Source organism: Rhodanobacter thiooxydans, assembly GCF_021545845.1.
Classification (GTDB): domain Bacteria; phylum Pseudomonadota; class Gammaproteobacteria; order Xanthomonadales; family Rhodanobacteraceae; genus Rhodanobacter.
Genome location: NZ_CP088923.1, coordinates 2,557,422 through 2,672,764, shown reverse-complemented (window position 1 = coordinate 2,672,764; position 115,343 = coordinate 2,557,422). Strand labels below are relative to the sequence as shown.

Genomic DNA, 115,343 nt, shown 5'->3' with positions numbered 1-115,343 from the left:
CGGCTACGCCTCGATGGACTACCACTTCGAGCGTTTCGATGCCGGCCCGTTCGTGCGCGTGGACGTGCTGATCAATGGCGACCGCGTCGACGCGCTCTCGCTGATCGTGCACCGCAGCCACGCCGACCGCCGCGGCCGCGACCTGGTCGAGCGGATGAAGGACCTGATCCCGCGCCAGCAGTTCGACGTGGCGATCCAGGCCGCGATCGGTGCGCAGGTCATCGCGCGTTCCACGGTGAAAGCCCTACGCAAGAATGTTCTGGCCAAGTGCTACGGCGGCGACGTCAGCCGCAAGAAGAAGCTGCTGGAGAAGCAGAAGGAAGGCAAGAAACGCATGAAGCAGGTCGGTCGCGTGGAAATTCCCCAGGAAGCCTTCCTGGCGGTTTTGAAAGTGGACAAATAGCCGGGATACGGGATTCGGGATAAAGGATTCGGAGCAGCCGCACTTTCGAATCCCGTATCCCGAATCCCGTATCCCGGCTCCGAAGGAGCCCCCATGGAATTCGATTTTTCCGCCATCCTGCTTGGCCTCACCGTGCTGTTCGGCGTGGTGTGGGGGCTGGACCGGCTGTTCCTGTACAAGAAGCGCAAGGCGCGGCTGGAGGCAGCCGGCGGGGAGTATCGCGACCCGGCCCCGGTGGACTGGTCGCGCTCGCTGTTTCCGGTGGTGCTGGTGGTGCTGCTGCTGCGCTCGTTCGTGGCAGAACCCTTTCGCATTCCGTCGGGCTCGATGATGCCGACGCTGGACGTGGGCGATTTCATCCTGGTCAACAAGTTCGCCTACGGCCTGCGCATGCCCGCGTTCAACAACAAGCTGGTCGATCTCGGCGAGCCGCAGCGTGGCGACGTGGTGGTGTTCCGCTTCCCCGGCTACCTGTGTGAGGAAGGCGGCAAGCTGGTGCGCAGCGGCGACATGAGCTGCAGTGATCCGCACGCGTCGGTGCCGGCGCAGAACTGGATCAAGCGGGTGATCGGCCTGCCGGGCGACAGCATCGAGGTGCGTGGCGCCGAGCTGTGGGTGAACGGCCAGCGCGTGAACGCCGAGGAGATCGGCCCCTATGTGGGCAACCCGCAGCGCAGCGTGGACCAGATCATGCTGAACATGGGCGCCACGGTGTGGACCGAACACCTGGGCAAGGTCAACCACATGATCGCGCGGATGCCGGCCTACACCACGCCCAATTCGATCCCGAACGACCGCGTGCCATCGAAGGTGCCGCCGGGGTGCTACCTGGTGATGGGCGACAACCGCTACGACAGCCTGGACAGCCGCTGGTGGGGCTGCATGCCGGAGCAGAACCTGGCCGGCAAGGCGTTCCTGATCTGGATGAGCTGGAAGGGCTGGGGCACTGGCGGGGTGGACTTCTCGCGCATCGGCACGGTGATCCACTGAAGCTGATCGTGGCGGCCCGGCTGGCGAAAGCGTGACGGGGTCGAACTGCCGCGCGCGTGGCCGCCGACAGTGCGAGAATCCGCAGGCATAATCGGCACGCCCGCGTGGGCGGCGACGGTCGCCGTGCGCGGATCACCACACACACAGGCACGCCGAGCAGGCGGCATAGCGAGGGGACTATGAAATCGAAGCAGTCGGGCATCACCCTGGTCGGGTTCCTGATGGTCATGGCCATCGTGGGCTTTCTGGCCTACATGGGCATGAAGCTGCTGCCGTCGTATTCGGAGTACATGGGCGTGGTGAAGGCGATGAACCAGGTCGCCACCGAGGGCACCAACGGCAGGTCGCTGGACGACATCCGCCGTGGCCTGATGTTCAAGATGGGCTTCCAGTATGTGGACGACGCCACCATCAAGCCGGCGAACATCACCATCGTGCGCAACAGCGGCGGCGCCAATCAGCTGCGCGTGGCCTACGACAAGCAGATTCCGTTCATGTACAACATCGACTTCCTGCTGCACTTCGAGAAGAGCGTGCCGCTGCAGGGCAACGTAGGCGAGTAACTTTTGGAACCGAACTACCGTTTTCGCGACCCGACGCTGGCGCAGCTGGCGCTGACCCACCGCAGCGTCGGCAGGCCGAACAACGAGCGGCTGGAGTTCCTCGGCGATGCGCTGCTCGGCGCGATCGTCGCCGAGATGCTGTACGAAGCCCACCCCAAGGCCAGCGAAGGCGAGCTGTCGCGGTTGCGGGCGCAACTGGTCAACGGCCAGGCGCTGGCCGTGGTGGCACGCGAACTGGCGTTGGGCGACGGGCTGAAACTCGGCCCCGGCGAATTGAAGAGCGGCGGCTTCCGGCGCGATTCGATCCTCGCCGACGCGTTCGAGGCGATGGTCGCCGCGGTCTACCAGGACGGCGGCTTCGACGCCTGCCGCGAGTTCGTGCGCGGGCTGTTCGCCGAACGCATCGTCGCCCTGCGCCGCTCCTCCAAGGACGCCAAGACGCGGCTGCAGGAATGGCTGCAGGCCAAGGGCCTGCCGTTACCGCAGTACGAACTGGTCGCCAGCCATGGCGAGGACCACGCCAAGACCTTCGACGTCAGCTGCAGCATCGGCGAACCGCTGGCGTTCATCGCCGAAGCGCATGGCGGCAGCCGCCGTGCCGCGGAGCAGGACGCAGCCGAGACCGTGTTGAACCGGCTGCTGGAACAGCAGCGCGACGCCTGACCTCGCTGCTTCCGCCCGCCGCGCCGCGTGCCGCCTCCGGCGAAGCACTACACTTGCCACCCGACCTGAGCAACCCGCGCCATGAACCACGAACTGGACCCCGCCGGCGGCATGCTGCCGCACGAGAACTTCCGTTGCGGCCTGGTGGCGCTGGCCGGGCGGCCGAACGTGGGCAAGTCCACCTTGCTCAACGCGCTGATCGGCTTTCGCCTGTCGATCACCAGCCCGCGGCCGCAGACCACCCGCCACCGCATCCTCGGCATCAGCACCAGCGAGGCCGGGCAGATCATGTACGTCGACACGCCCGGGCTGCACCGCGGCGCCAAGCGGGCGATGAACCGCAGCCTGAACCGCGCCGCGCGCTCGGCGATCAGCGACGTCGACCTGGTGGTGCAGGTGATCGAAGCCGGCCGCTGGACCGACGAGGACGAGGCGCTGTACGCCGCCCTGGTCGAGCAGCCGACGCCGCGCCTGCTGGCGATCAACAAGGTCGACCTCAGCAAGGACAAGTCGGCGATGCTGCCGTTCGTCGCCGGGCTGGCGGTGGAACACAGCTACGACGAGATCCACTACCTCAGCGCGCTCAAGCGCAAGGGCCTGAAGGAGCTGGAGCGGGCGATCCTGCAGCGCCTGCCGGTGCGCCCGCCGGTATTCGGCGAGGACGAGATCACCGACCGCAGCGAGCGCTTCCTCGCCGCCGAGATGGTGCGCGAGCAGCTGATGCTGCGGCTGGACCAGGAGCTGCCGTACGCCACCACGGTGGAGATCGAGCAGTTCAGCGACCGCCCCGACGGCATCGCCGAGATCCATGCGGTGATCTGGGTCGAGCGCGACGGCCAGAAGGCGATCGTGATTGGCAACGGCGGCGCCCAGCTCAAGGCGATCGGCAGCAACGCGCGGCGCCACATGGAGCGCATGTTCGAGCGCAAGGTGTTCCTGAAGCTGTGGGTGAAGGTGCGCGAAGGCTGGGTCGACGACGAGAACATGCTGAAGAAGTTCGGCTATACCGATTAGGGCCGGGATTCGGGATTGGGGATACGGGATTCGTAAAAGCCTCGAAGCCTGCACGCTCTTGCGAATCCCGTATCCCCAATCCCGAATCCCGGCTTTTACTCCATGCGCCTCGAACAGCAACCCGCCTACGTCCTGCATGCGCGTGCCTACCGCGAGACGTCGCTGCTGCTGGAGTGCCTGACCCGCGAGCATGGTCGGCTCGGCGTGGTGGCGCGCGGCGTGCGTGGCGAGCGCTCGCGCCTGCGGCGGGCGCAACTGGAGCCGTTCCAGCCGCTGGCGATGGATCTGCTGCTGCGCGGCGAGCTGGCCACGCTGACCGCGGTCGAGACGGTGGGTACGCCGACGCGCCTGCCGGGCGACGCCGGCCTGGCCGGGCTGTATCTCAACGAACTGGTGGTGCGCCTGACCGGCCGGCAGGACCCGTACCCGCGCTTGTTCGATGCCTATGCGCGCACGCTGGCACGGCTGGCCGCTGGCGAATCGCTGGCCTGGAGCCTGCGCCGCTTCGAGCGCGACCTGCTGGAGGCGATCGGCTACGGCCTGCAGCTGCTGCACGACGCGGAATCCGGCGAGCCGCTGGAGCCGTCGGCGTGCTACCGCTATCAGGTCGAGCAGGGCGCCGTGCGTTGCGTCGCCAGCACGCCGCGCGCGCTGCGCGGCAGCGACCTGCTGGCGCTCGGGCAAGACAGCATGCCCGACGCCCATGGCCTGAAAACCTTGCGCGACCTGATGCGGGAAGTGATCCGCTTCCACCTGGGCGGGAGCGAGCTGCGCGCCTGGCGGGTGCTGGCGACGGCGGTCTCCGGGCGCAAGGCGCCGTCCGGCTAGGAGCGTGGGCGGCAGAAGCTTTCGAGGCGAAGCAGACGCTCTTGCAGCCGGAAGATTTCTGCCGCCTACGCTCCTAGTTGTCCAGCGCCTGCAACGTCGCCAGCAGGGCGCGGCGGAAGCGCGCCAGCGCGATCGGCGCGACGCCACGCTGCAGCAGTTGCCGCTGCAGCAGCACGGTCTGCGTGGACAGCGCGGCCGCACCGCAGAAGCCGCAGGAGGAGCGCAGCCGGTGCAGGCGCTCGCCGAAGCCGGCAGGGTCGCGGCTCAGCGCATCGAGCTCCTGGTGCAGCAGGGCGAGTTCCTCGCGTAGCAGCAGGCGCAGGGCGCGCATGGTGGTGGCGTCGCCGGTGGCGGTCAGGGCGGCCTGGTCGTCCAGCATGCCGGCGGCCTGGCGTTCCGGCTGCACCAGGGCCAGCACCTCCTGCAATGCGGCCAGACCACACGGTTTCAGCAGGATCTGGCTGAAGCCGGCGTCGAGCAGCGACTGCCGCGCGCCCGGTTCCAGCTCGGCCGTGGTGGCCACCGCAATGCTTTCCGCCGAGCGGGCCCGCTCGTCCTCGCGCAGCGCGGTCAGGATCTGCAGTGCGCCGGCGCCGGGCATGCGGCAATCCAGCAGCAGCAGGTCGAACGGCTCGGCGCGCGCCCGTTGCAAGGCTGTCGCGCCGTCCAGGCAGGCCTCCGTGTAGGCACCCATCACGTCCAGCCCGTCGCACAGGAAACGGCAGCTGCCGGGGTCGTCGTCGGCCACCAGTACCCGCGCGCGGCTGGCAGGGGTGGGCTCGGAATCGGTATTGACGAGGGAGCTGCTCATGACGAAATCCATATCGTTCATCTTGATTTGGCAGAATGGCCCGACATGCGCCCGACTTCAAGCCACTTGCTGCTGTGCTGCTGCCTGCTGCTGGGGATCGGCTGGATGCTGCCTGCGCAGGCGCAGGTACTGCTGACGGCGAAGTCGATCAGCGTGCCGGGGGTGCGCCTGCAGGGGGTAAGCCTGCGCCTCGACGAGGAGGCTGCCGGAGGCTTGCGGCTGCGATTGAGCGCCGAGCAGGCGGATGTGCCGGCGATGGGCTGGCGGCGGCTGGGCCTGAACCTCGACGGCAACCTGCAGCGCGATGCCCGCCTGCGCTGGAGCCTCGACGGCAACGTGCGCCTGGCCGGCGCGCCGGGCGGGGCGCTCAGCGACGCCCGCGTCAACATCCTGCTCAGCGAGGCGGCCAACACTCTGCTGGTCGACATCACCCAGGGCAAGGCGCATGCCAGTACCGCGCTGCCGCTGGACCGGCCCACGCATGCGCAGATCAGCCTGGACAATCTTCCCGCCGGCTGGCTGCAGGGCCTGCTGGGCACGGTGTGGTCGGGGCGCCCCACCGGCGGCCGGCTGGATGCCGAACTGGCGCTGGACCTGCGCGATCCCGGGCTGCAGTCGTCCGGACAATTCAGCGTGGCCAAGCTGGGTTTCGATACCCCCGGCGGCACCTTGGCCGGGCAGGGGCTGGACGGCAACGGGCGCTTCAGTCTGGACACCACCGCCGGCCCGGCGCGGATCGAACTGGACTCCACCCTGCGCCGTGGCGAGCTGCTGCTGGGGCCGATCTACGTGAGGCTGCCGGATCATCCGGTCCAACTGGCGCTGCACGCGAGTGCGCAGAGCGGCACCTTTGAACTGAGCCACCTGCGATTGAACGATACCGACGCGTTGCAGCTCGACGGTGCGCTGGCCTTCGACGCGAAAGGCGCGCTGAGGAGCCTGCGGCTGGACCACCTGCGCGCGACTTTTCCGGCGGCCTACCAGCGTTATGGCGAGGCCTGGCTGAGCACGTTGGGGCTGCGTGACATGCGCATCGCCGGCCAGCTGAGCGGCAGCCTGGACCTGCGCGCAGACGGCCCGCATGCCTTCGCGTTCACCACCGAGGGGCTGAACCTGGCCGACGCGGATGGCCGGTTGGCGGTCGAGGGCTTGCAGGGCGGGCTGGATTGGGCGAGCGATGGCGAGCGGCCGGCCACCACCCTGGGCTGGCGCAGCCTGCAGTTCCACCGCCTGACCCACGGCGCCGCGCAATCGCGCTGGCAAAGCCGCGGCGGTACGCTCGGCCTGCAGCAGCCCTTGCTGGTGCCGGTGCTTGAGGGGCAGCTGCGGATCGGCCAACTGGACTGGCGCCCGGCGGCGGCCGAAGGGCAGCGGCTGGCGGCCTCGCTGGCGCTGACCGGCGTCGATATGGCCGCGTTCAGCCGGGCGATGGGCTGGCCGGCGTTCCCTGGTACGCTCGCCGGGGCGATTCCATCGCTGCGCTGGGTCGACGACCGTTTCGAACTGGCCGGCGGCCTGTCGGCCAGCGTGTTCGGCGGTTTCGTCGACGTCACCGCGCTCTCGCTGCAGCAGCCGTTTGGCGCCACCCCGGTGCTGACCGGCGACATCACGCTGAAGCAACTGGACCTGGCCGCGATCACCAGCGTGTTCGATTTCGGCAGCATCACCGGCCCGCTGGACGGGTCGATCGAGGACCTGCGCCTGGTCAACTGGAGCCCGGTCGCGTTCAAGGCCAGCCTGCTGGCGGGCACGGGTGGCCGGATCAGCCAGCGCGCGGTGAACAACCTCACCAGCGTCGGTGGCGGCGGCATCGCCGCCGGCCTGCAGGGCGCCGTGCTGAAGCTGTTCAAGAGCTTCGGCTACAAGCGCATTGGCCTCAACTGCACGCTGCAGGGCACGCTGTGCAAGATGAGCGGTCTGGAAGCCACCGACGACGGCTACACTATCGTCGAAGGCAGCGGCCTGCCGCGGTTGCAGGTAGTCGGCCACCAGACCCAGGTCGACTGGCCGACCTTGGTGCGCCGTCTGCAGGACGCCATCCACGGTGAAGCGCCACAGATCCGCTGAACGAAGTGCGGGTGGCGGCGCTTCCCACCTTTTCAACTACAGGAGTTGGTCATGCGCAAGTTCGTCTACCTCGTCCTGACTTCGCTGGCCGTGGTGCTGGTCGGTTGCGTCACCATCAACGTGTACTTCCCCGAGGCGGCGGCGCAGAAGGCCGCCGACCAGTTCATCGGCAACGTGCTCGACCAGACCACGCCCGCCGCGCCGGCGCCGAAGATGCCCAAGCCGACGGCGAAGGATGGTGGCGCGCAACCATCGGCGATGCTGCTCGACTTGCTGCTGCCGGCCGCGCACGCCGCCGAGACGCCGGACATCCGCATCCAGACCGCCGCCACCGAGGCGATCCGCGGCCGCATGCAGGGCCGCTTCCAGGGCCCGCTGGGCGACTTGCTCGACAGCGGCGCGGTGGGCTTCACCCGCGACGGCATGGTGGCCATGCGCGACGCCGCCAAGGTGCCGCTGAGCCAGCGCGCGCAGGCGAATACCACCGTGGCCGACGAGAACCGCGACCGCACCGCGCTGTACCGTGAGATCGCCAACGCCAACAACCATCCGGAGTGGGAGGCGCAGATCCGCGCCACCTTCGCCAAGAGCTGGATCGAGAAGGCGCGCGCCGGCTGGTATTACCAAGACGCCTCCGGCGCCTGGCAGAAGAAATAAATGTAGATACCGTCTCGTTCCGCGTTATGCAAGCGAGCATCCAGGTGATGCGTGCGCAGAGGCAACGAGGCGGTGTCTGGGGTAGTCAGGATCAAACAGCGAGTTGGTATGGATGACGCCCCAGACTAGGTGCAGGAGCTTCCGCATGGCGGCACACACGGTCACGATGGGGAGCTTCCCGCGTGCGAGCAACCGTTCGCAGAAGGCACGAACCACGGGGTTGTGGTTCTTGGCGCAGATGGCGGGAAAGTAGAGTTTGGCGCGCAAGCCGGGGGCACCGGTTTTGGAGATCCGGACCTGTCCCTTGAGCGTGCCCGACTCGCGCCGTGCCGGGTTGAGGCCGGCGAAGGCGACCAGCTTGCCCGGCGCGTCGAAGCGTCGCAGGTCGCCCAGTGCGGCGAGCAGGGAGGCCGACGTGGTCTTGGCGATGCCGGGGATGGACGTCATCAACGCCGCGTCGTAGCGCAGCTGGGGATCCTTGTCGATGTGATTGTTGATGCGCTGCTCCAGCGCCTTGATCTGCTTGCGCAGTTCCTTGAGCGACGCTTCCACCGAGTCGCGTACGGCGTCATTGGCGACGTCGAGTCGGTTCGCTTCCATCCGCTCCATGCCCTTGAGATCGTCCAGCCGTTCGACCAGCGCGCGCAAGGTGCGCTGGGCCGCTGTCGGCGGCATCCACGGCGCCATCGGATGGGTGCCGGCCTGCTGACTGGTGGCGAACTGCGCAATGAGCTTGGCGTCTGTGCGGTCGGTCTTGGTTCGCGTCAGCTGGCTCTTGCCGAAGTACTTTACTTGCGCCGGATTGGCCACGTAGACCGTCTTGCCTTGCTGTACCAGGAAGATGGCCAGTGCCTCGTGATAGATCCCCGTCGCTTCCATGCACACCGCCGCTTCCGGCGCGTGCTTGTCCAACCAGGTCATCAACTCCTGGAAGCCTTCTTCACGATTGGCCACCTTGGCGCGTGTCTGGAATTTGCCCGGCTTGGCCAGACCAACGGCCACATCAAACGTGGCCTTGGCCACATCCACTCCCACAACGTTTGTCATCGCCTTACCTCGCATGGTTTGTTCCGATCACCATGCTCATCCGGCTGATCCTTAGGTGTGCAGGCTCACGCCAGTGGCGGGCCGAGGGTACCGTTCAAACTTCTGGATGAGCGAAATCGGAACCGGGGTGTGCATCTACGTCACGGGCTCGAAGCCAAAGGAGCGCATCGGCATCACCCGGTTCCCCCGATGATCAGTCGGGAATGCTCGACCCTGACAGGTCGGACATCAAGACCTAAGGAGCGCACCTTGTGCGCGATGCCTTTCGTCGGGTGACGAAGAGCATCGCGCACGACCGAAGGAGTTCCCCTGTGGACAGGGTGCTCTTCTGCAGGGCGCCCATCGGCCCGATCTGGGATAATCGGCGGCCAATCCTCCTGTTTGCCCTCATGTCCCGATCCAACTCCGCGCCCTCCACGCCTTTCGAAGCCCATATCACCGCCCTCGCACATGACGGCCGCGGCGTGGCCCGCATCGATGGCAAGACGGTGTTCGTCAGCGGTGCGCTGCTCGGCGAGCAAGTGACGGCGAAGCTGCGCAAGCGCCATCGCCACTTCGACGAGGCGGAGGTGGTCGAGGTGCTCGTGGCCTCGCCGCACCGGGTCGAGCCGCGTTGCCGCCACTTTGCCGAGTGCAGCGGCTGCTCGCTGCAGCACCTGGACGCTGCCGCGCAGATCGAGGCCAAGCAACGCGTGCTGGCGGAAAACTTCGAGCGCATCGGCAAGGTCGCTCCCGCGTCATGGTTGCCGCCGCTCACCGCCGAGCCGTGGGGCTACCGGCGCAAGGGCCGGCTGTCGGTGCGCAACGTGGCGAAGAAGGGCCGCGTGCTGGTCGGTTTTCGCGAGGAGCAGAACCCGCGCTTCGTCACCGAGATCCAGCAGTGCGAGGTGATGCACCCGGCGCTCGGTCCCAAGGTCGGCCTGCTCGCCGAGCTGCTCGGCACGATGGACGCGGTCAACGACGTTCCGCAGATCGAGTTCGCTGCCGGCGACGATTTGATGGCGCTGGTGTTCCGCCACATGCAGCCGCTGAGCGAACACGACCTGGCCGCGCTGACCGCGTTCGGCCAGCAGCACGGTTTCGCGATCTACCTGCAGCCGGGTGGCACCAGCAGTGTGCATCCGCTGTGGCCGGAACACCCGCGGCTGGCCTTCCGCATCGCCAGCGGCGACGCACGCTACGCCGACGTCGAGCTGGAATTCCAGCCGCTCGACTTCGTGCAGGTCAACGCCGGCATGAACCAGCTGATGATGGCGCGCGCCATGGAACTGCTCGATCCGCAGCCCACCGACCGCGTACTGGACCTGTTCTGCGGCCTCGGCAACTTCACCCTGCCGATCGCCCGCCGCGTGGCCGAAGTCGTCGGCGTGGAAGGCGAGCATGGCCTGGTCGAGCGCGCCGCGCAGAACGCCGCGCGCAACGGCATCGCCAACGCGTGCTTCCACGTGGCCAACCTGTTCGAGGACCAGCGCGCCGCCGACTGGGCGAAGCAGCCCTGGGACAAGCTGCTGCTCGATCCGCCACGCGCCGGCGCGGACAAGCTGCTGGACTACCTGCCGCACAAGCAGACCCGCCGCATCGTCTATATCTCCTGCCATCCCGCCTCGCTGGCGCGCGACGCCGGCATCCTGGTCGAGCGGCACGGCTTCAGGCTGGCCGCGGCCGGGGTGATGGACATGTTTCCGCACACTTCGCACGTCGAGTCGATTGCTTTATTCGAGCGGTCTTCCTGACCGCAAAGGTCAAACGGGCGGCTATCCATGGAGTGGCTCATGCATCCGTCCATGGATGCGAAAATCAAAAAGCGGCCATCCATGGCCGCACTCTTTAATAAAAGCCGTTTCATTGCGGGTAATGTCGCTGGACTCCATGACTATCGAGATCGAACGAAAATTCCTGCTGGCCAATGACGGCTGGCGCGCCGGCGTCGAGCGCAGCGAGCCGATCGCGCAGGGCTATCTGGTGGGCGCGCAGGCGTTGCGCGCGGGGCTGGCGCATGCCTCGGTGCGCGTGCGCATTGCCGGCGAGCGGGCCTGGCTCAACGTCAAGGCCGCCACGCCTGGTATCGCGCGGGCCGAGTTCGAGTACCCGATTCCGCTCGACGAGGCGAAGGCCATGCTGGCCACCTTGTGCGATGGCGTGCTGGAGAAGACCCGCCACTACCTGCGCTTCGACGGCACGTTGTTCGAGATCGACGAATTCGCCGGCGACAACGCGGGCCTGGTCGTCGCCGAGGTCGAACTGCCGGCGGTCGATGCGCCGTTTCCGCGGCCGCCGTGGCTGGGCAGCGAGGTGAGCACGCTGGTGCGCTACTACAACGTCAACCTGATCGCGCACCCGTACCGGCAATGGTCGCCGGCGGAACGCGTCGTGGAGGGTGCTGCATGCTGATGATCGGCGTGGCCGGGCTGCAACTGGCCGAGCACGAGCAGCGCTGGCTGGCCGCGCCCAGCGTGGCCGGCGTGCTGCTGTTCGCGCGCAACTACGCCTCGCGCGAACAGCTGATCGCGCTGTGCGAGGCGATCCGCGAGGCCGGCGGCGAGGACCTGCTGATCGCGGTCGATCAGGAAGGCGGCCCGGTGCAGCGCTTCCGCGACGGCTTCACCCGGCTGCCGCCGCTGGCGGCGATCGGCGCGGTATACGACCGCGATCCCGGGGAAGCGGTGCGCCTGGCGGAAGAACATGCCTGGGTGATGGCCAGCGAGCTGCGCGCCAGCGGCGTCGATTTCAGTTTCGCGCCGGTCGTGGACCTGGCCCGCGGCAACGCGGCGATCGGCCTGCGCGCGTTCCACGCCGATCCAGCGGTGACGGCCGAGCTTGGCCAGGCCTATGTGCGCGGCATGCATCTGGGCGGCATGGCGGCGGTGCTCAAGCACTTCCCCGGCCACGGTTCGGTGGCCGCCGACACGCACGAGGCGCAGGCGATCGACCCGCGCAGCCTGGACGCGATCCGGCGTGATGACCTGCTGCCGTTCGCCGAATGCATCGAGGCGCGGGTCGAGGCGGTGATGATGGCGCATGTGACCTACCCGGCGGTGGACAGCCGCCCGGCCGGTTACTCGCGCATCTGGATCGGCGACGTCCTGCGTGGCGAGCTGGGCTTTGCCGGCGCCGTGGTCAGCGACGACATCAGCATGGCGGCCGCCGGCGCCGCCGGCAGCGTGGGCGAGCGTGTGCGCGCGCACTTGGATGCCGGCTGCGATCTGGTACTGGCCTGCTTCCCCGAGGTGGTGGAGGAGGCGATTGCCGCGCTGCCGGCCGACACTCCGCCAATGTCGCCGTCACTGGCTGCCCTGCGCGGCGCGCTGGGTTCCAGCTGGGCCGGCCTGCTGGACAACCCGCAGCGCGACCGCTTCGTCGCGCGCATCACGGCACTGCACGCCGATCAAGGAACCGCATGAACACTCCGACCCCTTCGCTGGCCGACGCCCTGGCGCAGGCCGAACTGCTGCACGATCGCGCCACGCTGGAAAGCGTGATCGCCGACATGGGTCGGCGCATCGACACCGCACTGGACGGCGAGCGCGCGGTGTTCCTCACCGTGATGAACGGCGCGCTGATCTTCGCCGGCCAGCTCGCGCTGGCGATCCGCACCGACCTGGAGTTCGACTACGTGCACGCCACCCGCTACCGCGGCGCCACCAGCGGCAGCGAGCTGCACTGGCTGCGCGAGCCGGCGGTGCCGCTGGCCGGCCGCACGGTGCTGCTGGTCGACGACATCCTCGACGAAGGCCACACGCTGAAGGCGGTGCGCGACGACTGCTACCGGCGTGGGGCGAACAAGGTGCTGATCGTCAGCCTGTGCACCAAGCGCCACGACCGCCTGGTCGAAGGCATCGCGTCGGATTTCAACGGCGTCGAGCTGCCGGACCGCTACGTGTTCGGCTACGGCATGGACTACTACGAGCAGGGCCGCAACCTGCCGGGGATCTACGCGTTGAAAGACTAGAGCGGAGAATAGGGGCCTGCATTTACTCCTCCCCCCGCTCGCAGGGGGAGGTTGGCGACCGAAGGGAGTCCTTCAGGTGAGGGGGGTAAAGCTCTTGCTCTTTGTCTTGAAGATCAAGAGCGACCCCACCCCAGCCCTCCCCTGCTGCGCAGGGGAGGGGGCAAAGCCGGCATTCCCGTTGACTTCACCCGAACATGGATCACCACGATGCCTCACCTTGACCACGCCTCCATCGACCTGGCCGTCATCGGCGGCAGCGGCCTGTACAAATTTCCGGGCCTGGAAAACACCACGCGGAAGGCGGTGGACACGCCCTACGGCGCGGCGTCGGGCGACGTCGTGCTCGGCGATTTCGCCGACAAGCGCCTGGCCTTCCTGGCCCGCCACGGCGAAAGCCACACGTTGCCGCCGCACCGGGTGAATTACCGCGCCAACCTGTGGGCGCTGCACAGTCTGGGCGCGCGGCGGGTGGTCGGCGTGAACGCGGTGGGCGGCATCCGCGGCGACATGGGGCCGCGGGTGATCGTGGTGCCCGACCAGTTGATCGACTACACCCATGGCCGCACCACCAGCTATTGCGATGTCGAGGGCGCCGAAGTGAGGCACATCGATTTCAGCGAGCCGTACACCGAGGCGCTGCGCCTGCAACTGCTGGCGGCGGCGCGGGCGGCGAACGTCGAGGTGGTCGGCGGCGGCTGCTATGGCGCCACCCAGGGGCCGCGGCTGGAAACCCGCGCGGAGATCGCCCGCATGAAGCGCGACGGCTGCGACCTGGTCGGCATGACCGGCATGCCGGAGGCCGTACTGGCGCGCGAGCTGGGGCTGGAGTATGCCTGCCTGGCGCTGGTCGCCAACTTCGCCGCCGGCTGCGGCGACGAGGCGGAAATCAGCATCGAGGAGATCTTCGCCCACCTGGCGGCGGCTACCGCCGAGGTGCCGCGCATCCTCGCCGCCATGCTGAAAAACTGAGCGCTGCAGCGAATTCATGCAATGGCGGGTATTTTCGTATTGCGCTCGGCCTTCACATATTGATACTTTCCCCCGGCCAGGGCGGCGAACCTCAGGGGGAGACTAGGGTTCAGTGCAGATCCTGGCACACCCAATCCATGGATCCAGAGGTTCACGCAATGCGTTTCGGTACGGTCAAATGGTTCAACGACGCCAAGGGTTTCGGTTTCATCGCGCCTGAGGATGGCGGGGAGGACGTGTTCGTCCATTTTTCGGCCATCAACTCCAAGGGCTTCCGCAGCCTACAAGAAGGCCAGCGCGTGCAGTTCGAAGTGACCCAGGGCCCGAAGGGCGCCCAGGCATCGGCAGTCGAAGCCGCCTGATCTTCCAGGCTAGCGTTGTAAAGCACGAACGAAGCCCCGCATCCCGTGCGGGGTTTCTTTTTTCCGGATCACGTTCAGCTGCGAGCGCGTGCTGACCCCGGGCGCAGGCCAGCGCCATCGAGGCCTCCGCATTGATCCGCGAGCTGGTGGCGCGGGCGAACGGGCGCCTGGGCGGTGGTGCCCCGCCGGCGTCACCGCACAGAACATCGCGGCGCTGGCTGCCGCCACCGGCGCGCACAAGTTCCATGCCTCCGCCAAGCATCGACTTCCATCCGGCATGCGGCATCGCCGGACGCTGCTCGCCGACAAGCCGGCGAACTGCGCAGCGATGTCGCACAGGTCCGCGCCCCGGCCGCCCTGTGCACCACCATGTAGGAGCCCGCTGGCGGGCGATGCTTTGAAAGCCGGGATTCGGGATTCGGGATTCGGGATTCGGGATTTGGGATTTGGGATTCGGGATTCGGGATTCGCAAGAGCAAAAGCATCGCCCGCCAGCGGGCTCCTACCAGGGAGCCGAGCCGCGGGCGATTCCCTACGGCAGCGCATGGCGGCCCTGCTTGGTTAATATGACGAACTGCCCATCCGCATCCGAATACAGCAGGAGCCATCGAGTGATCATTAAGCCCAAAGTCCGCGGTTTCATCTGCGTCACCGCCCATCCGGTCGGTTGCGAGCGCAACGTGCTCGACCAGATCGCGATCACCGAGGCCGCCGGCCATGCCAGAAGCAAGGGCCCCAAGCGCGTGCTGGTGATCGGCGCCTCCACCGGCTACGGCCTGGCCTCGCGCATCACCGCCGCGTTCGGCTACGGCGCCGCCACGCTCGGTGTGTTCTTCGAGAAGCCCAGCAGCCACGACAAGACCGGCACCGCCGGCTGGTACAACGCCGCGGCGTTCGACAAGGCCGCCAAGGCCGCCGGCCTGTACAGCAAGTCGATCAACGGCGACGCGTTCGCCCATGAAACCCGCGCCAAGGCCATCGAGATCATCAAGAACGAGATGGGCGGCCCGATCGACCTGGTGGTCTATTCGCTGGCCTCGCCAGTGCGCAAGCTGCCCGACACCGGCGAAGTGGTTCGCTCGGCGCTCAAGACCATCGGCGAACCGTTCCACAACACCTCGGTCGACACCAACAAGGACATGGTGATCGAGGCCACCGTGGAGCCGGCCACCGAGCAGGAGATCAAGGACACCGTCACCGTGATGGGCGGCGAGGACTGGGCGCTATGGATCGACGCGCTGAGCCAGGCCGGCGTGCTCGCCGAACATGCCAAGACCATCGCCTATAGCTACATCGGCACCGAGATCACCTGGCCGATGTACTGGCACGGAACCCTCGGCCAGGCCAAGCAGCACCTGGACGACACGGCGAAGCAACTGCGCAGCCGCCACCCCGACCTCGAGGCCTACGTCGGCGTGATGAAGTCGGTGGTCACCCAGGCCAGCGCCGCCATCCCGGTGATCCCGCTGTACGTCTCCATCGCCTTCAAGATCATGAAGGAGAAGGGCATTCACGAAAACCCGATCGAGCAGGCCAACCGCCTGTTCCACGACCGCCTCTACCGCGCCGACGGCGCCGCCGCACTCACCGACGACGAAGGCCGCATCCGCCTGGACGACTGGGAACTGCGCGACGACGTGCAGGACGCCTGCAAGACCCTGTGGCCCACCGTCACCACCGAAAACCTGCGCGAAATCACCGACTACGCGGGGTACAAGCACGAGTTCCTGAAGTTGTTCGGGTTTGATCGGGACGACGTGGACTACGACGCCGAGGTGGAGGCGGACCGGCGGTTTGATTGTTTGGAGGGGTGAGGAGGCTGGAAGCCACTGAGGTCTAGTGACTTCAGTAGCTTCTTCGTCCCTAATTGGTATGAAGGGGACAGGGTCGTGGCAATTTGTAGTGCCGGGCTCTCCCGATTGGTGGCCCGTTCATCTGAACGAGCTGCCACCCTTTCGTGTCAATAAGCGTCTTGCATTTTTTGGCGAGGGCTCAAAACCAAAACGGGGTCAGGTTCACTTACGATCCGGCGGCCGCCTGATCACCTTTCGCGCCCGACAAGGCAGTACACAGGAGAAGCCACGCATCGCGGGGCTTCTTTTTGTGAAGCGATCCGCGGCGGCGTGCGCCAGTGCATTCGACCGGTCGCCCCGGTGAACTATCATCGCCACGCCACCGGCAGCCGATTCACCATGGGAGTCTCGAAGTGATCCGCCTTGCTCTCCGTTGCGGGATCGGCTTGTCGCTGCTCGTGCTGGCATGGTGCAGCGCGTGGGCGACGCAGCCCGCCTCCGGCTCATTGTGTGAGGCGACGCAGGCCATCTACTTCAGTTGCCAGACCGCGCGGCACCAGACGATCAGCCTGTGCGGCGCGCTGCCCTCGGCACTGCAGTATCGCTATGGCAAGGCGGGGAAGGTGGAGCTGGCGTTTCCGGATGATGTGGCGCATGGAGCTCGGCAGTTCGCCTTCGCGCATTACAGCCGCTACCAGGTCGAACGCAGCGAGATCAGCTTCAGCCATGGCGATGCCGGCTACACCTTGTTCGACTACACCGAGGACGGCCGCCGCACGGCCGGAGTGCAGGTCAGTACCGCGGAAGGCAAGGCAGCGGAAATCCATTGTGTCGGTGTGATCCAGGGCACACTGAGTCCGCTGGGCAAGAGTCTGCGCTGCGATACCGACAGCGCCCTCAACGGCGGGCGATGCCCTTGAGTGCGCGGTCAGGCGGCGCCGGCCATATTTCCGCAAGCTGGCGCTGATCTGCGTACCGACGAAGTGGTCCAATCGCATACGTCCGACAACGATCCATCCCGGCACTGATCGGTAAAATGGCGGCTTCGCCACTACCCGGCACGCGTCGCCATGTATTCAAACTTCTGCATTCGCCTGCTGGCTGCCGCACTGTGCATTGCCGTTTCACTGCCGCTGGCAGCAAGCGAGCAAGGTGCCCCCACCATTGGCCAGCAGCGCGAGGCGGTGCTGTTCTGGCCGCAGGCGCAGCGCGAGGCGCAGTTCCGCAAGATGTACGAGCGGTTTCCCAGCGACCGCGCCGCGCATGGCACGCATGTCCACGCGCTGCCGCAGGGCCGGCCGCTGGCCATGCCGGGCAAGGACGTGTCGGCATGGCTGGCCGGCTACATGGATGAGCGCCACCTCGCCGGCGTGATGGTGCTGCAGCATGGCCGTGTGCGCCTGCAGCGCTACGCGCTGGGCTTCGGGCCGGCGCAGCGCTGGGAGTCGTTCTCGGTGGCCAAGTCGGTCACTTCCACCTTGCTGGGCATCGCGCTGCAGCAGGGCTATATCCACAGCATGGACGACACGCTGGGCAGCTACATCCCGGAGCTGCGTGACAGCGCCTACGCCGAGGTCACCGTGCAGCAGTTGCTGACGATGACTTCCGGCGTGCACTGGAACGAGGATTACGCCGACGCCAACTCGGATGTGGCGCAGATGTACCGCGGCGCCTGCGTCGGTGGCCGCGCGCACATCCTGACCTACCTGGCGAAGCAGCCGCGGCAGTGGCCGGCCGGCACGCACTTCAACTACAACACCGCGGAAACCGACCTGCTCGGCATCCTGGTGCAGAGGGCCACGCGCCGCTCGCTGGCCGACTATCTTTCGCAGGCGATCTGGAAACCGTATGGCATGGCTTCCGACGCGTACTGGATCAAGGACGAATGCGACGGCAGCGACACCGGCGGCAGCGGCCTGTCGGCCACGCTGGGCGACTACGCGCGGTTGGGTCAGTTCATGCTCGACGGCGGCCGCATCGACGGCAAGCCGGTGATCGCCGCAGCCTGGCTCAAGGGTGCAGTGCGCCGCCAGGCCGCCGTGGACGAGCCGGAGCGTGGCTACGGCTACCTGTGGTGGACCGATACCGATGGCAGCTACGCGGCGATCGGCATCTTCGGTCAGATGGTCTACGTCGATCCCGCGCACCAGCTGGTGATCGCCCAGGTCGGCGCGTGGCCGCAGGCGACATCCAACGAGCTGGTCGCCACGCGGCGCGCCTTCGTCGCCGCCATCAAGCGGGCGGTGGATGCGGAGACGGAACCGCGGGCGCACTGAACCAGGCGATGCGCCGGGAGCAGGGCGCTGAGCAGTCGCCGGCGTGGCCTTGGGCGTTGTCTTCAATCGGCCTGCGCCGGGTGGTCCAGTGGATGGCGAAGGCAACCGACCGGGAATACCTTGTGGGTCCGGCGCCCCGACCCCATCCCCTTGCTTGCATTGCCTTCCCCCCCCAGCCCGAGGAAAACCCCATGACCACCAAAGCCTATGGTGCACACGCTGCCGACAAGCCGTTGCAGCCGATCGACATCGAGCGCCGCGCACCCGGCCCGCAGGATGTGCAGATCGACATCGCCTATTGCGGCGTCTGCCATTCCGACCTGCATACCGTGCGTTCCGAGTGGGGCGGCACGCTGTTTCCCTGCGTGCCCGGCCACGAGATCGTGGGCCACGTCAGTGCGGTGGGCAGCGCGGTGACCGGCTTCAAGGCCGGCGACACGGTGGGCGTGGGCTGCATGGTGGACAGCTGCCAGCATTGCGCGTCCTGCGCCGAAGGGCTGGAGCAGTACTGCGAGAACGGCTTCACCGGCACCTACAACGGCGCGACCAAGGACGCGCCCGGCCACACGCTGGGTGGCTACTCGCAGCGCATCGTGGTCGACGAGAAATTCGTGCTGAAGATCCGCCATCCCGAAGCGCAACTCGCCGCGGTGGCGCCGCTGCTGTGTGCCGGCATCACCACCTGGTCGCCGCTGCGGCACTGGAAGGTGGGCCCCGGCAGCAAGGTCGGCGTGGTCGGCATCGGCGGCCTGGGCCACATGGGGGTGAAGCTTGCGCATGCGCTGGGCGCGCACGTGGTGGCGTTCACCGGCTCGGAGAACAAGCGCCAGGCGGCGCTGGACCTGGGCGCGGACGAGGTGGTGGTGTCGCGCAACGCCGGCGAGATGAAGGCGCACGCCGGCAGCTTCGACCTCATCCTCAACACCGTGGCCGCCAGCCACTCGCTGGATGCGTACACCGCGCTGCTCAAGCGCGACGGCACCCTGGTGCTGGTCGGTGTGCCGGAGCACCCGCACCCGACGCCGAGCATCGCCAACCTGATCTTCAAGCGCCGCGCGATCGCCGGCTCGCTGATTGGCGGCATCGCCGAGACGCAGGAGATGCTGGATTTCTGCGCGGACAAGGGCATCGTCGCCGACATCGAGATGATCCCGATGCAGCAAATCGACGAGGCCTACGACCGCATGGTGAAGAGCGATGTGAAGTATCGCTTCGTGATCGACAACGCGACGCTGGCCAACCAGGCCTGTGGCTAGGACCTGCACTGAACGGCGTCGGGTGATCGGTGCCAGGGATACTCTGATCAAGACCTTGCTCGTCATTCCAGCTTTCGCGCATTGCTGTCCGGAATAATTTCGCTGAAGAGAGGTGGAAGAGTTGCGGCACAGTGTTGGGCGGTTGGCACCCGCAGCCTCAACTCGAAATCTCGGCTTGCTTTATCGTCATTCCTGCGAAGGCAGGACAAAAGCGAGCCACGCGAGCGTTGAACAGCCGAAGGCTGGCCCCGCAGGGGCGAGCGCAGCGAGTCATCGCACTGCCTTACGCCTTCAGGTCACTGAATCAAGTGCAATCCCGGCCTTCGCCGGGATGACGGCCGGGAGGGTTGCAGGAACGAGGACCCCGGGGCGCAGGGTATGGATTTATTCCGAACCACGGTGAGCTTTCGCTGGGATGACGGCTTGGCTCAGACCTTCCCTGCCAGGGTGCGAAACCGTTCCTGCACGTTGGGTGTGCTAGACCATGATGAACCCATGTCATCAGGAGGTTGCGACCATGACGACGACTGTCGGTACCTGCTGGCCAGCACTGCCGTATGACGAGTGGAAGGACACCTACGCGACGCTGCATCTGTGGACGCAGGTGGTCGGCAAGATCGCATTGGCGCAGGCGCCACCGCTCAATCACTGCTGGGGCATCGCGCTGCGGGTCAACGCGCGCGGCTTGACCACGCAGCCGCTGCCGCACGATGAGCGCACCTTCACCATCCAGTTCGATTTCATCGATCACCAGCTGGTGATCGGCGCGTCGGATGGCGCCATGCGTACCCTGGCATTGCGACCGCGCAGCGTCGCCGAGTTTTATCGCGAATTGCTGGAGACGCTGGCTGCCATGCAACTGGCGGTGAAGATCCATCCCCAGTCGACGGAATTGCCGCAACCGATCCGGCTGGATCGCGATACGGAACACCACAGCTACGATCCCGACTACGCAAATCGCTTCTGGCGCATCCTGGTGCAGGTAGAGCGCGTGTTTACCGAGTCGCGGTGCGAGTTCGTCGGCAAGAGCAGTCCGGTGAATTTCTTCTGGGGCAGTTTCGACCTGGCGGTGACGCGCTTTTCCGGTCGACGCGCGCCGCCGCGCAACGGTCCGGCGTTCGAGCGCGAGGCGTATTCGCACGAAGTCATCAGCCATGGCTTCTGGCCGGGCAGCGGACCGCTGCTGCAGCCGGCGTTCTATGCGTATGCCGCGCCGGAACCGGCGGGTTTCAAGGAGGCGCCCGTGCGACCGGAGGCGGCGTACTACCACCGCGGGTTCGGCGAATTCATCCTGCCGTACGAGGCAGTGCGCCAGGCGGATGCGCCGGACGCGATGATCCATGCGTTCATCCGCAGCACCTACGAGCGTGCCGCCGACCTGGCGCACTGGGATCGTGGTGCGCTGGACCGGCCGGCCAGCGCGTGAATGCCCCGCCGACGCCCTTGGCGTGCGGCGGGCGCTGCCATTCCGGACCCGTAGGAGCCCGCTTGCAGGCGATGCTTTTCCGAATCCCGAATCCCGAATCCCGAATCCCGGCTCCAAAAGCATCGCCCACCAGCGGGCTCCTACGAAAAAACGGTGGTCAGGCCACGAATTGCAACCGGGCCAATTCTGCATACAAGCCGCCCTCGGCCAGCAGACTCTCGTGGGTGCCCTGCGCCACGATGCGCCCGCCATCCATCACCACGATGCGGTCGGCGCGCTGTACGGTGGCGAGGCGGTGGGCGATCACCAGCGTGGTGCGGCCCTGTTCCAGTCGCGCCAGCGCCTGCTGGATCGCCGCTTCGGACTGCGCGTCCAGCGCCGAAGTGGCTTCGTCCAGCAATAGCAGCGGCGCGTCGCGCAGGATCGCGCGGGCGATCGCGATGCGCTGGCGCTGGCCGCCGGACAGGCGCACGCCGCGCTCGCCCAGTTCGGCGTCGTAGCCGTGGTCCAGCGCGCCGATGAACTCGTGCGCCTCGGCGGCGCGGGCGGCCTCGCGCACTTCGTCGTCGCCGGCGTCCTGGCGGCCGAAGCGGATGTTGTCCGCGGCGCTCCCGGCGAAGATCACGGTTTCCTGCGGCACCAGCGCGATTGCGCCACGCAGGCCGGCCAGGGTGGTTTCGCGCAGGTCGACGCCGTCGATGCGGATGCTGCCGCTCTGCGGGTCGTAGAAGCGAAGCAGCAGGGAGAACACCGTGCTCTTGCCGGCACCGGAAGGGCCGACCAGGGCCACCGTTTCGCCGGGGTGGACGGTCAGGGTGAAGTCGTGCAGCGCCGCCGTGTCGGGTCGGGTGGGGTAGTGGAAAGTCACGCCGTCGAAGCGCAGCTCGCCGCGCATTGGTTGCGGCAGCGCGCGCGGCTGCCGCGGGTCGACGATGTCGGCGCGTTCGCCCAGCAATTCGCCGATGCGCTCCATGGCACCGGCAGCGCGCAGCACGTCGCCCCACACCTCGGACAGGCCCGCCACCGAGCCGGCGGCGAATACCGCGTACAGCACGAACTGGCCCAGCACGCCGGCGCCCAGGGTGCCGGCAAGCACGTGGCGGGCGCCGGCCCACAGCACCAGCGTGATCGCGCCGAACACCAGCACGATCACCGCCATGGTCAGCAACGCGCGCATGCCGATGCGCCGGCGCGCAGTGGCCAGCGCGCGGGTGATCGCGCCGCCGTAGCGGCTGCTCTCGATATCCTCGCGCGCATAGGCCTTCACCGCGGTGGAGGCGTTGAGCGTTTCGTTGGCGATCGCGGCGGCGTCGGCGAGGCGGTCCTGGCTGGCCCGCGACAGCTTCTGCACGCGGCGGCCGAACACCAAGATCGGCAGCATCACCGCCGGGATCACCAGCGCGGTGAGACCGGCCAGCGACGGCGCGGTCCACACCATCGCCACCGCCGCGCCCACCAGCATCACCGCGCTGCGCAGCGCCACCGACACGCCCGAGCCGATCAGCGCCTGCACTACCTCGGTGTCGGCGCTCAGCCGCGACAGCAGCTCGCCCACACGGCTCTTCTCGAAGAAGCCCACGTCGAGCCGGATCACGTGCGCGTACAGCGTCTGCCGCAGCGAGGCGAGCGCCCGCTCGCTGAGCAGGGTGATGCAGAAGTAGCGCGCGGCGGTGGCAAAGGCCAGCACCAGCGCCACGCCGAACAGGGCGACGAAGGTCTGGTTGATGACGGTGTTGCTGGAGTGGCCGAAACCCTGGTCGATGATGTGGCGGAACGCCAGCGGCAGCACCAGCGAGGCGCCGGAGGACAGCGCCAGGAACAGCAGCCAGCCGAGCGCGAGCGCGCGGTGCGGTTTCAGGAACGGCCAGAGCTCGCGCAATGCGCCGATGCGGCGGGCGGGGCGGGGCGTGTCGGCGGCGGCGTCGCTCATGGGCTCTCGCAGGATGATTCGGAGAAAGTGCGTACGGGGGCACGCGACCATTGAAGTGGGGCGGCCGGCGGCTGATTCAATCGGCGGCCGATGGCTTTTGCAGGAGCGCACCCTGTGCGCGATGCTCTTGACTCGAACATGCCAAGAGCATCGCGCACAGGGTGCGCTCCTACACGAGGCGTTTCACGCTGCTGCGGCCGCGGCTGATGTCGTTGATCCGAAGCTGGGCTTCGGCGACGTGGCTGTCTGGCAGGCGCAGTTGCAGTTCCACGCCGTCGGCGTCGAAGGCTTCGTGTTCGACCTCGGCCTGCAGGTCTTTCAGTCGCGCCTTGACTAGCGCCAGCGCGGCAAAGTCGCAGCGCAGGCCCAGCCGCGCCATCGCCACGATCGGTACGCGCTCGGCGCGGCGCAGGCATTCCGCCGCAGTGCCACCGTAGGCGCGCACCAGCCCGCCGGCGCCGAGCTTGATGCCGCCGAACCAGCGCGTCACGACCACGGCGACGCGATCCATCTGCTGGCCCTCGATCGCCTGCAGGATTGGACGGCCGGCGGTGCCGCCAGGCTCGCCGTCGTCGTTGAAGCGATAGTCCTGGCCGATGCGGTATGCCCAACAGTTGTGCGTGGCGGTGGGGTCGCCCACTTCGCGCAGGAAGGCGAGCGCCTGTTCGGCGGATTCGACCGGCGCGGCCTGGGCGAGAAAGCGGCTCTTCTTGACCTCTTGCTGGTAGCGACACGGCTGGGCCAGGGTGGACAGCGTTTCGCTCATGGCTGGCGCAGTTTTGCCTGCAGCGCTGGCGGCAGTTCCCATCGTGGATGCGCGTGCCGGAACGCGTGATATGCCTGATCACCGTGGCCTTGCGCGAACGGCAGCTGGAGCTTGTCCAGCTGCTGCGCCGGCGTGTCGACGGCGTTCGCCGCTATGTCGGCTGTGGCTGCGGGTGGCGCCGGCGCGGCGAGGTTGCCGCGCGCGCAGGCAAGCATCAGCATCGCATCGGGATCGACCGCGGTATCCATGGGAGGCGAGGGTAAGGCAAATCGGCCGGTTGCGGGTAGGTGCGGGCGGCACCCGGCCAGGTTGCCGGCCCTGCCGGTGCGGAGCGCCGCCAGGTCGCGGGCTTCGTCGCGGCGGGTGTGCCGCGGTAGCATGGCGCCCCCGGCAGAACCCGACCCCACACCATGATCAACAACGACGTATTGCGCTCCATCCGCTACATGCTCGACCTCGGCGACGGCAAGGTGGTCGACATCATCCATCTGGCGGACCCGTCGGCTCCGATCGGCAAGGAGGACGTGCAGGCGTTCCTGAAAAAGGACGACGAACCCGGTTACGGCGAGTGCAGCAACAAGGTGCTGGCGCTGTTCCTCGACGGTCTGGTGTTTCAGCGCCGCGGCAAGGATGACAGCCGCCCGCCGCGGCCGCCGGAGAAGCGCGTCACCAACAACGTGGTGCTGAAGAAGCTGCGCGTGGCGTTCGAGCTGAAGGACGTGGACATGCACCAGATCCTCGAAAGCGCGGGCTTCCCGGTTTCCAAGCCCGAGCTGAGCGCGCTGTTCCGCCAGAGCGACCACAAGAACTTCAAGCTGTGCGGCGACCAGTTGCTGCGGAATTTCCTGAAGGGGCTGACGATGCGGGTGCGCAGTAACGCTTGAACGGTTTCGTGCGCGCTCGCCGTTGCTCCGCTGTGCCGATGCATGCGCGGTCGGGGTGAAGGAAGCGGGAGCCCGTTGTCGGACTCCCGCCCTTCCGCTTACTGCACCGTCACGCTGACATCGTCGATCACGAACGAGGTCTGGTTGGAACTGTCTTCCACGCCGTAGAAATTGACCTGGATGGTCTGGCCGATGTAGGCCGACAAATCCACGGAACGCTTGACGTAACCGCTGGCTGCATCGAGGTTCGACCAGGTCGCCAGCGTCACGTACTTGCCGGCGGAGGTGATCACCTGCGCGCTGAGCTTGTCGTAGGCCGTGCTGGTCGTGGTCTCGGCGGTGTCGATGTGCATGTAGAAATCCAGCGTGGCCCTGGTCGCCGTGGCCGGGATGGTGATGCTCTGTCGCACGTAGTCCGTGTGCGCACTGCCGTAGCCGTCCAGCCAGGCTTTATAGCTGCCGGTACGGGCCGCTTGGCTGCTGGCGTTGGTGATCACTCCGCTGGTCTGGGTCCACGGCGTGGTACCGTTCTCGAAGCTGTTGTTCTTCACCAGTTCGGTAGTGGTGCCGCTGCTGTTGGAGATGCTGAAGCTGACCGCGCTGCTGCTGCCGACATTGCCGGCCGCGTCGTAGGCCTTCGCTACCAGGCTGTGGGCGCCGTTGCTCAGCGTGGTGGAGTCGATGGATGCCCGGTAGGGCGCGCTGGTCGATGTCGCCTTCAGCACATTGTCGATGTAGAACTCCACCTTGGTCACGCCCACGTTGTCGTTGGCGCTGGCCGACAGCGTGATGGTGCCTGCGGTGCCGCTCTCCGACGCGCTCACCGTCGGCGGCGTGGTGTCGACGCTGCCCGCGCCCTGGGTGACCCATACCGGCGCGGACCACAACTGCTTGCCGTCTTCCTGGGTGATCTTGGCGTAGTAGAAGTGGTCGCCATTGGCCGGCGTGATGGTGGTGGTGGCCGTGCTCGACGTGGTGGTCACCGCGCCGTTGCTGCCGGGCACGCCCTCGAAGACCTGCACGCGCTGCGCGCTGTGGCCGGCGCTGCTGGCGTAGTTGACGGTAAGCGTCAGCGGGCCGCTGTTGGCGAACCGCTCGCCCATCACGCGGCCGTTCGCCGTCAGTACGATCTGGCCGGTCTTGTCCTCGGTGGCGTAGACGCGGCGTGCGCGCACCGCATCGAGGAAGCTGGCGAGGCTGAGTGCCGTGCCGCTGGGAATCAGTACGCCGGTGCGGTTGGTGTAGCTGGCGCCCCAGTTGGCGCAGTGGTTGTCCTGGTCGGAAGTCGGCGCCACGTGGTAGCCGCGGGTGAGCAGGATGTTGAACGCCGCCTCGTAGCTGGTACGGCTGGTCTCGGTTTCAGTGGTGTTGGTGGAGAACGCCGAGCTGTTGAGCACCTCGGCCAGCACCATCACGGCGTCGCCATCGGCGCTATAGGCGAGATCCGTTCCGCCGATGTTGAACTGGCCGGTGGGGGCGGGATGGTTGAACTGGCCCACCCAACCGTTGGTGTTCATCAGCGCGTACAGCGAGCCGTAGTCGCTCTTGGCGGTGTACACGTCGCCGATCAGCTGGTTGGAGCTGTTGTACTCCCACTCCAACAGGCTGGGCGTGTTGAGGATGTTGAGGTGGCCGCCGTTGCTGATCACGCCCCATTCCAGGCCGTAGACCGCCAGGAAGTTCGCATGCGCGGCGTTGAACGCGCTGGCCGCCTGCAGGCCGGACTGGTACAGGTTGTGCGCGGTGGTCGGGCTGGCCGAGGTGTTGGTGCCGGTCGAGCCGTCGTACATGTGGTTGTGCTCGGACGTCATCAGGATGTCCAGTCCGTCGTTCAGGGCGTACTGGTAGGCGTCCGATGGGCCGTACGCGCCGCTCTGCGGGTTCTGCGCGCCGGTGCAGCTGGAGAGCACGCCGCCACCGTCACTGTGGCTGGTCTGGCTGTGCAGGTTGCCGAAGTAGATGGTGTACGGCAGACCACCGCTGGTGGTCGCCGACATCGGCGACAACGCGGTAGTGGTGTCGGTGTGCCGGCGCAGGGCCTGGAAGTGCGGCATGGCAGGCGCGGCGACGGCGCCTACCAGCACATCGTAGCGTTGCTCTTCGATCAGCTCCGGCGCCCGCTGCTGCGACAGCGTCAGCGCCTGGCCGGGCAGGCTGCTGCCGATGCGCGCCACCGTGGCGCCATCCAGCGCCACCGCGCGCAGCCGCACCGTCACGTAGCCGGCGGGCACGGTGTGGCCTTGGCGATCCACCCCGTCCCACGACACCCGGGCCTGCGTGCGACCGGCACCGAGCGCACCGTGTCCCTGCCACGTGCGCAACTCGGCGCCGTCGTGGCCGAGCAGGACGACTTCCCATGCCACCTGGGTCCCCGGCGCGGCGCCGGGATAGGAGAAGTACATGGTCACGGGGCGCGCCCCGGTGCTGCGGAACGGCACCTGCAGCGTGGTTTCGAACTCTTCGTGATCAGGCAGGCTGCCGGCGAACGCCGGAGCGGCAACGATCGTGCAGGCCAGCAGCAAGCCGCCAGCGATCCTGGTTTTCCAGTTCATTTGGTTGGGTTCCCTGGTTGAGTGGGTCGCGCAGAGCCCCCCGGCTTCTGGCGCGACCTGACTGTTATCCCAGCACAAGATGACAAGCGCGGGATCGCGAATGCGTCGGTCTTTGACCGACTGCTAAAAATCGTCAAGACGCGGTCGCAAGTTCTTGCGGATGGACCATGGGCTGCGGAGTGCGGCGACCACTGGCCAGCGGTATCCGCTCATCGCCCGCGGCATGCGCCGCACAGTGCTGTCAGGCGCTGGCAGCAATGGCGGCGGCAAAGTGGCCGGCAGGGTGGGTTCCGCCGGAGGCTTCGCGCATCATGGCAGGGTCTTCCGCCATGGCTGCGCTCATGTCACCGCGTTCCACCGTTGCCCCGCTCGCGCTCGCCGTCGGCATGCTGCTGATCAGCATGGTCTCGTACCAGTGCGGCGCGTCGCTGGCCAAACAGCTGTTCCCGCAGGTGGGCGCGCAGGGCGCCACCGCGTATCGGCTGGGGCTGAGCGCGCTGATCCTGCTGCTGTGGCGGCGGCCGTGGCGGCGCTCGGCTGGCCGGCGCGACTGGGCCGCGCTGTGGGGCTACGGCCTCTCGATGGGCGCGATGAACCTGGTGTTCTACATGTCGCTGCGCACGATCCCGCTGGGTATCGCGGTGGCGCTGGAATTCACCGGCCCGCTGGCGCTGGCGCTGTTCGGCTCGCGCCGCCTGCTCGATTTCGTCTGGATCGCGCTGGTGGTGGCCGGGCTGGCGCTGTTGCTGCCGTTGCGTGGGCAGGTGAACGCACTCGATCCGGTGGGCGTGTTGTATGCGCTGGCGGCCGGCGTGGGCTGGGCGCTGTACATCGTGCTGGGCAAGAAGGCGGGCGCGGCCCATGGCGCGGACGCGGTGACGCTGGGCACGACGATCGGTGCCTTGCTGGTGATCCCGTTTGGCATCGCGCATGCCGGCAGCGCGTTGCTGTCGCCGGCGTTGCTGCCGTATGCGCTAGGCGTGGCGGTGCTCAGTTCCGCGTTGCCGTATTCGCTGGAGATGATCGCGCTGACCCGCCTGCCGGCGCGCACGTTCAGCACCTTGCTGAGCCTGGAGCCGGCCATCGCGGCGGTCGCCGGCGTGGCCCTGCTGGGCGAACGGCCCAGCGTGCTGCAGTGGCTGGCCATTGCGACGATCATCGTGGCGGCGGCAGGCACCGCGCTGAGCGTGCAGCGGCCCGCGTTGGCGGAGCCGCTGGCGAACTAGGGGCCGCCGTCGTCGCTCACGATTTCAGTTCCTCGCTGGCGTTCACCGTCGCCTTGCGCTCCTGCTTGCCCCAGCCCACCGAGGGGCCGCGGATGGCTGTCCAGACCGAGCGCACCACCACGTAGTACATCAGCTGGCGGTAGCCGAAGCGTTGCAGCACCAGCCACCACAGCAGGCTCCACTTTTCCTTCTTCTCCATCGCGAAGGCCAGCGCCGAGGCGCCGAGGTCGACCGCCATGAAGGCGGCGTAGAACGCCAGCATGCGCAGCAGGTTGGTGTTATCGAACTGGGCGCGGTGCTGCAGATAGTCCATGCCGGTGCTGACGACCTGCCAGACCAGCACCAGGTCGACCAGCGGCGACACCACCGAGAACAGGATCTGGAACAGCCATACCTGCGGCAGCGCGACCATGCCCAATGCGCGGTAGCGCGGGTTGAAGGTGGCGTCGCGGTGCTTCCACAGGCATTGCAGGGTGCCGTAGGACCAACGGAAGCGCTGGCGGGCGAGGCCGCGGGCGGTATCGGGCGCTTCGGTCCAGGCGATCGCCGCGGCGTCGAACAGGGCGTGGTAGCCAGCCTTCTGCACCGCGATGGTGAGGTCCTGGTCCTCGGCCAGGGTGTCGGCGGGGAAGCCGCCAAGCTGTTCCAGCGCCTCGCGCCGCCACGCGCCGACGGCGCCCGGCACCACGGTGATCGCGCCCAGCGCGGCCAGCGCGCGGCGTTCGAGATTCTGCGCGGTGATGTATTCCAGCGCCTGCCACAAGGTGATCAGATTGATGCGGTTGCCGACCTTGGCGTTGCCGGCCACGGCGCCGACCTTCGGATCGACGAACCAACGCACCAGGTGCGGGATGGTGTCCCGTTCGAACTGGGTGTCGGCGTCCAGTGCCACCACCACCGTGCCGTTCGATTCGCGCAGGGCGGTGTTCACGGCGTGCGCCTTGCCGCCGTTGGGAATGGTGAGCAGCCGCACGCGCGGCTCGTGCGCGTAGTGCTGGCGCACTACCGCCGAGGTGGCGTCGACCGAGCCGTCGTCGACCACGATGACCTCGAGGTTGGCGTAGCGGCTTTTGAGGATATAGCGGATCAAGCTGACGATCACTTTCTCCTCGTTATAGGCGGGAATCAGCACCGAGACCAGTGGCGGATCGGCCGGCAGGCTCGGCGGCGCGCGCCGGCGCTCCTGCCAGCGGTTGACCAGTGCCAGCACGCCGAGCAGCAGCAGGCGGGCCACGCCCAGTGTGATGGCGGTGGTCAGCAGCCAGCCGATCAGGTGGCCGAACCAGCCCAGCGCGAGAAACACCGAGCGGTCGGCCCAGCGCGACAGCGAACCGGGCGGCAGCGGTGGCATGGTCTGCTCGCGGGTCAGCCCGGCCAGTTCGGACACGGTGACGAAGTCATAGCCCTTCGCGCGCAGGCCGTCGATGATGCGCGGCAGTGCCGCGATGGTCTGCGAGCGTTCGCCGCCGGCGTCGTGCAGCAGCACCACCTGGCCGGTGCGCTCGGAGTTGCTGGCGGCGACCTGGGTCAGCACGTTGTTGACGATCTGGTCTGCGCCGGGGCGTTGCCAGTCTTCCGAGTCGACGTGCAGGCCGACCGAGATGTAGCCCATCTTCTGCGCGATCCCGATCGGCACCAGCTCGTCGGCAGTGGTTGGTTCGGCATCGCCGAAGTAGGGCGCGCGGAACAGCCGCATCGAGTGGCCGGTGAGCGCTTCGAACAGGCGCTGGGTGGCGTTGAGTTCCAGCGACACGATGCCGGGCGGGCTGTCGCCGAGATTGGGGTGGGTGAAGGTGTGGTTGCCGACGTCGTGGCCTTCGGCGATCTCGCGCTGCACCAGTTTCGGCGACATCTCGGCGCTCGCGCCGATGATGAAGAACGTGGCCGGCACGTGCCTGGCCTTGAGGATGTCGAGGATCTGCGGCGTCCACTGCGCGTCAGGGCCGTCGTCGAAGGTCAGCGCGATCTTGTGCGGCAGCGTTCCGGCGCGGCGGATCACGTAGGAACTGGGCAGCGCACTGTAGCTCTCGTCGTCGATGCTGCCGTCGTCCTTGTCCACCTCGATGGTGCGTGCGCCGGGCGACGGCTGCGCAGCGATTTCCAGCACCTCGCCCTGCCCCTGGATGTCGATGTCCTCGCCCTGGCCGATCGTGCGCAGCGATTCCGGTGTGGCGGCGCCATAGGGGCGGCCCAGCACCGACCACACCGACGGGTCCTCCGAGCCCAGCCGCCACAGCGCGTAGCCGTAGGGCCGGTAGTCGTCGGCGGCGTGGATCTGGTTGTAGGCGGTGACGCCATCGAGGAACCAGACCTGGTGCGTGCTGCCGTCGTCCTCGCCGTAGGAGAAATTCGGGTTCTGCGTGTCCGGGTCGAAGGCGATCACCGCCTGCGCGTCGCTGGCACGGTCCATCGCGTCCTGGAAGGTCAGCGCCTCGGCGTTCTTCCCGTGCGACCAGTCGTAGCCGTAGCTGCCGATCGCCACGATCACCTGGTTCGGGTCGAGCACCTTCATGCGCTTGTCGAGCATGTCCTCGAACCAGCCCTGGCCGGCGACGCTGCCAGGATCCTTGCCGGCCCAATGCTGGTCGTAGGCCATCAGCAGCTCGAAGTCCACGATGTCGGCGTAGCCGGCGTAGTCCCAGTCGGCGTCGTCGAACGGCACCGACAGCACGATGCCCCAGCCGTGGGGATCGAACGCATCGTTGAGCTCGGTGAGGAAGGCCTTCAGATCCTTCTGCGAGGTTGCGGGCACGTCCTCGAAGTCGACGGTCACGCCCTGGAAGTGGTTGGCGTCGATGAAGGCGACGATCTGCGCGATGCGCTGCTGGCGCATCGCCGGGTCGGCCAGCATGCGCGCCAGGCCGGGACCGTCCCAGGCGGTGTTCACCATGTTCTGCAGCAGCGGCAGGATCGGCGTGGACGGCTTCTGCGTGCGGATCAGCTTGAGCACCTTGGCGTCGATGTTGGTATGCAGCGCCATGTCCGGTCCGGAAACGTGCATCCACGAGGGGATCACCCAATCCAGCGTGGGCAGCGCGCGCTTCAGCGACGGGTAGCTGCTTTCGTCCCAGTTGACGTAGAAGCCGACCGCCAGCGGCCGGCCGGCCGGCTTGTCCAGCGACGGCGGCGGCACGTGCCCGGATGCCTTGCCGGTATGCGTGCGCGGCGGGTGCAGCAGCTTCTGCCGGGCGCGGACCTCGGCGGCCAGCCGCGCCGCCGGCTTCAGCAGTTCGGGCGCGGCCGCCTTCACGTTGGCCAGCGCATGCCGGGTGCGGGCGTGCTCGCCGATGTGCAGGCCGACCATGCTGGGCCACACGAACAGGCTGGCCGCGCAGGCCACCACGAACAGCGTGCTGATCACCGCGGCGGCCAGCGCCAGCCGCGAGACATGGCTGGCCCGTCGGCCGGTGGGGTCGAAGAAGATCGGTTTTTTCTGCATGCGGGGTCGGTTCTGCGGGGCGCCACGGCAGCCCGGCTGCATGGCGGATTCTGGGTGCGCAGTATGGCTGATCCGCGTTGCGGCACGTAGCGTGCCGGTGTTCCCGGTCAGCTGGCGTTGGCCGCCCGCAGGGACGGATGCCCCGGGTGGTCTACTCGCCCTGGTAGGTCCACACGGTGGATTCGCCGCCGGTGTTGCGGATGCGGCCAAGCCGGCGGATTAGGTGTTCGACCGAATGCGAGCGCGCCAGCGTCATGTCGCCGATGCGCATGGTGCTGGAGACTTCGACCGTCGCCTGCTTGCGGTCCGGCGACAGCGTGATGGACCGGATCTCATAGTCGTAATCCGGTTCGATGATGCCGGCCGTGCGTTCGCTGAGCGTCTTGAACCGGCGCAGGGTGCGGGTCAGCTCGGCGCAGGCCGTGGCCTTGTCGTGCATCTTTGCCGGTGCGCTGGCGCCGCGCATCGCCACGCTCTCCGAGTAGCCTGTGTCCAGCGAATCGCACAGCGGCTTGGCGTCGAACCGCTGCAGTGCCTCGACCTGGGTCTGGTAGCTGTCGCGGACCGCCGCTTCGGTCATCCGGCGACTGATGTCGAAATACCACACGGCTGCGGCGATCAAGACGATCAGCAGGATCACTTTCTTCATGTCCTTCTCCCTGGAGTGAATATCGGATTCCATTCGTGCCGGCAGCAGTGTGGCGCGCCGTGGTCGCTATCGTAACTTCATGCGGAAGGCGGGTGCCAGCGCGGCGCCGTGGTCAGCCGATCACTGGCCCGGCCACCGGCCGGCTGAAGTCCTGCGGCGTCAGTGTCTGCGTCAGCCGGAACACGCCTTCGTGGATCTTGCGCGGCAGCACCACGTCGAGCACGGTGCTCTGGTGCGGGCCGAGTATGGCGAACAGGTCGTCGCCGGCGGCGCTGCGCGCCAGCGCATGATGGACCAGCCCGCCGAGGTCGACCGGCTGCACGCTGGCACCGTAGGGCCGGTGGCTGTCCACGGCGGGGCGCAGCGTCTTGCGGCTGTTGTGAGGGTCGGCCACCCGGTCGTCGCCGGCGAGCAGGCTGTGGTCGAGGAACAGCGAGATGGTGGTGCGCTGCCTTGAATTGGCCTGGCGGTCGAGCAGAAAGCCGGCCGGCAGCAGATCGGGGCTGGCCTGCACGCCGGCGGTGAACAGGAAGCCGGCGCCCACCAGCGGTTCGCCGGCCTCGTCGGCGAGCCGCAGGATCAGCAGGCTGCGCGGGTCGTGGATGTGCACGCGCGGGGCGAACGGCCCGGCCGGCTCCAGCTCCACCTTGTCGGCATCGCGCGCGGCGTTCTCGCGCTCGAAGGCGTCGCACAGGCCTTCGTAGTCGTCCGCGCTGCGCACCCCGAGGCAGCGCAGGATCGCCTGCACGGTAGCCGGCGCGGCACTGGCCATGATGCCGTACTCGTCGCCGGAGTGCGCCGCGCCGGCGATCAGCTTGAACGCGCAGCGCGGTCCGCGGCTGAGGGTGAGCGCCAGCGTGTCGATGCCGCCGGCGCCGTTGGCCTGGGGCGACAGCACAGCATGATGGGCGTTGAGGTTGGCCGCGGCGATGCGCACCACGCCGTCGGAGCCGTCCTCGCCGGTGTAGCTGTTGAGGTGGTCGTACAACTGGCGGTCCGGACGGTCGCCGGTGAGCACGAACAGGAACTGCCCGCGCTTCACCGGGTCGTCGCTGTGGATGTAGTCGAGGTTGAGCGACAGCGATTCGGTGCTGCCCAGCTCCAGCCAGTCGAGGATGCGCTGGCCCGGCTCTACGCCGCCGAACCAGGCCTTGAGCCGGCCGAGCAGGCCCTTGCCCAGTTGCGCCAGCGCCGAGCCGAAGTTCGCCGGTGCCAGCATGACCAGGTGGCTGAGCTTGATCGTGCTGTACGTGGCCGGCTTGTCGCGCTGCGCGCGCAGCCACTCGCGCACCACCGGGCCGCCGGTGGAATGGGTGATGCAGGCGAAGCTGGCGTCCAGCAGATGCAGGTCGCGCAAGGCATGGTCGAACGCGCGCACCAGGTCGGGCATGGTCACCGCGTCGTCGAAGCTCACGTATTCGGACAGCCAGAGGTCGGCCAGGGTCAGCGTGAGGCCAGCGGTAGCTGCCTGTTGCTGCAACTGCTGTGGCAGCTGACCATAGGTCGAGGTGTTGGTGACGCTCCAGCCGTGGACGAAGACGAGGGTGGTCATGGCTCAGCTCCCGTGCAGTGGTCCGTTCCGACGAGGGCGCGCGGAGCGGCTCCGGTCCGCGCGGCACATCGGCATAATGGCACCCATGCCCCGCCATCTCCACCGGCCCCGCCTGTGACCGTGACCGTGCTGCTGATCCTGCTCGTGCTTGCCGGCGTGCTGGCGCTGCTGGGATGGCGCCGCTGCAGCTGGGCGCTGCTGGCGTCGGCGCTGACCCTGCTGCTGGCTGTCGGCTGCGGGCCGCTGCCGATCTGGCTGCTGGCGCAGCTGCAGTCCGGCCCTGCGGCAGCGGTGCCGATCGACTGGGGCCAGCGCAATGCGATCGTGCTGCTGGGCGCCGGTACGGTACGCGCGGCAGGTAGCGGCGAGGTCGAGGCGAGCCTGTTCGCCTATGGCCGCATCGGCAAGGCGGCGGAGCTGTACCGCGCATGCCGGCGGGCCGGGCGCGAATGCAAGGTCGAGGTGAGCGGCGGCGATGCGCTCGGGCTGGGCCGACCGGAAGCGGCGGTTTACGCCGACGACCTGCAACGGCTCGGCGTGGATGCCGCCGACCTGTTGCTGGATTCGCGCAGCATGAATACCTGGCAGAACGCGCAGTTCAGCAGCCCGCTGCTGAAGGCGTATGGCGCCGACCGCGTGCTGCTGGTGTCGTCGGCCTACCACCTGCGCCGCAGCACGCTGTACTTCGCGCACTTCGGCATCCATGCGATACCGGTGCCGGCCGACCATGTCGACGGCGTGCTGTCCTGGCTGCCGCTGTCGTACAACTTTGCCATGGCCGACGTGGCCCTGCACGAGTACAGCGGCATCGTGCGCTATCACGTGTACAACGCGATGGGCTGGAACGTGCGGGCGACGCAGCCCGGTGCGTTGTAGGAGCGCACCCTGTGCGCAGGGGACTTCTTTCGGTCGTGCGCGAATGCTTTTGGCGACGTGGCGGAGAGCATCGCGCACAGAGCCTGCCCCGGACTCGATCCGGGGGTGCGCTGCTACAGGAACGTGGCGATGCAGGCATCACGACTCGCGCATCACCATCAGGCGGATCTCGCTCATGTCCTCGATCGCGTAGCGCACGCCCTCGCGGCCCAGGCCAGACAGCTTCACGCCGCCATAGGGCATGTTGTCCACGCGGAAGCTGGGGATGTCGTTGACGATCACGCCGCCTTGTTCCAGCTCGTTCCACGCGCGCATGGCATGGTCGAGGCTGTCGGTGAAGATGCCGGCCTGCAGGCCGTAGTCGGAGTCGTTGACCATCGCGATGGCGTCGTCGAACTTGTTGAACGGAGCGAGCAGGGCGAACGGACCGAACGCCTCCATGCGATTCGCCTTGGCGTCGGCGGGCACGTTCTCCATCAGGGTGGCGTCGAGCATGTTGCCGTGGCGCCTGCCGCCGCAGAGGATTTTCCCGCCGGCCTTCTTCGCCTCGAGGATCCAGCCGTGCAGGCGCTCGGCGGCGGCCTCGTCGATCATCGGGCCGAGGAATACGTTCTTGTCTTTCGGATCGCCGGCCTTGAGCTTCTTCGTGGCGGCGACCAGCTTGCGCTTCAGCGCGTCGTAGACGTCGGCGTGCGCGTAGATGCGCTGCACGCCGATGCAGCTCTGGCCGGACTGGTAGAACGCGCCGAAGATCAACCGCGCGACCACCTTGTCCAGCTTCTGGCCCTGGTCGGCGTCGACGATGCACGCGGCGTTGCCGCCCAGTTCCAGCGTCACCTTCTTGTGTCCGGCGCGCGCCTTCAGCTGCCAGCCGACCTGGCCGCCGGTGAACGAGAGCAGCTTGAAGCGCGCGTCCTCCACCAGCGGCGCCGCATGCGCACCATCCAGCGGCAGGATCGAGAACGCGCCCTTCGGCAGGTCCGTCTCGGCCAGCACCTCGCCGATGATCAGCGCGCCGATCGGGGTCTTCTCCGACGGCTTCAGCACGAACGGACAGCCGGCGGCGATCGCCGGCGCCACCTTGTGCGCCACCAGGTTCAGCGGAAAGTTGAACGGCGTGATGAAGGACACCGGCCCCAGCGGCACGCGTTTGGTGTAGCCGTGGTAGCCGTCCAGCCGCGCAGCCAGTTCCAGGTTGAGTGTCTCGCCGTTGATGCGCACCGTCTCCTCGGCGGCGATGCGGAACGTCTCGATCAGCCGGGTCACCTCGCCGGCGGCGTCCTTGATCGGCTTGCCCGCCTCGATGCACAGCGCCTCGGCCAGCTCGTCGCGGCGCTCGACGAAACGCGCTGCACAATGCTGCAGCACCGCCTGCCGCGCCCACGGCTTGAACTCGCGCATCGGCTTCGAGGCCTTCACCGCGGCGGCGATGGCCTTCTCGGTGGTCTTCGCGTCCGGCACCGCCACTCGTGTGGCGAGCTTGCCGCTGTACTTGTCGCGCACGTCGAGCATGTCCTTCGACGTCTGCGGCTGGTTGGCGAGGTAGTAGGGATAGGTCTTGTCCAGCATGGGAATCTCCGGGTCAGACGGCCGCGCTCAGTCGACGGATGTCCTCGTCGAGGATGCGGTGGTTGTCGCTGTAGTCGATGGCAAGGTCGATCAGGTGCACGCCGCCTTGCGCATAGGCGCGCTGCAAGGTCGGCAGGAACTCGTCGGCGCTGGCCGGGCGGTGGCCGTGCGCGCCATGTGCTTCGGCGAACAGCACGAAATCCGGGTTGCCGAACTGCATGCCGTAGTCAGCGTAGCCCATCTCGGCCTGTTTCCAGCGGATCATGCCGTAGGCATCGTCGCGCAGCAGCAGGATCACCAGGTCGAGCTTCAGCCGCACCGCAGTTTCCAGTTCCTGCGCATTCATCATGAAGCCGCCATCGCCGCAGATCGCCAGCACCTTGCGCTGCGGGTGCACCATCTTCGCCGCCATCGCCGAGGGCAGGCCGGCGCCCATCGTCGCCAGCGCGTTGTCCAGCAGCACGGTGTTCGGCTGGCGCGCACGGTAGTAGCGGGCGTACCACAGCTTGTACATGCCGTTGTCCAGGCACAGCACGCCGTCGTCCGGCATGAAGCGGCGGGTGTCGGCGACGATGCGCACCGGATGCATCGGGAAGCGTGCGTCGTCCGCGTGGTCCTTCAGCTGCGCGTGGAAGGCCTGGCGCACCTTGTCGAAGCCGGCAAAGTCCCAGTGCGGTTGCGGCTCCAGCGCATCGGCGAGGCGTTCGACCGTATGCGCGATGTCGCCCACCACCTCGATCTGCGGGAAGTACACGGTGTCCACCTCGGCCGAGGCGAAGTTGATGTGGATCACCGTGCGCCGGCCTTTCTGCATGAAGAACGGTGGTTTCTCCACCACGTCGTGGCCGACGTTGATGATCACGTCGGCGGCATCGATCGCGCGATGCACGAAGTCGCCGTCCGACAGCGCGGCGTTGCCCAGCCACAGCGGATGGTCCTCGTCGACCACGCCCTTGCCCATCTGGGTGGTGAAGAACGGCACGCCGAGCTTGTCGATGAACGCGCGCAACGCCACCGCGGTGCGCTGCCGGTTGGCGGCGGCGCCGATCATCAGGATCGGCTTCCTTGCGCTGCCGATCGCCTCGGCCGCCTGCACCAGCGCCGCCTCGTCGGGCGAGGGACGGCGGGCGTATTCAGTGGGCAGCAGGATCGCGTCGTCGACGTCGTCGCGGGCGATGTCCTCCGGCAGCTCCAGGTGCACCGCGCCGGGACGCTCTTCCTCGGCGCGGCGGAACGCCTCGCGTACCCGCGCGGGGATCGTCGGCGCGGACACCAGCTGGCGCGTGTACTTGGTCAGCGGCTGCATCATGTCGACCACGTCGACCAGCTGGAACAGGCCCTGCTTGTGCGTGCGGATCGGTTTCTGGCCGGTGATCATCAGCATCGGCATCGCGCCGAGCTGGGCATAGGCCGCCGCGGTGACCAGGTTGGTGGCGCCGGGTCCGAGCGTGGCCAGCGCCACGCCGGCCTCGCCGGTCAGGCGGCCCCAGGTCGCGGCCATGAAGCCGGCAGCCTGCTCGTGGCGGGTCACGATCAAACGGATCGAGGACTCGCGCAGCGCTTCCACCAGGTCGAGGTTTTCCTCGCCGGGCACGCCGAAGATGCAATGCACGCCCTCGGCCTCGAGGGCCTTCACGAACAACGCCGCTGCCTTCATGCATCGCCTCCGTGGGAGAAGCGTGAAGGATGCGGGCTGCGGCGTTCAGTTTGCGTGAGCGGAATGATCAGTCGTCGCTGACCCGCAGCGGCAGCTCACCGTCGGCGAGGCGTGCGCGCAACCGCGTATCCACGGCGACACCGTGGGCCGAGCGCAGCACCTGGCCGTTCGTGTCGAACAGGATGGCGTAGCCGCGATCGAGCGTGGCCAGCGGGCTGATTGCGTGCAGCGCATGGCCGGTGTGGTGCAGCGTTGTCTGCCGGCGTTCGAGGATCTGCGCGATGGCGCGACGCAGGCGCAATTGCTGCTCATCCAGCCGGCGGCTGAGCAGCGGCAGGCGCAGGCGGGGATGTTGCGCCAGCAGGCGCGCGTGCAGGCGGTCGAGGCGCATGCGGCGCTGCTGTTGCCGTTCGCGCGCCACCACGGCCAGACGCAGGCGCAGGTGCTGCAGGCGTTCGCGGTCGCGCGTCAGGCGCGCCTGCGGGCGCTGTGCCTGCAGCCGCGCGAACAGATGGTCGACGCGTTGCGCCAGCGCCTGCAGGCGGCGTTGCTGCAGGGTGGCCAGGCGCTGGCGCAGCTGCCGCAGGTGGTGGCCGACCGCCACCGCGTCGGGCACCAGCAGTTCGGCGGCTGCCGAGGGCGTGGGGGCGCGCAGGTCGGCGACGAAATCGGCGATGCTGAAGTCGATCTCGTGGCCGACTGCGGAGACCACCGGCACCGCACTGGCGTGGATCGCGCGCGCCACGGCTTCGTCGTTGAACGCCCACAGGTCTTCCAGCGAGCCGCCGCCGCGGGTCAGCAGCAGCACGTCGTAACGGCCGCTGGCCGAGGCCTTGCGCAGCATCGCCACGATCGCCGGCGGCGCCTCGCGGCCCTGTACCGGCACCGGCAGCACTTCCGCGTCGGCCAGCGGCCAGCGGCGCGCCAGCACACTCAGCACATCGCGCACCGCCGCACCGGTGGCCGAGGTGATCACACCGATGCGCCGTGCGTAGGTGGGCAGGGCGCGCTTGCGCGCGGCGTCGAACAGGCCTTCGGCGTCGAGCCGGGCCTTGAGTTGCTCGAATTCGCGTTGCAGCGCGCCTTCGCCGGCCGGTTCCATGTATTCGGCGACCAGCTGGAACTCGCCGCGTGGTTCGTACAGGCCAACCCTGGCGCGCAGCAGCACCTGCATGCCGTCGACCGGGCGGAAGCGCAGTGTGGCCGCCTTCATCTTGAACATGGCGCAGCGCACCTGGGCGCCGCTGTCTTTCAGCGTGAAGTACAGGTGGCCCGACGCCGGCCTGGCCACGTTCGACAGCTCGCCCTCGATCCACACCTGCGGCAGCGCGTCGCCCAGCAGGTCGCGCACCAGCCGGTTGAGCGAGCTGGGGGTGAGCACGTGGCGTGGCGCGGCGTCGTCGAAAGGCACGGACATAGGGCCGCGAGCCTAGCATGCGGTGCGTATCAAGTTGTGAGAAAACATCCGCTTGACGCATGAAGCGCATGCAGCGCATCAGGAAGCCTCAGTCGTCGTCGGCGTTGCGCAGTTCACGCCAGCGACGCTTGCGCACGCGCCAGCTGCGGATGCCGAGGTTCAGCGCGAACCAGGCGGCGAGGGCGCCGAGCGGCCAGCCGATCCCGGCCGGCCAGGCGAACCCGACCACCGCCAGCGCGCCGAGCACGAGGGTACCGATCACCAGCGAGCCGCTGCCGGTGTCGTCGAGCACGCGCCGGTTGGCCAGCGCGGCACCGACGCTGTTGGCGATGCGCAGCGCGCCGGCGGCGGCACGGCCGGAGCTGCCGCCGGCATGGCGCACGTGCGGCACCCGCGCCTTGCTGCGGCACACCCGTTCACGGCTGCCGCTGCCGTGCCGGCGGCGGCGCGAGGCCAGCACGATTTCGGTGGCGTTGCCCAGATCCTGTTCGTATTGCGCGGCGAGCTGGCCGGCGAAGCCGGCGTCCTCGACCGCCACATCGAGTTCGCGGTTGCCGAGCCAGCTGGCGATGTTGAGGTTGGATGAGCCGACCCGTGCCCATTGCCCGTCGGCGACCGCGGTCTTGGCGTGCAGCATCGAGCCGTTCCATTCGAACACGCGGATGCCGGCCTTCAGCAGCGGCCGATAGCCCGAGCGCGACATGCCGGCCACGATCGGGATGTCGCTGCTGCCGGGCACCAGCAGGCGCACGTCCACGCCGTCGCGCGCGGCGGCGACCAGTGCCTGCACGTACGGCGCGAGGCCCACGAAGTAGGCGTCGGTGAGCCACAGCGTCTTGCGCGCCATCGCGGCGATCAGTTGATCGAGCCGGTACGTCGCGGCGGTGGAGGGCTGGGTGGCGATCAGCCGCAGCGACACGTGGGCGGCCGGCATGGCCGGCTCCGGGGCCTCCGCGAACGGCCGCAGCGCCGCGCCGGTTTCGCCCCAGCTCTGCGCGAACGCCGCTTCCAGTTCGGCCACCGCCGGGCCGCGCAGCGCCACGCCGGTGTCGCGCCACGGCGGCACGCCGCGCGCCGGGTCGCCCAGCCACTTCGCGCTGATGCATACGCCGGACAGGAAGCCGAGCTCACCGTCGACCACCAGCAGCTTGCGGTGGTCGCGGCTGACCCAGCCCAGCGGTTCGCCCAGCTGCAGCGGGTTGAACACGCGCACCTCGCCGCCGGCCGCGCGCAGCGGTGCCCAGAACGCACGACCCGATTGTCCGAGGCAACCCAGCCAGTCGACCACCACCGCGACGAACACGCCCGCCCGGGCGCGTTCGACCAGTGCATCGCGGAAGGCGCGCCCGACTTCATCGTCGCGGATGATGTAGTTTTCCAGCAGCACGCGCTGGCGCGCACCGCAGATTGCCGCCAGCCAGGCCTCGTAATGGGCGGTGGCATCGATCAGCAGGTCCACCGCGTTGCCGCTGAGCAGCGGCGCGCCGGCGGCGCGGCTCAATGCCTGTTCGGCCAGCAGGCGGCTCGGGGTGGCAGGGGTCAGTGGCGTGGGCATGGCGCGAGTGTAGGCGATGGCCTGTCGGCGCGCCGACGTCGCGGGGCTTCTGGCATGATCGGGCGCATGCCGATCGAGCACCGCTGCGCCGACACCGATGCCTGCGCGCGCTACCTCGCGGACGAACTCGGCCCGCACCTGCGCATCGCCGCGCCGCTGGGCCTGGGCAAGCCGCACGGCTTGCTCAATGCGCTGTATCGACTGCTCGCCGCCGATAGCGGGCGTTCGATGCGCCTGTATACCGCGCGCTATCGCTGACCCGGCCGCAATCGGCGCCGGGCTGGAGCGGCGCTTCCTCGGACCGTTTCTCGATCGCCACTTCGGCGTCGATGCGCTCGACCCGCCGACGGACTTGTCCGTGCTCGCCGCAGCGGCGTCTGCTGCAAGCCGCACTTCGCCGCAAACCGTAGGAGCCCGCTGGCGGGCGATGCCTTTGGGGCGGGGATTCGGGATTCGGGATTCGCAAAAGCAGGAGCATCGCCCGCCAGCGGGCTCCTACGGCGGTTCGGTGGGATCGTGCTTTGGGGGTTCCGCGGGCGGCGCCGGCTCGGGCGGTTCGTCCAGCAGCGGCAGTGCCGCCGGACTGTCCAGGTCGTCGAACTGTTGGTGATTGACGGCCCAGAAGAACAGCCACACCCCGACCCCCACGATCAGCAGGGTGACCGGGATCAGCACCAGCAGGATGTTCATGCGTGCAACTCGCGCGGGTGCAGTGGCGGGTGCGGAGCATCGACCGGGCCGGGGGCGCCGCAGCCCACGCGCAGCGCGTACAGCACCACCAGCAGCGAGCTCAGTGACATGCCGATCGCGGCCAGCCATGGCGTCACCAGGCCGAAGGCGGCGAACGGCACCGCGGCCAGGTTGTACCACAGCGACCAGTGCCGACCTTGCCGGATCACCCGCTGCAGCTGGCGTGCGATCGCGCGGGCATCGGCGAGGCTGCCGAGGTGGCCGTCGAGCAGCAGCAGGTCGGCGTGGCTTTGCGCCAGCTCGGTGCCCGAGGCCAGCGCGGCGGAGACGTCGGCCCCGGCCAGCAGCGGAGCGTCGTTGCTGCCGTCGCCCACGGCGAGGGTGATGCGGCCTTCGGCGTGCGCGGCCTGCAGCCGGGCCAGCTTGTCTTCGGGCGACTGGCGCGCGTGGCGATCGGCGACGTCGAGACGGTCGGCCAGCGCGGCCACGCGGGCGGCGTGGTCGCCGCTGGCGATGGCGACGGCGATGCCGTCGGCACGCAGCGCGTCGAGCAGGCGGCGCGCCCCGGCGCGCGGCTGCTCGACGAGGTGGAAGGCGGCAATTGCGCCGTCGGCATCGGCCAGCACCAGCGCGTCGGCGTCGGCCGGCAACTGGCCGCCACTGGGCGCCAGCGCGAAGTCGGCACGGCCCAGGCGCAACGTGCGGCCGTCGGCCTCGCCGCTGATGCCGGCACCGGCGTGGACCCGCACCGACTGCGCCTGCAGCGCCAGCGCCTGCTGGCGTGCAGCGTCGGCCAGCGCGCGGGCCAGCGGGTGCGAACTTTCATGGGCCAGCGCAGCGGCCAGCTGCAGCACCCGCTCGGGCGTGTCTCCTCGCAGCGGCTCGATGCCGCGGCGGTCAAGCTTTGGCACGCCGAGGGTGCCGGTCTTGTCGAACAGCGCGTAGTCGACCCGGGCCAGTGCTTCCAGCGCCTTGCCGTCGGTGACCAGCACGCCGCGTGCGGCCAGCACGCCCAGCGCGCGGGTCAGCGCGGCCGGGCGAGCCAGCGCGAACGAGCAAGGGCACGCCACCACCAGCACCGCCACTGCCGCCTCGAAGGCGCGCGACGGGTCGACCAGCAGCCAGCCCAGCGCGGTCAGCGCGGTCAGCACCAGCACGCGGGCCACGAAGCGGCCGATTACGCGGTCGCTCGGCGCCACCCGCGCGCGGGCCTGGCGGGCGCGGTCGGCCAGTGCGCCCAGCCGCGCCGCGGTGGAGGCGCTGCCGCCGTGCTCCACACGCAACTCGACCGGCCCGGACAGCAGCACGCTGCCAGCCACCAGGCGCTCGCCGCGCTGCCGGCGTACCGGGCGCGACTCGCCCGACAGCAGGGCTTCGTCCACCCGCGCGCCGGCACTCTCGAGCACGCCGTCCGCCGGCACCGCCTCGCCCTCGGCGACGTGCACGCGGTCGCCCGGCAGCAGGGCGATCGCGGCCACGGTTTCCAGCTCGCCATCGGCGCGGCGGCGTTGCGCCAGCAACGGCGTGGCGTCGATGGCGGCATCGCCAAGCGCACCGCTGCGGTGGCGCGAGCGCAGTTCCACGTAGCGCCCGGCGAGCAGCAGGAACACGAACATGGTCACCGAGTCGAAGTAGATCTCGCCGCTGCCGCGCAACGTATGGAAAGCGCTGGCCAGGAACACCAGCAGCACCGCCAGCGCCACCGGCAGGTTGATGCCGAGCCGCCGCTCGCCCAGTTCGCGTATGGCGCCGCGGAAGAACGGCAGCGCCGAGTAGAACACTACCGGCAGGGTGGTCAGCAGGCCCAGCCAGCGGAACAGGCTGCGCGTGCTGAAGTCGACGAAATCGACTACGCCGATGTAGATCACGAATGCATAGGTCATCACCTGCATCGAGCACATGCCGGCGACCAGCAGGCGCTTCAGTGCGTCGTGCTGCTCGTGCGCGCGGGCGTCGTCGATGCTGCCGTGCTGCAGCGGCTGCGCCGGGCAGTTCGCGGCGGCGAAGTTGTCGAGCAGGGTCGGCAGCGACATGCGCCGTGCGTCCCATACCACCCGCACGCGTTGTGCCGGCCGGTCGATCGCCACGCGCTGCACGCCGGGCAGGGCGCTGATGCGCTGCTCCAGCCAGAGCACCTGGCGCGCATCGTTCAGAGCTTCGACGCGCAGGGCGATTTCGCTGCAGCCGTCGCGGCGCGGGCGCAGGACCTGCGCGGCGAGTTGCGGATGGGCCCAGGCCGCGTAGGCGTTCATCGCGGTGGGTCGGTCGGCGGGCGCGGGGGGCTGGCGCTGGTGTGCGCGCTGACCGGCACGCCGAACACGGTGTGCGCCGTCTTCAGCGGCGTATCGGCATGGCTCGCGCCAAGCATGATGATCCACACGCAGCCGGCCAGCGAGGCCACGAAAACGAACACGCCCAGCCACAGCACCGGCTGGCGATACCAGGCCGATGCCGTGCCGGCGACGATGTCATGGCTTGCCGGCATCGCCCTGGTGCGACTGATGGTAGACGTAGGCGGCGAGCACGCGGATCTGGTCGTCGGACAGACGCGGGCTCCACGCTGGCATGTGGCCCTGGCGACCCTCGCCGATGGTCTTCTCGATGTCGGCCACGCTGCCGCCGTGCAGCCATATGTGGTCGGTGAGATTCGGCGCGCCCAGCGCCTGGTTGCCCTTGCCGTCGGCACCATGGCAGGCCGCACAGGTGGCGAACAGCGGCTGGCCGGCGGCGGCCTTGGCGGCGTCGTGCGGCGAACCGGACAGGCTCAGCACGTACTGCGCCAGGTTCTTCACGTTGTCAGCGCCCAGGCTGGCCCACGGCGGCATCACGCCGCTGCGGCCGTCGTGGATCGAGGTGGTGATGTCGCTGCCGCTGCCGCCGTAGAGCCAGTCGTTGTCGCTGAGGTCGGGCGCGCCGAGCGCCACGTTGCCTTTCGCGCTGCGCTGGTGGCAGGCCGCGCAGTTGTCCTCGAACAGCACCTTGCCCATCTGCAGCGCTGCGGGGTCGCTCGCCAGTTGTTCCACCGGATACAGCTTGAAGCGCTCGACCAGCGGTGCGCGCTTCGCGTCGTTGGCGGCTACCGCGTTGGCCAGTTCGCCGTGCGAGGTCCAGCCCAGCACGCCCTTGAAGTTGCCGAAGCCGGGGAACAGCGCCAGGTAGACGAAGCCGGCCACGAACATCGCGCCGGAAAGCAGCACCCACCACAGCGGCAGCGGGCGCACGCCCTCGCGCAGCACGCCGTGGGCCCACACGTGGCCGCTGGTGCCGTCGGGCAGGGTGGGGATCTTCGCGCGCGGTCCCCACAGGTACAGGAAGAACGTGATGCCCATGTTGAGCACCACCAGGAACATCACCCAAAACGACCATCCCGTACTCATGGGCGATCCTCGCTGTTGTCGGACGCGGGCTCGTCTTCCATCGGCAGACGCGCCAGGCGGTTGAAGGTGGGCTTGTGGTACTTGCGCCAGGCCCAGACCCAGATACCGATGAAGCTGAACATCATCAGCAGGATGAACACGCCGGCGACGTGGCCCCAGACCGGGCTCATCGGAGTCATGGCGTGCCCCCGGTACCGGTCGAGGCGGTGGCGGCGTCAGGCTCGTTCCTGATGCCCAGGCCCTGCAGGTACGCGATCAGCGCGTCCATTTCGGTCTTGCCTTCCACCGCGGCGGGCGCGCCGGCAATGTCGGCGTCGCTGTACGGGTCGCCCAGCTTGCGCAGGACGCGCATGCGCGCCTGGATGTCGGCGGCGTCGAGCTTCTTGCCGACCAGCCAAGGGTAGGCCGGCATGTTCGACTGCGGCACCACCTGGCGCGGGTCCAGCAGATGCTTGCGCTGCCAGTCGTCGGAGTACTTGCCGCCGACGCGGGCGAGATCCGGGCCGGTGCGCTTGGAGCCCCACTGGAACGGGCGGTCGTAGACCGATTCGGCGGCGGTCGAGAAGTGGCCGTAGCGCTCGGTCTCGAAGCGCAGCGCGCGGATCATCTGCGAGTGGCACAGGTAGCAGCCCTCGCGCACGTAGACGTCCTTGCCGGCCAGCCGCAGCGGGTCGTAGGGATGCACGTTCGGCGGCGCCTTCAGCGAATGCGCCTCGACGAACAGCGGGGTGATCTCGGCCAGCCCGCCCAGCGACACCATGATCGCGATGCCGATGCCGAGCAGGCCGGCGTGTTTCTCGATTGCTTCGAAATGCTTGTAAGCCATTGTTCAATCCCCTCAACCGGCTGCAGGCAGCGGTGCCGGCACCTGGTGCGGCACGGGTTCGGGCACCGGCACCGGAATCGGCTTGATCAGCCGCGCGCGCGCATCCGCTGCGGTGTGCCACAGGTTCCACGCCATCACCCACATGCCGGACAGGATCAGCACGCCGCCCAGCCAGCGGATCACGTACATCGGCTTGATCGCGATCAGGCTGTCGAGGAAGCCGTAGGTGAGCGCCCCGTCGGGCTGGGTGGCGCGCCACATGTGGCCTTCTACGCCGCCGGCGGTCCACATTGCGCCCACATAGAACAGGGTGCCCAGCATGTGCAGCCAGAAATGCACTTCCATGCCCTTGTGCGAGTACATCTCCGGGCGGCCCAGCGCGCGCGGCGCCATCGCGTACAGCGAGCCGATGGTGATCATCGCCACCCAGCCCAGCGAGCCGGAGTGCACGTGGGCGATGGTCCAGTCGGTGTAGTGGGTGAACTGGTTCACTGTCTTGATCGCCATCATCGAGCCTTCGAAGGTCGAGGCGGCGTAGAACACCAGCGACATCACCATGAATTTCGCGGCGGGATCGGTTTTGAGCTTGTACCAGGAGCCGTTGAAGGTGAGCAGACCGTTGGCGGCCGAGCCCCAGCTCGGCATCAGCAGCACCAGCGAGAACGCCATGCCGACTGATTGCACCCAGTCCGGCAGCGCCGTGTACATCAGGTGGTGCGCGCCGGCCCACATGTAGACCGAGATCAGCGCCCAGAAATTGACGATCGAGAAGCGGTAGCTCCACAGCGGCTGCTGCGCCTGCCGCGGCACGAAGTAGTACATCATGCCGAGGAAGCCGGCGGTGAGGAAGAATGCCACCGCGTTGTGGCCGTACCACCACTGCACCATCGCGTCGACCACGCCCGAGTAGATCGGGTAGGACTTGGTCCAGGACACCGGGATCGCCAGATTGTTGACGATGTGCAGCAGGCCCACCGCGATGATGAACGCGCCGTAGTACCAGTTCGCCACGTAGATGTGCTTGATGCGCCGGCGCGCCAGCGAGCCGAAGAACACCACGCCGAAGCTCACCCACACCACCGCGATCAGGATGTCGACGAACCATTCCGGCTCGGCGTATTCCTTGCTCTGGGTCAGCCCCAGCGGCATCGTGGTCATCGCCAGCACGCAGACCAGTTGCCAACCCCAGAAGGTGAAGCCGGCCAGCTTGCCCAGTGCCAGCCGCGCGTGGCCGGTGCGCTGCACCACATAGTAGCAGGTACCCATCAGCGCCGAGCCGCCGAAGGCGAAGATCACGCCGAAGGTATGGTCGGGGCGGAGCCGGCTGAAGGTCAGCCAGGGGATCTCGAAATTCAGTGCGGGCCACATCAGCTCGGCGGCGGCATACACGCCGACCGACATGCCGATGATGCCCCACACGGCCGCAGCCAGCAGGAACTGGCGCACGACCTTGTCATTGTAGTACTCGGTGTTCGGCATGGGCTTCCCCGGAAAAATAGCGGCGCATTCTGGCGCGAAGCATGCAGCGCCATCATGACTTTGATCAAGCGGCTGCGGCAATCCGTCCACCACGACGGGCAGTATGCGCCGCGTCCATCCGGCCGGCGTGTTCCGCGCACAAAAATGTGGCATTGGATTCGTCGAGGAACCGTGCACGGTGCGCAGTGCGGCGGCCGGCAAGCGCCAGCGCAGGTTGCTGCCGGCGTGGCGCGGGTTTGCTGCAAGGGAACACCGCCGATCGGGTATTCTTGGCAGTGTCGTCGCGCGCGATCGCGGCTTGTCATCCGGTTGATTCCATGAGTGAGCTTGTTTCGCAACAACCGCGCCCAGCCGCTCCGGCACAGCGCCGGCCCAGCGTGGCCGTGCAGATCGGCAAGGTGACGGTGGGCGGTGGCGCGCCGGTGGTGGTGCAGTCGATGACCAACACCGACACCGAGGACCCGGCCAGCACTGCGAAACAGATTGCCGAGCTGGCCCGCGCCGGTTCCGAGCTGGTGCGCATCACGGTGAACACGCCGACCGCCGCCGCCGCCGTGCCGCGGATCGCCGAACGGCTGGCGATGATGGGGGTGGAGGTGCCGATCGTGGGCGACTTCCACTACAACGGCCACCAGCTGCTGGAACGCGAGCCGGCCTGCGCCGAAGTGCTGGCGAAGTACCGCATCAACCCTGGCAACGTCGGCTTCGGCAAGAAGCATGAAAGCCAGTTCGGCGCGATCATCGACAAGGCGCTGCGCTACGGCAAGCCGGTACGCATCGGCGCGAACTGGGGCTCGCTGGATCAGGGCATGCTCACCGCGCTGATGGACGAGAACGCCCGCCGCGCCGAGCCGTGGGACGCCAGCCACGTGGCGCGCGAGGCGCTGATCCGCTCGGCGCTGGATTCGGCGGTGCTGGCCGAGAAGATCGGCCTGCCGCGCGAGCGCATCATCCTCTCGTGCAAGGTCTCCGGCGTGCAGGAGCTGATCGCGGTGTACCGCGACCTGGCCGCGCGCTGCGACTACGCGCTGCACCTGGGCCTGACCGAGGCGGGCATGGGTTCCAAGGGCATCACCGCGTCCAGCGCCGCGCTGGCGGTGCTGCTGCAGGAAGGCATCGGCGACACCATCCGCATCTCGCTGACACCGGAGCCAGGCGCTTCGCGCACCGGCGAGGTGATCGTGGCGCAGGAGCTGCTGCAGACCATGGGCCTGCGCTCGTTCACCCCGCTGGTCACCGCCTGCCCGGGCTGCGGCCGCACCACCAGCGAGTTCTTCCAGGAACTGGCCAAGACCGTGCAGGAACACGTGCGCGAGCAGATGCCGGTGTGGCGCGTCAAGTACGACGGCGTGGAGAACCTCACCCTGGCGGTGATGGGCTGCATCGTCAACGGTCCGGGCGAATCCAAGCACGCCAACATCGGCATCTCGCTGCCGGGCAACGGCGAGGCGCCGGCGGCGCCGGTGTTCATCGACGGCGAGAAGGCGATGACGCTGCGCGGCGACAACATCGCCAACGAGTTCGTCGGCATCCTGGATGACTACGTGGCCCGCAAGTATGCCGTGCGGGCTGGCTGAGGCCTGGGCCATATCGTCTCGCACTAGGCGCTGATTTATACTTCCGCCTGCCCGCAAGAGGTGTGGCGCGCAAGTCGCGGGCAGGGTGATCACGCCGGGGAGCCTTCATGAGAACCAGCCCGCAGTCTCGTACGGCTCTGCTCTACGTGCTGCTGTCCGCGCTGTGGATCTGGCTGTCCGATCATGCGTTGGCTGCCCTGGTGCACGATCCGGTCGAACTGACCTCGCTGCAGAGCATCAAGGGCTGGGTGCTCGTGACGTGCACCGGCGCGCTGCTGTACTGGATGATCAGCTGCGATCTGCGCTGCCTGCAGACCGCCAACCGCAATCTGCTGGACGGGCATACCCAGGCACTGCGCGTGCTGGTGTCGGCGATAGCCATCCGCCACCGCGAGACCGGCGACCATTCCGACCGGGTGATGCGCATGGCCACCGGCCTGGCCAGGCTGGCCGGCGTGTATGGCGAGGCGCTGCGCAACCTGAGTTTCGGTGCGTTGCTGCACGACATCGGCAAGCTGGCCCTGCCGGATGCGGTGCTGATCAAGCCGGGCAAGCTCGACGACGAGGAGCTGGCGGTGATACGCCAGCACCCGCGGCTCGGCCACGAACTGCTGCAGCGGGTGGATTTCCTGCGCGGCGCCAGTGAGATCCCCTACAGCCACCACGAGCGCTGGGACGGCGGTGGTTATCCGCAGGGCCTCGCCGGTGAGGACATCCCGCTGGCGGCGCGCATCGTCAGCGTGGTCGACGTGTGGGATGCGCTGATCACCGAGCGCGTGTACAAGCAGTCGTGGCTGGAAGCGGACGTGCTGGAGTACCTGCGCACCACCGCCGGCAGCCAGCTCGATCCGGACTTGGTGGAGCTGTTCCTGGAAAACTACGACGACCTCAAGGCGCTCGCCGCCTGAGAGCCGCTGAACGGCCCTGGAGTCAGTCGCCAGCGCCGGGCTGGATCAGCCGCGGCGAGAAGGCGGCCCAGCTGCCGACCAGACCGGGCTTCCGGCCGAGCTGCGCAACCCGGCGCAGGAACTCCGCACGCGGCATCTCGACGGCGCCCAGACCCAGCGTGTGGGGGTTGGCGACCTGGGCGTCGAGCAGCGGGAAATCCATCTCGTGCAGCAGCCGCGCCAAGGCGACCAGGGCGAGCTTGGAGCCGCCGCTCTCGGCGCTGAACATCGACTCGCCGCAGAACAGCCGGCCGATGGCCACGCCGTAGATGCCGCCGACCAGCCGCTCGCCGTCCCACACCTCGACGCTGTGCGCATGGCCGAGCCGGTGCAACTGCAGGTAGGCGTCGATCATCGCCGGCACCAGCCAGGTGCCGGAGTCGCTGGTGCGTGGCGCGGCGCAGGCGCGGAGGACCTGCTCGAACGCGTGGTCCACGCTGAGCCGCCATGGCTTGCCCCTGAGCTGGCGGCGCAGGCTGCGGTTGATCCGCAGGGTTTCCGTATGGAACACACAGCGCGGGTCAGGCGACCACCACAGGATCGGCTCGTGCGCGCTGAACCACGGGAAGATGCCGAGGCTGTACGCTGCCAGCAGCCGCCGCGGCGCCAGGTCGCCGCCGAACGCGAGCAGGCCGTTCGGCTCGGCCAGTGCCTGGCGCGGGTCGGGAAAGCGGTCCCAGGCTTCGGGATCCAGCAGCGGCAGCCGGTTCATCGTTCGACCTGGCCGTGATCGGCATAGGGGCTGTGATCCCACAGCTCGGCAGCATAAGCGTCGACCGCTTCGGCCTCGCTGGCAAGCGCGGCCGCCACCGCGGTGCGGAAATCCGGGTTCGCCAGGTAGTGGCGCGAGTGCGTGCGCGCCGGCAGGAAGCCGCGTGCCAGCTTGTGCTCGCCCTGCGCACCCGGTTCGAAGCGATCGAGCCGGTGCGCGATCGCGTACTCGATGCCGCGGTAGTAGCACAGCTCGAAATGCAGGCCAGGCACGTCCACCGACGTCCCCCAATAGCGGCCGTACAACACGTTGTCGCCCTGCACGAACAACGCCATCGCCACGCTGGCGTCGCCATGGCGCGCCAGCGCGACCTGCGCAGTCGCGCCCAGTTCGCCGAGCCGCCGGAAGAACGCCACGGTCAGTGCCGCATGGTTGCCCTTGGCGTCAAAAGTGGCTTCGTACAGCGCGTGCACCTGCCGCCACTCGTCGTCGTCCAGCGTGTCGCCGCCGCGCCACTCGATGGCCAGCCCGCTCGCCGCCACCTGGCGGCGTTCGCGCAGGATGTTCTTGCGCTTCTTGTGGCTGAGCGCGGCGAGGAAGTCGGGGAAGTGGCGGTAACCGCGGTTGTGCCAGTGGAACTGCACGTCGGAGCGGGCCAGCCAGTCGTGGCCGAAGGCGGAGAGTTCGGCGTTCGGCAGGAAATTCGCGTGTACCGACGACAGCCCCAGCCGCCCGGCCTCGCCACGCATCGCCTCGACCAGCGCGCGTTGCAGCGCGGGCGTGCCGGCCAGCAGACGCGGGCCGGGCACCGGCGAGTAGGGCACGCCGCAAAGCAGTTTCGGGTAGTACGCGCCACCGGCGTGTTCCCAGGCGCGCGCCCAGCTCCAGTCGAACACGAACTCGCCGTGCGAGTTGCCCTTCAGGTACAGCGGCGCGGCGGCGACCAGCCGACCGTTGTCGTACAGGCCCAGATGGTGCGCCTGCCAGCCCCAATCGGGGCGGATGCAGCCGGTGTCTTCCAGCGCCGCGAGAAACGCATGCGACACAAACGGATTCGCGTCGCCACGCAAGGCATCCCATTCCGCGGCAGGCAATTCGGCGATCGCAGCGTGGAAGCGGATGTGCATGGCATGGCTTGTAGGAGCCCGCTCGCGGGCGATGCTTCTGGTCGGGATTCGAGGCTCGGGATCACAAGGGCCAAGAGCATCGCCCGCGAGCGGGCTCCTACAGATAGATCAGCCCGCCGGGGTCTGCTGGTCCAGCCAGCGTTCGGCGTCCAGCGCGGCCATGCAGCCGAAGCCGGCCGAGGTGACCGCCTGGCGGTAGATGTGGTCGGCCACGTCGCCAGCGGCGAACACGCCGGGTACGGAAGTCATGGTGGCCATGCCGTGCTGGCCACTGTGGATCTTGATGTAGCCGTCGTGCATGTCGAGCTGGCCTTCGAAAATGCCGGTGTTGGGCGTATGGCCGATCGCCACGAAGAAGCCGGTGGCGGCGATGTCGCGGGTGGCGCCGGAGTTGACGTCTTTCACGCGTACGCCGGTGACGCCGGTGTCGTCGCCGAGCACCTCGTCGATGGTGTGGTTCCAGACCAGCTCGATCTTGCCGGCGGCGGCCTTCTCGAACAGTTTGTCCTGCATGATCTTCTCCGCGCGCAGCTTGTCGCGGCGGTGCACCAGGTAGACCTTGCGAGCGATGTTGGCCAGGTACAGCGCTTCCTCGACCGCGGTGTTGCCGCCGCCGATCACCACCACGTCCTGGTCGCGGAAGAAGAAGCCGTCGCAGGTGGCGCAGGCGGAGACGCCCTTGCCCTTGAACTTCTCCTCGCTGGCAATGCCGAGGTACTTGGCGGTGGCGCCGGTGGCGATGATCAGCGCGTCGGCGGTGTATTCGCCGGAGTCGCCCTTGAGCCGGAACGGGCGCTGCTTCAGGTCCACCGTGTGGATGTGGTCGAAGATCATCTCGGTGTGGAAGCGCTCGGCGTGCTCGGCCATGCGCTGCATCAGCGCCGGGCCCTGCAGGCCCTCGACGTCGCCGGGCCAGTTGTCCACGTCGGTGGTGGTCATCAGCTGGCCGCCCTGCTGCAGGCCGGTGATCATGGTCGGCTTGAGGTTGCCGCGCGCCGCGTACACCGCTGCGGTGTAGCCGGCGGGGCCGGAGCCGAGGATCAGCAGATGGCTGTGTTTGGGGGGGCTCATGGTTATATCCTTGGGTTTTCTGGGACTCGGGTGGTTCTTCGTTCTGACCCCTGCAACCGTTTCATCCCGGGCTGCAGCGGCGAAGACGACAGAGCGCATGACCCGGCAAGAATGGGGAATACGCGGCAGCGATTCAAGGCATCGGCAAATCGGCGGCGTGGCCGCGACGATGGCGCGATGGGTTCAACCTTCCACCGGATTCCTTCTCCATGCGCATCGGCATTCCCTGCGAAACCAAGACGATGGAAGGGCGCGTCGCGCTCATTCCGGCCGCCGCCGCCGACCTGGTGCACCGCGGCCACGAGGTGTTCATCCAGTCCGGTGCCGGCCTGAACAGCGGCTTTGTCGATGAGGCGTATGCCCGCGAAGGCATCACGGTGGTGGCGGACGCCGCCGCGCTGTACGAGGCCGGCGAGCTGATCGTCAAGGTGAAGGAGCCGATCGCCGGCGACCTGGCCCTGCTGCAGCAGCGCCACCTGCTGTTCTGCTACCTGCACCTGGCCGCCGAGCCCGCGCTGACCCGGCGCCTGCTCGACATCGGCCTCACCGCGGTGGCGTTCGAGTCGGTGACCGAGAACGGCATGTTGCCGCTGCTGTTGCCGATGTCGGTGATCGCCGGCCGCATCGCCATCCAGCTCGGCACCACGCTGCTGCATCGCCCGCAGGGCGGCAAGGGCAAGCTGCTCGGCGGCATGGCCTCCACCCCGCGCGGCAAGGTGGTGGTGCTCGGTGCCGGCGCCGCCGGCGGCAATGCCGCGGCGCTGGCGGCCGCCGCCGGCGCCAACGTGGTGGTGTTCGACAAGCGCCACGACCGCCTGGCCGGGATGATGGCACTGGGGTCGAACGTCACCGCGCTGTATGCCTACGAGTCGTCGGTGGCCGAGGAGGTACGCGATGCCGACGTGGTGGTCGGCGCGGTGCTGATCCCCAGCGCACGGGCGCCGCACGTGGTCACCGAGGCGATGGTGAGGACGATGGAGCCGGGTAGCGTGCTGGTGGACATCGCCATCGACCAGGGCGGCTGCTTCGAGACCTCGAAGCCGACCACTTGGGAGAACCCCACCTACGACGTGCACGGCGTCACCCACTTCGGCGTGACCAACATGCCGGGGGCGGTGCCGCAGACTTCCTCGCTGGCGATCTCCGCCGCGATCCTGCCGTACGTGCAGCGGCTGGCCGCGGGCAGCGGGTGGCGCCAGTTCGCCCCGCTGAGCAGTGGCATCAATGTCGACGGCGGCAAGCTGGTGCATCCCGCGCTGCAAGGTATGCTCTGACCTTGGCAAGCAAGAGAGGGGCACCCGGAGTGGCGCGCAGCACGAACATCAAGCAACAACCCAGGCAAGGCCTCAGCGAGGAACTGAAGCGCCGGCTGCGTGAAGCCGGGGCCCTGCTGCTGCTGCCGCTGGCGCTGTACCTGCTGGTGTGCCTGTTCAGCTACAACCCGCACGACCCCAGCTGGACCAACGCCGGTCAGCTGGAGCACGCGCGCAATTTCGGCGGCACGGTGGGGGCGTACATCGCCGACCTGCTGCGCTGGATCTTCGGCCTGGTGGCCTATTGCTTCCCGCTGCTGCTGCTGTTGCTGGGCGTGCAGGTGCTGCGCCAGCGCGGCGAGCAGGCGGTGCACCCGTGGGAGCCGGCGCTGCGCCTGATCGGCTTCGTGTTCTTCTTCATCACCGGGCCGGCGCTGCTGTACCTCAATTTCCACGACACGCCGGTACTGCCGCAGGGCGTGGGTGGGATCATCGGCGTGTGGGTGGGCAGTGCCCTGCTCAGCGCGTTCGGCGACAAGGGCGCGCCGCTGCTGTTGCTGGCGCTGTTCCTGATCGCGGTGACCCTGGCTACCGGGCTGTCCTGGTTCAAGGTGATGGACTGGATCGGGCACGGCGTGCTGAAGCTGTTCGACTGGCTCAAGGGCAAGCTGCACGAGGCGCCGCAGGCGCTGGCCGCGCGGCAGGCGCGCACCGAGCGCGAGGTGGTCAAGAAGGCCGACGCGGTGCGCCAGGCCAAGCGCGAGCCGGTGCGCATCGAGGCGCCGCCGGCGCCGGTGACCAGGAGCGAGCGGGCCCGGCTGGAAACCCAGATCCCGCTGTTCACCGGCGCCGCTGCGCCGGGCGAGCTGCCGCCGCTGTCGCTGCTGGACGAGGCGCCGCCGCAGGGGCCGGGTTACTCGGAGGAAACCCTGGAGGTGCTCTCGCGCCAGGTCGAATTCAAGCTGAAGGACTTCAAGATCGACGTGAAGGTGGTCGGCGCCTATCCGGGCCCGGTGATCACCCGCTTCGAGATGGAGCCGGCGCCGGGCATCCGCGGCTCGCAGGTGTCCAGCCTGGACAAGGACATCGCGCGCGGCCTGTCGGTGGTCAGCGTGCGCGTGGTCGACGTGATCCCCGGCAAGAGCGTGATCGGCCTGGAGATTCCCAATACCAACAAGCAGATCGTCTACCTTTCCGAAATCCTGCGCTCGGACAAGTACGACCAGACCAAGTCGCCGCTGTCGCTGGCGCTGGGCAAGGACATCGGCGGCAAGCCGGTAGTGGTCGACCTGAGCAAGATGCCGCATCTGCTGGTGGCCGGCACCACCGGTTCCGGCAAGTCGGTGGCGGTCAACGCCATGGTGCTTTCGCTGCTGTACAAGGCCAGCCCGAAAGACGTGCGGATGATCATGATCGACCCGAAGATGCTGGAGCTCTCGGTGTACGAGGGCATCCCGCACCTGCTGGCTCCGGTGGTCACCGACATGAAGGAAGCCGCCAACGCGTTGCGCTGGTGCGTGGCCGAGATGGAGCGCCGCTACAAGCTGATGGCTGCGGTGGGCGTGCGCAACCTGGCTGGCTTCAACAAGAAGGTGAAGGACGCCGAGAACGCCGGCCAGCCGCTGCTGGACCCGCTGTTCCGGCCGAACCCGGAGATGCCGAACCTCGCCGCCGAGCCGCTGGAGCCGCTGCCGTACATCGTGGTCTTCATCGACGAGTTCGCCGACATGATGATGATCGTCGGCAAGAAGGTGGAGGAACTGATCGCCCGCCTGGCGCAGAAGGCGCGCGCCGCCGGCGTGCACCTGATCCTGGCCACCCAGCGCCCGTCGGTAGACGTGATCACCGGCCTGATCAAGGCGAACATCCCCACCCGTATCGCGTTCCAGGTTTCCAGCAAGATCGACTCGCGCACGATTCTTGATCAGTCCGGGGCGGAGACGCTGCTCGGCTACGGCGACATGCTGTACCTGCCGCCGGGCACCGCCACCCCGGAACGTGTGCACGGCGCCTTCGTCGACGATCATGAAGTGCACCATGTGGTCGGCTGGCTGAAATCGCAGGGCGCGCCGAACTACGTCGAGGGAGTGCTGGAGGAAGTGCAGGCCACCGCCGACGGCAAGTTCATCAACGACGCCGGGCTGCCGCAGGACGGCGAGGAGGGCGGCGACGCCGACGCCCAGCTGTACGACAAGGCCGTGGCGGTGGTCACGCAGACGCGGCGCGCCTCGATTTCCGGCGTGCAGCGGCACCTGCGTATCGGCTACAACCGCGCCGCGCGGCTGGTGGAGCAGATGGAGCAGGATGGCGTGGTCAGCGCCCCGCAGCACAACGGCAACCGCGAAGTGCTGGCGCCGCCGCCACCAAAGAATTGAAATGAAAAACCCGTAGGAGCCCGCTGGCGGGCAATGCCTTTCGATGCACCGAAGAGCATCGCCCGCCAGCGGGCTCCTACGGTTCGGTTAAGCCAGCGCTATCCACAATTGCGACACATCACCACCTTCCGGGAATCTGATGAAACGCTTCATCCTTGCCCTGTCTGCCGTCGTGCTGACGCTGTCGCTGAACGCCGTGGCCCAGGCCGCCACCGGCCCGGCGCGCTCACGGCTGGATGCGTTCGCCACCGGCCTGCATTCGCTCACCGGCCACTTCAGCCAGACCCTGACTGACCTCAATGGCCACACCCGCAAGAACAGCTCCGGCACGCTGGCGCTGCAGGCGCCGCGCCAGTTTCGCTGGGACACCACCGCGCCGTACAAGCAGACCATCGTCGCCGACGGCAGCCGGGTGTGGATGTACGACCCGGAACTGGAGCAGGTCACCGTGCGTATCCAGTCGAGCGAGGAGGCGCACAGCCCGCTCACCGTGCTGACCGACCTCAAGCAGATGGACCGCGACTTCAAGGTGGCCGAGCGGGGCGAGCACGACGGCCTGCTCTGGCTGCGGCTCAGTTCCACGGCGAAGGATCCGCAGTTCGACTATGCCGACCTCGGCTTCGACGCGAACGGCTTGGCCCGCATGAGCTTCCGCGACCAGCTCGGTTCCACCACCGAGATCCGCTTCTCCGGCTGGCAGCGCAACGTGCCGATTGCGCCGGACACCTTCAACTTCGTGCCACCGAAGGGTGCCGACGTGATCGGCGACGCGCCGGTGATCGACGTACAGCCGCTGAAGGATTGATGCGCCAGCCCTGCGGACGAGCGAAGCCAGCTGGCTGTTTCCAGCGCACGAGCAGAACATCTTCGCGCTCACCAGTCACACATGAGGCCGCTGCCCGGGTAGCGCGGAGAAGTTATGCAGGCCGCTTGCTGGTTATCTGCAGCAGGCCCCGCATGATCGCCAGTGGCGTGGGCGGGCAGCCGGCGACCACGGCATCCACCGGAATGATGGCACTGACCGGTCCGCGGGTCGCATAGTTGGCGCCGAACAGGCCGCCGCAGGCCGCGCAGTCCCCCACGGCGAGCACCCACTTGGGATCGGGCATCGCTTCATAGGTTTGCCTGAGTGCGTCTTCCATATTGACCGAGACCGGTCCGGTGACCAGCAGCAGGTCGGCATGGCGCGGACTGGCCACAAACCGGATGCCGGCGCCTTCCAGGTTGTAGTAGGCGTTGCTCAGCGCGTGGATTTCGAGCTCGCAACCATTGCAGGAGCCGGCGTCGACATGGCGAATGCACAAGGCGCGCCCGAACACCGCGTGCAGCTCACGCTGGATTGCAGTGGACGCCGTCTCGTCGGTATCCGGCACCGGATACGGCTCGCTCAGGCGGCCGGTTCGACGAATGCGTGAAAGGATATCGAACATGCGCGCTTACCCGTCGTGCCCGCTGTAGGAAAGGTTGAAGGATTTGTTGATCAGCGGGAAGTCCGCCACGATGTTGCCCAGAATGGCGACTTCGAGCAGCGGCCAGTTCTGCCACGAGGGATCATGCGCGCGGCAGCGCCGGATGCCACCGGCGGGGCCGGTTTCCAGCGCCAGCATGACCGGGCCGCGCCAGCCTTCGATCAGGCCGATGCCGAGCTGGCCGGCGGGCGCCACCGGCACGTCGCAGGCCAGCTCACCGGCTGGCAGCGCCTGCAGCCATTGCCGGCACAGCCGCAGTGATTGCAGCGTCTCCTCGAAGCGTACCTGCACGCGCGCCGCCACATCACCTTCGGTGCTGGTGGCCAGTGCCGGCGACGAATGATCGTACGGCGACCATGGCTGGTCCACGCGCAGGTCGCGGGCGACGCCGGAAGCACGTCCGGCCAGGCCTATCGCTCCCAATGCAGCAGCCTGGGCGGGGGTCAAGCGGCCGGCACCAAGGAAACGATCCTGCAGGCCTTCGTGGCGAGCGTAGATTCCGCGCAGCTCGCCTACCGCGTGTTCCAGTGCCGCGATCTCGTCGAGCATGCCCGGCAGCGCGCGTGCCGGCAGGTCGCTGGCGACGCCGCCGGGTACCACAAAATCAAACAGGTAGCGTTGGCCGAACAGCTCCGCGTTGTGCCGCAAAAGCTGCTCTTTCAGGCTCGAAAACTGGGTCTGGCCGAAGGCAAAGCCGACATCGTTGGCCAGTCCGCCAAGATCGCCCAGATGATTGGCGATGCGTTCGCGTTCGAGCGCCAACCCACGCAGGACGAGGGCGCGCGGCGAGGGTGTGCTGGCGGTGATCGATTCCAGCGCGGCGCAATACGCCCAGCTGAAAGCCACCGTCGAATCGCCGCAGATATGGGCGGCCAGGCGGTGGGCGTCGCGCTGGGCCAGTGCCTCGAAGCGCTTGGCGATGCCCTTGTGCGTGTAACCGAGGCGAACCTCCAGGCGCAGCACCTTTTCGCCTACCACGGCCAGCTGGAAACGCCCCGGCTCGATGGTGCCGGCATGCACCGGACCGGCGGTCATCTCGTGCACGCCGTCACCGCTGACCGGGATGAATGGATACGGCGAGCTGGTCACTGGCCAGGTCTGGGTCGCCGCGACGTCGCGACGCAATGGGAACACACCTTCCGGCCAGCCGCCGTGGCGCAACCACGGCCGTGTATCGCCGGCGTCGGCGCGGATGCCGAGCAGATCGTAGGTTGCGCGCTGCAGCCGCCCGGCCACTGGAAAGCGTGTGGCCAGCGAGGGGTAGATGGCCTGGTCGGCGGGCATCGCGTGCTCCACCACGACCAGCCGATCGCGCAGCAGGTAGGCCGCGTGCACGCGCAGGCACTGGTCGCGATCACGATCATCGCTGCCCCACAGCGACAGCAGGTCCGCACCTGCCTCGCGCATCGCATCCGCGGCCTCGCACCAGCGAGCGGCATCGACCTGTACGCGGCAGGCCGCCACGTTGGAGGGCAAGGGCACGCATTCGGTGTCGAGAAAGTCAGGCCACATGGGATTCATCCGATCAGGCTCGCGGCGAGCCGATACCACTGGGCCAGGGCCGGCGGTATGTACAGGCCGAGCATCAGCACGATCGACAGGTGCACAAACACAGGCACCAGTGCCGGCGGGTGCGGCAGGCGCCGTGCATCCGTTTCGCCGAATACCATCGGCTGCACCTTGAAGAAGATCGCGGCGAATGCCACGGCCAGGGCGATGAGCAGGAACGGTGTCGCCCACGGATGGTCGCGCATGGCCGTGATCAGGACCATGTATTCACTGGTGAATACGCCGAATGGCGGGGTGCCGAGGATCGCCAGCGAGCCCAGCATCAATCCCCAGCCGACGGTGGGACTCACCGCCAGCAGGCCGCGGATGCCGTCGATGCGCTGGGTGCCCGCGATCTGCGAGGCATGGCCAGCGGCGAAGAAGATCGCCGACTTGGTCAACGAGTGCACCGTCATGTGCAGCAGTGCGGCGAAATTTGCCAGCGGCCCGCCCATGCCGAACGCAAAGGTGATGATGCCCATGTGCTCGATCGAGGAGTAGCCAAACAGGCGCTTGATGTCGCGTTGACGCCACAGCAGGAACGCCGCCAGCACCGTCGAGAACAAACCGAACGCCATCAGCATGCGTCCGGGCAGCGCCGAGTGCATCGCGCCGGCCGCAAGGATCTTGCAACGGACCACGGCGTACATCGCCACGTTGAGCAGCAGCCCCGACAGCACCGCCGAGACCGGGGTGGGACCCTCCGCGTGGGCATCGGGCAGCCAGTTGTGCAGGGGGGCGAGACCGACCTTGGTGCCGTAGCCGACCAGCAGGAAGACGAACGCGAGCCCGATCACCGTCGGATCGAGCTGCCCTTTCGCCGCGTTGAGGTGGGTCCACAACAGCGCTCGCATGCCCTCGCCACCGAGCAGCCGCTCCGCCGCGAAGTACAACAGGATCGTGCCGAACAGCGCCAGCGCGATGCCGACGCCGCACAGGATGAAATATTTCCAGGCCGCCTCGATGCTGGCGCGGGTACGGTACAACGACACCAGCAGCACGGTGGACAGCGTCGCCGCCTCCATCGCGACCCACAGCAGCCCCATGTTGTTGGTCGACAGCGCCACCAGCATGGCGGCCATGAACAGCTGGTACATGCTGTGATAGAGCCGCAGGCGGTGCGTGTTGAGCCGGCCGTGATCCTGTTCGATACGCATGTAGGGGCGCGAAAACACTGCCGTGGTGAAGCCGATCAGCGCAGTCAGCGCGATCAGGAACACGTTGAACGGATCGACGAAGAACTGTTCGTGGGCCACGGTCATCGAACCCTGGCCGATGATCCTGAGTACCAGCGCCGCGGCGGCGATCAACGTCGCCAGGCTGATCACGACGTTGAGTTCGGCGGCGGAGCGCCGCGCGCCGAGCACGGCCAGCACGATCGCACCGAACAGGGGAGTACCCAGCACCCACGCAAGCTCCACGTCAGTCCTCCTTGAGTGCTTCGAGCTGATGCAGGTCGAGGCTGTCGAACTGCTCGCGGATCTGGAAGAAGAAGATGCCGAAAATGAACACGCCGACCAGCAGATCGAGCGCAATACCCAGCTCGATCACCATCGGCATGCCATAGGTCGTGCTGGTGGCGGCGAAGAACAAGCCGTTCTCCATCGACAGGAAACCGATCACCTGGGTCACCGCCTTGTGGCGGGCAATCATCATCAGGAAGGCCAGCAGGATCACCGCCATCGCAATGCCCAGCGTCTGTCGGGTGACCGTGGTGGCCAGCGAACTGATCGGCTGGGCCAGCCCGAACGCGAAGATCACCAGACCCAGCCCGACCAGCATCAGGGTGGGAATGTTCACCAGCGGATCGCTGTCGCCCTCGATGCCCAGGCGACGCATCAGCCGCAGCAGGATCCACGGCATCAGCCAGACCTTTTCGATCAGGGTCAGCGCGGCGGAGTAATACAGATGCTGCAGGTGCGCTGTGACGGCGACCAGCAGCGTGGACGCGGTCAGCACCACACCCTGCCAGGCCAGCAGCACGATCAGCCGCCGCGTCCGCCGCTGGGCGAGCATGGAGAACGAGATCATCAGCAGGCCGGCGGCGAGCACGTGCAGCAGCTGGGTGGCGAGGTTGAGTGGAGGCATCATTCAGGATTGCAGCAGAAGGTGAACGAGCAGGCCCAGCACGGCGAGCAGGAACGCCATGCTCAGGAACTCCGGCGCCCGGAAGATGCGCAGCTTGGCCGAGACCGTTTCAATCACCGCCAGCACCGCGCCGGCGACGGCCAGCTTGACCAGCAACCACACGATGGCAAGTAACAAACCCGATGGGCCGGCCGTGTGCGGCGCGATGCCCCAGGGCACGAACAGCGTGAAACCGATGCACGCATAGTTGAACAGCTTCAACCAGGACGCCCATTCGATGAGGGCCAGATGGCGCGCGGAATATTCCAGCACCATGGACTCATGGATCATGGTCACTTCAAGGTGCGTGCCGGGGTTGTCGATCGGAATACGGGCGTTCTCGGCCAGCAACACCATCACGAAAGCGACACCGGCGAAGGCCAGGCTCGGATGCAACGTCAACCCGTCAGCGTCCAGGGTGCCTTTCACGATGGTGGGCAACGCCGTGCTGCCGAACATCAGAAACGCGTTGAACAACACCATCAGCAGCGCCGGCTCGGCGAGAAATCCGATCATCATCTCGCGTCGCGCGCCCATGCTGCCGAAGACCGTGCCGATGTCCATCGCCGCCAGGGCGATGAACATGCGTGCCGTCGCGAACAGGCCGACCAACGCGATGGCGTCGGCCACCCGGGCGAGGGGCAGGTCGGTGGTCACCGAGGGAATGATCGCCGCCGCCGTGGCCATGGCGCCGAACACGGCGTAGGGCGTGGCGCGGAACAAAGGCGAGGCCTGCGTGGCCAGCGCCGCATCCTTGCGGAACAGCTTGCGTAAGGTGCGGTAGGGCAGCAGCAGGGAAGGGGCCGACCGACTCTGCAGCCAGGCCCGGCATTGGGCGACCCAGCCGGCCAACAGCGGTGCCAGTGCCACGGCCAGTACCACGCCGCCGAGCTGGCTGACGGGTGCGAGCGCGTTCACAGGACGAACACCAGCAAGACGATCAGGGTCAGGAAGCTGTACATCAGATAGATAGCCAGACGGCCACGCTGCAGCATGGACAGCGCATCGGCCAGCCAGCCGACGATGCGGGCCAGCGGAAGATACAGGCCATGCCAGAAATGGTCATCGATCTGGATGCGGTAATGCGGGAACTGGTCATCCGCTGCAGGCAATTCGCGCTCGATGCGGAAAAACGGCCCGAACATGTGCCGGATCGGCTGACCGAATCCTTCGGCGGTGTCCTGCATGCGCGGGGTCAGCTCGGGGTAACCGCAATTCCATGGTGGCACCCGGCGCACACGACCGTGGTACATCCGCCGTACCAGCACGAACATCATCGCGATCACGCCGGCCATGCCCAACAGCAGCCACAGGCCATTGTAAGAAGCCTGCGCCTGCGCCACCGGAGCGATCCACCATGGCGCCGGGCCGCGCTGGATCACGGTGCCGAGCAGGGTCTGGGTCACGCCGGCGATGGCATCCAGCGCGGCTTGCGGAAACACGCCGATGAGGATGCAGCCCAACGCCAACCAGGCCAGCCCCACCCGTTCGAGCCAACCTGCATCGTGGGCCTGCATCAGTGAAGGTTCGCGTGGCTGGCCGAGAAATATGACACCGTAGAACTTGACCATCACGTAGCCGGCCAGCGCGGCGGTGAGTGCCACCACGGCCGCGCCCAGCGGCACGATCATGTTGATGAACGCATGCGGGATGGACGGCGTGGACAGGAATGCCTGCAGCAGCAGCCATTCGGAAACGAAACCGTTGAGCGGTGGCAACCCGGCGAGGGACAGGGTGCCGACCAGGGCCAGCGTGGCGACCCATGGCATCCGCCGGATCAGCCCGCCGAGTTTGCCCAGGCTACGCTCGCGGGTGGCGTGCAGCACCGAGCCGGTGGCGAGAAACAGCAGGCTCTTGAACAGTGCGTGGTTGAGTGCATGCAGCAACGCCGCGGCGAGTGCCAACGCCGCCAGCAGGCGCATGTCGAACGCGTAGCACAGCAGCGCCAGGCCAAGCGCAGCGAAGATCAGGCCGATGTTCTCGATGGAGGAATAGGCCAGCAACCGCTTCATGTCGGTCTGTACGGCAGCGAACACCGCACCGAACAGCGCCGTGACCAGTCCCACTGTCAGCGTCAGCATGCCCCACCACCATGGGCCGGCGTGGAGCAGATCGAAACTGATCCGCAACATGCCGTAGACCGCCACCTTGAGCATCAAGCCACTCATCATCGCGGACACCGGTGATGGCGCGGCCGGATGGGCTTCCGGCAGCCACACATGCAGGGGCACCAGGCCCGCCTTGGCACCGAAACCGAACAAGGCCAGCAGGAAGGCCGCCGCGGCCCAGGCCGGCGACAGGGTGGCTGCACGCATCGAGTCAAACGTCATCAGCCAGCTGCCGCCGTGCAGCACACCGAAGCAAAGCAGCAGTGCCAGTGCTCCCACGTGCGCCATCAGCAGGTACAGGAAGCCGGCGCGCTGGATCTCCGGGATACGGTGCTGGGTGGTCACCAGGAAATACGAACTGAGCGCCATCGTTTCCCACGCCACCATGAACAGATAGGCGTCATCGGCCAGCACGACCAGCGCCATGCTGGCCAGAAATACGTGGTACTGCAGGCAGAGCAGCCCCGGCGCCGTACCTTCGCCGTGCCGGAAGTAACCGGCGGCGAAGATCGAGATGCCAGCCCCCGCAGTTCCAAGCAGCAGCAAAAAGAAGCCTGACAGCGCATCCAGACGCACATGAAACGGCATGTCTGGAAGGCCGAAGGCAAGCACGCTGGTCTGCGCGGCAAAGCCCGTGCCCAGGGACACGGCGCCCATGCCGGCCACGCCCAGCGCGACCAACGCGCCCAGCGGAAACAGTGTGCGTGCGACCCAACCGATGCGATTGGACTGGACCAGGCCGAGTGCACCAATCAGCAACCACGAAGCAACCAGACCCAGCAACGCGGTCAGTGTTGTGGTTGCCGTCAGTGCACTTACCCCATGCATACGGTGGACTCGAGCAGGTCGCTGGCTGAGCGGCTGTTGAGCGGTACCGGCTGAACGTTTGTCATGATAATTTTATTATCATAAGATGATGGTTCAGTGTACAGCCGATGATACTCGCATGCCAACAGAAAGCCGTACGGCCCGCCTGACTGTCCTGATCGATCCACGCAAGAAGGCGGTGTTCGAGCGCTTGTGTGCGGGAGATGACACCACGCCGTCGCAGGTGGTGCGTCAGCTGATCCGGGACTATATCGAGCAGAAGTCCGGACACTCCTGGCAAAGCGAGTACGACCTTGCTGAAAAGACCGCGACTGCAGCCAAAAGGTCGCGGACGCGCTAGCGGCTGCCAGCGTCACCTGTCCATGCTATGGCTGCATGGGATGGGCCCGGACAGGACGACGGGAAACAGCGTGGCGGCGGCCCGATCGCCGCCCGGACAAACACGGGCTTCGTTGAGCACCCGAGGTGGGCTGCATCGAGCTGGACAAGGCAGCCCTTATGCGGGCACGCATACCATGTCAGGAGTCAGCCGCCCGGACGGACCTGTTGTGGTGGTTCAACGTGCCGGCTTGTCGCACTGAGCGGCTGTGTCAAATCTGTCAGCAGCACAACAGGTGCTGCCGCTGCCGGATGCCGGTCGGCCTTCAGGGCCCTATCTGGCTCCGCTAGGGATCGGGTTACGGAACGGCATGGCCAACACCTGCAGCGGCATGGTGTTCCGCACCACCATGTCCTGGCCGCGCTCACCGGACTGTGTGGCGTGGGCTACGGCATCTACCGCCAGTACACGATGACGGTGGGAATCCGCTCCGACTAAGTGTGACCGCCGCGCGGGGCGCGGCGGTCGTCGACCCGGCACGCGGCAGCGTGGCCCCGATAGCCGCCTGGCCACGCCATGGGGCAGCAGCGGCATGACGTATCATACGGGCATGCCCCGTCCCGTCCCCACACCCGGCGCCGGCCTGTTCGCCGAACCCGATGCGCTCAAGCCGCTGGCCGAACGCATGCGCCCGCGCAGCCTCGACGAGATCGTCGGCCAGCAGCGCCTGGTCGGCCCGGACAAGGCACTGCGCCGCGCGCTGGAGGCCGGCAAGATCCACTCGATGGTGCTGTGGGGGCCGCCCGGCTGCGGCAAGACTACGCTGGCGCTGCTGGTGGCGCGCTACGCCGACGCGGATTTCCGCGCGATTTCCGCCGTGCTGTCCGGCCTGCCGGACGTGCGCAAGGCGCTGGCCGAGGCCGAGCTGAACTTCACGCAAGGGCGGCGCACGGTGCTGTTCGTCGACGAGGTGCACCGCTTCAACAAGACCCAGCAGGACGCATTCCTGCCGCACATCGAGCGCGGCGTGATCATCTTCATCGGCGCCACCACCGAGAACCCCTCGTTCGAGCTGAACTCCGCGCTGCTCTCGCGCTGCCGCGTGCATGTGCTGGAGCCGGTGTCCACCGGCGACATCATCGCGGCGCTGAAGCGCGCACTGGTGGACGACGAACGCGGCCTCGGCGCGCTGCAGCTGCAGGTGAGCGAGGAGGCGCTGGACTCGATCGCCCAGGCCGCCGATGGCGACGTGCGCCGTGCGCTGACCCTGCTGGAAATCGCCGCCGAGCTGGCCGAAGACCGCCGCATCGACGAAGCGACCCTGACCCAGGTACTGGCCGACCGCACCCGTCGCTTCGACAAGCAGGGCGAGCAGTTCTACGACCAGATCTCGGCGTTGCACAAGTCGGTGCGCTCGTCCGATCCCGACGCGGCGGTGTACTGGCTGTGCCGCATGCTCGATGGTGGCGTCGACCCCCTGTACCTGGCCCGGCGCATGACCCGCATGGCGGTGGAGGACGTCGGCCTGGCCGAGCCGCGCGCCTGGCGCATGGCGCTGGATGCGTGGGATACCTACGAGCGCCTGGGCAGCCCCGAGGGCGAGCTGGGCCTGGCCCAGCTGGCGATCTGGCTGGCTGTCGCGCCGAAGAGCAACGCCGCCTACATGGCCTACAACAAGGCCCGCGATGCGGTGCGCCAGGGCGGCACGCTGGAGGTGCCGATGCACCTGCGCAACGCGCCCACCAAATTGATGAAGGGCCTCGGCTACGGCAAGGGCTACCAGTACGACCACGACGCCGAAGGCGGCATCGCGCTGGACCAGCAATGCCTGCCCGACGCGCTGGCCGGCAGCATCTTCTACGAACCGGTCGAGCGCGGCCTGGAGCTGCAGCTGCGCGAAAAGCTGCTGGCCCTGCGCGCCGCCCGCAAGAAAGTCCGCAAAGCGTAGGAGCCCGCTTGCGGGCGATGCTCTCTCCAGGCGGCAGTGCTGCACACCGCTCGTCGCCGCCATGGCTTGGTGGCTGGGTCGCAGTGCGCGCAGGCTGGCCAGCTGAACCGGCCGCCTTGCTCCCTCCCCTGCGTGCAGCAGGGGAGGGCCGGGGAGGGGTGAAGCTCCCCACGCTACCCGAGAGTCGCATTGCGGCCACCACCACGCGGCAGCGATAATTCACGGTTCAAGCCTTCACCCGGACTTCGATCATGCTGGATCCCGCCCTGCTGCGTTCGCACCTTGCCGAAACCGCCGCGCGCCTCGCTGAAACCCGCGGCTACACGCTCGACGTGGCCGCGGTCGAGTCGCTGGAGAGCACGCGCAAGCAGCTGGCGACCGAAACGCAGGAGCTGCAGAACCTGCGCAACACGCATTCCAAGGCGATCGGCCAGGCCAAGGCGAAAGGCGAGGACACCGCAGCGTTGATGGCCGAAGTCGCCGGCATCGGCGACAAGCTCAAGGCGAATGAGCTCCAGCTTGCCGAGGTGCAGGCGAAGCTGGCCGGGGTCGCCTTGGGCATCCCGAACATCCCGCACGCCTCCGTGCCGGTCGGCAAGGACGAACACGACAATGTCGAAGTCGCCCGCTGGGGCACACCGCGCGAGTTCGCGTTCGCGGTGAAGGACCACGTCGAGCTGGGCGAGCGCCACGGCTGGCTCGACGGCGACGCCGGCGCCAAGCTGTCCGGCGCGCGCTTCACCGTGTTGCGCGGCCAGCTCGCCCATCTGCATCGCGCGCTCGGCCAGTTCATGCTGGATCTGCACACCGGCGAGCACGGCTACCTCGAATGCAACGTGCCGGTGATCGTCAACGCCGACAGCATGCAGGGCACCGGCCAGCTGCCGAAGTTCGAGGACGACCTGTTCGCCACTGAAGTCGGCGAGACGAAGCGCTACCTGATCCCCACCGCCGAAGTCCCGCTGACCAACCTGGTGCGAGACACCATCCAGGACGCCGGCGCGCTGCCGCTGCGCATGACCGCGCACACGCTGTGCTTCCGCGCCGAGGCCGGCAGCTACGGCCGCGACACCCGCGGCATGATCCGCCAGCACCAGTTCGAAAAAGTCGAGATGGTGCAGATCGCCCGCGCCGACCAGTCGCATGCGCAACTGGAGGAAATGGTCAGCCACGCCGAGAAGGTGCTGCAGAAACTCGGCCTGCCGTACCGCAAGGTGCTGTTGTGCAGCGGCGACATGGGCTTCACCGCCGTCAAGACCTACGACCTCGAAGTGTGGCTGCCCAGCCAGCAGACCTACCGCGAGATCTCCAGCTGCTCCAACTGCGAAGACTTCCAGGCGCGCCGCCTGCAGGCCCGCGTGCGCAACCCGGATACCGGCAAGCCCGAGCTGGTGCACACGCTCAACGGCTCCGGCCTTGCCATCGGCCGCACCCTGATCGCGGTGATGGAGAACTATCAGAACGCCGACGGCTCGATCGACGTGCCCGAGGTGCTGCGCCCGTACCTGGCCGGTCTGGACAGCATCACGTGAACACGCCGGCATCCGGGCAAGGCCACTGGGGCAGGGTGGAGTTCTACACCAGCTTCTTCCTGCTGGCAGTGCTGGCCACGGTGATCGGCATGCGCCTCGGCTTCGACGGCGTATGGCGGATGCCGGTGCTGGATCTCGACCTGTCCGTGGTAGCCATGGCGCTGGTGCTCGCCAGCTTCTGGTTCGCCCGCCACAGCCGCCGCCGGCGCCTCGCCATCGTCGCCTTCGCCAGCGCCACCCAACTGGTGCCGATGGTCGTGCGCGAACCGATACTGCTGGTGCCGCTGCTTGGTGCGCTGATTCCGGTAGCGATCCTGGTGGTTTGCCTGGTGGCGCTGTCGAAGAAGGGCAGCAGCGGCCGTCCGTCGCAGGGTTCCTGATAGACTCATCGCGTCGTCGGCAGTGCAAGGCTGCCATGCAAGGTTCTACGGAGAGATGGCCGAGCGGTTTAAGGCACCGGTCTTGAAAACCGGCGAAGGGTCAAACCTTCCGTGGGTTCGAATCCCACTCTCTCCGCCAGTACTGCAAAGCCCCTGTTCTTACAGGGGTTTTTGCTTTTCTGAGGATGGGCTTGTCGCTCCACATATCGCTCCACAGCGAGCCGATATGCGCATCCCGAACTACTTGCGCCTTGCACCCTCAGGCATCTGGCATTTTCGCCAAAGAATTCCATCACGTCAGACCCGCAAGACGGATAAGACTGAAATCACCAAGAGTCTTGGAACACGTGACCTCCTGACCGCGCAGCAACGTGCGTTGAACCTTGTCCAGGCGTATGCTCGGACCTTCACACAGGTTGGGGGACTGAGTGTGTCCGTAGCTATGGATGGCGTACCTTCTGTTGAGGAAATCGCCAGGGCGATTGCCTTGGGGTACAAGGTCATCCGTCACCTGGATGGCAGGGTCGAAATTGAGGCCAACGGCAAAACAGACCATGGTTTTGCCATGGATGCGGTCGACCATATCGGACGGCTGGATCAAGAGCCGTACCACCAAGAATTCATGCAGGCAGCTCGTGTTGCTGCATCTTCTGCTCCTACCCCCGACCCTGCATCGAAGATTCCAAGCGTTGCCATTGGCAAGGCTGTGGCCCTGTGGCTGGCGGAGATCAAACCTTCGACCAAGGCCAAGACTTTCAAAATAAAAACAACAGCGGTCGAGGGATTCGCCAAGCACTATGGTGAGAAGAATCCCTTGAAGGATGCGGGTCGCATTGATGTTGGTGCTTGGGTCATGGCACTTCGGGCCGGCAAGCTCGAAACCCCAACCATCGTGAACAAGTGCAGCTACTTGCGCGGTTTCTTCGACTGGGCCAAGGCCCGTGGGTATTACCCGCCCTTTGCCAAGGATGAGAACCCTGCGGCAGGCCAAGTCGTCTATGGCCCACGTGAGAAGCGCAAGCGTCGTGCCCTTGGGTTCAAGCCTTTCACCAACGAACAGATCCAGGCCTTGTATTCACCGACCGCCCTAGAGGGTCTCAGTGAGGCGGCACGGTGGGGTGCTTGGGTAGGTCTGTATACGGGTGCCCGTGTGGCCGAAGTTGGGCAACTGACCTTGGCTGACTTCGTAGAGGTCGATGGGATTCCATGCATTCGCATCACCAACGAAGGGGAATGCCAGTCGGTGAAGTCCGAAGTCAGCATCCGAACGATTCCGGTTCACCCGAAGCTGATTGAGCTGGGTCTATTGAAGCGCGTGTCTGATCTGCGCAAGGCAGAGGAGAAGCGACTGTTCCCGAAGGTGAAGGTCGATGGAGTCAACGGGCCTGGGAACTGGCTCAGCAAAGCTTTCAGTCGTCATGTGCTGGCGACAGTTGGTAAGCCGGAGAAGGGCAAGCTTGGCTTCCACTCGTTGCGCAAGACCGTGGTGCAGGGGTTACAGAGTGCTGGGGTGACCGCTGAGCTTCGTGCTGCGTATGTAGGGCATGAGCTGGATGATGAGCACCATGGTGCTTACAGCAGGGCTCCGACTATGCGGGAACTGCTGGATGCGGTTGAGAAATTGGATTGGGGCGTGAGGTAATAGGTGGAGCTGCTGAACTCGTGGCTCGTGTTCAATTTTGACAATTAAGGTGGGGCAAATGGATATTGTTGCTGTCATTAACTATAAGGGTGGGGTTGGCAAAACCACCGTAACCTCAAATATCGCAGGAGAGCTTGCCTTTCGTGGCAAAAAAGTCCTGTTGATCGATACTGATGCTCAGGCAAGCTTGACTTTCTCTTTTATCACTCCTGACGAATGGGACGAGGATTACAAATCCCACAAGACAATCAAGACTTGGTTTGATGCCATAAGTGGCGGTCACAATCCGAGGGATTTGAAGGAGTTCATTATCTCGCCTGCCAAGGTAAATGGATATCTCTCAAGAAAGGATACGGGTGGTCGGATAGATTTGATTTGCTCTCATCTTGGTCTAATCAATGTTGACCTTGAGTTGGCGACCCTGCTTGGTGGGGCCAATCTGCAACAATCAAAGCGCAATTACATCAAAGTGCACGGAAAGCTCAGAAGGGCGATTAGGGATCTGATCGATGAGGCGGACTATGACATTGTTCTTATTGATTGTCCTCCCAACTTCAATATCGTTACTAAAAATGCAATTATTGCCAGCGAAAAAATTCTGATTCCCGCAAAGCCTGACTACCTGTCTACGCTGGGCATCGATTATTTGCAGCGAAGTGTTAATGATCTCGTGAAGGAATTTAACGAATACGCGGCGCTTGACGAGGATGAGGATGAAATTGATCCTTCTATCCTTGGTGTCCTGTTTACAATGATTCAGATCACGAGTGGCCAGCCCATTTCGGCGCAGCGGCAATTTATTGCGCAAACTAAGCGGCTTGGTGTTCATGTTATGAATACGTACTTCAGGGAGAATAAGACCATATTTGCCAGCGCGCCTCAGGAGCTCATTCCAGTTGTCCTGAATGCTTATTCAAACAACACGCATTCAGATGTAGTGAAGGAGATTGAGGGTGTGGTTCGTGAATTCCAGTCGCTACTCTGAGGTATAAGAATGGACAAGTCGCAGAAAGCATTGGCCCTTATCCTTAATAAAGTTCTTTCAGGAGTGATGAACCTATCGAGCGAAGATATCGATAAGTTATCTGACAAGGGCTATGACATAGATCTCAGGGTTGTGCGCAAACGCACTAAGGATGAGGTGGAGCAAGTTCCGTTTGAAGATTTTAAAGCACTTGTTGAAAAACTAACTTCATTTAGTAGTCGCGATGAAGCCTCAGATTTTCTATTGCGAACCTTTGAGACCAAGAAGCCCGTCGAACAACTGGCTAGATCTTTGGATATACCCATCCTTAAACAGGATAAAGTTGAAACTCTCCGAGACAAGATCATTGAGGCGACGGTTGGTGCGCGAATTCGATCTGAGGCTATCAAGGGTAAGGCTTAATCTCAAAGCTCCCTTTCCACAAACGGGGTCAGGTTCACTTTCCCGAACCCGCCTCGCTTTGAATTGTTTCCCTGCGCCGTTTCCGCCAGCCTAATCATTCTGCTTTTGTTGCCCCCGGTGGATAGACGCCGGCGAGTCGCGCGATGAGGATGGCGACGACGAATAGCGATTCGGCGATCTGCTCTACCGTACAGATGCCGCCCACCTGCCAGAAAAGGTGTCTGTCAAACCCGGGCGTCAGGGGCAGTTTTGGCTTCGAAGTGCCACACGCGACTCCTCCAGTGTCGACCGAAGAGGCCCCGCTTGCGGGGCCTCTTCATTTGTGGCGAACGCCACCACCGGGACCATCGCAGATGAATCCCTCGCTCCGGCAGCCGCGTCGCGCACGCCGGGTTCCTCGACGTGCATTCCGGCCCATGCTTCCCCCCGTTTCACGCCCGCTAACATGCGGCGGACTTTCCTGCAGCAGGTGGAAGCATGGTGTCGACGTACGCGGGCTCTGCGCAGCCGCATCCGCCGATTGGCGCGTTGCTGCGCGAGTGGCGCACCACTCGGCGCATGAGCCAGCTCGAGCTGGCGCTGGAAGCGGGCATCTCTGCCCGGCACCTGAGCTATGTCTAAACGGGGAAGGCGCGCGCCAGCCGCGACTTGATCGGCCGGCTGGCGGATGTGTTCGCCATGCCGCTGCGCGAGCGCAACACGCTGCTGCTGGCCGCTGGCTACGCGCCGCAGTATCAGGAGAACGCACTGGCGGCGCCGGCGCTGGAGCGGATGCGGCAGGCGATCGAGTTGATCATCGCGCACCAGGAGCCTTACCCCGCCTTCGTCATCGACCGGCAATGGAACGTGCTGATGGCCAACGGGGCGGCGACGCGGGTCAATCGCCTGCTGATGGACGGTCGCGAGAGCCGGCATGCCAACCTGCTACACCAGGTGTTCGATCCGGACGACTTCCGTTCGGTGATCGTCAACTGGCCGGAGGTGGCGGAAAAGTTCATTCGCCACGTCCATGAGCAGCTCGCTGCCGTGCCAAGCGATCGCACGCTGCAGGATCTGCTGGCCGACGTGCTGGCCTATCGCGACGTACCCGCGCACTGGCGCTTCCGCGATCTGCAGGGCATGCCGGCGCCGGTGCTCACGCTGGTATTCCGCAGCCGGCTGGGCGAGCTGCGTTTCTTCGAGACCATCACGACGTTCTCGATGCCGCGCGACGTGACGCTGGACGAACTGCGCATCGAATGCGCGTTTCCCGCCGACGATCACACCGCAGCGGTCTGTGCCGGGCTGGCGGCATCGGCCTGATGCGGGCATGACCTGACAGGTGATTGAGTGCGCCGGTGGACTGAGTGGTCGGCCCGCGGGCATCCGGGACGCAAGGCGGCGGACGTCGGGAACCATGATGGACTCGGATCCGCTTTCCAGCCCGTCCTGCGTTTCGGGCTGTTTGCCCACGCCATTCCCTGCCGGCCCGATCATTCCGTCGTGTTGCCCCCCGGCGGACAGACACCGCCAAGCCGCGCGATGAGGATGGCGACGAACGGCGATCCGGTGTCCGCCCGACGGTAGCGATGCCACGTGCCTGGCGGCTGGGCGGGGCACGGTCGTCGAATCCCGGTGAGCCTGCCAGGATGCGCCCACTTGACCGAACCCAACCCGGTGCGACGTGGTTTCCACTTGATCGCGGTCAACATCGCCTCGGCGGGCGTGCACATACTGCAGCGGTCGGTATGGAAGGCACGGACATGGGCAGGCTGGAAAGCCGGGGCAGCCGGCGGCGCATGGGGCATCGGGGTGCCTGCGCGGCTCGGCGGGTGGGGAAGGGCGCGTTGGGGGTGTCAAGGTGAAGAACATGTGCTCCTTCTGCGCCGGGCAGGCGATGGCACGACGGCGTGCCGCCGATGACCTCGGCGGCGTCCCCCTGTCATCCCCCTGCGGCCTCGCTGGCACGGCCGGCTTGGCACGTTGGCGCGCTTCCCGAAAGGCGGCGCGGCCGATGCGCATGAGCAGGGCGTCGGGTTGCATGGTTGGCTGCATGCCGATCAGCCCGGTTCGCCCCGGTTTCATCCGGGCGGGGATGGCTGAAGGTTACGTCGCCGCAGGGGCGGCGATCCGCTGCCACGCCGACGCAAGGTCAACGCCGCGCATCCGCCGGCCATCTGGCGGGCCGGCCGGCCTTGCCATTGACGAATCAGAACCCGTGACCGGCCGCGAACCGGCCACGGGTGATGACGGTACCCGCCACCGGGGGTAATCCACTCGAGGAGTCAGCCATGTTCAAGCACATCCTTCTTCCCATCGACGGTTCGGAGCTTTCGTTGCGCGCGGTCAAGCTCGGTCTCGAACTGGCGCAAACGTGCAAGGCAAAGGTTTATGCGCTGCATGTGGTGCCGCCATTCCACACCATCGCCTATATGGCCGAGATGGTGACAGCCACCGAGGCCAGCTACTCGCGGGACGCCGTTGCGCGTGCCGAACGTTATCTGGCCGAGGTGCAGCAGTTGGCCAAGGCGGCCGGCATCGAATGCGGCAGCAGCTATCTCTTCAACGACCATCCGCATGAGGCGATCGTGCAGACCGCACGGACCCAGCATTGCGACCTGGTGGTCATGGCATCGCATGGCTGGCGCGGCATGACCCGCTTGCTGCTCGGAAGCGAGACGCACAAGACGCTGCTGGAAAGCGAGGTTCCGGTACTGGTGTGCCGTTGAGCGCCGGGTGCCGGCGAACCGCGGATTGAAGGGAGGCGGCCGGTTCCGGCGAGGGTCGACCGGTCGCCACCCGGGCCGCGCCGGGGCAGGCCTCATTTCCTTTGCATCACCAACATCCCCGCCGCCATCGCGGCGGTGGCCAGCCAGCCGAACCGTTTCAGCGGCCACGGCGTGGTGAATCCACCCATGACCTTGCGCTGCGAGCCCATCGGCATCACGTGGCCAGGCCGTTGATCACGGTGCTCCCGTACCGCGCCTGGGGGAACGCCTGGAAAATGCCGGTCAGCAGGTACACGACGGCCGCGCCGAACGGCTTGTCGGGCGTCATCACCTTGGAACGTGTAGGGCATCGGGTTGCCGGTTGCGCTGACATCCAGCGCGCTGGCAAACCAGCGGCATGACCAGCACCTGCGGGCCGCCGGCCTCCAGGGTCGCCATGCTATGTTCCCGAAAGACATGGCCGACTGCATCGAGGCAGCAGCTCCGCTCGCGGCAGGCTGCCTGAGCGCATTCGATCGTTGGATACCTGCCTCTCATCACGGCGCCAGGCACCACCGATCAGCGAGGAGACCGCACAAGTGAGAACACTCGGATTGATTGGCGGCATGAGCTGGGAGTCCACCGTCTCCTACTACCGGGAGATCAACGAGGGGGTCAAACAGCAGCTCGGCGGGTTGCACTCGGCCAGGCTGCTGCTCTTCAGCGTGGACTTCCACGAGATCGAGCAATTGCAGCACGCCGGCGAGTGGGAGAAGGCTGGCGAGGTCCTGGCGCAAGCCGCATCTGCACTGGAGCGGGCGGGAGCCGAAGGCCTGGTGATCTGCACCAACACCATGCACAAGGTGGCGGCACAGGTGCAGTCGGCCGTCTCGATTCCCTTGCTGCATATCGCCGATCCCACGGCCGCAGCGATCAAGGCCGCCGGGTTGACCCGCATCGGCCTGCTGGGAACCCGCTTCACCATGGAGCAGGACTTCTATCGGAAGCGCCTGGAGAGCCATGGGCTCGAGGTACTGATTCCCGGCGAGGAGGATCGCGCCGTGGTGCACGCAGTGATCTACGACGAACTTTGCCTGGGCATCGTGCGCGAAGAGTCGCGCAAGAAATACCTGGGCATCATCGACCGCCTGGTCGGCAACGGCGCACAGGCGATCATCCTCGGGTGTACCGAGATCTCCCTGCTGATTCGGCCGACCGACACCCGCGTGCCGCTGTTCGATACCACGGCGATCCACGCGGCGGATGCCGTGCGCTGGTCGCTCGAAGGCGGGCCGATCTAGCCGGCTGCGGTTTGTCGCAACCGGAGTCATCTGGCCGGTTTCGGGAAGGCCTGACCCATCGGCTTCCTGCTCGTCATTACTTCCACCGGAAGTGCAGAGAGCCCATGAACCCCATGGGCTTTTTTGTTGCGTGATTTTTTTCGCCGCGTTGCCGATCGTCTTCGATGAGCTGGCATGCATGCGATCTTCTCCGCATCACGCGCGCGCCAATGCAGCCTTCCAGCACTGCTTCAGAACGGAGTGCGTTGCCGTTATGGCCGTCCAATTGAACCATTCCACCATTGCAAGTTCTTGCAGGGCTTTTTCGATGCAAGGGGTCGGAGTAGTTTCCGTGAAGGGGAATTTCAACGGCCATCCGGAGGGGAGACAAAATGCATAACCATGCAGGGCTCAACGTGGTGCTCTTGCGCGCCGTGCGCGCGGCGCTTGCTGCAGCAGCGCTGGTAGCGTGCGCGGCGCAGGCGCAGGATCCGGGGGCGTCGGACAGCGGGCAGGCCGCGGCCAGCCAGGCGACCACGACGCAGGGGCGCAACAACGCGGCAAAGGCCAAGTCGACCACTACCCTGCAGGAAGTCGTGGTGACCGGCACGCATCGCGCCGGCTTGTCGCCGACTGCATCCCTTTCGCCGATCGACGCGTTCAGCGGCAGCCAGATCGCGAACCAGCCATCGGCGGATCTCACCGACACGCTGACCAACATCGTGCCGTCGCTGACCACCCAGCGCTTTCCGATCGCCGACGGCACGGCGTTCGTGCGGCCGGTGTCGCTGCGCAACCTGTCGCCCGACCAGACCCTGGTGCTGGTCGACGGCGTGCGCTTCCACCGTTCGGCGCTGGTCAACCTGCAGATCGACCCGCTCGGCACCTTCAACCAGGGCGCGCAGGCGGTCGACTTCTCGGTGTTCCCGTCCAACGCGGTCGAGCGCGTGGAGGTGCTGCGCGACGGCGCCTCGGTGCTGTACGGGTCGGACGCGATCGCCGGCGTGGTCAACGTGATCCTGAAGAAGGAGCCCAAGGGCGTGACGGTCAGCGCGGAGCTGGGCAAGTACGGCAAGGGCGACGGCGAGCTGCGGCGCTACGACGCCGATGCGGGGTTCCGGCTCGGCACCGACGGCTTCGTGCACGTGAGCGCCGAGCGCGAAACCACCGACCCCACTTCGCGCGGCGTGCCGCAGGCGCGCGCGGCGGCGGTGGCGGCGGTGGTGGGCGCTAACTTGGTGCCGTACAACGGCCTGGGTCAGCGCTGGGGCGACCCCGAGACGAAGACGAACAAGCTGTTCGTCAACGCCGGTCTGCCGCTGACCAGCGACATCCAGCTGTACGGCTACGGCAACTTCATGGACAAGAAGGTGCTGTCCAGCTTCTTCTACCGCACCCCGGTGCTGGCGCCGCAGTACGGCATCGCCGGCCGCTCCACCCTGGTCAGCTACGCCAACGGCAGCTTGACGCCGGCCAACGCGCCGCAGTCGCTGGTGGACAACATCGTGGCCGGTGGCGGCAACCCGGCGAACTACCTGACGGCCAACGCCGCCAGCCCAAGCGGCTGGATGCTGCTCAATCCGATCTACACGCAGTTCCCCGGCGGCTACAGCCCGCTGTTCGGCGCCGACATCGCCGATCACCAAGTGGTCGGCGGCGTGCGTGGCGGCGCCCAGGGCAACCTGCAGTGGGACGTGCATTACCGCAACGGCAGCAATGAGGTCGACTACCGCCTGCAGGGTTCGATCAACCCGAGCCTGGGCAACCTGTCGCCCACCACCTTTCGTCCCGGCAAGCTGACCCAGCGCGAGCAGGGCGCCGGCGCGGATTTCGTCCGTTCGTTCGACGACTCGCCGCTCACGCTAGCCTTCGGCGCGCAGTGGCGCCAGGAAACCTACATTATCCATCGGGGCGACGCCGGCTCGACCGAGGTGGGGCCGACCGCCTCGGTGTTCGGCGTGGGCTCGGATGCCTTCCAGGGCTTTCCGGCCAATGCGGCAGGGCGCTTCACGCAGAACAGCGACTCGGCCTACTTCGACGCCGAAACGAACCTCACCGACAAGTGGTCGGGCGCGGCGGCAGTGCGCTACGAGCATGCGAACGGCTACGGCTCCAAGGTGGTGTATAAACTTTCCAGCCGCTACGCGTTCACCGACACGTTCGCGCTGCGCGGCACGTTCAACACCGGCTTCCGCACGCCGACCCCCGGCCAGGCGAACACGCTCAACGTCACCACCACGGCGACCGCCCAGGGCGGCCTGGTTCCCAGCGGCACCTATCCGGTGAACAACCCGGTGGCGCGCGCGCTGGGTTCGACGCCGCTGCGGACCGAAACGTCGAAGAGCCTGTCTGTCGGCGCGGTGTGGACGCCGACCGACAGCGTCACGACCTCCCTGGACTACTACCGGATCAAGATCCGCGACCGCATCGGCCTGGTCAGCAAGAGCGTGACCCAGTCCACCGTCGACCAGCTCGCTGCCGGCGGCTACCCGAACGCGCAGCTGCTGCTCGGCAGCGACGCCAGCTATTTCGGCAATGCGTTCGGATCCGACATCCATGGCATCGACTTCGTGCTCGACACGCGGCACCAGCTGGGCAACGGCAAGCTCAACATCGACTTCCGCTACAACCGCAACACGCAGGACGTGGTCAAGGTGAAGCCGAACACGCTCAACAACGACTTCGTGTACGACCTCGAGCACCAGGTGCCGAAGAGTCGCGCGGTGCTGAGCTTCGACTACGGCCTGAGCCAGTTCGACTTTATCGCGCGGATCAACCGCTACGGCGGCTGGAGCACCACGGTGGGCCTGTTCGGCAGCAACAACCCGCCGGACGACGTGAGCCACTACAGCGGCAAGACGCTGGTGGACCTGGAGGCGCGCTACAAGTTCAACGACACCTTCTCGGTGGCCGTCGGCGGCAACAATGTCTTCGACACCTACCCCGGCAAGGAGCAGAACGCCACGCTGCAATTCCTCGGCGTCAGGTACGCGCTCACCTCGCCGTTCGGCTTCAACGGCGCCTTCTGGTACGCGCGAGTGACGGCCAGCTTCTGACCGTCGTCGCCTTGCAGCACCGTCTCCCCGGGCGTGTCCGGGGAGACGGTCCACGCGCCGGACCGCTGCGGTATTTGGCGCAGCCTCGGGCTTACCCGTCGATCCCTGCGATCGCTCCGCTTCCGCGCATCGCTGCGCCAGCTCCGCGAATGCCGCCTGGTAGGCGTAATTCAGCCCATCGAGCAGCAGTCCGGCGGATCCGGCGAAGTCCCTGGGGCTGGCGGATAGATGGTCCAGGCGCGGGCAGCGCTTGCGCAGGTAGCCACCCACGCTGCCACCTTCGAGCAGCGTCTGGGGGATGCCGTCGCATTTGCGCAGCAGGCGCATGGCGTAGTCCTGGCAGGCCACGTCCGCATCGTGGCGAAAGCGGCTCAGCCAGGCATGCTGTGCGGGATCCTTGCTGTCCGGAAACCGGCTCGCCACGAACCAGGCTTCCTGCAGACATTCGATATCGTTGTACAAGGGGCTGAGGGCGAACACCAACTCGGTCGCCACGCGCTCCCTGCCGAGGGCGTGTTCGATGCGGCGGCGGTAGAGGCCCGCCACGCGGATCAGTGACTGGCGCGCTGGGGTTTTCCATTCGGCGATCCGCTGGTACTCGGGCAGATGACGCTCTTCGTCGAAGGCTTCCACGCGATTCAGGTGGCTCGGTATGTCATGCCGGTCCAGCGTGCCGGAGAAGGCCAGGCGCATGCGCCGTTTGTTCTCCTGTTCCGCGGCCTCCCAGTCCCGTGCGATCGCGGGCGAATCCTGGCGCAGTTCGTCGACGCAAGCCTGCCAGGACAACGGCGCCTGTGCATCCGACAACGCCAGTTGCAGCGGAAGCCAGGGGAGGCTGCGCCACTGCCGTCCACTCCATCGGCGCAGGTCGTCCACGGCGGTGGTGCGCTGCGAATGGATGTCGGTCACGGTCTGGCTGTCGCAGAGTTCGGCGGTCTGGTAGTCGACCCCCAGTTGTCGGTAGTACGCACGGGTGGCGTTTTCGCAGTGCTCGGCGAAGCGCTCGAACAGGATGGCTGCGGGTCGGTCGTCGTGGAACAGGCCGGCCGCCTGCAGGTCCTGCGCGCTGCGGATGCGTTCCAGGTCGGCCGGGTGGGTATCCCAGGAACGCGTGGTGCCGTAGCCGAGGCTGCGTTTCAGTCTTGCCCAGGTTTGCGGGTCGAACGTGGCGACGTGGGCGGCCGCGGCTTGCGGAATGTTCCGCAGCAGCTTGTGCTCGCGCCAGGTGCGGGCGTTCTGTTCGTCGATCTCGCCGAAGGCCTGGCTCAGCGCGCGCAGGCGCAGTGCGGTTTCGCGGAAGTTCTCGCTGCCGGCAAGCATCACCTCGTAGCGGTCGGCGTCGAATTCCATCTGCCGCGACAGCGAGCGCGACAGGCGGAAGCTCAGCAGAAACAGCCCGTGCAACAGCAGGCGCGAGGCCTTGATGCCGAGCTGGGTGATGAAGACCACGATCCGGATCACGGTGTCGCCGCTTTCCTCGGCCCAGCGCTGCAGGCGTTCATCCCAGGGATCGGGCTGGTGCGCACGCGCGTCCAGCCATGCATTGACGTGATTGACCAGGAAGCTGCAGCGCATGCCGAAGCGCTGGGCGAAATGGCCGAACTCGTGGGCCAGCACGCCGAGGAACTGCTGGCTGGTCAGCCCTGCCACCAGCGGCAAGCCGATGGTCAGTACCTTGCGGCCGCTGAAGAATCCGGGCCAGCCACCTTCGAAGTGCACACTGGCATTGACCTGGTTGGACATTTTCAGCGCCACCGGCGGGCGGATGCCGATGGCGCCAGTGAGTGCCTGGACGGCTTCGGTCAAGCGCGGCTCGTCGGCCGGGTCGAGTGTCAGGGAACGGTCCCTGCCGCTGCCTCCAGACAGGATGGGGCGAGCCAGCAACAGCAGCGGGATGCCGCCACTCACGCCGGGTACGCCATAGACGAGGAGCAGTGGCCAGATACCGTGCACCCGTCGGCCGATGAGCAGGTGAGCGTGGCCGAGATACCAGTACAAGGCATACCCCAGCCCGGTCACCAGAGCCAGATAGAGCAGCGGCATGAGCACGCAGCAAATCGTCACCACGCTCAGATGCATGCGGTAGAGCGGGCTCGGCCGACGCCTGGAGAATCCTTGGGCGAGGCATGGTCGCAAGCTTTCCAGCGGGTCGGCGGGTTGGGCGGGAGCAGCCGCGGGGGCCGCTTGCGTCTCCTTGCTGGCGGCCAACCCCGCCCGGGTCAGCACCTGGTGCCAGCGCTCCGCGTCCTGCGCATCCAGCCCGGCCTTGACCACGCGCTTCGCTGGCGGCAACAACGCCCGCACCTGGGCGGGGCCGAGTCCCATCTGCTGCTTGAGCGCCTCGGCAATGCTTTCAGTGGTATGGCCGGGCAGGGGGTGTCCGGAGAGTTTCACCCGATATTGCGCCATGGCAGTCCTTTGCGTGATTTCTTTCGATGCCCCGGATAATCACAAAACTGCCCGGCATCGGCAATGCGCCGGCCCGCGCTCGGCAGGGAGCGACTACACGCGGTAGTAGTCGCGATACCAGCTCACGAAGTTGGCGATGCCGGTGTCTATCGACACCTGCGGCGCGTAGCCAACCGCGCGGATCAGTTCCGACACGTCCGCCTCGGTGTCAGGAACGTCGCCGGCCTGCATGGGCAGCATCTCCATCTGCGCCTTGCGCCCCAGGCACTGCTCCAGCACCGCGATGTAGCGCATCAGCTCCACCGTTTCCGCGTTGCCGATGTTGTACAGGCGGTACGGCGCGACCCCGCTGCTGGCCGGGTCGGGTGCGTTGCCGTTCCAGTGGCTGTCCCTGGCCGGCAGTGTGTCCAGCGTGCGGATCACGCCTTCGACGATGTCGTCCACGTAGGTGAAGCTGCGCTTGTGCCGGCCATGGTTGAACACCTTGATCGGCTCCCCGGCCAGGATCGCCCTGGTGAACAGGAACAGCGCCATGTCCGGGCGTCCCCATGGCCCGTAGACCGTGAAGAAGCGCAGGCCCGTGCACGGCAGGCCGTACAGGTGCGCATAGCTGTGCGCCATCTGCTCGTTGGCCTTCTTGGTGGCGGCGTAGAGGGTCAGCGGATGTTCGGTGGGCTGATGCTCCGAGAACGGCATGGCGGTGTCGGCGCCATACACCGAACTGGTGGAGGCGAACACCAGGTGCTCCACCCCGTGCCGACGGCAACCTTCCAGCACGTGCAGAAAACCGGTGACGTTGCTGGCCACGTACGCGTGCGGGTTCTCGGCCGCATAGCGCACGCCAGCCTGCGCCGCGAGGTTGATCACGCGCTGCGGCTTGTGCGCGGCGAAGGCATTTTCCACCGCCGCGCGGTCGGCAAGATCGGCATGCACGTGCGCATAGCCGGGGTGCGCGATGAAGCGCGCCAGTCGCGCCTTCTTCAGGTTGACGTCGTAGTAGTCGTTGAGGTTGTCGAGGCCGATGACTTCGTCGCCACGTTCGAGCAATTGCAAGGCGACGTGCGAGCCGATGAAGCCGGCGGTGCCGGTGACCAGTACTTTCATGGCATGAAGTCCCGTTCAGAGGCGGCCGTCGACCGCTTCGCGCGGCAGCAGGCATTTCACGTCGTACAGCACCGAGGCGGCCTTGCCGAACGCGCGGATGCCGGCCGGGCCCATGCCGACGAATTGCTGGTGGCCAACCGCGATGATCACGGCGTCGTAACTACCGGTTTGTGGTTGGGTCAGGGGCGTGATGGCGTACTCATGCTCCGCTTCGGCGGCGTTGATCCACGGGTCGTGGACATCGACCTGGGCGTTGTAGCCGCGCAGCGCCAGCACGATGTCGACCACCCGGGTATTGCGCAGGTCCGGGCAATTCTCCTTGAATGCCAGGCCAAGGATCAGCACGCGCGCGTGCACCGGGTTGATGCCCTTGCACACCATCAGTTTGATCACTTCGCCGGCGATGTACGGACCCATGCCGTCGTTGGTGCGGCGGCCGGCGAGGATCACGTCGGAATGGTGGCCCACCTCCTGCGCCTTGTGGGTGAGGTAATACGGGTCCACGCTGATGCAATGGCCGCCGACCAGACCCGGACGGAACGGCAGGAAGTTCCACTTGGTGCCCGCCGCCTGCAGCACCTCCAGGGTGTCGATGCCGAGCTTGTTGAACAGCATGGCCAGGTCGTTGACCAGCGCGATGTTCAGGTCGCGCTGGGTGTTTTCGATCACCTTGGCTGCTTCGGCCACCTTCAGCGAACTGGCCTGGTACGTACCGGCGGTGATCACCGAGCCGTACAGGCGATCGACGAAATCGGCCGTCTCAGGCGTGGAGCCCGAGGTGACCTTGCGAATGCTGGTGACGCGATGCTGCTTGTCGCCGGGGTTGATGCGTTCGGGGCTGTAGCCGGCGAAGAAATCGCGGTTGTAGACCAGGCCCGAGCCTTTCTCCAGGATCGGCACGCACACCTCTTCCGTGCAGCCGGGATACACGGTTGATTCGTACACCACCACGTCGCCGGGCTTGAGCACCTTGGCCAGGGTTTCGCTGGCCTTGATCAGCGGTGTCAGGTCCGGGCGCTTGGCGAGGTCGATCGGCGTGGGCACGGTGACGATGTAGGTGTTGCGGTCGCGCAGATCATCCAGCTCGGCAGTGAAGCGCAGCTGCCTGGCTGCGGCCAGTTCCGCCGCATCGACTTCCAGCGTCTTGTCGTGGCCGGAAACCAGCTCGTCGATGCGGGCCTGGTTGATGTCGAAGCCGACGGTGTCGTAGTGCTTGCCGAATTCCACGGCGAGCGGCAGGCCGACATAACCCAGGCCCACGATGGCGAGCTTGGTGTTCTGGATGTTCCGCATACGGTCACCTCGGATGCTTGGGTGGGACGCGGCGCTGATGCGCGCGTCGATCCGGCAGTTGCAGCCACGACCGAGCATGCTTGTGGATCAGCGTTCAGGTAAGGTGCCAGCGACCGCGGAATCGTGGAGGCACACGTTGCACGCAAACGGACCGCAGCCATTGGAACACGGCGGCTGCGTGCCGGGCGACGGAGATCCCAACGTTTGGTCCCCTGGCAATCCTGCATTCACGCACCATCATGGCCACTCGCAGAAGGTCTGCGTACGTGGCGCGACGGAGGTTCACGCTGCGCTGGCACTGACATGGCGCCGACTATGCCAAGGTGGACTGTGCATGAATCGTGCACGCCGGCGTCCGCGAACCGGTGAGGAGCCACGAATGGGATGAGGGCAGGAGCCCGGCGGGCCGGGTGGCGTCGCCAGGGCGGCGATCCGTACGGTCAGGCGCCGAAGCGCGCGGCGTCAGCGCAGGACGTTCAGCTGGAACATCAGCCAGCCGGCGATTGCGCTCAGCGCCAGACAAAAGGTAAGCCAGAACCCTCTGGAGTTTTCCCCCCACATCCGCGGCTTGTTCTCGTCGTTTTCCATGGTCTTGAGCATTCGTGGCAAGGCAGGCGGTTCTATGGATGGGGCTGGGAAAGCCAGTATCGTGCCAAGCGAAGGATAATGCGCACATTGCCGACCGTGCCCGCACGGGCAATGTCCAGCCGCCGGGCCTGGTTGAGCCGGCCGGTATGGGTGTCGTTGCTCGCCTGCATGTCGCGCGTAAGCTTCAGCTGCTGCTGGGGGCAGGTTGTTCACCCGCTTGTCGATCCCGGCCTTCTGCCCTTCCAGCTGGCCGATCTGCTGGATCAGCGCCTTGTAGGCCGGGTGTTCGGGAGTGACCTGGCGCTGCATGTCCGCCTGTTGCAGGCGCAGCTTCTGGATGTTGGCCTCGATCGCCACTTCCTGGTCCAGCAGACTCTGGGTCTGCATGCTGATGTCGACCGGATGCGTCCGGATCTGGCAGGGGTTGAGCGCCGCTGTGGCCCGCTCCAGGTCGCAGCGCATGTTGGGCAACTGATCGCGAACGAACTTCGGGCTGTTCGCCGCTTCCGCCGAATTGCGGCCCACGTCCTGGCGCACGTAGTGTTCGCCCACCTGCCTGAGCACATCGGCTGCAAGATATGCTCACACGGAACCTGACACATCGGGGCGTTCGACCCCTGGCGTGAAAGTTCGGAAATCACAGATAGGGTTCCCAGCTACTGATGCCCTGCGTGATTATCTGGTGAACATGCTCGAATACTTTCCGTTGTTGGCGATAAGGGTCGGGAATATCTTTATCGTGCAGCCATTTGTCGAACAGATAAACCTTGCCGTGAACCTCGGGTGCAAGCCGTACCATTGCCGCCACATGGCCTTTTTCCATGCCCAGCACCAAATCGGCGCCGCGCAGAGTGGAGGGTGTCAGCTGGTGCGCGCGGTGCATGCTGCCGTCGATACCGTTCTCGGCAAGCAATTGCAGGGCCGTCGCGTCCATGGGACTGCCGACGAGCGCGCCGAGCCCGGCACTGGCGAACTCGATGTCGCGCCCTGCCATGCGCTGTCGAAACAGGTACTCGGCCACGGGGCTGCGGCAGATATTGCCCGTGCAGACGATCAGTATCCGTTTGAACACAGTGCCGACTTGCTCCCGGAGCCAGGCCAGCCGACGTCGGTTAGAACGCAAGAAAATGGCGGGCGGGTTCTTCCTGTCCCGTTTTACCGAAGGCCTGCGCCGGAAGCGCCGAAAACCGCTGTCTGACGCGGGCCAAGGTAATGGGGTCGATAGTCAGGCAAAGAAGCCTGTTGTCTGCTTTTGATTATCCAATGCCTGCAGTCGTGAAAAAGTTCGTCTAGTTGCCCTTGGGATATTGGTAACTGCCAGCGGCAGGGACCGTAACGCGGCTTTGGATCATTGTACGTACGAATTGCCTGACAGTGAATATTGACCAAACGGGCATTCAATCTGCGCAAGTAATGAAAATGTGAATGCAAATGTGAATTCAATTTTCACGCCAGTTTGTCCTGATCGTGAAGTCGAGCGCACGAAGGTGGAGCGAGTTTGTTTCCGCTGCCGAGGTGGGAACTGCGTGCGGCGAAGTCGTCCGGGAGCTGCCGCGCGCTTGGCGGCCCGTTTGGGGAACTCCTGCGTCCGTCGCTCCTGATGCCCCGATGGCTCGCCGCGGCGGGACACATCCGGCAGTGGGCGCCGCGTCGTGAGGTGGCCATGCCGTCTTCGCCGTCCATGAAGGAGTCCCTCATGAACCACAGCGTCCTCGTCACCGGCGGCGCCGGATACATCGGCAGCCATGTCGTGCAGCAGCTGGTCGCACGTGGCGAACCCGTGGTCGTCGTGGACAACCTGAGCACCGGATTCCGCGATGCGGTGCGGGGCGCCGAACTGGTGGTTGGCAATGTCGGCGACCGCGCGCTGCTCGCGCGCGTGCTGGCCGGGCATCGCGTCGATGCGGTGCTGCATTTCGCCGCGCATACGGTGGTGCCCGAATCGCTGAGCGATCCGCTCAAGTACTACGGCAACAACACCTGCAACACGCAAAGCCTGCTCGCCTGCTGCGCGGAAGCCGGCGTGGGGCACTTCATCTTTTCCTCCACCGCCGCGGTCTATGGCGTCACCGAAAGCGGCATGGCCGACGAGGACACGCCGACCCGGCCGATCAATCCCTACGGCATGTCCAAGCTGATGTCCGAGACCATGCTGCGCGACATCTGCGCCACCGGGTGCATGCAGCACGCCACGCTGCGCTACTTCAACGTGGCCGGCTGCGATCCGCAGGGCCGCATCGGGCATTCGACGCTGCATTCGACGCTGCTGATCAAGGTGGCCTGCGAGCATGCGGTAGGCAAGCGCGCCAGCGTGTCGATCTTCGGCAGCGACTACGACACGCCGGACGGCACCGGTATCCGCGACTACATCCACGTCGAGGATCTGGCCGCAGCCCACCTGCGGGCACTCGACCACCTGCGCGATGGCGGCGAGTCATTGACCCTCAACTGCGGCTACGGCCACGGCTACAGCGTGCGCGAGGTCATCGACGCCGTGCAACGCGTCGGCGGCCACCCGTTGGCGGTGATCGAGCAGCCGCGTCGTGCCGGCGACACGCCGATGCTGGTGGCGCGCAGCGACCGCCTCAAGCAGCGGCTCGACTGGCGGCCGCAGTACGACGACCTGGATTTCATCGTGCGCACGGCGCTGCTGTGGGAGCAGAAGCTCGCGCGGCAGCCGGTGACGCTGGCCTCCGGGGTGTGAATCCCGGCGCAGCCTCTCGCTGCGCGCCTGCTCCACGGTGATTGACCTGCCCAGCGGGCGATGCTTTTGAAAGGCCTCGCCCGCCAGCGGGCTCCTACGACCCGGCAGTTACTCGACCGTCACGGATTTCGCCAGGTTGCGCGGCTGGTCGACGTCGGTGCCGCGCAGCACGGCGACGTGGTAGGCGAGCAGCTGCAGCGGGATGGTGAACACGGCCGGGGCGATGAAGTTGCCGCCGGAGGCCACGCGCAGCATGCGGCCGGTGCCGGCCATGTCGTCCATGCCGGCGGCGCCGTCGGCGAACACGATCAGCTGGCCGCCGCGGGCGCGCACTTCCTGCAGGTTGGATTTCAGCTTGTCCAGCAGCGGGCCGTTCGGCGCCACCGCGATCACCGGCATGTGCTCGTCGACCAGCGCCAGCGGGCCATGCTTGAGCTCGCCGGCGGCATAGGCCTCGGCGTGGATGTAGGAGATCTCCTTGAGCTTCAGCGCGCCTTCCATCGCCACCGGGTATTGCACGCCGCGGCCGAGGAACAGCGCATGCTGGCGGTGGATGAACTCGCCGGCCAGGGCAATGATCGCCGGCTCCATCTGCAGCGTTTCCTCGATCGCCCGTGGCAGGTGCTGCAGCTCGGCGCACAGCGCGGCGTAGCGGTCGGCATCGAGGCCGTGGCGGCGGGCCAGCTCCAGCGTCAGCAGGGCGAGGCCGGCCAGCTGGGTAGTGAAGGCCTTGGTCGAGGCCACGCCGATCTCGGGGCCGGCGCGGGTCATCAGCTTGAGGTCGGCCTCGCGCACCGCCGAGGATTCGGGCACGTTGCAGATCGCCAGCGTGCCGAGGTAGCCGCGCCGGCGCGATTCGCGCATCGCCGCCAGGGTGTCGGCGGTTTCGCCGGATTGCGAGATCGCCACGAACAGCGTGCCCTCCGGCACCACCGTCTCGCGGTAGCGGTATTCGCTGGCCACCTCGACGCTGACCGGCAGCCGCGCGTATTCCTCGATCCAGTACTTGGCGACCAGGCCGGCGTGGTAGCTGGTGCCGCAGGCGACGATGTGCAGGCCGCGGGTGGCTTGCAGAAGCGCGTCGCTGTCGATGCCGAAGATGTTCGGCAGCACGCCGTGCGGGCCCAGCCGCGCCTCCAGCGTGTTGGCCACCGCCTGCGGCTGCTCGAAGATCTCCTTCTGCATGTAGTGGCGGTACTCGCCGCGTTCCACCGCGTCGGTGGACAGCTCGCTCTCGTGCACCGCGCGCTCGACCGGCGCGCCGTCCAGGCCGAACACCTGCACGCTGTCGCGGGTGATCTCCACCACGTCGCCCTCGTCCAGGTAGAGCATCTTGTGGGTGACCTGGACCAGCGCCTGCGCGTCGGAGCCGAGGAAGTTCTCGCCGATGCCCACGCCGACCAAGAGCGGCGCGCCGCGGCGCGCGCCGACCACGCGGCCGGGCTCGTCGCGGCTGAGCACGGCGATGGCGTAGGCGCCTTCCAGCTCGCGCACGGTGGCCAGCACCGCCTCGCGCAGGCTCAGGCCCTGGTCGAGGTGGCGGTCGATCAGCGCGGCCATCACCTCGGTGTCGGTGTCGGAGGTGAACACGTGGCCGGCGGCCTCCAGCTCGGCGCGCAGGCGGGCGTGGTTCTCGATGATGCCGTTGTGCACGATCGACACCCGCCCGGCGATGTGCGGGTGTGCGTTGGCCTCGTTCGGCACGCCGTGGGTGGCCCAGCGGGTGTGCGCGATGCCGGTGCCGCCGGGCAGCGGGTCGGCTAGGTACAGCGCCTCCATCTCGCGTACCTTGCCCTTGGCGCGCACGCGATGGATCGCGCCGCCGTCCAGCACGGCCACGCCGGAGGAGTCGTAGCCGCGGTATTCGAGCGCCTTCAGGCCGGCAATCAGCAGCGGAGCGACGTCTCGCTGGGCCGCGGCAGCAACAATTCCGCACATCGGGGCAGTTTCCTTGGGTGGGACAGAACCATGGCTTCGCCACGGGCGGGCGGTTGCGCGTGGCCGACATGAACGCAGGCTTTCGCGGGCCGCTCGACCCAATGACCGTTGTGTCGCCGAATGGTTCGGCCCAGCCGTTCCGTGAAGCCGCTGCGGGTAGCGGGACTGCATGCCGCCTTGCGCCGGGCCGTAGCGGCATGGATGCACACACTTCCGGTTGTGCTTCCCGGCCCGGCTGGTGCAGGTCGGCACGCATTTGGCCGTCCATCGCCGGCAGCCGTGATACTGCCGCCGATATGTACAAGTAGTGATCGACTGCTCTGGCGGAGTCTAGTTTCCCCAGGTGGCGAACATCACCGCCACGGCCGCTGCCATTGCCGCCGTGGCCAGCCAGCCGAACAGTTTCAGCGGCCACGGCATGGTGAATTCGCCCATGACCTTGTTGCTGGAGCCCATCAGCATCATCGCGACCATCAGCGGCACGGCGGCGACGCCGTTGACCACCGCACTCCAGTACAGCGCCTTGATCGGGTCGAGCGGGGTGAGGTTGAGCGCGATGCCGAGCAGGGCGGAGCCGATCAGCACGCCGTAGAAGAACCTGGCCTCGTGCGGCTTGTGTTCGAGCCCGCTGCGCTGGCCGAACGCGCCGGCGGCGGCGTAGGCGGTGGCGCCGGCGAGCACCGGCACGGCGAGCAGGCCGGTGCCGATGATGCCGGCGGCGAACAGCGCGAACGCCAGCTCGCCGGCCAGCGGACGCAGCGCTTCGGCGGCCTGGGCCGAGGACTGGATGTCGGTCTTGCCGTGCGCGTGCAGCACCACGGCGGCGGTGAGGATGATGAAGAACGCGATCAGGTTGGAGAAGATCATCCCCACCGTGGTGTCGATGCCGATCCGGCGCAGCGCGCTTGGCGCCTGTTGCGGCGCGTCCTGCAGTGGCTTGCGCTGTTTGCTCGTTTCGATCTCCTCCACTTCCTCGGAGGCCTGCCAGCAGAACAGATAAGGGCTGATGGTGGTGCCGAGCAGGGCGACCAGACCCACGGCGTAGGCGGCGTCCCAGCGGATCGGCGGCAGCACGATGCTCCTCAGCACGGCGCGCCAGGGCACGTCGATCACCAGCACGGTGACTACGTAGGCGAACAGGCTCAGGGTGAGCAGCTTGAGGATCGGCGCGTAGCGGGTGAACGGAATGAACACCTGCAGCAGCAGCGACAGCACGGCGAACAGCGCAGCGTAGAGCAGGGCCGGGCCGCCGATCAGCAGCTGCAGCGCCGCGCCCATGGCGCCGATGTCGGCCGCCAGGTTGATCACGTTGGCAACGAAGATCAGCACCAGCAGCGCATACACCAGCTTGCGCGGGTAGTGCAGGCGCATGCCGTCCACCAGGCCGTGGCCGGTGACGCGGCCGATGCCGGCGCTGATCGCCTGGATCGCGATCATCAGCGGCATGGTCAGGAACACGCACCACAGCATGCCGTAGCCGAACGCCGCGCCGACCTGCGAGTAGGTGGCGATGCCGCTGGGGTCGTCGTCGGCCGCGCCGGTGATCAGGCCGGCGCCGAGGTCTTTCCAGGGCGAGGCTTCCGGACCGCCGTCTTCGGTGTTTTCGCGTACGGCCATGCTGCTGGTTCCGCTGTGTGGTCCCGCTGTGTGGTCCCGCCCGGCGCCGCGCAAGGGTACCCGCCCGGATGATGGAACAGTCGAACCCTGGGTGTGACGAGGTGTCGCAGCGAAATTCACAAGCCGCGGTGTACATAGTGCACCGAACCGGATTCTTTGCATGCGCGGGGTTGCCTGACCATGACTACCGATGCCTTTGCCCATCCGCCGCTCGACTCCGACCAGCTGTACGGCATCGACGCCTGGTGGCGCGCCGCGAACTACCTTTCGGTCGGGCAGATCTACCTGCGCGCCAATCCGCTGCTGAAGGAGCCGCTGGCGCTGGCACACATCAAGCACATGTTGCTTGGGCACTGGGGCACCACGCCGGGGCAGAACTTCATATATGCGCACCTGAACCGGGCGATCCGGCAGTACGACCTGGACATGTTCTACATCTCCGGCCCCGGCCACGGCGGCCCCGCGGTGGTGGCGAACGCATACCTGGACGGCACCTACAGCGAGGTGTACCCGGACATCAGCCAGGACGAGGCGGGGCTGCAGCGCTTGTTCAAGCAGTTTTCCTTTCCGGGCGGGATACCCAGCCACGCCTCGCCGGAATGCCCCGGTTCGCTGCACGAGGGCGGCGAACTCGGCTACTCGCTGAGCCATGCGTTCGGCGCGGTGTTCGACAACCCCGGGCTGATCGCGGCCTGCGTGGTCGGCGACGGCGAGGCGGAAACCGGGCCGCTGGCTACCGCCTGGCATTCGAACAAGTTCCTCGACCCGGTGGGCGACGGCGCGGTGCTGCCGATCCTGCATCTGAACGGCTACAAGATCGCCAACCCCGCGGTGCTGGCGCGGATCGGCCGCGACGAGCTGGAGCCATTGCTGCGCGGCTACGGCTGGACGCCGTTTTTCGTGTCGGGCAGCGAACCGGCGGCGATGCACCAGGCGATGGCGGCGGCGCTGGACGCGGTGGTGGCGCAGATCCGGCAGATCCAGCGCGATGCGCGCGAACACGGCGTCACCGCGCGGCCGCGCTGGCCGGTGATCGTGCTCGACTCGCCCAAGGGCTGGACCGGGCCGAAGCTGGTGGACGGCAAGCCGAACGAGGGCACCTTCCGCTCGCACCAGGTGCCGCTGTCGATCTCCGCCAGCAGCCCGCCGGAGCACCTGCAGCAGCTCGAGGCATGGCTGCGCAGCTACCGGCCGGAGGAGCTGTTCGACGCACACGGCCGGCTGCGGCCGGAAATCGCCGCGCTGGCGCCCGCGGGCACGCGCCGGATGAGCGCGAACCCGCACACCAACGGCGGCCTGCTGCTGCGCGACCTGCGCCTGCCGGACTTCCGCGACTACGCGCTCGCGGTGCCGCAGCCCGGCGTGCGCGGCAGCGGCGACACCCGCGCGCTGGGGCCGTTCCTGCGCGACGTGATCCGCCTGAACGAGTCGTCGCGCAACTTCCGCGTGTTCGGCCCGGACGAGACGGTATCGAACGGCCTCAATGCGGTGTTCGAGGCCACCAACCGCCAGTGGGAGGCCCCGCTGAAGCCGAACGACGAGTTCCTCGCCACGCAGGGGCGGGTGGTGGAGATGCTCAGCGAGCACCAGTGCGAAGGCTGGCTGGAAGGCTACCTGCTGACCGGGCGGCATGGCTTGTTCAACTGCTACGAGGCGTTCATCCACATCGTCGATTCGATGTTCAACCAGCACGCCAAGTGGCTGAAGATGACCGCGGCGATCCCGTGGCGGCGCCCGCTGGCCTCGCTGAACTACCTGCTGGCCTCGCACGTGTGGCGGCAGGACCACAACGGCTTCACCCACCAGGATCCGGGTTTCATCGACCACGTGGTCAACAAGAAGGCCAGCATCGTGCGGGTGTACCTGCCGCCGGACGCGAACTGCCTGCTGTCGGTGATGGACCACTGCCTGCGCAGCCGGCATTACGTCAACGTGGTGATCGCCGGCAAGCACCCGGCGCCGCAATGGCTGGCGATGGACGCGGCGCAGCGTCACTGCAGCCTGGGCATCGGCGTCTGGCCGTGGGCCAGCAGCGACCAGCACGGCGAGCCGGACGTGGTGATGGCCTGCGCCGGCGACGTGCCCACGCTGGAGACGCTGGCGGCGGTGACGATCCTGCGGCGCTACCTGCCGGAGCTGAAGCTGCGCGTGGTCAACGTGGTCGACCTGATGAAGCTGCAGTCGCCCAGCGAGCACCCGCACGGCCTGGGCGACGACGATTTCGACCAGCTGTTCACCCGCGACAAGCCGGTGATCTTCGCCTACCACGGCTACCCGAGCCTGATCCACCGGCTCACCTACCGGCGTACCAACCACGACAACCTGCACGTGCACGGCTACCAGGAGGAGGGCACCATCACCACCGCGTTCGACATGACTGTGCTGAACGCGCTGGACCGCTTCCACCTGGTGATCGACGTGATCGACCGCGTGCCGCAGGCGGGCGAGCGGGGCATCTACCTCAAGCAGAAGCTGCTGGACAAGCTGCTCGAGCACAAGCAGTACATCGACGACAACGGCGAGGACCTGCCGGAGATCCGCAACTGGGTATGGGGCGCGCAGGACGCCGGCGTGCTCTCGTAAGAGCCCGCTGGCGGGCGATGCTGTTGTTTGGGATCTTCATCCGGAGCATCAGGGCAACAGCATCGCCCGCCAGCGGGCTCCTACAAAAACAGGCAGAAAATTCGAGTCGAAGTGCCGTTCAGCAGCGCACGAGCGCCGCAGCGGCCGTCGCGGCCACCCATTCCTCGTTGGCGGCTTCCACCACCACCTTGACCCGGCTGGCGGCGCTGGAGATGACCGGCGCGTGGGCGACATTCGCGGCCGGGTCGATCGCCACGCCGAGGAAGCCCAGGCCGGCGCAGATGCGCTCGCGGATCACCGCTAGGTGCTCGCCGATGCCGGCGGTGAAGGCCAGCATGTCCATCCCGTCCAGCGTGGCCGCCAGCGCGCCCACCTGGCGCACGATGCTGCGCACGTACAACGCCAGCGCTTCGCGCACCGGCGCTTCGCCTTCGCGCGGCAGCAACTCGCGCGGGTCGGAGGACACCCCGGAAACGCCGAGCAGGCCCGACTCGTGGTACAGCATGCGGCCCACCCGTTCGAGCGACAGCTTGCCGATCTCCATCAGGTAGATCACCGCGCCGGGGTCCAGCGCGCCGCAGCGCGTGCCCATCATCAGCCCGTCCAGCGCCGAGAAACCCATGGTGGTGGCGACGCTTTGCAGGTTGCGCATGGCGCACAGGCTGGCGCCGCTGCCCAGGTGCGCCACGATGGTGCGGCCGCGCGCGGCGTCGCCGTAGCGCTCGCCCAGCACCTGCGCCTGGTACGCGTAGGACAGGCCGTGGAAACCGTAGCGGCGCAGGCCCTGGTCCCACGCCGAGCGCGGCAGCGGCAGCATCTTCTCCACCGTCGGCATGCTCTGGTGGAAGGCGGTGTCGAAGCAGGCCACCTGCGGCAGCTGCGGTAGTTCGGTCAGCAGCGCGTCGATCGCCTCCAGCGCGAACGGCTGGTGCAGCGGCGCCAGCGGGATATAGCTTTTCAGGTCGGCCAGCACCGCGGCATCGACCTGCACCGGCTCGAAGTACTTGCTGCCACCGTGCACCACGCGGTGCGCGATCGCCACGATGCGGCGGCCGTGCAGCCGCGCCACGATGCGCTGGCGCAGGTAGGTCAGCGCGGCATGGTAGGGGTGCTCGCAGTCCAGCGTCAGCGTCTCGGCTGCGGCGCCGCTTTCGCTGAACACCGGGGTATTGCCGGTGATGCCCTCGACCTTGCCGCCCCATGTCGGCACGCGCGCCAGCGGCGTCGCGTCCGCGTCGAACAGCGCGAACTTGATGCTGGACGAACCGCAGTTCAGTACCAGGATGAGTGAGCCTGCACTGCTGTCGTTCATGGCGGGCTGAGCCGGTAACGGTGGGCCACCAGCGCGGCGAGCGCACACGAGGCGATGCGTGATTCGCGCGAATCGGCGCGGCTGGTCAGCACGATCGGCACGCGCGCACCCATCACCACTGCCGCGCTGCTCGCGCCGCCCAGGTATTCCAGTTGCTTGGCCAGCATGTTGCCGCTTTCCAGGTCGGGTACCAGCAGGATGTCGGCCAGGCCGGCCACGTTCGATTCGATGCCCTTGATCCGCGCGGCCGCGGCGGAGATCGCGTTGTCGAACGCCAGCGGCCCGTCCAGCACCGCGCCGGTGATCTGGCCGCGGTCGGCCATCTTGCACAGCGCGGCGGCGTCGAGCGTGGTCTGCATGCGCGGGTTGACCGTCTCCACCGCGGCAAGGATCGCCACTCGCGGCGTGGTCACGCCGAGGATGTGCGCCAGGTCGATCGCGTTGCGCACGATGTCGGCCTTCTCCTCCAGTGTGGGCGCGATGTTGACCGCGCCGTCGGTGATGATGAACGGGCGCGGATACGCCGGGCTGTGCATCAGGTAGCAGTGCGAGATGCGCCGCGCCGTGCGCAGGCCGGTCGCGGAAGCCACCACGGCGGCCATCAGCTCGTCGGTGTGCAGGCTGCCCTTCATCAGCGCATCGACGCGACCGCCGGCGGCCAGCTCGACCGCGCGCGCAGCGGCGGCGTGGCTGTGCGGCACGTCCTCGATGGCGATGCCGGCAAGATCGAGCCTGGCCTGGCGCGCCACCTCCGCGAGTTTCGCCTGCGGCGCCACCAGCACCGGTTCGATCAAGCCGGCCGCGCGCGCGTCCAGTGCGGCGCCGAGGCTGGTTTCGTCGCAGGGATGCACCACCGCGACGCGGATCGCACCCAGTGCCAGCGCGCGGGCCACCAGCGGGCGGCCGTCGCCGTCGGGCAGCCGCACTGCCGGCAGGCGGGTGGCAGCGTATTCGATGTGCTCGGCGGGCGCGAGCACCTCCACCGTGCCGTCGATCGCCAGCACGCCATGCTGGTTGACGCCGCGGCAGGCGAAGCGGATCTGCCGGGTGGCGGCATCCCGCGCGATCGCCTGCACCTGCACCGCCAGCGTGTCACCGATGTGCAGCGGCGCATGGAAACGCAGCGCCTGTTCCAGGCAGGTGGTGCCGGCGCCCGGCAGGCGCGTGCCCAGCGCGGTGGCAATCAGCGCCACGCCCCACATGCCGTGGCCGATCATGTCGTGGAAAGCGGGCGAGGCGGCGCATGCCGGATCCAGCCGCTGCGGATCGCCGTCGCCGTACAGGGTCGCCAGCAGCTGCACGTCGGCGGCGGTCAGCACGCGCTCGACCGTCGCGCTGTCGCCGAGGGCGATCTCGTCGAAGGTGCGGTTGCGGATCAGCGGCGCGGCAGTGTCGGGCGTGGTCTCGTCCATGCTTCGGTTCCGGTCGGTGTCGGCGGGTCCGGCGGCGCCGGTGCGGACAGCGTAGCGCCGTCGGCTCCGGCGCGTCGAAGCGGCATTCAGCCGCGCACGTCGGGAACCTCGACCGGGCCGGCGCCGGCGCTGCGTTTCAGCAGCCACGCCAGCACCGGCGGCGTCACCATCGCGGTGAGCAGCGACATCGCCACGATGATCGCGTAGATGCGGTTGTCGAACACGCCGGCGGCGAGGCCCAGCGTGGCGACCACGATGCCGACTTCGCCGCGCGGCACCATGCCGAAGCCGATGATGGTGGCGCTGCGCGTGCCCAGCGTGAGCGAGCCGAGCCAGCCGCCGACCAACTTGGAGACGATGGCGATTGCGGTGACCACGGCCAGCATCCACAACGCCTCGGCACTGGCCAGCTCGTGCAGGTCGACCTTGCTGCCGGTGACCACGAAGAAGAATGGGGTGAGCAGGGCCAGCAGCGGCTGGGTCTGCTTTTCCAGGGTGTGCTGCTGGCGGGTTTCCGAGGCGATCATGCCGGCCAGAAACGCGCCGATGATCGCGGCCAGGCCGAAGCGGGTGGACAGCCAGGCCAGACCCAGGCACAGCGCCAGCACGATCATCAGCGGCGAATGCGGGCCGAGCGGCTTGTCCAGCCAGGCGGAGTTCCAGCGCATCACCCGCGCGCCGCCCCAGCCGATCACCGCGATGAAGCCGACCGCGCCGGCCAGCACCACCAGCAGGTGCGCGGCGTCGATGCTGCCGCCGCCCTGCAGCGACACCACCACGCCGAGCAGCAGCATGGCCAGGACATCGTCGATTACCGCCGCGCCGAGGATCACCTTGCTCTCGATGCGCTGCAGCGCGTTCAGCTCCTGCAGCACGCGCGCGGTGATGCCGGCCGAGGTGGCCACGAACGCGGCCGCGACGAACAGCGAGCGGTCCCAGTCGAGGCCGTTGCCGTGCGCCCACACGCTGCCCATGCCGAACGGCACCAGCACGCCGACCACGCCGACCGTAAACGCCACCTTGCCGACCTTCTTCAGGTCCTCCAGCCGCGTTTCCAGGCCCACCGCGAACAGCAGCAGGATCACGCCGAGCTCGGCCAGCACGTCGAGCGGGGTGCCGGTGGCGATCTGTTCGGGCGTGATCCAGCCCAGCAGCGAGGGGCCGATCGCGCAGCCGGCGGCGATCTCGCCGACCACGCCGGGCAGCTTCAGCCGCTGCGCGATCTCGCCACCGACCTGGGCGGCGACGAACACGACGAACAGGGTGAACAGGATCTCGCTGGCGTGGTGCATGCGGCGCGTGCCTGGGCCTTCGACAAAGACTGCATGCTACATGCAGGTTCCCGCATCAGGCAGCGCCGCTGGTGCGTGCGGTGGCATCGGGCAACGGACGGTCGTGACGCAGCCGGCTGAACACGCTGCTGGCCGCTGCGGTGATCGCCGCCAGCAACACCATGGTCCAGCGGAACGCCACCACGTAGTCCTCGTGGGCATGTCCCTGCAGCATCGCTTCCATTAGCAAGGTAGACAGCGCGATGCCGAAGCTCATCGCCAGGTACTGCACGGTCGAGGCCATCGACGAGGCCATCGAGGCATGCCGGATGTCCAGGTCGGTGTAGATCAGCGTGTTCATGGTGGTGTACTGCAGGCCGGCGAAGCCGCCGTAGGCGAAGGTCAGCAATGCGATCACCCACACCGGTGAGCTCGGGCCGAGCAGGGCGAACGCGGCCAGCAGCGCGGCCACGATCAGCGTGTTGCCGAGCAGCAGGCGGCGGTAGCCGTAGTGCACCAGCGCCCGGTTCACTGCCCACTTCGCGATGATCGAGCCCAGCGCCTGCGGCACCATCATCAGACCGGCCATCAGCGGCGACCAGCCGCAACCGACCTGCAGGAACAGCACCAGCAGCAGGAACATGCCGGAGATGCCGAGCCGAGTGAACAGCCCGCCGGCCAGCGACACCCATACGCTGCGCACTTTCAGCAAGGTCAGGTCCGCCACCGGATGCTCGGTGTGCCGGCTGTGCCATACGTAGACTGCGCCGAGCAGCACGGCGAGCAGCGCGCACAGACCCATCCACAGCCACGGTGCCGGTGTGCTGCCGGCCAGCTCCGAGGCGGTGAGCAGCAAGGCCGAGGCGGCACCGAACAGCAGGAAGCCGGGCAGGTCGAAGCGGTTCGCGCGGTCGAGCCGGTAGTCGGGCATGTCGCGCTGGTTCATCCACACGCCGGCAAGCGCCACCGGCACGTTGATCAGGAAGATCAGCCGCCACGAGGTGAACTCCACGATCACGCCGCCCAGCAGCGGCCCCAGCACCGAGCCGAGCAGGCCGAACGTGGCCACCGTGCTCATCGCCCGCACGAACTCGCGCTTGTCGATGCTGCGCACCAGCACGTAGCGCCCCACCGGCATCAGCGCGGCGCCGCCGACCCCTTGCACCACGCGTGCGGCGACCAGCTGTGGCAGCGTCTGCGCGATGCCGCACAGCAGCGAGCCCAGGCCGAACACCATGATCGCCGCGCCGAACACCCGCCGCGTGCCGAAACGGTCGCACAGCCACGGACTGGCCGGAATCAGGATCGCCAGGGTCAGCACGTAGCTGGTCAGCGCGGTGCGCATGCCCAGCGGAGTCACCCCGAGCGCCTCGGCCATCGCCGGCACCGCGGTGTTGACCACGGTGGAATCCAGCGCCTGCATGAAGAACGCGGCGGCGACCAGCCACAGCAGGCCGCGGAAACGCTCGCGGGTGGAAATCTCGCGCAGACCAGCCGCCTCCGTCGTTGGCACGGGGGCGCCAGAGGCGACGGCGTGGGGGTCCGCGGCGGTGTGGGGAGCCATTTCCGGCATAGTAGCTGCTACGACAGCTTGCTTTTCGTCGGCGGTATCCGCACAGTGAGTCTTGTTTTACTGCCAGTCATGCCCAGATAGGCATGACGGCCATTGACAACCACACGCGCCGGGGCGGCTTCGTTCCGGCGTGTGCTTTTGTGCGGCAGGAGCCGCGAGTATCAGGAAAAGTCATGAGCAAGCCACCGATCACTGTTTCCCGCATCGACATGGAACGCATCGAAGCGTTGCTGGAACGCCTGCCGGCCGTCGAGGCCGACAAGCTCGATGCGCTGCGCGCGGAACTGGACCGTGCCGATGTGGTCGAGCCGGCAGCGATGCCGGAGCACATCGTGACGATGAACTCCACCGTCACCTTCGAGGACGAGAGCAATCGCGAAAAGCTGACCCTGACCCTGGTGTATCCGGCGGCCGCCGGTACGCCCGGCACGGTGTCGATCCTGGCGCCGGTGGGCAGCGCGTTGCTCGGGCTGGCGCAGGGCCAGCAGATCGACTGGCCCACGCCGGACGGCCGCAAGCGTCGCCTGAAGGTGCTGAAGATCGCCTACCAGCCGGAAGCGGCGGGGCACTTCCACCGCTGAGTCGCATCGCGCGCCGGTGTCGTTAAACTGCGGGGAGATCCGATGGAGACCCGCATGACCGAACGCCCGGCCCCGGCCGAGACTGTCGCCCGCGCCGCCGCGCTGCGGGCGCAGATCGAGCAGGCCAATTACCGCTATCACGTGCTCGACGACCCGGACATCACCGACGCCGAGTACGACCGGCTGATGCGCGAGCTGGAGGCGCTGGAGGCCGAATACCCCGTGCTGGCCACGGCCGATTCGCCGACGCGCAAGGTCGGCGCGCGTGCCAGCGGTGGCTTTGCCGAGGTGCGCCATGCGATCCCGATGCTGTCGCTGGGCAACGCGTTCGAGCAGGACGGCGCCAGCGATCGCGAACGCTTCCGCGAGGTGGCCGAGTTCGAGCGGCGCATCGAACAGACCACGAAACGGAGCGAACCCGTTTTCTCGGTGGAACCCAAGCTCGACGGCCTGGCGATCAGCCTGCGCTACGAGCACGGCGTGTTCGTGCAGGGCGCCACCCGCGGCGACGGCGAGACCGGCGAAGACGTGACCGCCAACCTGCGCACGGTGCGGGCGATCCCGTTGAAATTGCGCGGCAAGGGCTGGCCCGACGTGCTCGAAGTGCGCGGTGAAGTGATCATGCTGCACAAGGATTTCGAGGCGTTCAACGAACACGCGCGCAAGCACGGTGAGAAGCCGCTGGCGAACCCGCGCAACGGCGCGGCCGGTTCGCTGCGCCAGCTCGACCCGGCGGTCACCGCAAAACGGCGGCTGAGTTTCTTCGCCTACGCGGTGGGCGAGGTCGAGGGCGGCGAGCTGCCGCCGACCCATTCGGCCACGCTGCGCCAGCTGCGCGAGTGGGGCTTCCCGGTATCGCCGGAAGTGGACACCGCGCGCGGCTTCGACGGGCTGATCGCCTACTACCACCGCATCGGCGGCAAGCGCGACAGCCTGCCGTACGACATCGACGGCGTGGTCTACAAGCTGGACGACTACGCCGGCCAGCGCAAGATGGGCTTCGTCTCCCGTGCGCCGCGCTGGGCCATCGCGCACAAGTTCCCAGCACAGGAGCAGACCACCACGGTCGAGGCAATCGAGATCCAGATCGGCCGCACCGGCGCCGCCACCCCGGTGGCGCGGCTGGCGCCGGTGCAGGTGGCTGGCGTCACCGTCACCAACGCCACCTTGCACAACGCCGACCAGGTCGCCCGGCTGGACGTGCGCGTGGGCGACACGGTGATCGTGCGCCGCGCCGGCGACGTGATCCCGGAAGTGGTGCGCGTGATGATTGAGCTGCGGCCGCCGCATACGCATCCCTGGCACATGCCCGCGCGCTGCCCGGTGTGCGGCTCGGAACTGTTGCGCGAGGAAGGCGAGGCGGCTTATCGCTGCTCCGGCGGACTGATCTGCGCCGCGCAGCGCAAGGAGGCGCTGATCCACTTCGCCTCGCGCCGCGCCATGGACATCGATGGCCTGGGTGAACGCTTCGCCGAGGCGCTGGTGGAGCTGGACATCGTGCACTCGCCGGCCGACCTGTACGGCCTGGGCGTGGACGATTTCGTCGAGATGAAGCGGCGCATCGACGAGCGGAAGCCTGCCCCAGCGGAGGCTGGGGGCACCGCGCCGGAAACGGTGAAGGCCGGCAAGGTGGCGACCAAGTGGGCGGAAAACCTGGTGGCCGGGATCGAGGCCAGCAAGCACACCACGCTGGCGCGCTTCCTGTACGCGCTGGGCATCATGCACATCGGCGAGAGCACGGCGAAGACGCTGGCGGCGTGGCTGGGCCGGCTGGAGTTCGTGCGCAGCACACCGGCGGCGGTGCTGCGCGTGCTGCCGGATATCGGCAGCGAAGTGGCCACCTCGATCGCCGGCTTTTTTGCGCAAGCGGGCAACGAGCAGGTGGTCGACGCGCTGCTCGCCGCCGGCATCACCTTCAGCGACGAGGGCGCGCCGTCGCCGCTGCTGCGCGCGCGGCTGGACCTCGGCGTGTTGCTGGGCATGGCCGACATCAACAAGCTCGGCCCCAAGAGCTGCGCGCTGCTGGCGCAACACTTCCCCACGCTCGACCAGTTGCTGTCCGGCGGGCCGGCGCACTGGATCACCGCTGGCGTGCCGCAGGCCGCGGCGACCAGCCTGCAAAACCATCTCGCCGACCCGGTCGCCCTGGCCCGGTTGCGCGAGGCCGAGGCGGCGATGCAGCGCCTGCTCAGGGCGATCCCGCACTCGGCGAAAGTGGCGACGGCACCGCTGCAAGGGCAGACCTTCGTGCTCACCGGTACGCTGGCGTCGCTCAGCCGCGACGAGGCGAAAGAGCGACTCGAAGCGTTGGGCGCCAAGGTGTCCGGTTCGGTGTCGAGGAAGACCAGCGTGGTGGTCGCTGGCGAGGCGGCCGGTTCCAAGCTGGACAAGGCGCAGGAGCTTGGCGTGCCGGTGTGGGACGAGGCGCAGCTGCTGGGCCTGTTCGGCAAGCACGAGGCGGCCTGATGGGCCGTGTCCCGCTCGCCGCCCTGCAACTGCGCGCACGGCTGTACGCGCTGGTGCGCGCGTATTTTGCCGAGCAACGCGTGCTTGAGGTGGAGACGCCGATGCTTTCCGCCGCCGGCAATACCGAGCCGAACATCGAGGGCTTCAGCACGATGTTCAGCGGCCACGTCGACGCCGGCGCGCGCGAGCGCTGGCTGCGCACCTCGCCGGAGCATCCGCTGAAGCGGCTGCTTGCCGCCGGTATCGGCGACTGCTACGAGCTGGGCCGGGTGTTCCGCAACGGCGAGGCGGGCGGGCGGCACAATCCCGAGTTCACCATGCTGGAGTGGTACCGCGTCGGCTGGGACCATCGCCAGCTGATGCAGGAAACCGTCGCGCTGGTCGAGGCGGCGCTGGCGATGGTGGGGCGGCGCGCCGAGCTGGTGGTGACGAGCTACCGCCAGCTGTTCCTCGACGAGCTGGGCATCGACCCGGCGCACGCCGCCATCGACACGCTGCGCGCGCCGCTGGCCGAATCCGGCATCGATCCGGCGGGCCTGGGTCACGACGACTGGCTGGACCTGCTGATCACGCACAAGCTGCAGCCGGCGTTTCCGCGCGACCGCATCACGGTGATCCACGACTACCCGGCCAGCCAGTGCGCGCTGGCCAGGATCCGCCCCGGCGAACCGCCGCTGGCCGAGCGCTTCGAGCTGTACCTGGGCCGCTACGAACTGGCCAACGGCTACCACGAGTTGAATGACGCGGCCGAGCAGCGCGCGCGCTTCGAACGCGACAACGCCCGCCGCCGCGCACGCGGCCTGCGCGAGGTCCCGCTGGACGAGCGCCTGCTCGGCGTGCTCGACGCGCTGCCCGATTGCGCCGGCGTGGCGCTGGGTGTGGAACGCCTGCTGATGTGCCTGGCCGACACCGACGCGATCGCCGACGTGCTGGCGTTCGCGTTTTCCGAAGCCTGATGCGGCTGCCCGAAACCCGCGGCCCCGAGGTCGGGAGGGGCCGCGGCATGATCGCTGACGATCTTCCGGAAGGTGGCTACGGCGCGATGAAGCGCATCGCTAGTGCGCGACGCTCCAGCAGGCCCACTGCAGGCTGGTCCTGCAGGCGCAGGTCGTGCAGTTCGTACGGCGCGCCAACCCCCTGCAGGCTGGCCGGGTCGTAGTGCAGGGTGAGCCGGCCGTCGCCGGCCGGCAGCCACGCCGCCGACTGCGCGAACCCGGCCGGCACCATCGAGCCATCGGCGCCGCGCCCGTACAGCACGGCGGAGACCGCGTAGCGGCTGGCCGTTTGCGCGGTCAGACCCAGTGTGATGTCGATGCCCCGGTCGACGGCGCGGGCGGTGTCGGCCAACCCGCTGAGGCGGGCTACCGGTGCGGCCGCGGCGAACACGGTGGTGGTATCGCGGCGGATCTCGTTGCCGGCGGCGTCCCTGCCTGTGGTGAAGCTGTGTACTTCCCAAAGTCCCGGCGTGGTCGGGATGCTGCGCGGGCGGACATCGACGGTGAAGCTTCCATCGGCCTGGCGGCGGAAGTTCAGCGGCGTGCTGCTGCCGTCGGGCGCGCGCAACAGGCCGCCGACCGAACCCAGCGGCATGTCGCGGCCCTGATCGTGCAGCGCCACGCGCACCTGCACGCCGCGCCCCAGCAGCAGATCGTCGCGGTCGGCTTTCGCGGTGACGGTGAACGGGCTCTGCGGCTCGTACACGTGCACCACGTAGCGGCCGCTGGCTGCCGGCACCCGCAAGGTGGCGACGCCGCTGCCGAGTTCGGGCCTGAGCTGCATGGCCATCGACGCGGCCGGCACGTCCATGCCGGCGGCGTGCAGGGCGATGGCATCGACAACCTGGCGGCTGGCGGTATTTGCGTTCAGCGACTGGCGTCCCAGTTGCAGGTGCACGCCAGCCGGATCCAGCTTGCCGACCGCGGCGTCGCCGGGGCTGAGCCGGATGATGGCACCAGGTGCGCTCAGTGGCAGCGGCAGACCTTGCTGCAGTTCGCTGGCCGAAACGTCGCGCCAGTACTCGCGGCTGCTGCGCGCGAATGGTTGCGGCTGTGGTTGCAACGCGACGTCGTGCGGCAGCGGCCAGTTCACGCTGAGCGGGGCGTGTTCCACATGCATCTGCGGCGTCGCCGCCATCGCCTGCACGGACTGGGGCATGGCAACGCGTGCCTGCAACACGGTCGGCACCATGTCGCCTTGCTGCGGTGGCAGCAGGGCCTGGGTGCCGGCCGTCGCCGGCGCGGCGAGGCAGATCGCCAGCAGGGCGCTGGCAAGAATGCTTGGCTTCATGGCGATCATCCCCTGACGTCGTTGGCGAGAATGGATTCGAGGCCAAAGCAGGCGCGCCGGCTCTGGTTGTGGTTCAGCACGGAGCCGCCGGTCTGCTGCGTGTCGCGGAACCACACCGTACCGGCGGCGGACGCGCTGGAGCACTCGATGAAGCCATCCGAGCAGCTGTTCAGCCAGTTCTGGGTGAGCTCCAGCCCCACGCTTTGCGCATAGCCGCCGCAATAGGCCTGGCTGCTCCAGAAGCCGGACACCACGTCGGTGCCGACTACCGCGCGGAACGGCACCGGCAGCGCCGGCCGCCCGCTGGTGCCGAGCAGGTATTGCTGGTTGTAGACGGCCATCCAGCCGACCTGTTGCTGGCGCACTGCGTCGGTCTTGTAGCCGAGCAGCCAGCCCAGTGCGGATTCGAACACGTTGCCGGCGATCACCGCGTCGGCCAGCGGCGTGCCGGCGCTGGACGGGGCGAGCGCGTCGACCTTGGCGATGCGGCTGATGATGGCCGGGTAGCGCGCGTCCCAGGTCGGGTTGGACAGGATCCAGCGCATCACGTTGCCGCCGTTGGAGTGGGTGATCACGATCAGGCGGTCAATTTGCCGGTTCTGGATGAAGCTGGTGAGCTGGCCGGCCAGGCAGCCGGCGGCGCGGTCGTCCCACATGTACTGGTTGAAGTCGCAGTTGACCACCAGCAGGTTGCTGCGGTCGGTCAGGCCGTTGCGCACGCCCTCGACCATGGCGGCCTGCCAGTAGTCGTTGTAGGCGTCGGTCTGGCTGCCGGTGCCGTGCACCAGCGCTACCCCGGTGGTGGTGGCCTGCGCGGTGGCGCAGGCCAGCAGCATGGACAATATCGTCGTTGTGCGTCGCACTTGAGTCTCTCCCCTTGAAGCGGCGAAGCGCCGCGGGTGGAGCCGGCCGCATGCAGCCACAGGTGCGCCAAGCCACCTGTGCTGCAGGCAGATCGACTACGGGTGATGCCAGCGAGGCATCGTCGGGACGTGCCGTCCGATCCCCCCGGACCGTGCGGCACGGTATGGACTCTAGCAGCGCCATACGACTGCGTCTTGACGCAACCGCACAATGGCAGCGGCGGGCGCCGCTGCTAAGGTTGCGCGCTGGTCATGGCCGGAATGCACACGCGATGCAGGCTGCACCCGTCGACAATTTTCCCTCCGACCGCCTGCGCCGGCGCGACGTGAAAACCTTGTTGCTCTCCGCACTGGGCGGCGCGCTGGAGTTCTACGACTTCGTGGTGTTCGTGTTCTTCGCGATCCCGCTGAGCCACCTGTTTTTTCCGCCCGACACCACACCGTGGCTGGCCCAGTTGCAGGTGTTCGGCATCTTCGCCGCGGGTTACCTGGCGCGGCCGCTGGGCGGCATCGTGATGGCGCACTACGGCGACACGCTGGGGCGCAAGCGGATGTTCACGCTCAGCGTATTCCTGATGGCGGTACCGACCCTGGCCATCGGCCTGCTGCCGGTGTACGCCCAGATTGGCATGCTGGCGCCGCTATTGCTGCTTTTGCTGCGGGTGGTGCAGGGCATCGCGGTGGGTGGCGAGGTGCCCGGTGCGTGGGTGTTCGTGGCCGAACATGTGCCACCGAAGCGGATCGGCTTTGCCTGCGCCAGCCTCACCTCGGGGCTCACCGTGGGCATCCTGATCGGCTCGCTGGTAGCCGCGGCGATCAACGGCCGCATGAGTCCGACTGAGGTGCTCGACCATGGCTGGCGGCTGCCATTCCTGGCCGGCGGCGTGTTCGGCTTCGTCGCGGTGTGGCTGCGTCGCTGGCTCAGCGAGACGCCGGTGTTCGAGGCAATGCATGCGCGCAAGGAGCTGGCTTCGGGCTTGCCGCTGCGGCTGGTGTTCGAACGGCACCTGCCCGGCGTGCTGCTGTCGGTGCTGGTGACCTGGATGCTCACCGCGGCGATCGTGGTGCTGATCCTGATGACGCCGACGCTGGCGCAGTCGGTGTTCCATGTGGTGCCCGCGCGTGCGTTCCTCGGCAACAGCGTGGCTTCGTTCGCGCTGGCGCTGGGTTGCCTCTTCTACGGCTGGCTGGCCGATCGCATCGGCCATGCGCGTGCGCTGCTGGCCGGTGCGATCGGGTTGTTGGCGTGCGGTTACGCGCTGTACATCGACCTGCAGGCCGGTGCCGTGCATTTCGTCGCGCTGTACGCGCTGGCGGGCTTCGCCGTGGGCGTGGTCGGCGTGGTGCCGGCGCTGATGGTGGCGGCGTTTCCGCCACCGGTGCGCTTTTCCGGCCTGTCGTTTTCGTACAACATCGCCTATGCGCTGTTCGGCGGGCTTACGCCGCCGCTGATCGGTTGGCTGCTGAAGCCATTCGGCGTGCTGGCGCCGGCGCACTACGTGGCGCTCACCGCTATCATCGGGATCGCCGTGGCGTACACACAGCTTCGTCGCCGCCACGCGTAGGAGCCCGCTCGCGGGCGATGCTCTTGCGAATCCCGAATCCCGGCTTTCAAGGCATCGCCCGCGAACGGGCTCCTACGGTCGAATGGGTCAGAACTCCAGCTCCTGTGCCGCGCAGAGGTAGTCGACCAGCGGCGCGACGCGCTTGAACGTGGCCACCGTCCACGGCAGCAGTTCCTCCGAGCAGGCCAGCGCTTCATCGAACGCGGTGGTGGCGATGAAGTCCTTGCGCTTGAGGTCCTCGATCAGCTCGTGGGCGGGGTCGTAGCCGCGCGGCGGGCGTACCAGCGATTCGCCGCCCAATTTCAAATGCTCGCGGAACGCCTTGCCCTGCGTGGCGCGCTTCCACGCGGCGGGGTTGTCGACCAGGAACTCGCGGATGTGTTTCAGCGCATCGGGTTCGGGGTGCCACATGCCGCCGCCGGCGAAACACTCGCCGGGCTCGATGTGCAGGTAGAAACCGGGCGCCTGGATCTCGTGCCGACGCTGGTGGAAGAAGCGCGAACCCTGCCACGACTTGTACGGCAGCTTGTTGTTGGAGTAGCGGGTGTCACGGTAGATGCGGTACAGCGAGCCGCCGTTCTTGCGCGGGTCGGCGCGGTAGTGCGGGCTGATCTTCCCCAGCGGCGCCTGCAGGTCGGCGATCAGCTGCAGGAACGGCTCGCGTACGTGGCGCTCGTAGTCGTCCTTGTGCGCGTGGAACCAGTCGCGGTTGTTGTTGCGCTCGACGGCGCGCAGGAAGCGGAAGGTGGCGGGGGTGAAATAGCGTTGGGGCATGGCGGGTTGTCGAAAGACTCGGTAGCGCGGGCAGTGCCCGCCGGATTTTCGGGATGCCGGAGAGGCGGGCGGTGCCCGCCCTACGTGGAGGAATTATCGTTAATGCTGGCGGCGAGCTGTTCGCCCCAGGCCTGCAGCTGGTCGAGCAGGGGCAGCTTGTCCTGCGCCTGCGGGGCGTGGCGCAGTTCGGCGAGACGGGCGAAATAGTCGCCGAGGGTGAGCCCGGTCAGCGGCGTGTGGGTGGTCAGGCGTGCGCGGCGGAAGTTCTCCCAGCGCGCGTATTCCTCCGTGTCCAGCGTTTCCGGCCAGTTGCGCGCGCGGTAGCGGAACAGCAACTCCGGATAGCGCGGGTCGCGGAACGGAAAGCTGCGCGTGCCCAGCTCGCTGGGTGGCGTGGCGCGTACCTGCGCCAGCAGGCGCTTGTCGGCATCGGGCAGGAAGCCGCCGCCGTACAGGGCCAGCTCGGGATCTTCCGGCGGCGGCAGTTCGGCCGCACGCTGGAACACGCGGCGCAGCTTTTCGGCGAGCCCGTCGACGGCGTGCAGCACGTCGCGATGGGCCTGGCAACGGGCCAGGTCCAGCTGCAGGCGCGACAGGTCTACGCCCTGCAGCACCGACAGCGGCGCCAGCGCCGGCGCGTGGTTGGCGCGCACGGTGCGCAGCGGGATGCGTTCGACGTCCTCGGGCAGGTCGGCGCGCGCGGTGAAGATGCGGTCGGCGATCTCCTCCTCGTCCAGCGCCAGCCAGGCGGCGGGGTCGGTGGCCAGGTCGTACACGATCACCTCGCCGGGCCGGCTCGGGTGCGCCGCCAGCGGCGCGATCACGGCCAGGCAGTGGCGGCTGGCCGGGTAGCGCGAGGAAACGTGCAGCAGCGGTGTCATGTTCACCACGTCGAGCAGCTCGAACACCTTCTGCTTGCGGCGCAGGGCGTAGTACCAGTCCCACAGCCGCGGCTGGCGCACGCGGATCAGCCGGGCCAGCTCGATCAGGGCGCGGACGTCCGACAGCGCATCGTGGGCGCGCTCCTGGGTGAGCCCGTTCGCGCTGGCCAGGTGCTCCAGCTTGAAGCTGGGCGAGCCGTCCTCGCGGGTCGGCCAGACGATGCCCTCGGGCCGCAGCGCCTGGCACATACGCACCAGGTCGATCAGGTCCCAGCGTGAATTGCCGTTCTCCCACTCGCGGCCGTACGGCTCGTGGAAATTGCGGTACAGCATCTGCCGGGTGAATTCGTCGTCGAAGCGCAGCGAGTTGTAGCCCACGCCGCAGGTGCCCGGCGCCGCCAGCTGTTCGTGCACGCGGGCGGCGAACTCCGCCTCGCCGAGCCCTTCGCGTTCGGCCTGTTGCGGCGTGATGCCGGTGATCAGGCAGGCGTCGGGATGCGGCGGCATCTCCCGCGACGGCTGGCCGTAGAACATCACCGGCTCGCCGACGATCTCCAACTCCGGCGTGGTGCGGATGCCGGCGAACTGCAGCGGGCGGTCGCGCCGCGGGTCGGCGCCGGAGGTCTCGTAGTCGTGCCAGAAAAAGGTCTGCATCGGGCCATGATCGCATGGCCGAAAGCCACGCCGGCATGGGGCTGATAAACTTCCTCCCACAAGGAGAGCCCATGAGCCAAGCGCACGAAGACAACCTGATCTGGATCGATCTGGAGATGACCGGCCTCGACACCGACAACGACTCCATCCTGGAGATCGCCACGATCGTCACCGACAAGGAGCTGAACGTGCTGGCCGACGGGCCGGCCTTCGCGATACGTCACGAAATCGACCGGCTGGAGTCGATGGACAGCTGGAACTGCAACCAGCACCACAAGTCGGGTCTGTGGCGGCAGGTGCTGATATCGGAGACCGACCACGCGATGGCCGAGCAGGCCACGGTGGATTTCCTGCGCGTGTGGGTGCCGCCGGGCAAGTCGCCGATGTGCGGCAACTCGATCTGCCAGGACCGCCGCTTCCTGCATCGGCAGATGCCGCGGCTGGAGCGCTATTTCCACTACCGCAACCTGGACGTCTCCACGCTCAAGGAGCTGGCCCGGCGCTGGGCGCCGGAGATCGCCAAGAGCGTCGGCAAGGAATCGGCGCATACGGCGCTGTCGGATATCCGCGACTCGATCGCCGAGCTGCGCCATTATCGTCGCTACATGGGCGAGCTGGGCGGCCGGGTCGAAGCCTGAGCGCGGCACCGCTTCCGAACATTTGATGAGGTCATGAGTATGTCGAACGATTTGTTGGCGCCGGTGCTGGATTGCGCCGGGCGCCTGTTGCGGCTCGACCGCGCGCGGGTGGTGGGCATCCTCAACGTCACCCCCGATTCGTTTTCCGACGGCGGCACGCACGACAGCTTGGAAGCGGCCGTGGCGCATGGCCTGGCGCTGGCGGAGCAGGGCGCCGACATGATCGACGTCGGCGGCGAGTCGACCCGTCCCGGCTCGGCCGACGTGCCGGTCGAGGAAGAATTGCGCCGGGTGCTGCCGGTGATCGAGCAGCTGATTGCGCGCACCACGCTGCCGATCGCGATCGACACCTCCAAGCCCGAGGTGATGCGCGCGGCGGTAGCCGCCGGTGCCGGCATGATCAATGACGTGTACGCGCTGCGCCGCGACGGCGCGATGGCCGCGGCGGCCGAGCTGGGCGTGCCGGTGTGCCTGATGCACATGCAGGGCGAGCCGCGCAGCATGCAGGCCGAGCCGCATTACGACGACGTGGTGGGTGAGGTTCACCGCTTCCTCACCGATCGGCTGTTCGCCTGCGAGCTGGCCGGCATCGACCGGCGCAAGGTGATGGTCGACCCGGGCTTCGGCTTCGGCAAGACGCTGCAGCACAACCTGGCGCTGCTGTGCGCGCTGGAACGTTTCGCCGATCTCGGCAGCGGTGCGTACATCGGGCTGTCGCGCAAGACGATGATCGGCGAGATGACCGGCAGGGCGGTGCCTGCCGAGCGCACCGCCGGTTCCGTGGCAGCCGCGCTGGTAGCCGTTCAGCGCGGTGCGCGCATGGTGCGGGTGCATGACGTGGCCGCAACCGTCGACGCGCTGGCGGTGTGGCAGGCGGTGCATGCGGTCGATGCCGTGCCGCGGCGTGCCGACAAACCCGCCATGCCGCGCTGGCCGGACGACGACTGAGCTGCCGTTTCCCTTTCCCCATCGACCACCCCATCAGGCAGCCCATGACCCAACGCAAGTATTTCGGCACCGACGGTATCCGCGGGCTGGTCGGGCAGTGGCCGATCAGCGCGGATTTCATGCTCAAGCTGGGGCGCGCCGTCGGCAGCGTGCTGGCGCGTGACGGCAGCAAGCGGCCGAAGGTGCTGATCGGCAAGGACACCCGCATCTCCGGCTACATGTTCGAGGCCGCGCTGGAGGCGGGCCTGGTCGCGGCCGGTGCCGACGTGGGCCTGCTCGGCCCGATGCCGACGCCGGCGGTGGCCTACCTGACCCGCTCGATGCGCGCGCAGACCGGCATCGTGATCAGCGCCTCGCACAACCCGCACCACGACAACGGCATCAAGTTCTTCTCCGCCGACGGCGAGAAGCTGTCCGACGAGGTCGAGCTGGCGATCGAGCAGGAGGTCGACGCCGCATTCGCCACGGTGGCCTCGGAGCGGCTCGGCAAGGCGCGCCGGATCGACGACGCGGTGGCCCGTTACGCGGAGTACTGCAAGTCCACCGTGGCCGAGGATTTCAGCCTGCAGGGGTGGCGGCTGGTAGTGGACTGCGCCCACGGCGCGACCTATCAGGTGGCGCCCAAGGTGTTTATCGAACTGGGTGCCGAGGTGATCGCCATCGGCGACCGGCCGGACGGCTTCAACATCAACCGCGAGGTCGGCTCGACCCATCCGCAGGCGCTGCAACAGGCGGTGTTGGCGCATGGCGCCGACATCGGCATCGCGTTCGATGGCGACGGCGACCGCGTGCAGCTGGTTGACCGGAACGGCGTGCTCGCCGACGGCGACGACATCCTCTACCTGCTGGCGCGCAGCTGGCACGGGCAGGCGAAACTCCACGGGCCGGTGGTCGGCACCCTGATGAGCAACTATGGCCTGCAACTGGCGCTGACCGGACTCGGCGTACCGCTGCTGCGTGCCAACGTGGGTGACCGCTACGTGCTGCAGCAGTTGAAGGAGCAGGGCGGCGTGCTCGGCGGAGAGACCTCCGGCCACATCCTGTGCCTGGACCGCGCCACCACCGGCGATGGGATCATCGCTGCGCTTGCGGTGTTCGAAGCGCTGGCGCAATCCGGCGAGGATCTGGCCACCGCGCGGCAGGGCCTGCAGAAGATGCCGCAGGTGATGCTGAACGTGCGCGCCGCCGGCGCCCGCGAGGCGCTGGCCAGCGACCAGGTGCAGCAGGCACTGGCCGAAGTGGAACAGGTGCTGCGCGGCCGCGGCCGGGTGGTGCTGAGGGCCTCCGGCACCGAGCCGTTGGTGCGCGTCACCGTCGAGGGCGCCGACCCGGCGGAAGTGCAGCAGTTGGCGGAACAGCTCGCCGGAACGGTAAAATCCGCCGCCGAACGCTCGTGAACCTGTAGTTGTACCGGGTCGCCATGGACTGGCCCGACGTGCCCCGCCTCCCGCGGTGGCGGATGCACCGACCGCACGCCAACCTGGTGACTACAGCCATGAAGAAAGTTCCCACCCTCGACATCCGCCGCTACGACACCGACCGCGATGCCTTCGTCGCCGAGATCGGCGCGGCCTACCGCGAATTCGGTTTCTGCTGCATCAGCGGCCACGGCATCGCGCGCGAGCTGATCGACGGCTCGTACGACGCGTTCCGGCGCTTCTTCGCGCTGACCACCGAAACCAAGATGAAGTACCACGTCGCCGGCAGTGGCGGCGCGCGCGGCTACACCCCGTTCAAGGTGGAAACCGCCAAGGACAGCCAGCACGCCGACCTCAAGGAGTTCTGGCACATCGGCCGCGAGATCCCGCGCGACTCGACATTCGCCGACGTGATGCCGCCGAACCTCTGGCCTGTCGAGGTGCCCGACTTCAGGCAATACGGCTACGGCCTGTACGAGGCACTGGACCAGCTCGGCACCCGCGTGCTGCGCGCGCTGGCGCTGCACATCGGCGAACCGGAGAACTTCTTCGAGGACAAGACCGACGTTGGCAACTCGATCCTGCGGCCGATCCACTACCCACCGATCACCGACGAGAACGTGCCGAACGTGCGCGCTGGCGCGCACGAGGACATCAACTTCATCACCCTGCTGGTCGGCGCCAGCGCCGAAGGGCTGGAAGTGCTCACCCGCGAGGGCGAGTGGCTGCCGATCACCACCGAGGGCGACGCCATCGTGGTGAACATCGGCGACATGCTGCAGCGGCTCTCCAACCACGTGTTCCCGTCCACCACGCATCGCGTGGTCAACCCGAAGAATGAGAACGCGCGCAAGCCGCGCTATTCGGTGCCGTTCTTCCTGCATCCGAATCCGGATGTGGTGCTGGACCCGCTCGATTCATGCATCACGGCGGACAACCCGCGCCGCTACGACAGCTCGATCACCTCGCACGAGTACCTGCTGCAGCGCTTGCGCGAGATCAAGCTGATCTGAGCCGGGATTCCAGATTCGGAGAAGCTGGCGGGGCTGGTTCGACGGTCAGGCCATCCAGAAGAACACCGCGGTCATGCGCTTGCTGTCGATCCCGTCCAGACCCCAGTACGCGCTGGCGCTGTGAATCAGGTTGGCCTTGTAGACCAGCAGGCGGTGGCAGCGGTGCCCCACGCGCACGTCCTCGACGAAGGCGTTGGGCTGCACGAAGCGATTGCCCAGCGCCTCGGCCAGGTTGCGGTACGGCGGCAGCACGATGTTACCGCCGAGCTGGCCGCCGGGCATGCGCTGGCAGAAGAAGCTGGTGCCGCAGTGTTCGGGCACGTCGGGGTTGAGGTACAGCACCGCGGCATAGCGGCACAGATTCGACGAATCGGTGTGCGGCTTGACCGCCCCCTCCACCGCGCCGACCACCTGCACGCAATTGTGATTGAGCCGGGTGCCGGCTTCGGACTGCTCGACCCACAGCTTCTTCGCGCCGGTGAGCTGGCATACCCTTGCTTCCAGCGCCGCCAGTTCCACATCCAGCAACGCAGGCATGGCACGCATTCCCGGCCAGACTTCGCCGGTGTACGGATAACCCATTTCCCAGTCGGACCGGGCCAGGCAACGCGCGCGCACGTCGCCGACCTTCGGCAGCACGTCGTCTACCACCCAGTAGTCGCGACCCTCGACGGGCTTGCGGTAGGGCAATGGGCGCATCTGGGTCGGAAACAGGGACATGGGGATCGGTGGCCGTGGCGAGGTCGTGGCTGGTGGCGGGACGCTTTTTTACGGCACGCCTAGACCTGGGTGTTCCGGTAGCGCTTCGATTCGCGCGCCGAAAGCCGCAGGGCCAGCCGGTCCGGCAGCAGCTGCACCAGCGTCTTGATGGCGCGGTTGACCCTGCCGGGAATATGCACGGCATCGCCGCGCTCGACCGCCGCGATGCCCTGGCGCACGACTTCCTCCGCGCTCAGCCACATGAAGCCGGGCAACCGGTTCATCTTGTCCCGGGTACCGGTGACGTCGTGGAATTCCGACCAGGTGAAGCCCGGGCACAGCGCGCACACGTGCACTCCGGCCGCGTGGTTCTCCAGCGCCAGCGACTGCGAGAATTTGATCAGGTAAGCCTTGCTGGCTGCATACAGGGTGTGTCCGGCCGGGCCGGGTACGTGCCCGGCCAGCGAGGCGACATTGATGATGCGGCCATGGCCGCGCTGGCGCATGCCCGGCAGCAGCCGCCAGGCCAGTTCGGTCGGCGCGGTCAGCAGCACCTGCAGGAAATCCGCATGGGTGGCCCAGTCGTTCGCGACGAAGGTACCGGGCACACCATAGCCGGCATTGTTGACCAGCCAGTCCACCGGCAGGCCACGCTGGTCGAGTTCATCGCACAGCGTTCGTGGCGAAGCTGGATCGGCCAGGTCATGCGGCAGCACGGTGACCTGGACCGCATGCCGCTCGCGAAGCTCGGCAGCGAGAGTTTCCAGCCGGTCGACGCGGCGCGCGGTCAGCACCAGCTGGTGGCCGAGTGTGGCGAGTTGCCGGGCAAACGCGGCGCCGATGCCGGAGGAGGCGCCGGTGACCAGGCTGAGCGGGCGAGCGACAGTCATGCGCAATTCCTTCGGATGGGCCGTCATTCTTGAGCGCACCGGCGAACCGGCGCCAGTGGTCCGCCGATTTGCCGATCCCGGGGCCCCTCGGTAAGCTTGCCGTTTGACCGCAGCGGAAGCAGCCCATGCGCAAGAAACTCATCGCCGGCAACTGGAAAATGCATTGCAGCCGTTCGATGGCCAAGCCGCTGGTGGACGACATTGCCGCCTGCGCGCCCGACGGCGTCGACGTGGTGGTGCTTCCGCCGTTTCCTTATGTGGCCGAACTGGCCAGGCAGCATGCCGGCTCCTGCGTGGGCATCGGCGCGCAGGACGTCAGCGAGCACGAAGGGCAGGGTGCGTATACCGGCGAAGTCTCCGCCGCCATGCTGGCGGACGTTGGCGTGCAATGGGTGCTGGTCGGCCATTCCGAGCGGCGCCAGTACCACGGCGAGAGCGACGAGCTGGTGGCGCGCAAGTTCGCCGCGGCCCGCGCCGGCGGCCTGACGCCGATCCTTTGCGTGGGCGAAACCCTGGCGCAGCGCGAGGCCGGCGAAACCGAGGCAGTCATCACGCGGCAGCTGCAGGCGGTGCTGGCACTCAACGGCGTGGCCAGCTTCGACACCGCGGTAATCGCCTATGAACCCGTGTGGGCGATCGGCACCGGATGTACCGCCAGCCCGCAACAGGTGCAGCAGGTGCACGCCTTCATTCGTAGCCAACTGGAAAAAGAAGATGTTATGATTGCCCGTCTGACCCGACTGATTTACGGCGGCAGCGTCAAGGCGGCCAATGCCGCGGAACTGTTCGCGCAGGCGGACGTGGATGGAGGGCTGATCGGCGGGGCCTCCCTGGCTGCATCGGATTTCCTTGGAATCTGCGCTGCGGCGCATCAGGCGCCACAGGCTCAATAGAAACCTTATGTTCGTCATTTTCAGCGTGTTCTACATCCTGATCGCCGCGGCGATGATCGTGCTGATCCTGCTGCAGAAC

General features: G+C 67.3%; 98 protein-coding genes, 1 tRNA gene and 1 pseudogene (2 of these 100 cut by a window edge). 54 read left to right on the top strand and 46 right to left on the bottom strand.

Translation table 11 applies throughout. The features are described 5' to 3' along the window. The 6 genes from lepA to recO all read left to right on the top strand — a co-directional run. Positions 1-403, top strand: partial view of a translation elongation factor 4 gene (gene lepA / locus LRK53_RS11990; protein ID WP_027492350.1) — the 3' portion only. It extends 1,391 nt beyond the left edge of the window; only the last 403 of its 1,794 coding nucleotides appear in the window; its start codon lies off the left edge, out of view; the stop codon is at positions 401-403. Between the two features lie 93 nt (positions 404-496). Then, positions 497-1,393 carry a signal peptidase I gene (lepB, locus tag LRK53_RS11985; protein WP_027492351.1) on the top strand — a complete coding sequence of 299 codons (897 nt, stop codon included), beginning with the start codon at positions 497-499 and terminating at the stop codon, positions 1,391-1,393. A gap of 179 nt (positions 1,394-1,572) precedes the next feature. Beyond that, complete coding sequence (locus LRK53_RS11980; RefSeq protein ID WP_008434816.1) at positions 1,573-1,956, top strand: DUF4845 domain-containing protein; 384 nt, start codon at positions 1,573-1,575, stop codon at positions 1,954-1,956. Between the two features lie 3 nt (positions 1,957-1,959). After that, positions 1,960-2,619, top strand: a complete 660-nt coding sequence (rnc, locus tag LRK53_RS11975) for a ribonuclease III (protein ID WP_027492352.1) — start codon at positions 1,960-1,962, stop codon at positions 2,617-2,619. Between the two features lie 81 nt (positions 2,620-2,700). After that, entirely contained in the window at positions 2,701-3,633 is a 933-nt protein-coding gene (gene era / locus LRK53_RS11970; RefSeq protein ID WP_027492353.1) for a GTPase Era, read from the top strand. A gap of 102 nt (positions 3,634-3,735) precedes the next feature. After that, positions 3,736-4,461, top strand: coding sequence for a DNA repair protein RecO (recO, locus tag LRK53_RS11965; protein WP_235642166.1), 726 nt, complete (start codon positions 3,736-3,738; stop codon positions 4,459-4,461). Positions 4,462-4,534: 73 nt separating this feature from the next. On the opposite strand, the gene LRK53_RS11960 is transcribed toward recO, so the two are convergent. Continuing rightward, positions 4,535-5,272, bottom strand: coding sequence for a response regulator (locus LRK53_RS11960; protein WP_338109825.1), 738 nt, complete (start codon positions 5,270-5,272; stop codon positions 4,535-4,537). 45 nt (positions 5,273-5,317) lie between these two features. Here LRK53_RS11960 and LRK53_RS11955 point away from each other — a divergent pair, with 45 nt between their 5' ends. Beyond that, positions 5,318-7,339 (top strand): translocation/assembly module TamB domain-containing protein, encoded by a 2,022-nt coding sequence (locus LRK53_RS11955; protein WP_027492355.1) that lies wholly within the window; start codon positions 5,318-5,320, stop codon positions 7,337-7,339. Between the two features lie 51 nt (positions 7,340-7,390). Continuing rightward, complete coding sequence (locus tag LRK53_RS11950; protein ID WP_027492356.1) at positions 7,391-7,996, top strand: YdbL family probable chaperone protein; 606 nt, start codon at positions 7,391-7,393, stop codon at positions 7,994-7,996. Between the two features lie 24 nt (positions 7,997-8,020). On the opposite strand, the gene LRK53_RS11945 is transcribed toward LRK53_RS11950, so the two are convergent. Beyond that, positions 8,021-9,043, bottom strand: coding sequence for an IS110 family RNA-guided transposase (locus LRK53_RS11945; RefSeq protein WP_081666535.1), 1,023 nt, complete (start codon positions 9,041-9,043; stop codon positions 8,021-8,023). A 389-nt stretch (positions 9,044-9,432) separates the two neighbouring features. On the opposite strand from LRK53_RS11945, the gene rlmD reads away from it, so the two are divergent. The 11 genes from rlmD to LRK53_RS11890 all read left to right on the top strand — a co-directional run bounded on the left by rlmD (position 9,433) and on the right by LRK53_RS11890 (position 21,074). Continuing rightward, positions 9,433-10,776: a 23S rRNA (uracil(1939)-C(5))-methyltransferase RlmD gene (gene rlmD / locus LRK53_RS11940; protein ID WP_027491526.1), complete on the top strand. Its 1,344-nt coding sequence runs from the start codon at positions 9,433-9,435 to the stop codon at positions 10,774-10,776. A 136-nt stretch (positions 10,777-10,912) separates the two neighbouring features. After that, positions 10,913-11,434: a CYTH domain-containing protein gene (locus LRK53_RS11935; RefSeq protein ID WP_027491527.1), complete on the top strand. Its 522-nt coding sequence runs from the start codon at positions 10,913-10,915 to the stop codon at positions 11,432-11,434. Beyond that, positions 11,428-12,444, top strand: coding sequence for a beta-N-acetylhexosaminidase (gene nagZ, locus LRK53_RS11930; RefSeq protein WP_027491528.1), 1,017 nt, complete (start codon positions 11,428-11,430; stop codon positions 12,442-12,444). Before LRK53_RS11935 ends, nagZ begins: the two co-directional genes overlap by 7 nt. Then, positions 12,441-12,992 carry a hypoxanthine-guanine phosphoribosyltransferase gene (locus LRK53_RS11925; protein ID WP_027491529.1) on the top strand — a complete coding sequence of 184 codons (552 nt, stop codon included), beginning with the start codon at positions 12,441-12,443 and terminating at the stop codon, positions 12,990-12,992. Before nagZ ends, LRK53_RS11925 begins: the two co-directional genes overlap by 4 nt. 207 nt (positions 12,993-13,199) lie before the next feature. Continuing rightward, on the top strand, positions 13,200-13,961 hold the full coding sequence (locus LRK53_RS11920; protein WP_027491530.1) for an S-methyl-5'-thioinosine phosphorylase: 762 nt from the start codon (positions 13,200-13,202) through the stop codon (positions 13,959-13,961). A gap of 158 nt (positions 13,962-14,119) precedes the next feature. Further along, on the top strand, positions 14,120-14,323 hold the full coding sequence (locus tag LRK53_RS11915; RefSeq protein WP_008434829.1) for a cold-shock protein: 204 nt from the start codon (positions 14,120-14,122) through the stop codon (positions 14,321-14,323). Positions 14,324-14,934: 611 nt separating this feature from the next. Further along, entirely contained in the window at positions 14,935-16,137 is a 1,203-nt protein-coding gene (gene fabV, locus LRK53_RS11910) for an enoyl-ACP reductase FabV (RefSeq protein ID WP_027491531.1), read from the top strand. 425 nt (positions 16,138-16,562) lie between these two features. After that, positions 16,563-17,036: a hypothetical protein gene (locus tag LRK53_RS11905; protein WP_027491532.1), complete on the top strand. Its 474-nt coding sequence runs from the start codon at positions 16,563-16,565 to the stop codon at positions 17,034-17,036. 150 nt (positions 17,037-17,186) lie between these two features. Continuing rightward, complete coding sequence (locus LRK53_RS11900; protein ID WP_027491533.1) at positions 17,187-18,392, top strand: serine hydrolase domain-containing protein; 1,206 nt, start codon at positions 17,187-17,189, stop codon at positions 18,390-18,392. 191 nt (positions 18,393-18,583) lie between these two features. Further along, positions 18,584-19,648, top strand: coding sequence for an NAD(P)-dependent alcohol dehydrogenase (locus LRK53_RS11895; protein WP_027491534.1), 1,065 nt, complete (start codon positions 18,584-18,586; stop codon positions 19,646-19,648). Between the two features lie 517 nt (positions 19,649-20,165). Continuing rightward, positions 20,166-21,074 (top strand): DUF5996 family protein, encoded by a 909-nt coding sequence (locus LRK53_RS11890; RefSeq protein ID WP_027491535.1) that lies wholly within the window; start codon positions 20,166-20,168, stop codon positions 21,072-21,074. 157 nt (positions 21,075-21,231) lie between these two features. Here the strand turns inward: LRK53_RS11890 and LRK53_RS11885 are convergent, their stop codons facing one another. From LRK53_RS11885 to LRK53_RS11875, 3 genes are all read right to left on the bottom strand, one after another. Beyond that, on the bottom strand, positions 21,232-23,004 hold the full coding sequence (locus LRK53_RS11885; protein ID WP_027491536.1) for an ABC transporter transmembrane domain-containing protein: 1,773 nt from the start codon (positions 23,002-23,004) through the stop codon (positions 21,232-21,234). 169 nt (positions 23,005-23,173) lie between these two features. Next, positions 23,174-23,770 carry an IMPACT family protein gene (locus tag LRK53_RS11880; RefSeq protein ID WP_027492700.1) on the bottom strand — a complete coding sequence of 199 codons (597 nt, stop codon included), beginning with the start codon at positions 23,768-23,770 and terminating at the stop codon, positions 23,174-23,176. Further along, entirely contained in the window at positions 23,767-24,018 is a 252-nt protein-coding gene (locus tag LRK53_RS11875; protein ID WP_027492701.1) for a hypothetical protein, read from the bottom strand. Before LRK53_RS11875 ends, LRK53_RS11880 begins: the two co-directional genes overlap by 4 nt. A gap of 162 nt (positions 24,019-24,180) precedes the next feature. On the opposite strand from LRK53_RS11875, the gene LRK53_RS11870 reads away from it, so the two are divergent. Beyond that, positions 24,181-24,654 carry a YehS family protein gene (locus LRK53_RS11870; RefSeq protein WP_027492702.1) on the top strand — a complete coding sequence of 158 codons (474 nt, stop codon included), beginning with the start codon at positions 24,181-24,183 and terminating at the stop codon, positions 24,652-24,654. A gap of 98 nt (positions 24,655-24,752) precedes the next feature. Here the strand turns inward: LRK53_RS11870 and LRK53_RS11865 are convergent, their stop codons facing one another. After that, positions 24,753-27,206, bottom strand: a complete 2,454-nt coding sequence (locus LRK53_RS11865) for an Ig-like domain-containing protein (RefSeq protein ID WP_027492703.1) — start codon at positions 27,204-27,206, stop codon at positions 24,753-24,755. A 341-nt stretch (positions 27,207-27,547) separates the two neighbouring features. Between LRK53_RS11865 and LRK53_RS11860 the strand changes: the two genes are divergently transcribed. After that, complete coding sequence (locus LRK53_RS11860; protein WP_027492704.1) at positions 27,548-28,432, top strand: EamA family transporter; 885 nt, start codon at positions 27,548-27,550, stop codon at positions 28,430-28,432. Between the two features lie 16 nt (positions 28,433-28,448). Here LRK53_RS11860 and LRK53_RS11855 read toward each other — a convergent pair whose 3' ends face one another. The 3 genes from LRK53_RS11855 to LRK53_RS11845 form a co-directional block, all read right to left on the bottom strand. Continuing rightward, a complete protein-coding gene (locus tag LRK53_RS11855) occupies positions 28,449-31,871 on the bottom strand; it encodes a trifunctional glycoside hydrolase family 18/polysaccharide deacetylase/glycosyltransferase family 2 protein (RefSeq protein ID WP_235642158.1) in 3,423 nt (1,140 codons plus the stop codon). A 151-nt stretch (positions 31,872-32,022) separates the two neighbouring features. After that, positions 32,023-32,520 carry a hypothetical protein gene (locus tag LRK53_RS11850; protein WP_027492706.1) on the bottom strand — a complete coding sequence of 166 codons (498 nt, stop codon included), beginning with the start codon at positions 32,518-32,520 and terminating at the stop codon, positions 32,023-32,025. Positions 32,521-32,632: 112 nt separating this feature from the next. Continuing rightward, positions 32,633-34,072, bottom strand: coding sequence for a phospholipase (locus LRK53_RS11845; RefSeq protein WP_235642153.1), 1,440 nt, complete (start codon positions 34,070-34,072; stop codon positions 32,633-32,635). A gap of 114 nt (positions 34,073-34,186) precedes the next feature. Here LRK53_RS11845 and LRK53_RS11840 point away from each other — a divergent pair, with 114 nt between their 5' ends. Then, positions 34,187-34,948, top strand: a complete 762-nt coding sequence (locus LRK53_RS11840) for a YdcF family protein (RefSeq protein ID WP_027492708.1) — start codon at positions 34,187-34,189, stop codon at positions 34,946-34,948. Between the two features lie 138 nt (positions 34,949-35,086). Here LRK53_RS11840 and LRK53_RS11835 read toward each other — a convergent pair whose 3' ends face one another. The 4 genes from LRK53_RS11835 to LRK53_RS11820 form a co-directional block, all read right to left on the bottom strand. Continuing rightward, positions 35,087-36,517, bottom strand: coding sequence for an aldehyde dehydrogenase family protein (locus LRK53_RS11835; RefSeq protein WP_027492709.1), 1,431 nt, complete (start codon positions 36,515-36,517; stop codon positions 35,087-35,089). Between the two features lie 13 nt (positions 36,518-36,530). Continuing rightward, positions 36,531-38,174, bottom strand: a complete 1,644-nt coding sequence (locus tag LRK53_RS11830) for an acetolactate synthase large subunit (RefSeq protein WP_235642152.1) — start codon at positions 38,172-38,174, stop codon at positions 36,531-36,533. 67 nt (positions 38,175-38,241) lie between these two features. Next, the gene (gene xseA, locus LRK53_RS11825) at positions 38,242-39,591 is read right to left on the bottom strand and encodes an exodeoxyribonuclease VII large subunit (RefSeq protein ID WP_027492711.1); all 1,350 of its coding nucleotides are present in this window, start codon (positions 39,589-39,591) and stop codon (positions 38,242-38,244) included. Positions 39,592-39,679: 88 nt separating this feature from the next. Next, entirely contained in the window at positions 39,680-41,146 is a 1,467-nt protein-coding gene (locus LRK53_RS11820) for a phospholipase D-like domain-containing protein (RefSeq protein WP_037089666.1), read from the bottom strand. Positions 41,147-41,212: 66 nt separating this feature from the next. On the opposite strand from LRK53_RS11820, the gene LRK53_RS11815 reads away from it, so the two are divergent. Further along, positions 41,213-41,404 (top strand): hypothetical protein, encoded by a 192-nt coding sequence (locus LRK53_RS11815; RefSeq protein WP_235642148.1) that lies wholly within the window; start codon positions 41,213-41,215, stop codon positions 41,402-41,404. Positions 41,405-41,641: 237 nt separating this feature from the next. Here the strand turns inward: LRK53_RS11815 and ccoS are convergent, their stop codons facing one another. From ccoS to ccoN, 7 genes are read right to left on the bottom strand one after another with little or no spacing between them, the layout of a single operon-like run. Next, positions 41,642-41,836, bottom strand: a complete 195-nt coding sequence (gene ccoS, locus LRK53_RS11810) for a cbb3-type cytochrome oxidase assembly protein CcoS (RefSeq protein WP_027492713.1) — start codon at positions 41,834-41,836, stop codon at positions 41,642-41,644. Then, the gene (locus LRK53_RS11805; protein ID WP_027492714.1) at positions 41,833-44,088 is read right to left on the bottom strand and encodes a heavy metal translocating P-type ATPase; all 2,256 of its coding nucleotides are present in this window, start codon (positions 44,086-44,088) and stop codon (positions 41,833-41,835) included. Before LRK53_RS11805 ends, ccoS begins: the two co-directional genes overlap by 4 nt. Further along, complete coding sequence (locus tag LRK53_RS11800; protein ID WP_027492715.1) at positions 44,085-44,321, bottom strand: hypothetical protein; 237 nt, start codon at positions 44,319-44,321, stop codon at positions 44,085-44,087. The genes LRK53_RS11805 and LRK53_RS11800 overlap by 4 nt, the downstream gene beginning before the upstream one ends. Then, positions 44,305-45,213 carry a cytochrome-c oxidase, cbb3-type subunit III gene (gene ccoP / locus LRK53_RS11795; RefSeq protein WP_027492716.1) on the bottom strand — a complete coding sequence of 303 codons (909 nt, stop codon included), beginning with the start codon at positions 45,211-45,213 and terminating at the stop codon, positions 44,305-44,307. The genes LRK53_RS11800 and ccoP overlap by 17 nt, the downstream gene beginning before the upstream one ends. Then, positions 45,210-45,392, bottom strand: coding sequence for a cbb3-type cytochrome oxidase subunit 3 (locus LRK53_RS11790; RefSeq protein WP_027492717.1), 183 nt, complete (start codon positions 45,390-45,392; stop codon positions 45,210-45,212). The genes ccoP and LRK53_RS11790 overlap by 4 nt, the downstream gene beginning before the upstream one ends. After that, positions 45,389-46,039, bottom strand: coding sequence for a cytochrome-c oxidase, cbb3-type subunit II (gene ccoO / locus LRK53_RS11785; protein WP_027492718.1), 651 nt, complete (start codon positions 46,037-46,039; stop codon positions 45,389-45,391). Before ccoO ends, LRK53_RS11790 begins: the two co-directional genes overlap by 4 nt. Before the next feature lie 12 nt (positions 46,040-46,051). Continuing rightward, complete coding sequence (ccoN, locus tag LRK53_RS11780; RefSeq protein WP_235642146.1) at positions 46,052-47,518, bottom strand: cytochrome-c oxidase, cbb3-type subunit I; 1,467 nt, start codon at positions 47,516-47,518, stop codon at positions 46,052-46,054. Positions 47,519-47,835: 317 nt separating this feature from the next. Between ccoN and ispG the strand changes: the two genes are divergently transcribed. Both ispG and LRK53_RS11770 read left to right on the top strand, forming a co-directional pair. After that, positions 47,836-49,095, top strand: coding sequence for a flavodoxin-dependent (E)-4-hydroxy-3-methylbut-2-enyl-diphosphate synthase (gene ispG / locus LRK53_RS11775; RefSeq protein WP_027492719.1), 1,260 nt, complete (start codon positions 47,836-47,838; stop codon positions 49,093-49,095). 107 nt (positions 49,096-49,202) lie between these two features. Beyond that, positions 49,203-50,003: an HD-GYP domain-containing protein gene (locus LRK53_RS11770; RefSeq protein WP_027492720.1), complete on the top strand. Its 801-nt coding sequence runs from the start codon at positions 49,203-49,205 to the stop codon at positions 50,001-50,003. Between the two features lie 22 nt (positions 50,004-50,025). Here the strand turns inward: LRK53_RS11770 and aat are convergent, their stop codons facing one another. From aat to trxB, 3 genes are all read right to left on the bottom strand, one after another. Next, positions 50,026-50,754 (bottom strand): leucyl/phenylalanyl-tRNA--protein transferase, encoded by a 729-nt coding sequence (gene aat / locus LRK53_RS11765; protein ID WP_027492721.1) that lies wholly within the window; start codon positions 50,752-50,754, stop codon positions 50,026-50,028. Next, positions 50,751-51,881 (bottom strand): GNAT family N-acetyltransferase, encoded by a 1,131-nt coding sequence (locus LRK53_RS11760; RefSeq protein WP_027492722.1) that lies wholly within the window; start codon positions 51,879-51,881, stop codon positions 50,751-50,753. Before LRK53_RS11760 ends, aat begins: the two co-directional genes overlap by 4 nt. A 108-nt stretch (positions 51,882-51,989) precedes the next feature. Next, positions 51,990-52,952 (bottom strand): thioredoxin-disulfide reductase, encoded by a 963-nt coding sequence (gene trxB / locus LRK53_RS11755; protein ID WP_027492723.1) that lies wholly within the window; start codon positions 52,950-52,952, stop codon positions 51,990-51,992. 209 nt (positions 52,953-53,161) lie between these two features. Here trxB and LRK53_RS11750 point away from each other — a divergent pair, with 209 nt between their 5' ends. The 3 genes from LRK53_RS11750 to lolA all read left to right on the top strand — a co-directional run bounded on the left by LRK53_RS11750 (position 53,162) and on the right by lolA (position 57,385). Next, entirely contained in the window at positions 53,162-54,226 is a 1,065-nt protein-coding gene (locus tag LRK53_RS11750; RefSeq protein ID WP_235642137.1) for an alanine dehydrogenase, read from the top strand. A gap of 29 nt (positions 54,227-54,255) precedes the next feature. Then, positions 54,256-56,580 carry a DNA translocase FtsK gene (locus tag LRK53_RS11745; protein WP_027492724.1) on the top strand — a complete coding sequence of 775 codons (2,325 nt, stop codon included), beginning with the start codon at positions 54,256-54,258 and terminating at the stop codon, positions 56,578-56,580. Positions 56,581-56,719: 139 nt separating this feature from the next. Then, the gene (gene lolA, locus LRK53_RS11740; protein ID WP_027492725.1) at positions 56,720-57,385 is read left to right on the top strand and encodes an outer membrane lipoprotein periplasmic chaperone LolA; all 666 of its coding nucleotides are present in this window, start codon (positions 56,720-56,722) and stop codon (positions 57,383-57,385) included. Between the two features lie 112 nt (positions 57,386-57,497). On the opposite strand, the gene LRK53_RS11735 is transcribed toward lolA, so the two are convergent. The 6 genes from LRK53_RS11735 to hyfB form a co-directional block, all read right to left on the bottom strand. Then, positions 57,498-57,953 (bottom strand): NADH-quinone oxidoreductase subunit B family protein, encoded by a 456-nt coding sequence (locus LRK53_RS11735; RefSeq protein ID WP_235642135.1) that lies wholly within the window; start codon positions 57,951-57,953, stop codon positions 57,498-57,500. Between the two features lie 63 nt (positions 57,954-58,016). Further along, a complete protein-coding gene (locus LRK53_RS11730; RefSeq protein ID WP_235642133.1) occupies positions 58,017-59,561 on the bottom strand; it encodes a hydrogenase large subunit in 1,545 nt (514 codons plus the stop codon). A 5-nt stretch (positions 59,562-59,566) separates the two neighbouring features. Next, positions 59,567-61,018, bottom strand: coding sequence for a hydrogenase 4 subunit F (locus LRK53_RS11725; RefSeq protein ID WP_235642131.1), 1,452 nt, complete (start codon positions 61,016-61,018; stop codon positions 59,567-59,569). Position 61,019: 1 nt separating this feature from the next. Beyond that, positions 61,020-61,688, bottom strand: a complete 669-nt coding sequence (locus LRK53_RS11720; protein WP_027492728.1) for a formate hydrogenlyase — start codon at positions 61,686-61,688, stop codon at positions 61,020-61,022. Beyond that, positions 61,689-62,642 (bottom strand): respiratory chain complex I subunit 1 family protein, encoded by a 954-nt coding sequence (locus LRK53_RS11715; RefSeq protein ID WP_027492729.1) that lies wholly within the window; start codon positions 62,640-62,642, stop codon positions 61,689-61,691. Next, positions 62,639-64,660 (bottom strand): hydrogenase 4 subunit B, encoded by a 2,022-nt coding sequence (gene hyfB, locus LRK53_RS11710; RefSeq protein ID WP_051257567.1) that lies wholly within the window; start codon positions 64,658-64,660, stop codon positions 62,639-62,641. The genes LRK53_RS11715 and hyfB overlap by 4 nt, the downstream gene beginning before the upstream one ends. A gap of 118 nt (positions 64,661-64,778) precedes the next feature. Here hyfB and LRK53_RS11705 point away from each other — a divergent pair, with 118 nt between their 5' ends. From LRK53_RS11705 to LRK53_RS11640, 14 genes are all read left to right on the top strand, one after another. Beyond that, positions 64,779-65,000 (top strand): hypothetical protein, encoded by a 222-nt coding sequence (locus tag LRK53_RS11705; protein ID WP_027492731.1) that lies wholly within the window; start codon positions 64,779-64,781, stop codon positions 64,998-65,000. 589 nt (positions 65,001-65,589) lie between these two features. Next, a complete protein-coding gene (locus tag LRK53_RS11700) occupies positions 65,590-66,927 on the top strand; it encodes a replication-associated recombination protein A (RefSeq protein ID WP_027492732.1) in 1,338 nt (445 codons plus the stop codon). Positions 66,928-67,178: 251 nt separating this feature from the next. Continuing rightward, complete coding sequence (gene serS / locus LRK53_RS11695) at positions 67,179-68,459, top strand: serine--tRNA ligase (RefSeq protein WP_027492733.1); 1,281 nt, start codon at positions 67,179-67,181, stop codon at positions 68,457-68,459. Continuing rightward, positions 68,456-68,839: a hypothetical protein gene (locus LRK53_RS11690; RefSeq protein ID WP_027492734.1), complete on the top strand. Its 384-nt coding sequence runs from the start codon at positions 68,456-68,458 to the stop codon at positions 68,837-68,839. The genes serS and LRK53_RS11690 overlap by 4 nt, the downstream gene beginning before the upstream one ends. 49 nt (positions 68,840-68,888) lie before the next feature. Beyond that, positions 68,889-68,978, top strand: a tRNA-Ser gene (locus LRK53_RS11685). A gap of 87 nt (positions 68,979-69,065) precedes the next feature. Beyond that, a complete protein-coding gene (locus LRK53_RS11680) occupies positions 69,066-70,481 on the top strand; it encodes a DUF6538 domain-containing protein (RefSeq protein WP_235642129.1) in 1,416 nt (471 codons plus the stop codon). A gap of 58 nt (positions 70,482-70,539) precedes the next feature. Further along, positions 70,540-71,466 (top strand): ParA family protein, encoded by a 927-nt coding sequence (locus LRK53_RS11675; RefSeq protein WP_027492735.1) that lies wholly within the window; start codon positions 70,540-70,542, stop codon positions 71,464-71,466. A 9-nt stretch (positions 71,467-71,475) separates the two neighbouring features. After that, positions 71,476-71,868, top strand: coding sequence for a hypothetical protein (locus LRK53_RS11670; protein ID WP_185754637.1), 393 nt, complete (start codon positions 71,476-71,478; stop codon positions 71,866-71,868). Positions 71,869-72,345: 477 nt separating this feature from the next. Next, the gene (locus tag LRK53_RS11665) at positions 72,346-72,489 is read left to right on the top strand and encodes a helix-turn-helix domain-containing protein (protein WP_221174204.1); all 144 of its coding nucleotides are present in this window, start codon (positions 72,346-72,348) and stop codon (positions 72,487-72,489) included. Between the two features lie 57 nt (positions 72,490-72,546). Next, on the top strand, positions 72,547-73,170 hold the full coding sequence (locus tag LRK53_RS11660) for an MmyB family transcriptional regulator (protein ID WP_221174205.1): 624 nt from the start codon (positions 72,547-72,549) through the stop codon (positions 73,168-73,170). Between the two features lie 968 nt (positions 73,171-74,138). Then, entirely contained in the window at positions 74,139-74,576 is a 438-nt protein-coding gene (locus LRK53_RS11655; RefSeq protein WP_027492736.1) for a universal stress protein, read from the top strand. A gap of 605 nt (positions 74,577-75,181) precedes the next feature. Next, positions 75,182-75,856 carry an aspartate/glutamate racemase family protein gene (locus LRK53_RS11650; protein WP_275113412.1) on the top strand — a complete coding sequence of 225 codons (675 nt, stop codon included), beginning with the start codon at positions 75,182-75,184 and terminating at the stop codon, positions 75,854-75,856. Positions 75,857-76,227: 371 nt separating this feature from the next. Further along, positions 76,228-78,891 carry a TonB-dependent receptor plug domain-containing protein gene (locus tag LRK53_RS11645; RefSeq protein ID WP_027492738.1) on the top strand — a complete coding sequence of 888 codons (2,664 nt, stop codon included), beginning with the start codon at positions 76,228-76,230 and terminating at the stop codon, positions 78,889-78,891. Between the two features lie 228 nt (positions 78,892-79,119). Then, the gene (locus LRK53_RS11640) at positions 79,120-79,449 is read left to right on the top strand and encodes a hypothetical protein (RefSeq protein WP_027492739.1); all 330 of its coding nucleotides are present in this window, start codon (positions 79,120-79,122) and stop codon (positions 79,447-79,449) included. Positions 79,450-80,007: 558 nt separating this feature from the next. Here the strand turns inward: LRK53_RS11640 and LRK53_RS11635 are convergent. The 5 genes and pseudogenes from LRK53_RS11635 to LRK53_RS11610 form a co-directional block, all read right to left on the bottom strand. Further along, a pseudogene (locus tag LRK53_RS11635) lies at positions 80,008-80,934 on the bottom strand (M48 family metallopeptidase); the annotation flags it as partial. 459 nt (positions 80,935-81,393) lie between these two features. Further along, a complete protein-coding gene (locus LRK53_RS11630) occupies positions 81,394-82,404 on the bottom strand; it encodes an NAD-dependent epimerase (protein WP_027492442.1) in 1,011 nt (336 codons plus the stop codon). A gap of 15 nt (positions 82,405-82,419) precedes the next feature. Next, positions 82,420-83,697, bottom strand: a complete 1,278-nt coding sequence (tviB, locus tag LRK53_RS11625; protein ID WP_027492443.1) for a Vi polysaccharide biosynthesis UDP-N-acetylglucosamine C-6 dehydrogenase TviB — start codon at positions 83,695-83,697, stop codon at positions 82,420-82,422. Between the two features lie 462 nt (positions 83,698-84,159). Then, complete coding sequence (locus LRK53_RS19465; RefSeq protein WP_255324850.1) at positions 84,160-84,837, bottom strand: hypothetical protein; 678 nt, start codon at positions 84,835-84,837, stop codon at positions 84,160-84,162. Positions 84,838-84,922: 85 nt separating this feature from the next. Beyond that, a complete protein-coding gene (locus LRK53_RS11610) occupies positions 84,923-85,357 on the bottom strand; it encodes a low molecular weight protein-tyrosine-phosphatase (protein ID WP_027492445.1) in 435 nt (144 codons plus the stop codon). A gap of 624 nt (positions 85,358-85,981) precedes the next feature. Between LRK53_RS11610 and galE the strand changes: the two genes are divergently transcribed. Beyond that, positions 85,982-86,989: a UDP-glucose 4-epimerase GalE gene (gene galE, locus LRK53_RS11605; RefSeq protein ID WP_027492446.1), complete on the top strand. Its 1,008-nt coding sequence runs from the start codon at positions 85,982-85,984 to the stop codon at positions 86,987-86,989. Positions 86,990-87,097: 108 nt separating this feature from the next. Here galE and glmS read toward each other — a convergent pair whose 3' ends face one another. Together glmS and LRK53_RS11595 are read right to left on the bottom strand one after the other, a co-directional pair. Further along, a complete protein-coding gene (glmS, locus tag LRK53_RS11600) occupies positions 87,098-88,927 on the bottom strand; it encodes a glutamine--fructose-6-phosphate transaminase (isomerizing) (RefSeq protein WP_027492447.1) in 1,830 nt (609 codons plus the stop codon). Positions 88,928-89,257: 330 nt separating this feature from the next. Further along, positions 89,258-90,544 carry an NRAMP family divalent metal transporter gene (locus LRK53_RS11595; protein WP_027492448.1) on the bottom strand — a complete coding sequence of 429 codons (1,287 nt, stop codon included), beginning with the start codon at positions 90,542-90,544 and terminating at the stop codon, positions 89,258-89,260. Positions 90,545-90,724: 180 nt separating this feature from the next. Here LRK53_RS11595 and LRK53_RS11590 point away from each other — a divergent pair, with 180 nt between their 5' ends. After that, a complete protein-coding gene (locus LRK53_RS11590; protein ID WP_027492449.1) occupies positions 90,725-93,127 on the top strand; it encodes a phosphoketolase family protein in 2,403 nt (800 codons plus the stop codon). Positions 93,128-93,245: 118 nt separating this feature from the next. Here the strand turns inward: LRK53_RS11590 and LRK53_RS11585 are convergent, their stop codons facing one another. The 4 genes from LRK53_RS11585 to LRK53_RS11570 form a co-directional block, all read right to left on the bottom strand. Next, a complete protein-coding gene (locus LRK53_RS11585; protein ID WP_027492450.1) occupies positions 93,246-94,439 on the bottom strand; it encodes an acetate/propionate family kinase in 1,194 nt (397 codons plus the stop codon). Then, positions 94,436-95,851 carry a bifunctional enoyl-CoA hydratase/phosphate acetyltransferase gene (locus LRK53_RS11580; protein WP_235642124.1) on the bottom strand — a complete coding sequence of 472 codons (1,416 nt, stop codon included), beginning with the start codon at positions 95,849-95,851 and terminating at the stop codon, positions 94,436-94,438. Before LRK53_RS11580 ends, LRK53_RS11585 begins: the two co-directional genes overlap by 4 nt. Before the next feature lie 86 nt (positions 95,852-95,937). Next, positions 95,938-97,143 (bottom strand): cation:proton antiporter, encoded by a 1,206-nt coding sequence (locus tag LRK53_RS11575; RefSeq protein ID WP_027492452.1) that lies wholly within the window; start codon positions 97,141-97,143, stop codon positions 95,938-95,940. 55 nt (positions 97,144-97,198) lie between these two features. Then, on the bottom strand, positions 97,199-98,695 hold the full coding sequence (locus tag LRK53_RS11570) for an MFS transporter (protein WP_051257551.1): 1,497 nt from the start codon (positions 98,693-98,695) through the stop codon (positions 97,199-97,201). A gap of 173 nt (positions 98,696-98,868) precedes the next feature. Here LRK53_RS11570 and rnk point away from each other — a divergent pair, with 173 nt between their 5' ends. Genes rnk through epmA form a run of 3 tightly spaced genes read left to right on the top strand, consistent with a single transcriptional unit; the run spans position 98,869 to position 102,698 of the window. Continuing rightward, complete coding sequence (gene rnk / locus LRK53_RS11565) at positions 98,869-99,276, top strand: nucleoside diphosphate kinase regulator (protein ID WP_027492454.1); 408 nt, start codon at positions 98,869-98,871, stop codon at positions 99,274-99,276. Between the two features lie 54 nt (positions 99,277-99,330). Beyond that, the gene (ligA, locus tag LRK53_RS11560; RefSeq protein ID WP_027492455.1) at positions 99,331-101,742 is read left to right on the top strand and encodes an NAD-dependent DNA ligase LigA; all 2,412 of its coding nucleotides are present in this window, start codon (positions 99,331-99,333) and stop codon (positions 101,740-101,742) included. Next, positions 101,742-102,698 carry an EF-P lysine aminoacylase EpmA gene (gene epmA, locus LRK53_RS11555; protein ID WP_027492456.1) on the top strand — a complete coding sequence of 319 codons (957 nt, stop codon included), beginning with the start codon at positions 101,742-101,744 and terminating at the stop codon, positions 102,696-102,698. Before ligA ends, epmA begins: the two co-directional genes overlap by 1 nt. Before the next feature lie 76 nt (positions 102,699-102,774). On the opposite strand, the gene LRK53_RS11550 is transcribed toward epmA, so the two are convergent. Together LRK53_RS11550 and LRK53_RS11545 are read right to left on the bottom strand one after the other, a co-directional pair. Beyond that, positions 102,775-104,028 carry a DUF4785 domain-containing protein gene (locus LRK53_RS11550; RefSeq protein WP_235642122.1) on the bottom strand — a complete coding sequence of 418 codons (1,254 nt, stop codon included), beginning with the start codon at positions 104,026-104,028 and terminating at the stop codon, positions 102,775-102,777. Positions 104,029-104,033: 5 nt separating this feature from the next. Then, positions 104,034-104,864, bottom strand: coding sequence for a hypothetical protein (locus LRK53_RS11545; RefSeq protein WP_185754622.1), 831 nt, complete (start codon positions 104,862-104,864; stop codon positions 104,034-104,036). 299 nt (positions 104,865-105,163) lie between these two features. On the opposite strand from LRK53_RS11545, the gene LRK53_RS11540 reads away from it, so the two are divergent. After that, positions 105,164-106,456 carry an MFS transporter gene (locus tag LRK53_RS11540; RefSeq protein ID WP_027492459.1) on the top strand — a complete coding sequence of 431 codons (1,293 nt, stop codon included), beginning with the start codon at positions 105,164-105,166 and terminating at the stop codon, positions 106,454-106,456. Between the two features lie 87 nt (positions 106,457-106,543). Here the strand turns inward: LRK53_RS11540 and LRK53_RS11535 are convergent, their stop codons facing one another. Continuing rightward, positions 106,544-107,230, bottom strand: a complete 687-nt coding sequence (locus LRK53_RS11535) for a DUF2461 domain-containing protein (RefSeq protein WP_027492460.1) — start codon at positions 107,228-107,230, stop codon at positions 106,544-106,546. 80 nt (positions 107,231-107,310) lie between these two features. Continuing rightward, complete coding sequence (gene sbcB / locus LRK53_RS11530) at positions 107,311-108,765, bottom strand: exodeoxyribonuclease I (protein ID WP_235642120.1); 1,455 nt, start codon at positions 108,763-108,765, stop codon at positions 107,311-107,313. Between the two features lie 71 nt (positions 108,766-108,836). On the opposite strand from sbcB, the gene orn reads away from it, so the two are divergent. The 4 genes from orn (at position 108,837) to LRK53_RS11510 (ending at position 112,782) form a co-directional block, all read left to right on the top strand. Further along, a complete protein-coding gene (gene orn, locus LRK53_RS11525; protein ID WP_027492462.1) occupies positions 108,837-109,403 on the top strand; it encodes an oligoribonuclease in 567 nt (188 codons plus the stop codon). A 33-nt stretch (positions 109,404-109,436) separates the two neighbouring features. Then, the gene (gene folP / locus LRK53_RS11520) at positions 109,437-110,351 is read left to right on the top strand and encodes a dihydropteroate synthase (protein ID WP_037089483.1); all 915 of its coding nucleotides are present in this window, start codon (positions 109,437-109,439) and stop codon (positions 110,349-110,351) included. A gap of 44 nt (positions 110,352-110,395) precedes the next feature. Next, complete coding sequence (gene glmM / locus LRK53_RS11515) at positions 110,396-111,748, top strand: phosphoglucosamine mutase (protein WP_027492464.1); 1,353 nt, start codon at positions 110,396-110,398, stop codon at positions 111,746-111,748. 98 nt (positions 111,749-111,846) lie between these two features. Then, positions 111,847-112,782, top strand: a complete 936-nt coding sequence (locus LRK53_RS11510) for an isopenicillin N synthase family dioxygenase (RefSeq protein ID WP_027492465.1) — start codon at positions 111,847-111,849, stop codon at positions 112,780-112,782. Between the two features lie 45 nt (positions 112,783-112,827). Here LRK53_RS11510 and LRK53_RS11505 read toward each other — a convergent pair whose 3' ends face one another. Together LRK53_RS11505 and LRK53_RS11500 are read right to left on the bottom strand one after the other, a co-directional pair. Continuing rightward, on the bottom strand, positions 112,828-113,502 hold the full coding sequence (locus tag LRK53_RS11505) for a DUF6445 family protein (protein WP_027492466.1): 675 nt from the start codon (positions 113,500-113,502) through the stop codon (positions 112,828-112,830). Positions 113,503-113,561: 59 nt separating this feature from the next. Further along, complete coding sequence (locus tag LRK53_RS11500) at positions 113,562-114,371, bottom strand: SDR family NAD(P)-dependent oxidoreductase (protein ID WP_027492467.1); 810 nt, start codon at positions 114,369-114,371, stop codon at positions 113,562-113,564. Between the two features lie 125 nt (positions 114,372-114,496). Between LRK53_RS11500 and tpiA the strand changes: the two genes are divergently transcribed. Both tpiA and secG read left to right on the top strand, forming a co-directional pair. Further along, entirely contained in the window at positions 114,497-115,264 is a 768-nt protein-coding gene (gene tpiA, locus LRK53_RS11495) for a triose-phosphate isomerase (RefSeq protein ID WP_027492468.1), read from the top strand. 7 nt (positions 115,265-115,271) lie between these two features. Then, positions 115,272-115,343 carry the start of a preprotein translocase subunit SecG gene (gene secG, locus LRK53_RS11490; RefSeq protein WP_027492469.1) on the top strand. The gene runs 390 nt beyond the window's last position, so 72 of the gene's 462 nt are visible here — the first part of the coding sequence; the start codon lies at positions 115,272-115,274; its stop codon lies beyond the right edge, outside the window.

Bases quoted from the DNA above. Each gene is read 5' to 3' on its own strand.
- LRK53_RS11590 (WP_027492449.1), top strand. From the start codon at position 90,725: ATGACTACCGATGCCTTTGCCCATCCGCCGCTCGACTCCGACCAGCTG.
- LRK53_RS11960 (WP_338109825.1), bottom strand. From the start codon at position 5,272: ATGAGCAGCTCCCTCGTCAATACCGATTCCGAGCCCACCCCTGCCAGC.
- ispG (WP_027492719.1), top strand. From the start codon at position 47,836: ATGAGTGAGCTTGTTTCGCAACAACCGCGCCCAGCCGCTCCGGCACAG.
- tviB (WP_027492443.1), bottom strand. From the start codon at position 83,697: ATGCGGAACATCCAGAACACCAAGCTCGCCATCGTGGGCCTGGGTTAT.
- ccoO (WP_027492718.1), bottom strand. From the start codon at position 46,039: ATGGCTTACAAGCATTTCGAAGCAATCGAGAAACACGCCGGCCTGCTC.
- LRK53_RS11980 (WP_008434816.1), top strand. From the start codon at position 1,573: ATGAAATCGAAGCAGTCGGGCATCACCCTGGTCGGGTTCCTGATGGTC.
- glmM (WP_027492464.1), top strand. From the start codon at position 110,396: ATGACCCAACGCAAGTATTTCGGCACCGACGGTATCCGCGGGCTGGTC.
- LRK53_RS11870 (WP_027492702.1), top strand. From the start codon at position 24,181: ATGATCAACAACGACGTATTGCGCTCCATCCGCTACATGCTCGACCTC.
- LRK53_RS11640 (WP_027492739.1), top strand. From the start codon at position 79,120: ATGGTCCAGGCGCGGGCAGCGCTTGCGCAGGTAGCCACCCACGCTGCC.
- ccoN (WP_235642146.1), bottom strand. From the start codon at position 47,518: ATGCCGAACACCGAGTACTACAATGACAAGGTCGTGCGCCAGTTCCTG.
- LRK53_RS11935 (WP_027491527.1), top strand. From the start codon at position 10,913: ATGACTATCGAGATCGAACGAAAATTCCTGCTGGCCAATGACGGCTGG.
- folP (WP_037089483.1), top strand. From the start codon at position 109,437: ATGAGTATGTCGAACGATTTGTTGGCGCCGGTGCTGGATTGCGCCGGG.
- LRK53_RS11535 (WP_027492460.1), bottom strand. From the start codon at position 107,230: ATGCCCCAACGCTATTTCACCCCCGCCACCTTCCGCTTCCTGCGCGCC.
- LRK53_RS11705 (WP_027492731.1), top strand. From the start codon at position 64,779: ATGCCAACAGAAAGCCGTACGGCCCGCCTGACTGTCCTGATCGATCCA.
- LRK53_RS11950 (WP_027492356.1), top strand. From the start codon at position 7,391: ATGCGCAAGTTCGTCTACCTCGTCCTGACTTCGCTGGCCGTGGTGCTG.
- era (WP_027492353.1), top strand. From the start codon at position 2,701: ATGAACCACGAACTGGACCCCGCCGGCGGCATGCTGCCGCACGAGAAC.
- LRK53_RS11660 (WP_221174205.1), top strand. From the start codon at position 72,547: ATGCCGCTGCGCGAGCGCAACACGCTGCTGCTGGCCGCTGGCTACGCG.
- LRK53_RS11585 (WP_027492450.1), bottom strand. From the start codon at position 94,439: ATGAACGACAGCAGTGCAGGCTCACTCATCCTGGTACTGAACTGCGGT.
- LRK53_RS11955 (WP_027492355.1), top strand. From the start codon at position 5,318: ATGCGCCCGACTTCAAGCCACTTGCTGCTGTGCTGCTGCCTGCTGCTG.
- LRK53_RS11500 (WP_027492467.1), bottom strand. From the start codon at position 114,371: ATGACTGTCGCTCGCCCGCTCAGCCTGGTCACCGGCGCCTCCTCCGGC.
- LRK53_RS11805 (WP_027492714.1), bottom strand. From the start codon at position 44,088: ATGAACGCCTACGCGGCCTGGGCCCATCCGCAACTCGCCGCGCAGGTC.
- hyfB (WP_051257567.1), bottom strand. From the start codon at position 64,660: ATGCATGGGGTAAGTGCACTGACGGCAACCACAACACTGACCGCGTTG.
- LRK53_RS11750 (WP_235642137.1), top strand. From the start codon at position 53,162: ATGCGCATCGGCATTCCCTGCGAAACCAAGACGATGGAAGGGCGCGTC.
- LRK53_RS11700 (WP_027492732.1), top strand. From the start codon at position 65,590: ATGCCCCGTCCCGTCCCCACACCCGGCGCCGGCCTGTTCGCCGAACCC.
- serS (WP_027492733.1), top strand. From the start codon at position 67,179: ATGCTGGATCCCGCCCTGCTGCGTTCGCACCTTGCCGAAACCGCCGCG.
- LRK53_RS11655 (WP_027492736.1), top strand. From the start codon at position 74,139: ATGTTCAAGCACATCCTTCTTCCCATCGACGGTTCGGAGCTTTCGTTG.
- LRK53_RS11680 (WP_235642129.1), top strand. From the start codon at position 69,066: ATGCGCATCCCGAACTACTTGCGCCTTGCACCCTCAGGCATCTGGCAT.
- LRK53_RS11830 (WP_235642152.1), bottom strand. From the start codon at position 38,174: ATGAAGGCAGCGGCGTTGTTCGTGAAGGCCCTCGAGGCCGAGGGCGTG.
- aat (WP_027492721.1), bottom strand. From the start codon at position 50,754: ATGAACCGGCTGCCGCTGCTGGATCCCGAAGCCTGGGACCGCTTTCCC.
- LRK53_RS11895 (WP_027491534.1), top strand. From the start codon at position 18,584: ATGACCACCAAAGCCTATGGTGCACACGCTGCCGACAAGCCGTTGCAG.
- LRK53_RS11850 (WP_027492706.1), bottom strand. From the start codon at position 32,520: ATGAAGAAAGTGATCCTGCTGATCGTCTTGATCGCCGCAGCCGTGTGG.
- rnk (WP_027492454.1), top strand. From the start codon at position 98,869: ATGAGCAAGCCACCGATCACTGTTTCCCGCATCGACATGGAACGCATC.
- sbcB (WP_235642120.1), bottom strand. From the start codon at position 108,765: ATGCAGACCTTTTTCTGGCACGACTACGAGACCTCCGGCGCCGACCCG.
- tpiA (WP_027492468.1), top strand. From the start codon at position 114,497: ATGCGCAAGAAACTCATCGCCGGCAACTGGAAAATGCATTGCAGCCGT.
- galE (WP_027492446.1), top strand. From the start codon at position 85,982: ATGAACCACAGCGTCCTCGTCACCGGCGGCGCCGGATACATCGGCAGC.
- LRK53_RS11900 (WP_027491533.1), top strand. From the start codon at position 17,187: ATGTATTCAAACTTCTGCATTCGCCTGCTGGCTGCCGCACTGTGCATT.
- LRK53_RS11890 (WP_027491535.1), top strand. From the start codon at position 20,166: ATGACGACGACTGTCGGTACCTGCTGGCCAGCACTGCCGTATGACGAG.
- recO (WP_235642166.1), top strand. From the start codon at position 3,736: ATGCGCCTCGAACAGCAACCCGCCTACGTCCTGCATGCGCGTGCCTAC.
- LRK53_RS11540 (WP_027492459.1), top strand. From the start codon at position 105,164: ATGCAGGCTGCACCCGTCGACAATTTTCCCTCCGACCGCCTGCGCCGG.
- LRK53_RS11730 (WP_235642133.1), bottom strand. From the start codon at position 59,561: ATGTGGCCTGACTTTCTCGACACCGAATGCGTGCCCTTGCCCTCCAAC.
- epmA (WP_027492456.1), top strand. From the start codon at position 101,742: ATGGGCCGTGTCCCGCTCGCCGCCCTGCAACTGCGCGCACGGCTGTAC.
- orn (WP_027492462.1), top strand. From the start codon at position 108,837: ATGAGCCAAGCGCACGAAGACAACCTGATCTGGATCGATCTGGAGATG.
- LRK53_RS11875 (WP_027492701.1), bottom strand. From the start codon at position 24,018: ATGGATACCGCGGTCGATCCCGATGCGATGCTGATGCTTGCCTGCGCG.
- ccoS (WP_027492713.1), bottom strand. From the start codon at position 41,836: ATGAACATCCTGCTGGTGCTGATCCCGGTCACCCTGCTGATCGTGGGG.
- lepB (WP_027492351.1), top strand. From the start codon at position 497: ATGGAATTCGATTTTTCCGCCATCCTGCTTGGCCTCACCGTGCTGTTC.
- LRK53_RS11760 (WP_027492722.1), bottom strand. From the start codon at position 51,881: ATGCACATCCGCTTCCACGCTGCGATCGCCGAATTGCCTGCCGCGGAA.
- lolA (WP_027492725.1), top strand. From the start codon at position 56,720: ATGAAACGCTTCATCCTTGCCCTGTCTGCCGTCGTGCTGACGCTGTCG.
- LRK53_RS11505 (WP_027492466.1), bottom strand. From the start codon at position 113,502: ATGTCCCTGTTTCCGACCCAGATGCGCCCATTGCCCTACCGCAAGCCC.
- ligA (WP_027492455.1), top strand. From the start codon at position 99,331: ATGACCGAACGCCCGGCCCCGGCCGAGACTGTCGCCCGCGCCGCCGCG.
- LRK53_RS11860 (WP_027492704.1), top strand. From the start codon at position 27,548: ATGTCACCGCGTTCCACCGTTGCCCCGCTCGCGCTCGCCGTCGGCATG.
- ccoP (WP_027492716.1), bottom strand. From the start codon at position 45,213: ATGAGTACGGGATGGTCGTTTTGGGTGATGTTCCTGGTGGTGCTCAAC.
- LRK53_RS11885 (WP_027491536.1), bottom strand. From the start codon at position 23,004: ATGAGCGACGCCGCCGCCGACACGCCCCGCCCCGCCCGCCGCATCGGC.
- LRK53_RS11545 (WP_185754622.1), bottom strand. From the start codon at position 104,864: ATGCTGCTGGCCTGCGCCACCGCGCAGGCCACCACCACCGGGGTAGCG.
- LRK53_RS11790 (WP_027492717.1), bottom strand. From the start codon at position 45,392: ATGACTCCGATGAGCCCGGTCTGGGGCCACGTCGCCGGCGTGTTCATC.
- LRK53_RS11915 (WP_008434829.1), top strand. From the start codon at position 14,120: ATGCGTTTCGGTACGGTCAAATGGTTCAACGACGCCAAGGGTTTCGGT.
- xseA (WP_027492711.1), bottom strand. From the start codon at position 39,591: ATGTCCGTGCCTTTCGACGACGCCGCGCCACGCCACGTGCTCACCCCC.
- LRK53_RS11845 (WP_235642153.1), bottom strand. From the start codon at position 34,072: ATGACCACCCTCGTCTTCGTCCACGGCTGGAGCGTCACCAACACCTCG.
- LRK53_RS11820 (WP_037089666.1), bottom strand. From the start codon at position 41,146: ATGCCCACGCCACTGACCCCTGCCACCCCGAGCCGCCTGCTGGCCGAA.
- rlmD (WP_027491526.1), top strand. From the start codon at position 9,433: ATGTCCCGATCCAACTCCGCGCCCTCCACGCCTTTCGAAGCCCATATC.
- LRK53_RS11815 (WP_235642148.1), top strand. From the start codon at position 41,213: ATGCCGATCGAGCACCGCTGCGCCGACACCGATGCCTGCGCGCGCTAC.
- LRK53_RS11770 (WP_027492720.1), top strand. From the start codon at position 49,203: ATGAGAACCAGCCCGCAGTCTCGTACGGCTCTGCTCTACGTGCTGCTG.
- LRK53_RS11575 (WP_027492452.1), bottom strand. From the start codon at position 97,143: ATGCACCACGCCAGCGAGATCCTGTTCACCCTGTTCGTCGTGTTCGTC.
- LRK53_RS11720 (WP_027492728.1), bottom strand. From the start codon at position 61,688: ATGATGCCTCCACTCAACCTCGCCACCCAGCTGCTGCACGTGCTCGCC.
- LRK53_RS11570 (WP_051257551.1), bottom strand. From the start codon at position 98,695: ATGCCGGAAATGGCTCCCCACACCGCCGCGGACCCCCACGCCGTCGCC.
- LRK53_RS11595 (WP_027492448.1), bottom strand. From the start codon at position 90,544: ATGGCCGTACGCGAAAACACCGAAGACGGCGGTCCGGAAGCCTCGCCC.
- LRK53_RS11550 (WP_235642122.1), bottom strand. From the start codon at position 104,028: ATGAAGCCAAGCATTCTTGCCAGCGCCCTGCTGGCGATCTGCCTCGCC.
- LRK53_RS11865 (WP_027492703.1), bottom strand. From the start codon at position 27,206: ATGAACTGGAAAACCAGGATCGCTGGCGGCTTGCTGCTGGCCTGCACG.
- LRK53_RS11670 (WP_185754637.1), top strand. From the start codon at position 71,476: ATGGACAAGTCGCAGAAAGCATTGGCCCTTATCCTTAATAAAGTTCTT.
- LRK53_RS11800 (WP_027492715.1), bottom strand. From the start codon at position 44,321: ATGCCGGCAAGCCATGACATCGTCGCCGGCACGGCATCGGCCTGGTAT.
- LRK53_RS11880 (WP_027492700.1), bottom strand. From the start codon at position 23,770: ATGAGCGAAACGCTGTCCACCCTGGCCCAGCCGTGTCGCTACCAGCAA.
- LRK53_RS11945 (WP_081666535.1), bottom strand. From the start codon at position 9,043: ATGACAAACGTTGTGGGAGTGGATGTGGCCAAGGCCACGTTTGATGTG.
- LRK53_RS11630 (WP_027492442.1), bottom strand. From the start codon at position 82,404: ATGAAAGTACTGGTCACCGGCACCGCCGGCTTCATCGGCTCGCACGTC.
- nagZ (WP_027491528.1), top strand. From the start codon at position 11,428: ATGCTGATGATCGGCGTGGCCGGGCTGCAACTGGCCGAGCACGAGCAG.
- LRK53_RS11665 (WP_221174204.1), top strand. From the start codon at position 72,346: ATGGTGTCGACGTACGCGGGCTCTGCGCAGCCGCATCCGCCGATTGGC.
- LRK53_RS11650 (WP_275113412.1), top strand. From the start codon at position 75,182: ATGAGCTGGGAGTCCACCGTCTCCTACTACCGGGAGATCAACGAGGGG.
- LRK53_RS11675 (WP_027492735.1), top strand. From the start codon at position 70,540: ATGGATATTGTTGCTGTCATTAACTATAAGGGTGGGGTTGGCAAAACC.
- LRK53_RS11920 (WP_027491530.1), top strand. From the start codon at position 13,200: ATGCCTCACCTTGACCACGCCTCCATCGACCTGGCCGTCATCGGCGGC.
- LRK53_RS11645 (WP_027492738.1), top strand. From the start codon at position 76,228: ATGCATAACCATGCAGGGCTCAACGTGGTGCTCTTGCGCGCCGTGCGC.
- LRK53_RS11855 (WP_235642158.1), bottom strand. From the start codon at position 31,871: ATGCAGAAAAAACCGATCTTCTTCGACCCCACCGGCCGACGGGCCAGC.
- LRK53_RS11835 (WP_027492709.1), bottom strand. From the start codon at position 36,517: ATGCTGGACAAGACCTATCCCTACTACCTCGCCAACCAGCCGCAGACG.
- LRK53_RS11510 (WP_027492465.1), top strand. From the start codon at position 111,847: ATGAAGAAAGTTCCCACCCTCGACATCCGCCGCTACGACACCGACCGC.
- LRK53_RS11580 (WP_235642124.1), bottom strand. From the start codon at position 95,851: ATGGACGAGACCACGCCCGACACTGCCGCGCCGCTGATCCGCAACCGC.
- trxB (WP_027492723.1), bottom strand. From the start codon at position 52,952: ATGAGCCCCCCCAAACACAGCCATCTGCTGATCCTCGGCTCCGGCCCC.
- LRK53_RS11925 (WP_027491529.1), top strand. From the start codon at position 12,441: ATGAACACTCCGACCCCTTCGCTGGCCGACGCCCTGGCGCAGGCCGAA.
- glmS (WP_027492447.1), bottom strand. From the start codon at position 88,927: ATGTGCGGAATTGTTGCTGCCGCGGCCCAGCGAGACGTCGCTCCGCTG.